This window comes from Brevundimonas vesicularis (genome assembly GCF_027886425.1).
GTDB classification, from domain to species: Bacteria; Pseudomonadota; Alphaproteobacteria; order Caulobacterales; family Caulobacteraceae; genus Brevundimonas; species Brevundimonas vesicularis_C.
Map to the genome: position 1 here is coordinate 2,560,261 of NZ_CP115671.1, position 114,041 is coordinate 2,674,301.

Annotated in this window: 102 protein-coding genes, 1 tRNA gene and 1 pseudogene (2 of these 104 only partly in view); 65 read left to right on the forward strand and 39 right to left on the reverse strand. The window is 65.7% G+C overall.

The annotated features are described in order from the left end of the window. Window positions 1-394, reverse strand: the 5' end (the start) of a protein-coding gene (locus PFY01_RS13075) for a hypothetical protein (protein WP_235559236.1). It extends 509 nt beyond the left edge of the window; 394 of the gene's 903 nt are visible here — the first part of the coding sequence; it begins with the start codon at window positions 392-394; its stop codon lies off the left edge, out of view. Between the two features lie 316 nt (window positions 395-710). Between PFY01_RS13075 and ileS the strand changes: the two genes are divergently transcribed. The 5 genes from ileS (at window position 711) to PFY01_RS13100 (ending at window position 7,378) form a co-directional block, all read left to right on the forward strand. Beyond that, window positions 711-3,701 carry an isoleucine--tRNA ligase gene (gene ileS / locus PFY01_RS13080; protein ID WP_271041608.1) on the forward strand — a complete coding sequence of 997 codons (2,991 nt, stop codon included), beginning with the start codon at window positions 711-713 and terminating at the stop codon, window positions 3,699-3,701. 755 nt (window positions 3,702-4,456) lie between these two features. Further along, the gene (locus PFY01_RS13085) at window positions 4,457-5,710 is read left to right on the forward strand and encodes a cation:proton antiporter (RefSeq protein WP_066550656.1); all 1,254 of its coding nucleotides are present in this window, start codon (window positions 4,457-4,459) and stop codon (window positions 5,708-5,710) included. 40 nt (window positions 5,711-5,750) lie between these two features. After that, the gene (locus PFY01_RS13090) at window positions 5,751-5,951 is read left to right on the forward strand and encodes a DUF2093 domain-containing protein (RefSeq protein ID WP_066624606.1); all 201 of its coding nucleotides are present in this window, start codon (window positions 5,751-5,753) and stop codon (window positions 5,949-5,951) included. Then, window positions 5,948-6,805 (forward strand): M23 family metallopeptidase, encoded by an 858-nt coding sequence (locus tag PFY01_RS13095; protein WP_271041609.1) that lies wholly within the window; start codon window positions 5,948-5,950, stop codon window positions 6,803-6,805. The genes PFY01_RS13090 and PFY01_RS13095 overlap by 4 nt, the downstream gene beginning before the upstream one ends. 66 nt (window positions 6,806-6,871) lie before the next feature. After that, entirely contained in the window at window positions 6,872-7,378 is a 507-nt protein-coding gene (locus PFY01_RS13100; protein ID WP_271041610.1) for a response regulator, read from the forward strand. On the opposite strand, the gene PFY01_RS13105 is transcribed toward PFY01_RS13100, so the two are convergent. Both PFY01_RS13105 and PFY01_RS13110 read right to left on the reverse strand, forming a co-directional pair. After that, complete coding sequence (locus PFY01_RS13105; protein WP_271041611.1) at window positions 7,336-8,271, reverse strand: lysophospholipid acyltransferase family protein; 936 nt, start codon at window positions 8,269-8,271, stop codon at window positions 7,336-7,338. The genes PFY01_RS13100 and PFY01_RS13105 overlap by 43 nt on opposite strands. Continuing rightward, window positions 8,261-9,031 carry an SDR family NAD(P)-dependent oxidoreductase gene (locus PFY01_RS13110; RefSeq protein WP_135193322.1) on the reverse strand — a complete coding sequence of 257 codons (771 nt, stop codon included), beginning with the start codon at window positions 9,029-9,031 and terminating at the stop codon, window positions 8,261-8,263. Before PFY01_RS13110 ends, PFY01_RS13105 begins: the two co-directional genes overlap by 11 nt. A 109-nt stretch (window positions 9,032-9,140) precedes the next feature. On the opposite strand from PFY01_RS13110, the gene PFY01_RS13115 reads away from it, so the two are divergent. The 4 genes from PFY01_RS13115 (at window position 9,141) to PFY01_RS13130 (ending at window position 12,906) form a co-directional block, all read left to right on the forward strand. Next, window positions 9,141-10,415, forward strand: a complete 1,275-nt coding sequence (locus PFY01_RS13115; protein ID WP_055754202.1) for an EAL domain-containing protein — start codon at window positions 9,141-9,143, stop codon at window positions 10,413-10,415. A gap of 188 nt (window positions 10,416-10,603) precedes the next feature. Then, window positions 10,604-11,473 carry a TIGR01459 family HAD-type hydrolase gene (locus PFY01_RS13120; protein WP_271041612.1) on the forward strand — a complete coding sequence of 290 codons (870 nt, stop codon included), beginning with the start codon at window positions 10,604-10,606 and terminating at the stop codon, window positions 11,471-11,473. A gap of 39 nt (window positions 11,474-11,512) precedes the next feature. Beyond that, window positions 11,513-11,974: a MaoC family dehydratase gene (locus tag PFY01_RS13125; RefSeq protein WP_271041613.1), complete on the forward strand. Its 462-nt coding sequence runs from the start codon at window positions 11,513-11,515 to the stop codon at window positions 11,972-11,974. Then, a complete protein-coding gene (locus PFY01_RS13130; RefSeq protein ID WP_271043063.1) occupies window positions 11,974-12,906 on the forward strand; it encodes a bifunctional riboflavin kinase/FAD synthetase in 933 nt (310 codons plus the stop codon). Before PFY01_RS13125 ends, PFY01_RS13130 begins: the two co-directional genes overlap by 1 nt. On the opposite strand, the gene PFY01_RS13135 is transcribed toward PFY01_RS13130, so the two are convergent. Then, window positions 12,901-13,428, reverse strand: a complete 528-nt coding sequence (locus tag PFY01_RS13135; protein ID WP_055754156.1) for a gamma carbonic anhydrase family protein — start codon at window positions 13,426-13,428, stop codon at window positions 12,901-12,903. The genes PFY01_RS13130 and PFY01_RS13135 overlap by 6 nt on opposite strands. 310 nt (window positions 13,429-13,738) lie before the next feature. Here PFY01_RS13135 and PFY01_RS13140 point away from each other — a divergent pair, with 310 nt between their 5' ends. The 5 genes from PFY01_RS13140 to PFY01_RS13160 all read left to right on the forward strand — a co-directional run bounded on the left by PFY01_RS13140 (window position 13,739) and on the right by PFY01_RS13160 (window position 20,532). Further along, on the forward strand, window positions 13,739-14,530 hold the full coding sequence (locus PFY01_RS13140) for a PhoH family protein (RefSeq protein WP_091752533.1): 792 nt from the start codon (window positions 13,739-13,741) through the stop codon (window positions 14,528-14,530). A 126-nt stretch (window positions 14,531-14,656) separates the two neighbouring features. Further along, on the forward strand, window positions 14,657-15,979 hold the full coding sequence (locus tag PFY01_RS13145) for a UDP-glucose dehydrogenase family protein (protein WP_055805536.1): 1,323 nt from the start codon (window positions 14,657-14,659) through the stop codon (window positions 15,977-15,979). Further along, window positions 15,976-16,953 (forward strand): SDR family NAD(P)-dependent oxidoreductase, encoded by a 978-nt coding sequence (locus tag PFY01_RS13150; RefSeq protein ID WP_271043064.1) that lies wholly within the window; start codon window positions 15,976-15,978, stop codon window positions 16,951-16,953. The genes PFY01_RS13145 and PFY01_RS13150 overlap by 4 nt, the downstream gene beginning before the upstream one ends. A 21-nt stretch (window positions 16,954-16,974) precedes the next feature. Then, window positions 16,975-18,258: an outer membrane beta-barrel protein gene (locus PFY01_RS13155; protein ID WP_271041614.1), complete on the forward strand. Its 1,284-nt coding sequence runs from the start codon at window positions 16,975-16,977 to the stop codon at window positions 18,256-18,258. Window positions 18,259-18,339: 81 nt separating this feature from the next. Continuing rightward, a complete protein-coding gene (locus tag PFY01_RS13160) occupies window positions 18,340-20,532 on the forward strand; it encodes a GumC family protein (protein ID WP_271041615.1) in 2,193 nt (730 codons plus the stop codon). Between the two features lie 31 nt (window positions 20,533-20,563). Here the strand turns inward: PFY01_RS13160 and PFY01_RS13165 are convergent, their stop codons facing one another. The 4 genes from PFY01_RS13165 to PFY01_RS13180 are packed head-to-tail and all read right to left on the reverse strand — an operon-like array spanning window position 20,564 to window position 24,780. After that, window positions 20,564-20,875, reverse strand: a complete 312-nt coding sequence (locus tag PFY01_RS13165) for a hypothetical protein (protein WP_271041616.1) — start codon at window positions 20,873-20,875, stop codon at window positions 20,564-20,566. Continuing rightward, a complete protein-coding gene (locus PFY01_RS13170; RefSeq protein WP_271041617.1) occupies window positions 20,872-23,418 on the reverse strand; it encodes a cbb3-type cytochrome c oxidase subunit I in 2,547 nt (848 codons plus the stop codon). The genes PFY01_RS13165 and PFY01_RS13170 overlap by 4 nt, the downstream gene beginning before the upstream one ends. Further along, window positions 23,415-24,392, reverse strand: coding sequence for a cytochrome c oxidase subunit II (gene coxB, locus PFY01_RS13175; protein WP_271041618.1), 978 nt, complete (start codon window positions 24,390-24,392; stop codon window positions 23,415-23,417). The genes PFY01_RS13170 and coxB overlap by 4 nt, the downstream gene beginning before the upstream one ends. Beyond that, entirely contained in the window at window positions 24,382-24,780 is a 399-nt protein-coding gene (locus tag PFY01_RS13180) for a c-type cytochrome (RefSeq protein WP_271041619.1), read from the reverse strand. The genes coxB and PFY01_RS13180 overlap by 11 nt, the downstream gene beginning before the upstream one ends. Before the next feature lie 226 nt (window positions 24,781-25,006). Between PFY01_RS13180 and PFY01_RS13185 the strand changes: the two are divergent. Beyond that, window positions 25,007-25,471, forward strand: a pseudogene (locus PFY01_RS13185) (c-type cytochrome); the annotation flags it as partial. 7 nt (window positions 25,472-25,478) lie between these two features. Here the strand turns inward: PFY01_RS13185 and PFY01_RS13190 are convergent. The 3 genes from PFY01_RS13190 to PFY01_RS13200 form a co-directional block, all read right to left on the reverse strand. Then, a complete protein-coding gene (locus PFY01_RS13190; protein WP_137722165.1) occupies window positions 25,479-26,198 on the reverse strand; it encodes a cytochrome b in 720 nt (239 codons plus the stop codon). Continuing rightward, window positions 26,195-26,836 (reverse strand): cytochrome c oxidase assembly protein, encoded by a 642-nt coding sequence (locus tag PFY01_RS13195; RefSeq protein WP_271041620.1) that lies wholly within the window; start codon window positions 26,834-26,836, stop codon window positions 26,195-26,197. The genes PFY01_RS13190 and PFY01_RS13195 overlap by 4 nt, the downstream gene beginning before the upstream one ends. A gap of 156 nt (window positions 26,837-26,992) precedes the next feature. Continuing rightward, window positions 26,993-27,973, reverse strand: coding sequence for a LysR substrate-binding domain-containing protein (locus PFY01_RS13200; protein ID WP_271041621.1), 981 nt, complete (start codon window positions 27,971-27,973; stop codon window positions 26,993-26,995). A gap of 92 nt (window positions 27,974-28,065) precedes the next feature. On the opposite strand from PFY01_RS13200, the gene PFY01_RS13205 reads away from it, so the two are divergent. Continuing rightward, window positions 28,066-29,229: an MFS transporter gene (locus tag PFY01_RS13205; RefSeq protein ID WP_271041622.1), complete on the forward strand. Its 1,164-nt coding sequence runs from the start codon at window positions 28,066-28,068 to the stop codon at window positions 29,227-29,229. A gap of 13 nt (window positions 29,230-29,242) precedes the next feature. Here PFY01_RS13205 and PFY01_RS13210 read toward each other — a convergent pair whose 3' ends face one another. The 3 genes from PFY01_RS13210 to PFY01_RS13220 form a co-directional block, all read right to left on the reverse strand. Next, window positions 29,243-29,503, reverse strand: a complete 261-nt coding sequence (locus tag PFY01_RS13210) for a hypothetical protein (RefSeq protein ID WP_137722168.1) — start codon at window positions 29,501-29,503, stop codon at window positions 29,243-29,245. A gap of 2 nt (window positions 29,504-29,505) precedes the next feature. Further along, window positions 29,506-31,116 (reverse strand): methyl-accepting chemotaxis protein, encoded by a 1,611-nt coding sequence (locus PFY01_RS13215; protein ID WP_271041623.1) that lies wholly within the window; start codon window positions 31,114-31,116, stop codon window positions 29,506-29,508. Between the two features lie 114 nt (window positions 31,117-31,230). Next, window positions 31,231-31,689 (reverse strand): MarR family winged helix-turn-helix transcriptional regulator, encoded by a 459-nt coding sequence (locus tag PFY01_RS13220; RefSeq protein ID WP_271041624.1) that lies wholly within the window; start codon window positions 31,687-31,689, stop codon window positions 31,231-31,233. A 192-nt stretch (window positions 31,690-31,881) separates the two neighbouring features. On the opposite strand from PFY01_RS13220, the gene PFY01_RS13225 reads away from it, so the two are divergent. Then, window positions 31,882-33,489 (forward strand): PAS domain-containing hybrid sensor histidine kinase/response regulator, encoded by a 1,608-nt coding sequence (locus PFY01_RS13225; RefSeq protein WP_271041625.1) that lies wholly within the window; start codon window positions 31,882-31,884, stop codon window positions 33,487-33,489. Between the two features lie 49 nt (window positions 33,490-33,538). On the opposite strand, the gene PFY01_RS13230 is transcribed toward PFY01_RS13225, so the two are convergent. Both PFY01_RS13230 and PFY01_RS13235 read right to left on the reverse strand, forming a co-directional pair. Beyond that, window positions 33,539-36,028 (reverse strand): TonB-dependent receptor domain-containing protein, encoded by a 2,490-nt coding sequence (locus PFY01_RS13230; protein WP_271041626.1) that lies wholly within the window; start codon window positions 36,026-36,028, stop codon window positions 33,539-33,541. 216 nt (window positions 36,029-36,244) lie between these two features. After that, window positions 36,245-38,125, reverse strand: coding sequence for a methyl-accepting chemotaxis protein (locus PFY01_RS13235; RefSeq protein ID WP_271041627.1), 1,881 nt, complete (start codon window positions 38,123-38,125; stop codon window positions 36,245-36,247). A 355-nt stretch (window positions 38,126-38,480) separates the two neighbouring features. On the opposite strand from PFY01_RS13235, the gene PFY01_RS13240 reads away from it, so the two are divergent. Continuing rightward, on the forward strand, window positions 38,481-39,572 hold the full coding sequence (locus PFY01_RS13240; RefSeq protein ID WP_271041628.1) for a DUF2332 domain-containing protein: 1,092 nt from the start codon (window positions 38,481-38,483) through the stop codon (window positions 39,570-39,572). Window positions 39,573-39,719: 147 nt separating this feature from the next. Here PFY01_RS13240 and PFY01_RS13245 read toward each other — a convergent pair whose 3' ends face one another. Continuing rightward, window positions 39,720-40,154, reverse strand: a complete 435-nt coding sequence (locus PFY01_RS13245; protein WP_271041629.1) for a hypothetical protein — start codon at window positions 40,152-40,154, stop codon at window positions 39,720-39,722. 437 nt (window positions 40,155-40,591) lie between these two features. Between PFY01_RS13245 and PFY01_RS13250 the strand changes: the two genes are divergently transcribed. Next, window positions 40,592-41,158, forward strand: a complete 567-nt coding sequence (locus PFY01_RS13250) for a hypothetical protein (RefSeq protein WP_271041630.1) — start codon at window positions 40,592-40,594, stop codon at window positions 41,156-41,158. 191 nt (window positions 41,159-41,349) lie between these two features. Here PFY01_RS13250 and PFY01_RS13255 read toward each other — a convergent pair whose 3' ends face one another. Both PFY01_RS13255 and PFY01_RS13260 read right to left on the reverse strand, forming a co-directional pair. Beyond that, entirely contained in the window at window positions 41,350-41,661 is a 312-nt protein-coding gene (locus PFY01_RS13255) for a hypothetical protein (protein WP_271041631.1), read from the reverse strand. A 571-nt stretch (window positions 41,662-42,232) separates the two neighbouring features. Further along, complete coding sequence (locus PFY01_RS13260) at window positions 42,233-42,463, reverse strand: helix-turn-helix transcriptional regulator (protein ID WP_333780218.1); 231 nt, start codon at window positions 42,461-42,463, stop codon at window positions 42,233-42,235. Between the two features lie 123 nt (window positions 42,464-42,586). Between PFY01_RS13260 and PFY01_RS13265 the strand changes: the two genes are divergently transcribed. The 11 genes from PFY01_RS13265 to PFY01_RS13315 all read left to right on the forward strand — a co-directional run bounded on the left by PFY01_RS13265 (window position 42,587) and on the right by PFY01_RS13315 (window position 55,272). Beyond that, window positions 42,587-42,973 carry a hypothetical protein gene (locus PFY01_RS13265; RefSeq protein ID WP_271041632.1) on the forward strand — a complete coding sequence of 129 codons (387 nt, stop codon included), beginning with the start codon at window positions 42,587-42,589 and terminating at the stop codon, window positions 42,971-42,973. Beyond that, a complete protein-coding gene (locus PFY01_RS13270) occupies window positions 42,970-43,209 on the forward strand; it encodes a sigma factor-like helix-turn-helix DNA-binding protein (protein ID WP_271041633.1) in 240 nt (79 codons plus the stop codon). The genes PFY01_RS13265 and PFY01_RS13270 overlap by 4 nt, the downstream gene beginning before the upstream one ends. A gap of 147 nt (window positions 43,210-43,356) precedes the next feature. After that, window positions 43,357-43,608 carry a hypothetical protein gene (locus PFY01_RS13275; RefSeq protein ID WP_271041634.1) on the forward strand — a complete coding sequence of 84 codons (252 nt, stop codon included), beginning with the start codon at window positions 43,357-43,359 and terminating at the stop codon, window positions 43,606-43,608. 54 nt (window positions 43,609-43,662) lie between these two features. After that, the gene (locus PFY01_RS13280) at window positions 43,663-44,865 is read left to right on the forward strand and encodes a recombinase family protein (RefSeq protein ID WP_271041635.1); all 1,203 of its coding nucleotides are present in this window, start codon (window positions 43,663-43,665) and stop codon (window positions 44,863-44,865) included. 632 nt (window positions 44,866-45,497) lie between these two features. After that, complete coding sequence (locus PFY01_RS13285) at window positions 45,498-46,238, forward strand: hypothetical protein (protein WP_271041636.1); 741 nt, start codon at window positions 45,498-45,500, stop codon at window positions 46,236-46,238. 107 nt (window positions 46,239-46,345) lie between these two features. After that, window positions 46,346-47,443 carry a Fic family protein gene (locus tag PFY01_RS13290; RefSeq protein ID WP_271041637.1) on the forward strand — a complete coding sequence of 366 codons (1,098 nt, stop codon included), beginning with the start codon at window positions 46,346-46,348 and terminating at the stop codon, window positions 47,441-47,443. A gap of 252 nt (window positions 47,444-47,695) precedes the next feature. Next, complete coding sequence (hsdR, locus tag PFY01_RS13295) at window positions 47,696-50,146, forward strand: EcoAI/FtnUII family type I restriction enzme subunit R (protein ID WP_271041638.1); 2,451 nt, start codon at window positions 47,696-47,698, stop codon at window positions 50,144-50,146. Window positions 50,147-50,149: 3 nt separating this feature from the next. Beyond that, a complete protein-coding gene (locus PFY01_RS13300) occupies window positions 50,150-50,995 on the forward strand; it encodes an FRG domain-containing protein (RefSeq protein WP_271041639.1) in 846 nt (281 codons plus the stop codon). A gap of 1 nt (window position 50,996) precedes the next feature. Then, window positions 50,997-52,454, forward strand: a complete 1,458-nt coding sequence (locus tag PFY01_RS13305) for a type I restriction-modification system subunit M (RefSeq protein WP_271041640.1) — start codon at window positions 50,997-50,999, stop codon at window positions 52,452-52,454. Window positions 52,455-52,468: 14 nt separating this feature from the next. Next, entirely contained in the window at window positions 52,469-54,175 is a 1,707-nt protein-coding gene (locus tag PFY01_RS13310; protein WP_271041641.1) for a restriction endonuclease subunit S, read from the forward strand. Continuing rightward, window positions 54,175-55,272, forward strand: coding sequence for an endonuclease NucS domain-containing protein (locus PFY01_RS13315; RefSeq protein ID WP_271041642.1), 1,098 nt, complete (start codon window positions 54,175-54,177; stop codon window positions 55,270-55,272). Before PFY01_RS13310 ends, PFY01_RS13315 begins: the two co-directional genes overlap by 1 nt. A gap of 552 nt (window positions 55,273-55,824) precedes the next feature. Here the strand turns inward: PFY01_RS13315 and PFY01_RS13320 are convergent. The 4 genes from PFY01_RS13320 to PFY01_RS13335 form a co-directional block, all read right to left on the reverse strand. After that, the gene (locus PFY01_RS13320) at window positions 55,825-59,805 is read right to left on the reverse strand and encodes an ATP-binding protein (protein ID WP_271041643.1); all 3,981 of its coding nucleotides are present in this window, start codon (window positions 59,803-59,805) and stop codon (window positions 55,825-55,827) included. Window positions 59,806-60,147: 342 nt separating this feature from the next. Then, a complete protein-coding gene (locus PFY01_RS13325) occupies window positions 60,148-60,924 on the reverse strand; it encodes a Shedu anti-phage system protein SduA domain-containing protein (protein WP_271041644.1) in 777 nt (258 codons plus the stop codon). A gap of 281 nt (window positions 60,925-61,205) precedes the next feature. Further along, window positions 61,206-61,988, reverse strand: coding sequence for a hypothetical protein (locus tag PFY01_RS13330; protein ID WP_271041645.1), 783 nt, complete (start codon window positions 61,986-61,988; stop codon window positions 61,206-61,208). Next, window positions 61,985-62,581 carry a hypothetical protein gene (locus PFY01_RS13335; RefSeq protein WP_271041646.1) on the reverse strand — a complete coding sequence of 199 codons (597 nt, stop codon included), beginning with the start codon at window positions 62,579-62,581 and terminating at the stop codon, window positions 61,985-61,987. The genes PFY01_RS13330 and PFY01_RS13335 overlap by 4 nt, the downstream gene beginning before the upstream one ends. 263 nt (window positions 62,582-62,844) lie before the next feature. On the opposite strand from PFY01_RS13335, the gene PFY01_RS13340 reads away from it, so the two are divergent. Beyond that, entirely contained in the window at window positions 62,845-63,918 is a 1,074-nt protein-coding gene (locus PFY01_RS13340; RefSeq protein ID WP_271041647.1) for a tyrosine-type recombinase/integrase, read from the forward strand. A 32-nt stretch (window positions 63,919-63,950) separates the two neighbouring features. On the opposite strand, the gene PFY01_RS13345 is transcribed toward PFY01_RS13340, so the two are convergent. Continuing rightward, window positions 63,951-64,040: transfer RNA gene (locus PFY01_RS13345), tRNA-Ser, on the reverse strand. Window positions 64,041-64,179: 139 nt separating this feature from the next. Between PFY01_RS13345 and msrA the strand changes: the two genes are divergently transcribed. The 6 genes from msrA to PFY01_RS13375 all read left to right on the forward strand — a co-directional run bounded on the left by msrA (window position 64,180) and on the right by PFY01_RS13375 (window position 71,770). Next, window positions 64,180-64,830: a peptide-methionine (S)-S-oxide reductase MsrA gene (msrA, locus tag PFY01_RS13350; RefSeq protein ID WP_039248158.1), complete on the forward strand. Its 651-nt coding sequence runs from the start codon at window positions 64,180-64,182 to the stop codon at window positions 64,828-64,830. Between the two features lie 71 nt (window positions 64,831-64,901). After that, window positions 64,902-66,224, forward strand: coding sequence for a VOC family protein (locus PFY01_RS13355; protein WP_271041648.1), 1,323 nt, complete (start codon window positions 64,902-64,904; stop codon window positions 66,222-66,224). A gap of 86 nt (window positions 66,225-66,310) precedes the next feature. Beyond that, window positions 66,311-68,158: an acyltransferase family protein gene (locus PFY01_RS13360; protein ID WP_271041649.1), complete on the forward strand. Its 1,848-nt coding sequence runs from the start codon at window positions 66,311-66,313 to the stop codon at window positions 68,156-68,158. Window positions 68,159-68,311: 153 nt separating this feature from the next. After that, a complete protein-coding gene (gene mdoH / locus PFY01_RS13365) occupies window positions 68,312-70,276 on the forward strand; it encodes a glucans biosynthesis glucosyltransferase MdoH (RefSeq protein WP_271041650.1) in 1,965 nt (654 codons plus the stop codon). Between the two features lie 111 nt (window positions 70,277-70,387). Then, window positions 70,388-70,705, forward strand: coding sequence for a hypothetical protein (locus PFY01_RS13370; RefSeq protein ID WP_039248149.1), 318 nt, complete (start codon window positions 70,388-70,390; stop codon window positions 70,703-70,705). A 78-nt stretch (window positions 70,706-70,783) separates the two neighbouring features. Continuing rightward, window positions 70,784-71,770, forward strand: coding sequence for an SDR family oxidoreductase (locus tag PFY01_RS13375; protein ID WP_271041651.1), 987 nt, complete (start codon window positions 70,784-70,786; stop codon window positions 71,768-71,770). Window positions 71,771-71,811: 41 nt separating this feature from the next. Here PFY01_RS13375 and PFY01_RS13380 read toward each other — a convergent pair whose 3' ends face one another. From PFY01_RS13380 to PFY01_RS13405, 6 genes are all read right to left on the reverse strand, one after another. Next, complete coding sequence (locus PFY01_RS13380; protein WP_271041652.1) at window positions 71,812-72,096, reverse strand: GNAT family N-acetyltransferase; 285 nt, start codon at window positions 72,094-72,096, stop codon at window positions 71,812-71,814. A gap of 54 nt (window positions 72,097-72,150) precedes the next feature. After that, window positions 72,151-72,534: a hypothetical protein gene (locus PFY01_RS13385; protein WP_271041653.1), complete on the reverse strand. Its 384-nt coding sequence runs from the start codon at window positions 72,532-72,534 to the stop codon at window positions 72,151-72,153. Window positions 72,535-72,544: 10 nt separating this feature from the next. Next, on the reverse strand, window positions 72,545-72,928 hold the full coding sequence (locus tag PFY01_RS13390; RefSeq protein ID WP_271041654.1) for a serine/threonine protein kinase: 384 nt from the start codon (window positions 72,926-72,928) through the stop codon (window positions 72,545-72,547). A gap of 362 nt (window positions 72,929-73,290) precedes the next feature. Next, the gene (gene folB, locus PFY01_RS13395; RefSeq protein WP_271041655.1) at window positions 73,291-73,689 is read right to left on the reverse strand and encodes a dihydroneopterin aldolase; all 399 of its coding nucleotides are present in this window, start codon (window positions 73,687-73,689) and stop codon (window positions 73,291-73,293) included. Between the two features lie 3 nt (window positions 73,690-73,692). Then, entirely contained in the window at window positions 73,693-74,454 is a 762-nt protein-coding gene (locus PFY01_RS13400) for an SDR family oxidoreductase (protein WP_271041656.1), read from the reverse strand. Window positions 74,455-74,720: 266 nt separating this feature from the next. Further along, window positions 74,721-77,750, reverse strand: coding sequence for a TonB-dependent receptor (locus PFY01_RS13405; protein WP_271041657.1), 3,030 nt, complete (start codon window positions 77,748-77,750; stop codon window positions 74,721-74,723). 292 nt (window positions 77,751-78,042) lie between these two features. Here PFY01_RS13405 and PFY01_RS13410 point away from each other — a divergent pair, with 292 nt between their 5' ends. The 6 genes from PFY01_RS13410 to pgsA are packed head-to-tail and all read left to right on the forward strand — an operon-like array spanning window position 78,043 to window position 82,830. After that, a complete protein-coding gene (locus PFY01_RS13410; RefSeq protein WP_333780219.1) occupies window positions 78,043-78,534 on the forward strand; it encodes an NUDIX domain-containing protein in 492 nt (163 codons plus the stop codon). A 25-nt stretch (window positions 78,535-78,559) separates the two neighbouring features. Beyond that, a complete protein-coding gene (locus PFY01_RS13415; RefSeq protein ID WP_271041658.1) occupies window positions 78,560-79,168 on the forward strand; it encodes a hypothetical protein in 609 nt (202 codons plus the stop codon). Continuing rightward, a complete protein-coding gene (locus PFY01_RS13420; RefSeq protein ID WP_271041659.1) occupies window positions 79,165-79,611 on the forward strand; it encodes a DMT family transporter in 447 nt (148 codons plus the stop codon). Before PFY01_RS13415 ends, PFY01_RS13420 begins: the two co-directional genes overlap by 4 nt. 16 nt (window positions 79,612-79,627) lie before the next feature. Continuing rightward, the gene (gene uvrC, locus PFY01_RS13425; protein WP_271041660.1) at window positions 79,628-81,496 is read left to right on the forward strand and encodes an excinuclease ABC subunit UvrC; all 1,869 of its coding nucleotides are present in this window, start codon (window positions 79,628-79,630) and stop codon (window positions 81,494-81,496) included. A gap of 21 nt (window positions 81,497-81,517) precedes the next feature. Next, on the forward strand, window positions 81,518-82,141 hold the full coding sequence (locus PFY01_RS13430) for a carbonic anhydrase (RefSeq protein WP_271041661.1): 624 nt from the start codon (window positions 81,518-81,520) through the stop codon (window positions 82,139-82,141). A 44-nt stretch (window positions 82,142-82,185) separates the two neighbouring features. Continuing rightward, window positions 82,186-82,830 carry a CDP-diacylglycerol--glycerol-3-phosphate 3-phosphatidyltransferase gene (gene pgsA / locus PFY01_RS13435; protein ID WP_026108402.1) on the forward strand — a complete coding sequence of 215 codons (645 nt, stop codon included), beginning with the start codon at window positions 82,186-82,188 and terminating at the stop codon, window positions 82,828-82,830. On the opposite strand, the gene PFY01_RS13440 is transcribed toward pgsA, so the two are convergent. Together PFY01_RS13440 and PFY01_RS13445 are read right to left on the reverse strand one after the other, a co-directional pair. Next, window positions 82,827-83,342 (reverse strand): retropepsin-like aspartic protease family protein, encoded by a 516-nt coding sequence (locus PFY01_RS13440; RefSeq protein ID WP_271041662.1) that lies wholly within the window; start codon window positions 83,340-83,342, stop codon window positions 82,827-82,829. The two genes, pgsA and PFY01_RS13440, sit on opposite strands and share 4 nt — an antisense overlap. A gap of 73 nt (window positions 83,343-83,415) precedes the next feature. Further along, the gene (locus PFY01_RS13445) at window positions 83,416-83,637 is read right to left on the reverse strand and encodes a DUF1289 domain-containing protein (RefSeq protein ID WP_271041663.1); all 222 of its coding nucleotides are present in this window, start codon (window positions 83,635-83,637) and stop codon (window positions 83,416-83,418) included. 156 nt (window positions 83,638-83,793) lie between these two features. Between PFY01_RS13445 and PFY01_RS13450 the strand changes: the two genes are divergently transcribed. Both PFY01_RS13450 and PFY01_RS13455 read left to right on the forward strand, forming a co-directional pair. Then, window positions 83,794-83,946 (forward strand): hypothetical protein, encoded by a 153-nt coding sequence (locus tag PFY01_RS13450; RefSeq protein WP_017505113.1) that lies wholly within the window; start codon window positions 83,794-83,796, stop codon window positions 83,944-83,946. A gap of 116 nt (window positions 83,947-84,062) precedes the next feature. Then, window positions 84,063-84,860 carry a crotonase/enoyl-CoA hydratase family protein gene (locus tag PFY01_RS13455; protein WP_271041664.1) on the forward strand — a complete coding sequence of 266 codons (798 nt, stop codon included), beginning with the start codon at window positions 84,063-84,065 and terminating at the stop codon, window positions 84,858-84,860. 9 nt (window positions 84,861-84,869) lie between these two features. On the opposite strand, the gene PFY01_RS13460 is transcribed toward PFY01_RS13455, so the two are convergent. From PFY01_RS13460 to PFY01_RS13470, 3 genes are read right to left on the reverse strand one after another with little or no spacing between them, the layout of a single operon-like run. Continuing rightward, window positions 84,870-85,874 (reverse strand): HlyD family secretion protein, encoded by a 1,005-nt coding sequence (locus PFY01_RS13460; protein WP_039248126.1) that lies wholly within the window; start codon window positions 85,872-85,874, stop codon window positions 84,870-84,872. A gap of 34 nt (window positions 85,875-85,908) precedes the next feature. Continuing rightward, window positions 85,909-86,664 (reverse strand): ABC transporter ATP-binding protein, encoded by a 756-nt coding sequence (locus PFY01_RS13465; RefSeq protein WP_039248125.1) that lies wholly within the window; start codon window positions 86,662-86,664, stop codon window positions 85,909-85,911. Beyond that, the gene (locus tag PFY01_RS13470) at window positions 86,661-87,833 is read right to left on the reverse strand and encodes an ABC transporter permease (RefSeq protein WP_055805778.1); all 1,173 of its coding nucleotides are present in this window, start codon (window positions 87,831-87,833) and stop codon (window positions 86,661-86,663) included. The genes PFY01_RS13465 and PFY01_RS13470 overlap by 4 nt, the downstream gene beginning before the upstream one ends. Before the next feature lie 214 nt (window positions 87,834-88,047). Here PFY01_RS13470 and PFY01_RS13475 point away from each other — a divergent pair, with 214 nt between their 5' ends. The 7 genes from PFY01_RS13475 (at window position 88,048) to PFY01_RS13505 (ending at window position 96,572) form a co-directional block, all read left to right on the forward strand. Beyond that, the gene (locus tag PFY01_RS13475) at window positions 88,048-90,141 is read left to right on the forward strand and encodes a S46 family peptidase (protein WP_271041665.1); all 2,094 of its coding nucleotides are present in this window, start codon (window positions 88,048-88,050) and stop codon (window positions 90,139-90,141) included. A gap of 176 nt (window positions 90,142-90,317) precedes the next feature. Further along, entirely contained in the window at window positions 90,318-92,393 is a 2,076-nt protein-coding gene (locus PFY01_RS13480) for a S46 family peptidase (protein WP_271041666.1), read from the forward strand. Continuing rightward, entirely contained in the window at window positions 92,390-92,899 is a 510-nt protein-coding gene (locus PFY01_RS13485; RefSeq protein ID WP_271041667.1) for a GNAT family N-acetyltransferase, read from the forward strand. The genes PFY01_RS13480 and PFY01_RS13485 overlap by 4 nt, the downstream gene beginning before the upstream one ends. Window positions 92,900-92,945: 46 nt before the next feature. Continuing rightward, window positions 92,946-93,521: a TetR/AcrR family transcriptional regulator gene (locus PFY01_RS13490; protein ID WP_271041668.1), complete on the forward strand. Its 576-nt coding sequence runs from the start codon at window positions 92,946-92,948 to the stop codon at window positions 93,519-93,521. Next, window positions 93,521-95,221, forward strand: a complete 1,701-nt coding sequence (locus PFY01_RS13495; protein WP_271041669.1) for an MFS transporter — start codon at window positions 93,521-93,523, stop codon at window positions 95,219-95,221. The genes PFY01_RS13490 and PFY01_RS13495 overlap by 1 nt, the downstream gene beginning before the upstream one ends. Window positions 95,222-95,234: 13 nt before the next feature. Continuing rightward, on the forward strand, window positions 95,235-96,344 hold the full coding sequence (locus PFY01_RS13500) for an HlyD family secretion protein (RefSeq protein ID WP_271041670.1): 1,110 nt from the start codon (window positions 95,235-95,237) through the stop codon (window positions 96,342-96,344). A 51-nt stretch (window positions 96,345-96,395) separates the two neighbouring features. Beyond that, entirely contained in the window at window positions 96,396-96,572 is a 177-nt protein-coding gene (locus PFY01_RS13505; protein ID WP_017505124.1) for a hypothetical protein, read from the forward strand. Window positions 96,573-96,579: 7 nt separating this feature from the next. Here the strand turns inward: PFY01_RS13505 and PFY01_RS13510 are convergent, their stop codons facing one another. Further along, a complete protein-coding gene (locus PFY01_RS13510; protein WP_228763748.1) occupies window positions 96,580-96,783 on the reverse strand; it encodes a hypothetical protein in 204 nt (67 codons plus the stop codon). A gap of 193 nt (window positions 96,784-96,976) precedes the next feature. On the opposite strand from PFY01_RS13510, the gene PFY01_RS13515 reads away from it, so the two are divergent. The 5 genes from PFY01_RS13515 (at window position 96,977) to PFY01_RS13535 (ending at window position 103,220) form a co-directional block, all read left to right on the forward strand. Continuing rightward, the gene (locus tag PFY01_RS13515) at window positions 96,977-98,068 is read left to right on the forward strand and encodes a site-specific DNA-methyltransferase (RefSeq protein ID WP_017504517.1); all 1,092 of its coding nucleotides are present in this window, start codon (window positions 96,977-96,979) and stop codon (window positions 98,066-98,068) included. A gap of 210 nt (window positions 98,069-98,278) precedes the next feature. Beyond that, window positions 98,279-99,391 (forward strand): glycosyltransferase family 4 protein, encoded by a 1,113-nt coding sequence (locus PFY01_RS13520; RefSeq protein ID WP_271043066.1) that lies wholly within the window; start codon window positions 98,279-98,281, stop codon window positions 99,389-99,391. A gap of 102 nt (window positions 99,392-99,493) precedes the next feature. Next, the gene (locus PFY01_RS13525) at window positions 99,494-100,531 is read left to right on the forward strand and encodes a TadE/TadG family type IV pilus assembly protein (RefSeq protein ID WP_271041671.1); all 1,038 of its coding nucleotides are present in this window, start codon (window positions 99,494-99,496) and stop codon (window positions 100,529-100,531) included. A gap of 90 nt (window positions 100,532-100,621) precedes the next feature. After that, window positions 100,622-100,924, forward strand: a complete 303-nt coding sequence (locus PFY01_RS13530; protein ID WP_333780220.1) for a hypothetical protein — start codon at window positions 100,622-100,624, stop codon at window positions 100,922-100,924. Window positions 100,925-101,072: 148 nt separating this feature from the next. Then, complete coding sequence (locus PFY01_RS13535) at window positions 101,073-103,220, forward strand: amylo-alpha-1,6-glucosidase (protein WP_271041672.1); 2,148 nt, start codon at window positions 101,073-101,075, stop codon at window positions 103,218-103,220. A gap of 3 nt (window positions 103,221-103,223) precedes the next feature. On the opposite strand, the gene mutY is transcribed toward PFY01_RS13535, so the two are convergent. Continuing rightward, window positions 103,224-104,273, reverse strand: coding sequence for an A/G-specific adenine glycosylase (gene mutY, locus PFY01_RS13540; RefSeq protein WP_271041673.1), 1,050 nt, complete (start codon window positions 104,271-104,273; stop codon window positions 103,224-103,226). Window positions 104,274-104,293: 20 nt separating this feature from the next. Here mutY and PFY01_RS13545 point away from each other — a divergent pair, with 20 nt between their 5' ends. The 8 genes from PFY01_RS13545 to PFY01_RS13580 all read left to right on the forward strand — a co-directional run bounded on the left by PFY01_RS13545 (window position 104,294) and on the right by PFY01_RS13580 (window position 112,204). Continuing rightward, complete coding sequence (locus PFY01_RS13545) at window positions 104,294-104,848, forward strand: DUF721 domain-containing protein (RefSeq protein ID WP_271041674.1); 555 nt, start codon at window positions 104,294-104,296, stop codon at window positions 104,846-104,848. A gap of 107 nt (window positions 104,849-104,955) precedes the next feature. Next, on the forward strand, window positions 104,956-106,050 hold the full coding sequence (locus PFY01_RS13550) for a histidine kinase dimerization/phosphoacceptor domain -containing protein (protein WP_271041675.1): 1,095 nt from the start codon (window positions 104,956-104,958) through the stop codon (window positions 106,048-106,050). Then, window positions 106,051-106,506, forward strand: coding sequence for a response regulator (locus PFY01_RS13555; protein ID WP_084375344.1), 456 nt, complete (start codon window positions 106,051-106,053; stop codon window positions 106,504-106,506). It abuts the gene before it with no gap. 107 nt (window positions 106,507-106,613) lie between these two features. Beyond that, complete coding sequence (locus tag PFY01_RS13560; protein WP_039246870.1) at window positions 106,614-107,258, forward strand: DsbA family protein; 645 nt, start codon at window positions 106,614-106,616, stop codon at window positions 107,256-107,258. A gap of 15 nt (window positions 107,259-107,273) precedes the next feature. Further along, entirely contained in the window at window positions 107,274-107,885 is a 612-nt protein-coding gene (locus tag PFY01_RS13565; protein WP_271041676.1) for a thioredoxin domain-containing protein, read from the forward strand. A 12-nt stretch (window positions 107,886-107,897) separates the two neighbouring features. Continuing rightward, the gene (gene smc / locus PFY01_RS13570; protein WP_271041677.1) at window positions 107,898-111,335 is read left to right on the forward strand and encodes a chromosome segregation protein SMC; all 3,438 of its coding nucleotides are present in this window, start codon (window positions 107,898-107,900) and stop codon (window positions 111,333-111,335) included. Further along, window positions 111,332-111,745 carry a surface-adhesin E family protein gene (locus PFY01_RS13575; RefSeq protein ID WP_271041678.1) on the forward strand — a complete coding sequence of 138 codons (414 nt, stop codon included), beginning with the start codon at window positions 111,332-111,334 and terminating at the stop codon, window positions 111,743-111,745. Before smc ends, PFY01_RS13575 begins: the two co-directional genes overlap by 4 nt. A gap of 111 nt (window positions 111,746-111,856) precedes the next feature. After that, window positions 111,857-112,204: an endonuclease domain-containing protein gene (locus PFY01_RS13580; RefSeq protein WP_271043068.1), complete on the forward strand. Its 348-nt coding sequence runs from the start codon at window positions 111,857-111,859 to the stop codon at window positions 112,202-112,204. On the opposite strand, the gene PFY01_RS13585 is transcribed toward PFY01_RS13580, so the two are convergent. Beyond that, window positions 112,125-113,300: a mechanosensitive ion channel family protein gene (locus tag PFY01_RS13585; protein ID WP_271041679.1), complete on the reverse strand. Its 1,176-nt coding sequence runs from the start codon at window positions 113,298-113,300 to the stop codon at window positions 112,125-112,127. The two genes, PFY01_RS13580 and PFY01_RS13585, sit on opposite strands and share 80 nt — an antisense overlap. Window positions 113,301-113,466: 166 nt before the next feature. Further along, window positions 113,467-114,041: the 3' portion of an undecaprenyldiphospho-muramoylpentapeptide beta-N-acetylglucosaminyltransferase gene (murG, locus tag PFY01_RS13590; RefSeq protein ID WP_271041680.1), read on the reverse strand. The gene runs 517 nt beyond the window's last position; the window shows 575 of its 1,092 coding nt (coding positions 518-1,092); its start codon lies off the right edge, out of view — the gene reads right to left on this strand; the stop codon is at window positions 113,467-113,469.

Sequence of the window (114,041 nt, forward strand, 5' to 3'; positions counted from 1 at the left end):
TGGTGGTCGGATAGGGCTGATCGACGCTGACATAGGCCGCGCCGCCGCCTCCGCCGAAGCTGCCCGAGAACCCGCCGGCCCGCGCATTGACATAGGAGCGCGCGCCCGCGTTGGCGTTGGCCCCAGCGCCCGCGTTCGCATTGGCGCTCGCGCCAAGGTTCACGTTCACATTGACGTTGGTGTTGATGTTGCCGTTCCAGTTTCCACCGCCGCCGGGACCGCAGTTTCCACCGCCGTTGCAGGGCGGCGGCTCAGGCGGAGGCGGAGGCTCGCACGAGGTGCAGGGCGGCGGCTGACAGCCGGACGTGCATTGCGCCAGCGCGGCTCCGGCGCCCGCCGAGACGGCGAGACCGGCCGCCAGGCCCAGCATCCATTTCGTGATCCGCAGCCGCATCGGCGGGAACTCCCAAGCGAATATCGTGTCGGGCGAACAAGATTTCGGCCGATCCTCCCGTCACAAAACCGCAAAAGCCTTTCGTTTCCGTTGATGAGGCCTGCGCTTCGGGATGGCGCAATGCCGCATCCGTCTGCTAGACCGCCCGCACAATGACCGTCCGCGTCTCCATTCGCCTGATTTCGATTAGCCGCCCGGCGTAGCGCTCCTGGGCCTGATGGCCCCGTGCACGCCGGGATCGAAAGCCCTCAAGCAGCGCGAAGCGCGATAGGGCGAAGAGAACAGCGACCTAATTTTCAAGACGCCGAGACGACCCATGGCTGACGCCCCCGAAAACACCTCTGAATCCACCGCCCGCGACTATCGCGACACCGTCTTCCTGCCCGAGACCCCCTTCCCCATGCGCGGCGGCCTGCCCCAGAAGGAGCCGGTCATCCTGGAACAGTGGGGCGACCTCTACGGGACCCTGCGCGCCGAGCGTCAGAAGCAGAACGCCCCGCTCTACGTCCTCCACGACGGCCCGCCCTACGCCAACGGCGACATCCACATCGGCCACGCCCTGAACAAGACGCTGAAGGACTTCGTGGTCCGCAGCCGCTTCCTTCTGGGCTACGATGTCGATTACGTCCCCGGCTGGGACTGCCACGGCCTGCCGATCGAGTGGAAGATCGAGGAGCAGTTCCGCGCCAAGGGCCGCCGCAAGGACGAGGTGTCCAAGGACGAGTTCCGCCGCGCCTGCCGCGAATACGCCGGCAAATACATCGACCTGCAAAAGGATCAGTTCCACCGGCTGGGCATCGTCGGCGACTTCGCCAACCGCTACGCCACCATGGACTTCACCTCCGAAGCGGCCATCGTCGCCGAGTTCCACAAGTTCAAGAACTCGGGCCAGCTCTATCGCGGATCCAAGCCCGTCATGTGGTCGCCGGTCGAGCGCACAGCCTTGGCCGACGCCGAGATCGAGTACCACGACCATGTCAGCCCGACGATCTGGGTCAAGTTCCCTGTCACGGCCATGTCCGACGACCATCCCGACGACCTGCTGGCCTTCCGCTCCAGCACCCCGTCCATCGTCATCTGGACCACCACGCCCTGGACCATCCCGGCCAACCGCGCCATCAGCTATGGCCCCGAGATCGCCTATGGCCTGTATGAGGTCACGGCCATGGAGGAAGGCCTGGAGTTCGCGCCCTGGGCCAAGCCCGGCGACCGCCTGATCCTGGCCGACAAGCTGGCCGAGGACGTGTTCAAGGCCGCCAAGATCGCCGCCTGGACCCGCGTCTACGACATCAATCCGTCGGGCCTGGAGACCGCCCACCCGCTGGCCGCGCTCGACAGCGGCTACGGCTTCTCCGTGCCCCTGCTGGCCGGCGATCACGTCACCGACGACGCCGGCACCGGCTTCGTCCACACCGCGCCCGGCCACGGCGCCGACGACTTCGAGGTTTGGAAGGCCCACGGTCATCACGAAGTGCCCGACACCGTCGATCCAGACGGCGCCTACTACCCCGGCGTCCCCCTGTTCGCGGGCCTGAAGGTGCTGGAGACCGAGGGCAAGAAGACCGGCAAGTTCGGCCCCGCCAACGGCGCCGTGATGGAGAAGCTGATCGAGGCCGGCAACCTGTTGGCGCGCGGACGACTGGAGCATTCCTATCCGCACAGCTGGCGCTCCAAGGCGCCGATCATTTTCCGCAACACCCCCCAGTGGTTCATCCGCATGGATCAGCCCCTGAAGAGCGGCGACACCCTGCGCGAGACGGCGCTGAACGCCATCGACGCCACCGCCTTCCATCCCGTCGCCGGCAAGAACCGCATCCGCTCGATGGTCGAAGGCCGTCCCGACTGGCTGGTCAGCCGCCAGCGCGCCTGGGGCACGCCTCTGGCCATGTTCATCGACAAACAGACGGGCCAGCCCTTGCATGACCCCGAGGTCGATGCCCGCATCGTCGCGGCCGTCGCCGAACACGGCGCCGACATCTGGTTCACCGCGCCCTACAGCGATTTCCTGGGCGCCCACGACCCGGCCCGCTACGAAAAGGTCGAGGACATCCTGGACGTCTGGTTCGATTCCGGCTCGACCCATGCCTTCACGCTCGACCCGCGCCTGCCGGAAAACGGCTATACCGGCGACCGTCCCGCCCACTGGCCCGCCGATCTCTACCTGGAAGGCTCCGACCAGCACCGCGGCTGGTTCCAGTCGTCCCTGCTGGAAGGTTGCGGCACCCGTGGCCGCGCCCCGTTCAAGGCGGTCCTGACCCACGGCTTCACCCTCGACGAGAAGGGGGAGAAGATGTCCAAGTCCAAGGGCAATACGACCGACCCCCTGACCATCATCAAGGAGTCGGGCGCCGACATCCTGCGTCTGTGGGTGGCCCTGGTCGATTATTCGGACGACCAGCGGATCGGCAAACAGATCCTGCAGACCACGGTCGACGCCTATCGCAAGCTCAGGAACACCGTTCGCTATCTGCTCGGCGCCCTGGCCGATTTCGATGAGGCAGAACGCCTGCCGCTGGACCAGATGCCGCCGCTGGAGCGGTTCATCCTGCACCGCCTGCACGAACTCGACGCTCAGGTCCGTGCGGCTTACGCCGAATACCGCTTCCAGGACGTCGTCCGTCCGGTGCTGGAGTTCTGCGCCGGCGACCTGTCGGCCCTGTATTTCGACATCCGCAAGGACGCCCTCTACTGCGACCGCCCCGACGCCTTGCGCCGTCGCGCCGCCCGCACTGTGATGGACGAGGTCTTCATGCGCCTGACCGCCTGGCTGGCTCCGTTGACGCCCTTCACCATGGAAGAGGCCTGGACCACGCGCTTCCCGGATGCGGGTTCTAACTGCGCCCGAGTGATCCCCGACACTCCGGCGGAATGGGAGAACGAAACGGCCTACACCAAACTCAAGAACCTGCTTCCCATCCGCGAAGTAGTGCTAGGTAGTTTGGAACTGGCACGACGTGACAAGATGATAGGATCCAGCCTCGATGCTGATGTTCTCATCGTCTTGGATGACCCGGCTTTGATCCAACTGGTTCAAGACGTTGCAGGGTCTGAGAATCCTGACCAGTTCATGGCAGACTTCTGCATCGCCAGTGTCGCAAGGCTGACTCGCGATGACCCTCAAGGTCCCGAAGTGCCATTCAGACTGCCTGAACATGCAGGCATAGGTGCCCTAGTGCGACGCTCCGACAACCCGAAATGCGCCCGCTCCTGGCGCCGGGTCCCCGACGTCGGCTCCGACCCCGCCTATCCCGACCTCTCGGCCCGCGACGCCGATGCGGTTCGGTATTGGGAACAGACGCACGCCTGACCACAACACCGTCTCCTCCCCGCCTGGCGGGGAGGGGGACCGCGAAGCGGTGGAAGGGTTCTAGACGCCGCTTAAGCGCCTGGATGCGCGAAGAGCCCCTCCGTCTCTCCGCTGCGCTCCAAGCCACCTCCCCATGAATGGGGAGGAGACGATGCTCAGCCATCGCAATGCCGCTGGTTCATCCGCAGCGATTCCAATCGCGTGCCGATTTATGTCGCCCGTCTCCCATCCACGGGGTCAAACGCCCCCATAATGGCCCTGTCTCGTCGCATGGAGGGCTCGCCTGGCCTGCGACCTTGCGGCGGCGAGAGCGGAGAGAACGGGGGCGATGGTGATATCCCATCGCGGCGCCGGGGCTGATCGGCCGGGGAATCGCCCGGCGTCCGCAGTCGCGTCGCAGGGTCGAGGGGGATACTCGGCCGCACCGGGGATCGGGGATCGGGGATCGCTGCTCCGACCCGCCCGTCGCAGGCTTATGGGGTTAGGCGATAAGACCGCCACCGCTCGGCGCCCCGAGCTTGCAGGCCAACCCCCCGCGCGGAGCGTCACACCCTTCGTCGAAACGGTAATCTCTAATCACACTCCGGGCGAAGGCCCGACGCTCCGCCCAGCCCTCCAGACTTCGCAGGCCGAACGCCGCGAAGACAAAGCCGTTTTCCGTCCCGCGCGACACCGCGTCATCTTGTCAAACCGCCCCTCGCGCCCCAACTGCAAAGCCTACCCAAATCACACCTTCGCTCGCGACAGGAGCCCTGATGCCGCATGCCGACAGCCTGATCCTCACCCTGGTCGGGGGCTTCGTCCTCGCCTTCGTGTTCGGCATGCTGGCGCATCGGCTGAAACTGTCGCCCCTGGTGGGCTATCTGGTCGCGGGCGTGATCGTCGGCCCCTATACGGGCGGCTTCGTCGCCGACACCGAACTGGCCCCGCAGCTGGCCGAGATCGGCGTCATCCTGCTGATGTTCGGCGTTGGCCTGCACTTCTCCCCCAAGGATCTGATGCAGGTCCGCAAGGTCGCCATTCCCGGCGCCTTGGTTCAGATCGGCGTCGCCACCGTGCTGGGCTGGGGGCTCGGCCGGTTCGTGCTGGGCCTGGGCGATGTCGAGGCCTTGCTGATGGGCTTTGCATTGTCCGTCGCCTCGACCGTCGTCCTGCTGCGCGCTCTGGAGGAGCGCAAACAGGTCAAGGGCGAGATCGGCCGCATCGCCGTCGGCTGGCTGATCGTCGAGGATCTGGTCATCGTCATCGCCCTGGTCATGCTGCCCATGGTGCTGGTTCCGGCCGGAACACAGACGGACCTCGCCGCCTTGGGAACCGACGTCGGCCTGACCCTGCTCAAGGTCGTGCTGTTCGTCGTCGGCATGCTGGTCGTCGGCGGCAAGGTCATTCCCTGGCTGCTGATCCGCATCGCCCACACCAAGTCGCGCGAGCTCTTCACCCTGGGCGTCCTCGCCATCGCCCTGGGCATCGCCTGGCTGGCCTATTTCCTGTTCCATTCCTTCGCGCTGGGCGCCTTCCTGGCCGGTCTGGTGATGAACGCCTCGCCCCTGGGTCACAATGCGGCCGAGCGGTCCCTGCCGCTGCGCGACGCCTTCGCGGTGCTGTTCTTCGTTTCGGTCGGCATGCTGTTCGACCCGATGATTGTGGTGCGCCAGCCGTGGGCAGTCCTGGGCGTGCTGGGCATCGTCATCGTCGGCAAGTCGGTGGCGGCCCTGGTCATCACCCAGACCTTCAAACTGGATCGGCCGACCGGCTTCACCGTCGCGGCGTCCCTGGCCCAGATCGGCGAGTTCTCCTTCATCCTGGCCGCGCTCGGCGTGTCCCTGGGCGCCATGAGCCGCGAGACCCACGATCTGATCCTGGCCGCCGCCCTGCTGTCGATCTCGCTGAACCCCTTCGTCTTCCTGTTCACCGATCGGATGGGCGGCAAGCCGAAGCCGCCCGCGGCCGGCGCGATCCGCCCCGCAGCGGCGGACGGCCCGATCACGGATGCGGTCGCGGCGCCCTGAGCCTCTTTTCGCGCCGCCCGCCGCCCGCTATCGTTCGCTCATGGACAAAATCGCAGCAGATCAGGCCGTTCTTCACTATGGCGACGGCGAGTTCGCCGTCTTGAAGCCCGGCCGCTTCGTGCGCTGCGCCGTCACGGACAGGCCGATCCCGCTGGAAGTCCTCCGCTACTGGAGCCCCAGCCGTCAGCAGCCCTATTTCGGCCCGGCCGAATTCATCGCGGCCCAGCAGGGCGAAAAATGATCCCGTCGCGCCGCGCCCTGCTGACCGGCGCGGGCGCCAGCCTGATCGCCGCGCCATTGATGGCTGAAGACCGGAACACCCTGCCGCTGGCCTTGAACGGCGCCTGGCGTCAGGGCGGCTACGCCTTCGGTCGCACCGCGCCGCGCGCCCTGATCTTCATCGACGGCGAGGCCCTGACCACAGCCTCGGCCGCCGGCCTCTTCGTGATCGGCTTCGACCGCGACGCCGGTTCAACCACCCAGGTCGAGGCCCGGTCCGGCGACCGGTCCGCCCGACGCACGCTCGCCATCGCCCCCTACGCCTTCCCCTCGACCAGCGTGAACGGCCTGCCGCCCTCGACCGTCGAGCCGAGCGACCCCGCCCTCCTGGCCCGAATCCAGCAGGAGATCGCGCTGAAAACCGAGGGCTTCGCCAGCCGCATCGACACCGACGACTTCAAGGATGGCTTCATCTGGCCGCTGGAGAGCTACCGGGTCTCCAGCGCCTGGGGCGCCCAGCGCGTCCTGAACGGAACGCCCGCCCGGCCCCACTACGGCATCGACCTGGCCGCTCCCCAAGGCAGCGTCATCCGCGCCCCCGCCGACGGCCGCATCGCCTTCGTCCGCCCCGACATGCATTTCGAGGGCGGCCTGACCCTGATCGACCACGGTCAGGGCCTGATCAGCTGCTATCTGCATCAGTCGCTGCTGGACGTGATGCTGGGTCAGCGCATCCGGCGCGGCGATGCGCTGGGCCACGTCGGCATGACCGGCCGCGCCACCGGCCCCCACCTGTGCTGGCGCATGAAATGGCGCGATCGCAACCTGGATCCGTCACTCATGATCGGGGCGCGTGTTCCAGAAAGTCTAGCCTGATCAAAGGCTCCTCTTGCGAGACTACGCATATCCACTTAGCCTCGATCGAAGATCTGGCGGGGCCCGATGTATTCTCTGAAATCGCTGAACGCCCTGCTTGTGGACGACAATCAGAATATGCGCGCCATCGCGTCGGCCGTGCTGCATTCGGCCGACATCCGCAACGTCTATGAGGCGTCCGAAGGCGCCACGGCTTTCGATCTGCTGCGTCGCCACGCGATCGATCTGGCCATCGTCGATTTCAACATGTTCCCGCTGGACGGGGTCGAGTTCACACGCCTGGTCCGCACCAGCCCCGACAGCCCCAATCCGTTTCTGCCGATCATCATGATGACCGGCCATTCCGAACGCAGCCGTGTCTACGAGGCCCGCGACGCCGGGGTGACCGAGTTCATCGTCAAGCCGATCACCGCCAAGGCCGTACTGGATCGGCTGAACGCCGTCATCATGAAGCCCCGCCCCTTCATCAAGGCCGATGGCTATATCGGCCCCTGCCGTCGGCGCCGCGAGACGCCCGACTATGCCGGGCCCTACCGTCGAGGATCGGACGCCTCGCGGTCCAACGCCGCATAGACCTTGTCCGGCCAGCGCTTGTGGACCCAGAACCAGTCCACCGGATGCTCTTTCACACGGTCCTCGACGAAGCGATTGGCGGCCTGGATGCCGGCCAGCGTATCGGCCGCCTTGTCCTCGCTCTGGCTGACCACGATCGGCTCGTGCGCCGTCACCCGGAACCGCACGCCCGGCAGGCGCATCACCGACAGCGGCAGCATGACCGTGTCGAACTTCAACGCCAGCCTGGCCGCTCCAGGCGAGGCATTCACCGGCTGACCGAAGAACTCCACCTCTGGCCCCTGATTGTATTTCTGATCGACCAACAGGGCGATGGAATCGCCGCGCTTCATCCCCGCCATCAGTTCGCGCGTCCCGTCGCCCTTGGGCGCAAACAGGCGGATGCCGTAACGCTCCCGGCTCTGGCGGATCAAGGCGTCTACATACGGATTATTGGCGGCGCGATAGGTCACCTGACACGGCACGCCCGACGCCATGATCACCGCCGCCATCACCTCGAAGTTGGCCAGATGGCCCGAGATCAAAACGGCCGGCTTGCCGCTGTCGCGCAAGGCGTGCAGCCGCTCCATCCCGACCACCTCGACCCGCCCGCCTTCGGGCGTCAGATGATCCATGACCGCCAGTTCGGCGAAGGTCCGGCCCGTCTGATCCCACTGCGCCAAGGCCAGCGCCTCGCGCTCGTCTGCCCGCATGTCGGGAAAGGCGATCCGCAGATTGCGCATCACCGTCTTCTGCGTGCCGGTCAGCGGCCCCAGGGTGCGCAGCAGCCAGCCGCCCAACCCCGACGCCCGCTCGACGCCCAGCAGACGCAAAAAGCCGAACAGCGCCTGAAAGCCGAAGGCCTCCAGGCGCCATGCGAAATCCTGTCGCCAATCGCTACTCTTACCAGGCAATCGTCAATCCACCGTCCACCACGAGGGTCTGGCCGGTCACATAGGCCGACGCAGGGCTGCACAGATAGACCGCCGTGCCCGCGATTTCATCCGGCTGGCCGATCCTTTTCAGTGGCGCGGGCTCGGTGACCGTCTTCAGCAGCTCCGGGTTCTCCCACAGATATTTGGCGAAATCGGTCTGAACCAGCCCAGGCGCGATGCAGTTGACCCGCACGTTCGACGGCCCCCACTCCACCGCCAGATTGCGCACCAGCTGCATGTCCGCCGCCTTGGAGATATTGTAGGCGCCGATCAGCGCGTTGCCGCGAAGCCCGCCGATGGACGAGATCACCAGGATCGCCCCGTCTTTCCGCTCCACCATCTGCGGCGCGACCATCTGGATCAGCCAGTGGTTCGAGATGACGTTATTCTGCAGGATCTTCTCGAACTGGTCGTCGGCGATGCCCGCCATCGGCCCGGCGTAGGGATTGGTCGCGGCGTTGCAGACCAGGATGTCGATCTGGCCAAAGGCGGCGTTTGTCTCGTCGACCAGCCGCTGAAGGTCTTCCTTGGAAGCGATGTTGGCGGGAACCGCGATGGCCCGACCCTCGCCGTACTTGCCGTTGATCTCGGCGGCGACTTCGTCGCACGGCCCGGCCTTGCGCGACGAGATGACGACCTTGGCGCCGTGTTCGGCCAGCCGTTCGGCGATGGCCTTGCCGATTCCCCGCGACGAGCCGGTGATGATTGCGACCTTGCCGGTCAGATCGAACAGTTCCATTGCGTTTCCCGTAGGTTTGGCGGGGATATTTGCAGCCCCGCTCTAGCCGAATGACATTGATAGCCTGATACTCAGGCGATTCCATCCGGGAGTGGCCGACCGCCAGCCGATGCGCAACGTTACAACGGGCTTTCTCTACTTCGCCTATCTGTTCCTCGGCATGACCGTGGGCGCCTTCCTGTGGCGCGCGGGCTTAGGGATCGGCGCAGGCGTGGCCGGAACCCTCGGCGCACTCGGCCTGTTGGGCGCCTTCCACGGCATCGTCACAGGCATCGCAGAGCGCCGCGTCCTGAAGAAGGAAATCGGCCAGGTCCGCGAGGCCCACCGCCTGCTCGCCGATGCGATGGAATCGACCCAGGGCGCCCTGACCGAACTGGCGCACGCCATCGAGACCGGCGTCCTGTCCGACACCGACGCCCTGACCGGCGAGGTCCGGATGCTGGAATCGCTAGTCCAGCAGATGAGCGAAAGCATCGACGAACGTCTGGCCGCCGCGCCTCATATCGGCGTCGAGACTTTCGAGGGCCGTCGCATGGCCCAGTCCAACGTTCTGCTGCGCACCATTCACGAGGCGCTCAGCGAAGGGCGCGTCGATCTGTATCTGCAGCCGGTCGTCTCCCTGCCCCAACGCCGGACCATCTTCTACGAGAGCTTCACCCGGCTGCGCGACGCCACCGACCGCGTCATGATGCCGGCGGAATACCTATCCCTGGCCGAGGGCGAGGGCCTGGTGCCGGCCATCGACAATTTGTTGCTGTTCCGCTGCGCCCAGATCGTGCGGCGGCTGGCGCGTCAGGACCGCAAGGTCGGCGTCTTCTGCAACGTGGCCCTGACCTCGCTGGGCGACGAGACCTTCTTCCCGCAGTTCCTCGACTTCCTCAGCGAGAACCGCGACCTGAACCAGGCGCTGATCTTCGAACTGGGCCAGGCGACGTTCGACGCGCGCGGCGCCATCGAGGCGCGCAACATGGCCAAGCTGGCCGACCTGGGCTTCCGCTTCTCGCTGGACAAGGTGCAGACGCTGGACCTCGACTTCGCCGATCTGCAACGCTCGGACGTCAAGTTCATCAAGGTCGCGGCAGACCTGATGATCGAACAACTGCTGGACCTAGACGGCGGCGCCCCCTTGCGGTCCATGCCCGACATCCAGGCCGCCGACTTCGCCGCCCTGACCCGCCGCTACGGCGTCGAGGTCATCGCCGAAAAGGTCGAAAACGAACGCCAGGTCGTCGACATCCTCGAACTGGACGTCGGCATGGGCCAGGGCCACCTGTTCGGCGAACCCCGCGCCATCAAGGAACAGGTTTTGGCCGAAACCGACCCCCCGGCCGAGTTCCTGCGCTCCACCCTACGCAGCGCCGAGCAGCGTCGTCGGTTCAGCTAAAACGGTCTGTCTCCTCCCCACTCCGTGGGGAGGTGGCACGGCGCGCCTTTGCGCCGTGACGGAGGGGCTTCTTCCCATCACAGGCGCCGAGCCCGCTTCAAAAACCCCTCCACCGCTTCGCGGTCCCCCTCCCCATTTCATGGGGAGGAGACTTTCGCCTCTGCGCCCAAGCCGCTAATCACGGCGCCATGACCCTCCCCCACGCCCTGCCCCACCTCGGCGCCGTCGCCGGCGATTATGACATCCTGCTCTGCGACGTCTGGGGCGTGATCCATAATGGCCGCGAAAGCTGGCCTGGCCCGTGTGAGGCGCTGACGCGGTTCAACCGCGAGGGCGGCCATGTCGTGCTGATCTCGAACTCACCCCGGCCGGCGTCGGACGTGATCGCTCAGCTGGACGGGCTGGGCGTGCCGCGCGAGGCGTGGAAGGCCTTCGTCACCTCAGGCGACGCGACCCGCGCCGAACTGGCCAAGCGCGCGCCCGGCCCGGCCTGGATCGTCGGCCCCGAACGGGACGCGCCGCTGTACGCCGGCCTTGGCCTCGAGCGCGCCGCGTCGCCTGAGGACGCCGCCTTCATCTCCGTCACCGGCCCGGTCGACGACACAGTCGAAACGCCCGAAGATTATCGTGAGCGGTTCGCCGTCGGCGCCGCACGCGATATCGAACTGATCTGCGCCAATCCCGACCGCGTCGTGCAGCGCGGCGACCAGCTGATCTATTGCGGCGGGTCGCTGGCCGACCTGTATGAATCGCAGGGCGGCCGGGTCGTGATGGCGGGCAAGCCCTTCGCCCCGATCTACGACCTGGCGATCAAGGAGGCGCAAGGCCTGTTGGGCCCGCCCGTCGATCGCGCGCGCGTCCTGTGCATCGGCGACGGCGTCGTCACCGACGTGATGGGCGCAAACGCGCAAGGGCTGGACTGCCTGTTCATCGCCCAGGGCATCCACGGCGACCAGGCCAAGGGCGAAGACGGCGCGCTCGATCCCGCCCGCGCCGCCGCTCTGCTGAAGGCGGAAACGACCTATGCGCGATACGCCGCGCTCGAACTGAACTGGTAAGGCTCGCCATTTTGTCGCACCGCCGCTAAAGCCTCATCCATGGTCGAATTGGTTCAGCAGCATCCGTCCGGTGGTTACATCCTGGACGAACTTCACGTCGGCATGGCGGCCGAGAAAATCGTCGTCGCGACGGAGGACCGCATTCGGCTGTTCGCCGAAGCGTCCGACGACTTCAACCCGGTGCATCTGAACGAGGCCTTCGCCTCCAAGACCGCCTATCGCGGCCGGATCGCTCACGGCCTGCTCAGCGCCTCGTTCGGCTCTGCCGTGGTCGGCACCATCCTGCCGGGCGCTGGCTCGATCTACATCTCCCAGACCTTGGCCTTCCATCAGCCAGTGCGGATCGACGACGTGGTGCGCATCCTGATCACCGTGATCGAGGTCGAGCCCGAGAGCGCGCGGGTCAAGCTCAGCTGCGAAGGCTTCGTCGGCGAGACCATGATCATGGACGGCGTCGCCGTCGTCCGCGTCCCCCGCCGGCGCAAACCCTCCCAGCGTTGATGCAGATTGTCCGCGACTGGCGCGACCTGCCGGACGCGCTGAAAGGCGCTGCGGTCGCCGTCGGCGCCTTCGACGGCGTGCATCGCGGGCATCAGGCCGTCATCGCCGGCGCCCGTAACGCGGCGGAACGGCTGGGCGCGCCGCTGGGCGTCGTCAGCTTCGATCCTCATCCCCGCCGCTGGTTCCAGAAGGACGCCGCGCCCTTCCGACTGATGACGGCCGAGCAGATGGCCGAGGCTTTGGCGCCGCTGGGTGTGGACATCCTTTATCTGCTGCCCTTTGACGCCGAGATGGCCGGCATGACCGACGCCGCCTTCGCCGAGCGGGTGCTAGCCGAGGGTCTGGGCATCCGCCACGCCGCCGTCGGGTTCGACTTCACCTTCGGCAAGGGCCGATCCGGCTCGCCCGAGGCCTTGCGCGCCTATGGCGAGCGGCTGGGTTTCACCGTGTCGGTCGCCGAACGGCTGGATGACGCGGACGGGCTGAAACTGTCGTCCAGCGCCGTGCGCGAGGCCCTGAAGGCCGGCGACATGGCCCGCGTCGCCGCCATCCTGGGCCGCCCCTTCGCTATTCGCGGCGAGGTGATCCACGGCGACAAGCGCGGCCGCACCATCGGCGTGCCGACGGCCAATATCGCGCTCGGCGACTACATGCGCCCCGCCTACGGCGTCTATGCGACCCGCAGCCGATTGCCGGACGGGCGGGTGATCGACGGCGTCGCCAGTCTGGGCGTGCGTCCGATGTATGCGCTGGAAACCCCGCTGATGGAGGTCTGGCTGTTCGACTTCGACGGCGACCTCTACGGCCAGACGCTGGACACGGAACTGGTCGCCTGGCTGCGCGGCGAGGAGACCTTCGACGGTCTCGCCGCCCTGAAGACCCAGATAGACGCCGATGCGGCGGCGGCGCGAACCATCCTCAGCCGATCATAGAGGCCGCAGCTCCGCCGCAAACCGCTTCCAATTCTGCACATAGTGTTCGGCTGACATTTGCAGCACGGCGATTTGCGCCGGGTCACGCTCCCTCACCACCTTGCCGGGCTGACCCACCACCAGACTGTTGTCCGGGATGATCTTGCCCTCTGTGATCAGCGCGTTGGCCCCGATGATGCAGTTCCGGCCGATCTTGACCCCATTCAGCACCACCGCCCCGATGCCGATCAGGCTGTAGTCCCCAACCTCGCAGCCATGCAGCATCGCCTTGTGCCCCACCGTCACGCCGCGCCCCAGCGTCAGCGGCGACCCCATGTCGGTGTGCAGCACGCTGCCGTCCTGAATGTTGCTGTCAGGCCCCACGGTGATCGGATCGTTGTCCCCCCGCAGCACGGCGCCGAACCAGACACTGGCGTTGGAATGGAGAATCACGTTCCCTATTACCGATGCGCTCGGCGCCACCCAGTATTCGCCCTGCGGCGGAAGCTGCGGTTTGCTGTCGCCCAAGGCGTAAATGGTCATCTGTACACCGCCTAATCTTTGAAAAACGGGGGCTTTAACGGATCGCTAACCACGATAGCATCATCCTGTTGATGCGATTCGTGGGTCGCCATTTCGGCCCCGGATCCGAAACCGGATCAAGCCCGATCCGGTCATCAAGTCGGGGCTTTCGCGTGGCGCGTTGGGATCCTGGTTCGGTTGTTCGGCGGCGGGCGCACCCCGTTGCAGACGGCCCTGCTGTCGATCCGGGCCGACGCTCTGCAGGCCGCGACCTCTTCCTCCCCAAGACCATCCAAGGCGGCGCCCGTTCGGGTCCGCCTTTTTTCATGCCCTGGAGGCGTCCATGACCAAGCGTGCTGCAACCAAGCGTCAAACGCGTGAACACGGAATCCTGGATTCGCGTGATTTCATGGAGGAGTCGAAAGTTCGTCGGCTTCACGCCCCGCATAACGAGCGATCAGGGTGGTCGCCCTACCCTTCGAACGACGACCGCGACCAAGGCTATCTGAAGACGTTGAAGCCCAAATCCGAGGGCCAGGGCGAGTTGATGGAAGCCATTGACCACCACAACCTGGTCATGGCGCTGGGTCCCGCAGGCACCGGCAAGACCTACCTCGCCGTCGCCAAGGCGGTCGAGGCGCTGGAGGCGGGCAAGGTCGGCCGCATCGTCCTGAGCCGTCCTGCTGTCGAGGCCGGCGAATCCATCGGCTTCCTGCCCGGCGACATGGAAGACAAGCTGGCTCCCTATCTGCGCCCGCTCTACGACGCCCTGTCCGATCGTCTGTCGATGAAGCGGGTCAAGGCGCTGATGGCCGAAGGTCTGATCGAGATCGCCCCGGTCGGCTATATGCGCGGCCGCACGCTGAACAACGCCTTCATCGTCGTGGACGAGGCGCAGAACTGCACCTACGTCCAGCTCAAGATGCTGCTGACCCGCCTGGGCTGGCATTCGACCATGGTGGTGACCGGCGATCCGCAGCAGTCGGACCTGCTGCCCGGCATCTCGGGCCTGTCGGACATCTCGGCTCGACTGGAGGCCGTGCCCGACATCGCCGTGGTGCGTCTGGCCGAGCGCGACATCGTCCGTCACCCGCTGGTCGCCTCGATGATCGGCGTCCTGTAAAGCCCGATCCTGCAGCCGGCGCTGGACGGCGTCGGCTGCAGGCGCGTTGCACCGCGAAACCAAAAGCCATTGTCCCCGGGCGCACCGCACCGCTAAAGGTCGGCTCGCGGCTGATGAGGGATTTCGATGCGCGTAGCGATGATTGGGACGGGCTATGTGGGCCTGGTGTCCGGCGCCTGTTTCGCCGACTTCGGCCATGTCGTCACCTGCATCGACAAGGACCCGTCCAAGATCGAACGGCTGGAGCGGGGCGAAATCCCGATCTACGAGCCGGGGCTGGATGATCTGGTCGCCGCCAATGTGCGCGAAGGCCGACTGTTCTTCACCCTGGACGGCGCCGAGGCCATTCGCCGGGCGGACGCCGTCTTCATCGCCGTGGGCACGCCGACGCGTCGCGGCGACGGCCATGCCGACCTGTCCTACGTCCACGCTGCCGCCGAGGAGATCGCCGGCCTGATCGAAGGCTTCACGGTCGTCGTCACCAAATCGACCGTCCCGGTCGGCACGGGCGACGAGGTCGAGGCGATTATCCGCAAGACCAATCCGAAGGCCGACTTCGCCGTCGTCTCCAACCCCGAATTCCTGCGTGAAGGCGCCGCGATCGGCGACTTCAAACGTCCCGACCGCGTCGTCATCGGCATCGACGACATGACCGGCGACGCCGGCGGCCGCGCGCAGAAGGTCATGAGCGAACTTTATCGTCCGCTGAACCTGAATGAGAGCCCGCTGCTGTTCGTGGGCCGTCGCACGTCCGAGCTGATCAAATACGCCGCCAACGCCTTCCTGGCGATGAAGATCACCTTCATCAACGAGATGGCCGACCTGTGCGAAGCCGTCGGCGCCGACGTCCAGCAGGTCGCGCGCGGCATCGGCCTGGACAAGCGTATCGGCTCGAAGTTCCTGCACGCCGGCCCCGGCTATGGCGGCTCGTGCTTCCCCAAGGACACTATCGCCCTGGTCCGCACCGCCCAGCAGTATGGCGCGCCGACAAAGCTGATTGAGGCGACGGTCGAGGTCAACGACGCCCGCAAGAAGGCCATGGCCGACCGCGTCGCCGCGACCCTGGGCACAAGCGTCCAGGGCAAGACGGTCGCCCTTCTGGGTCTGACGTTTAAGCCGAACACCGACGACATGCGTGACGCCCCATCACTGGACATCGCGCCTGCCCTGATCGCCGCAGGCGCGACCGTCCAAGCCTTCGATCCCGAAGGCATGCATGAGGCCGCTAAGCTTTTGCCGGACATCCAGATGAAGGACAGCGCCTATGACGCCGTCGTCGGCGCTGACGCTGTGGTCCTCGTCACCGAATGGGACCAGTTCCGCGCCCTGGATTTGGACCGCATCAAGCTGCTGATGAAACAGCCGGTCCTGGTCGATCTGCGCAACATCTATCGACCCGAGGACATGAAGCATCGCGGCTTCCGCTACATGGGCATCGGGCGCGGCTGATGGGCGCGCCGATCCTCGTCACGGGTGCGGCCGGCTTCATCGGCATGCACGTCGCCGAGCGGCTGCTGGACCGAGGCGAGCAGGTGATCGGCGTCGATGTCTTCAACGACTATTACGATCCGCGCCTGAAGGCCGCCCGCGCCGCCCGGCTCGAAGGGCGAGACGGCTTCAAGATGGTCCGCGCCGACATCGCCGACCACGAGCAGATGCGTGCTCTGGTCGCGGATGCCGGGGTCAAGCGGATCGTCCACCTCGCGGCCCAGGCCGGGGTCCGCTACTCGCTCGAGAACCCTTTCGCCTATGAACGGTCCAACCTGGCCGGCCATCTGTCGGTGCTGGAGGCCGCGCGGCACAATGACGTGACCCACCTGGTCTATGCCTCGTCCAGTTCCGTTTATGGCGACCGGCCGCTGGAAGGTTCGGGTTTTCGCGAAGACGATCCGACCGTCCACCCGGTGTCGCTCTACGCCGCGACCAAACGCTCGTGCGAACTGATGAGCCAGAGCTACGCCAAGCTCTACGGCTTTCCGCAGTCGGGCCTGCGGTTCTTCACCGTCTATGGCCCTTGGGGCCGGCCCGACATGGCCTATTTCAGCTTCACCCAGAAAATCGTGCGCGGCGACCCGATCGAGGTCTATGGCGAAGGGAAGATGGCGCGCGACTTCACCTATATCGACGACATCGTCGATGGCGTGGTCGCCGTTCTGGACCGTCCCCCCGCGCGGGGCGTGCATGAGATCTACAATATCGGCGACAGCCAGCCCGTCGGCCTGATGGAGATGATCTCCACGCTGGAAACCGCGCTGGGCGTCAGCGCGAACAAGATCATGCGGCCGATGCAGCCCGGCGACGTCACCGCCACCTATGCCGACATTTCAAAGTTGAACGCCCTGTGCGGCTATCAACCCAAGGTCCCGTTGAAGATCGGACTGGAAAAGTTCGTCGCCTGGTGGCGTCAATACGAGAACGGTTGACGCAAGAAGGCTGGGGGGCCGATGCGACGCGAAATCCTGCCGGCGGGCGTCGCCCTGATGCTGTTCGGCGCAACCGACGCCTCGGCTCAGGCTTTGCGCTCGGCTCAGGACGCGCAAATCGACCTCTTCGTTCGCAACCGCGCGGTCGCCGTGCGTGACCGGCCGCAACCCTCCTATGACCCGCTCGGCATCCGGGCCGGCGGCTTCACGACCTTTCCTCGGCTTCAGTCGGGCGTCGTCCAAAACGACAACGTCTTTGCAGCCGAAGACGACCGTCAGCCTGCAACGACCTTGCGCCTGACGCCTGAGGTCCTTGTCCGATCCAACTGGTCGCGCCACGCGCTTGAAACCCGCGCCCGCGCCGAAATCGACCGGAATCTCGATTTCGACAGCGAGAACACGACCGACTGGAGCCTGGGCGGCGCCGGCCGTCTCGACATCGTTCGAGGCGCCGACATCACCTTGGCCGCCGACTACGCCCACGATCACGAGGCCCGCACCGCCGCGGGGGCCGGCCCCGTTGCTCGCCGCCCGATCGCCTTCGATCTGGCCTCCGCCTCGCTGGCGGCGACGCGCACGCGGGGTCCATTGCGCCTCCGGGCCGACGCCGCCGTTCTTCGCTATGACTACCGCGATGGACTGAGCGCTGCCGGCGCCGTAATCGAACAGGACGACCGGGATCGCACCGTCGTCCGCCTGACCGGCCGCGCCGACTACGCCCTCTCTCCCGCGACGGCCCTGTTCGTCCAAATCGCCCGTGATGACCGCGACTATCGCATCGTGTCAGGGTCGCCGGAACGATCCTCTTCCGGCCACGAAGCCCTCGCTGGCGTGGACTTCGAGCTGGGCGCGCTGATCCGGGGCGAGGTCGCCGCCGGATACATCCGCCAGGATTTCCAAAACGCAGCCTATGGCGATCTCGACGGCTTCGGCGGTCGTGCGCGCCTGTCGTGGTTTCCGACGCAGTTGACGACCCTGACCGCCGCCGCCGGGCGCAGCGTCGAGGACACCGGCGTGATCGGCTCGGCCGGCGCCCTGCGCACCGACGTGTCGATCAGCGCAGACCACGAACTGCTGCGCAATCTGATCCTGACGGCGGAAACGGCGTGGAGCGAAGACGATTATAACGGCCTCGACCGCTCCGACACCCGCTTTACCGCTGGTTTTAGCGCCGTCTATCGCCTCAACCGTCGCTATGGCCTGACCGCCGGTCTGACCTATCTCGACCAATCCTCGTCCGGCGCGGTTGCAGGACCGAGCTATCACTCGACGCGCCTGTCCGTCGCGGTCGTCTCGCAGTTCTGAACACACGGCCAAAGCGCGAAGATTGACAACCTGAAGGCGTCATCGCAGGACTGGACGGGACGATCACCGTTCGATGGCGCGATGACCCACCACGACACCGCGATCGGCGGTCCCGGCCAGCCGGCGGACGACGCCATCGACCTCCACGCCCTGATCGCCGCCTTCCGGCGTCGTCTCGGCCTGTTTATCGCTGTCGCAGCAGCCGTCTGCCTGATCGTGCTGGCGCTGATGCTGGGCCAGCCTCCCGTGTATACTGCGACCGCCAGCCTCCAGATCAATACGCGCAAGGAACAGGTCGTTGCGGGCCAGGCCGTGCTGTCGGCGCTCGACGCCGAGGCGGCCATCGTCGACACCGAGGTCGAAGTTCTGAAGTCACCCCAGCTTGCCGCCCAAGTCGTGCAGACGTTGGATCTAATTCGCGATCCCGAGTTCAACGCTCGCCTGCGATCCTCGCCCCTTACCCGGCGCCTGCCGCGCGCCACGCCTCCGGCTACCGACCCTCAGATCGAGCGGCAACAGGTGATCGACGCCGTCCGGCGACGCCTGACCGTGCGCCGCGTCGGCCTGACCTATTCGATGGCGGTCAGCGTCACCTCCGAAAGTCCGATCAAGGCGGCCCGCATCGCCAACGCCTTCGCCGACGCCTATCTCCAGTCTCAACTCACCGCCAAATTCGACGCTAACGCCCAGGCCAACACCTTCCTGGGCGCCCGGCTGGCAGATCTGCGCCGCCAGGTCGAGGCCGCCGACGCGGCCGTCTCAGCCTACCGGATAGAAAACGGCCTGCTCAGCGCCCAGGGCGCCACCCTGACGGAGCAGGAGATCTCGGCCTACAACCAGCAACTCGCCTTGGCCCGCGCACAGCAGGCCGAGCAGGACGCCCGCCTGCGCACCGCCCGCGCCCAGATGGCGGCCGGCTCCAACGGCGACGATGTAGGCGAGGCCCTCTCCTCTCCCGTCGTCCAGAACCTGCGCGCCCAGCGCGCCGCGATCAGTACGCGCGTCGCGGACCTTTCTGTCCGCTACGGCCCTTTGCACCCCGACATGATCCGCGCCCGTCAGGAGCTGTCCGACATCGACGCTCAGATCCAGGCCGAGATCCGCCGTGTCGTCTCCAATCTCGACGCCCAAGCCCAGGTTGCCCGCCAACGCGCCGCCTCGGTCCAGTCCAGCCTGGACGCCGCGCGCGGCGCGCTGGCCGACAACAATGCCGCCTCGGTGCGCCTGCGCGAACTGGAAGGCGAGGCCGAAGCCGCCCGCGCCATCTACCGCGCCTTCTTGGATCGTTATCGCGAGACCAGCGCCCAGACCGGCGTCGAACAGGCGGACGCCCGCATCGTCTCGCGCGCCACGCCTCCGACCGCGCAAAGCGCGCCGAACCTGATGATCAGCCTCGCGCTGGGCCTAATGCTCGGCGCGGCGGCGGGAACCGGCGCCGTCATCATCGCCAACGCCACGCAGACAGGTCTCAGCGGCCCCGATGACATCGAGCGCAGGCTGAGCGTCGCCGCCGTCGGCGCCGTTCCGCTGGCCTCCTCCGTGGCGACGGCTGAGGATCAGACGCTGCATCCGATCGACCTCGTCGTCCAACGCCCGCTGTCGGTCTTCGCCGAGGCCTTCCGGGCGCTACGCACCTCGATCACCCCCATCGTCAGCGTCGTGGGCGAACCGTCCGCGCGCATAGTCGCCGTCACGTCCGCCCTGCCTGGCGAAGGCAAGACCACTACAGCCGTCTGTCTGGCCCGCGTCGCTGCGCGCTCCGGCGGACGCGTTCTACTGGTCGACGGCGACCCGCGTCGGCGCGGCGTGACGCGAATGCTGGGCCTGAACCCCGACCACGGCCTAGCCGAGGTCCTGCATGGCGCAGCGGCCTGGCGAAACGTCTTGGTGCTGGACCCGGCCTCCGGCGCACAACTTCTGCCCCTGTCGGGATCAGGCCTGTCGGCCGACGACCTGTTCGGCGCCCCGCCGATGAACGCCCTGCTCGACGAACTGCGTCAGGCCTTCGACCTGATCGTCATCGACACCGCACCTGTCCTGGTCCTCGCCGACGCCCGCATCCTGGCGGCCAAGGCCGACACCGTCATCCTGCTCGCCCGCTGGCGAAAAACCCCCGCGCGGGCCGTCGCCGCTGCGATCCGCATCCTCAGCCAATCCGGTGTTCGCCTTTCCGGCGTCACCCTGAGCCAGGTCGATGTCCGGGCGGAGGCCGGCCTAGGTTATGGCCAAGCCGACTACGACTACCGGGCCTACAGAAGATACTATGCGGCCTGATTGTCGGTAGAGATCGGGCCGCACAATCAGCTCATATTCTGCCATCGACGATAAGCACCAGAGTTTGAAACACGACGCCGATTGCACCAAGCAAGCTCCCGGCTATCGCGAGGAGCAAGCCGAAGGATCGTGTCGCTTCCGGCTTTGCACGCAGGGCAATCAGGCATTTCCAACATAGGGCGCCAATGCTTGCCAGGCAGAGGACGCTGAAAGTCAGCCCGAAAGCGTTCCAGGCGCCGGCATCCCCACGCGCCACGTCGGCGGCGCTGGACAGCAGATACAGGCCCAGGAAATGGACGGCCCAGATCAGGAAGCCGCCCAGCACCAACAGCCAGAACCTCATGCGCCGACGCCCGGGAACAGGCGGATCAGAAGGGTCGTCGCCGCGCCTTGAACCGCCGTGAAGGCCACGAACAGGGCGACCACTTCGAATGTCGCCGGGTAACGCGGTGAAACCAGGCCGCAAAGCCAGCGCAGCAGGACGAACGGCCCCATCAACAACGAGATGCCGACGAATGTCCCTTGCCAGGCCAACAGCGCATAGACGGTCGCGCCCTGGCTGGAGGCGTTGGGGCGAAGGCCCGAGCTCCACCAGGCCGAGGCCTCGGCCGCAAAGGCGCCGCCCGCCGCCACGGTGGCGACCAGCATCAGAATGGCGGCGATGCCGGCGCTGCGCGGCCGGTCCAGCTTCAGCGCGCCTTGCGAGGCCCAGGCGCCGAGTCCGGCGGCCGCCAGCAGACCCAGGGCAAATGGCAGCGAGCCGATCTCGGGCGGCGCCTGCCACAGGTCCGGCCGCCGGCTCCACAGGAAGACGTAGGAGAAGCAGGCCATGATCGCGACCATGCCCGACACGATCAGGGTGATGACCATCGCCCACCAGCCATGACTGCTGGGGCCGGACACATAGGTCGGCAGTCGAACGCCGCCGCCGACATCCACCGTCGCTGGACCGCTTGGGCGATCCAGTCCCCAGCACCATTTGAGGATGCAGTAGACGGCCAGGACGCCGCTGACCAAGGAAGCGACATAGGCCTGGATCGTCAGGATCAAAAAGAAGCCGGCGGTGAAGATCGCGCCCCAGACATACCAGCTGGACGGCCGGGGCATCCGCTGGAGATATTGGGGCTCGGCGTTGATCGGACTGGTGATCATGGTCTCGCGCTCGCCACGCGGCGCGCCGGGCAGGAAATAACGGCCGGCCTCGACGTCGCGCGCCAGGTTCGGCTGGTCCCATACCGGATACAGACTCTTGATCACCGGGACGGACCGCAGCGAGTATCGACCGGCGGGCAGCCACTCCAGCCCCGGCCCGCCAAAGACATTGCCGGCGTCCTTCTCTCCGAAGGGCCGGAAGTTGCGGATCATGTCGATCATCCACAACACTACCGCCAGGCCGAACATGAAGGAGCCGACGGTCGAGATCATATTGGGCAGGTCCCAGCCCCGATCCGGCAGATAGGTATAGACCCGGCGCGGCATGCCCATCAGCCCGGTCAGGTGCATGGGCATGAAGGTGACGTTGTGACCGACGAACATCAGCCAGAAGATCCACTTGCCCCACCGTTCGCTGAGCGGCCGGCTGCTGGACATCGGCGTCCAGTAGTAGATGGCGGCGAATAACGGGAAGACCATCCCGCCGATCAGGACGTAATGCAGGTGGGCGACGATGAAATAGCTGTCGTGGGCCTGCCAGTCGAACGGCACCATGGCGACCATCACCCCGGTCAGCCCGCCCATGACGAAGATCACCAGCCCCCCGACCGCAAACAGGCCGGGCGTGTTGAACCGCATCTTGCCCGCCGCCAGGGTGGCGATCCAGGCGAAGACCTGCACCCCCGCCGGCACGCTGACAGCCATGGAGGCGGCGCTGAAATAGTTGATCGAGATCTGCGGCATGCCCGTGGTGAACATGTGGTGCGCCCAGACGCCGAAGCTGATGAAGCCGGTCGCCAGCATGGCCAGAACTACCAGCCGATAGCCGACCAGCTTGGTCTGGGCGACGGCCGGGATCAGGGTCGACATCGCCCCCGCCGCCGGCAGGAAGATGATGTAGACCTCGGGGTGGCCGAAGAACCAGAACAGATGCTGCCACAGCATGGGGTCGCCGCCCTTGGCCGCATCGAAGAAGGGCCAGCCCAGCGCGCGTTCCAGCTCCAGCAGCAGGGTCGACAGAATGATCGACGGGAAGGCGATGATGATCATGCAAGCGAAGATCAGCATGGCCCAGGCGAAGATCGGCAGCTTGTCCAGCGTCATGCCCGGCGCGCGCGTCTTCAGCACCCCGACGATGATCTCGATGGCGCCGGCGATGGCCGAAATCTCAATGAAGCCGATGCCCAAGAGCCAGAAGTCGGCGTTGATGCCCGGCGAGTAAGTCGTCGACGTCAGCGGCGGATACATGAACCAGCCGCCATTCGGCGCCAGGCCGAAGAACAGCGAGGCGAAGAAGCACAGCCCCCCGACCAGATAGGCCCAGAAGGCGTAGGCGCTCAGCCTCGGGAACGGCAGATCGCGCGCCCCCAGCATCTGCGGCAGCAACAGCACGCCCAGCGCCTCGACCGCGGGCACCGCGAACAGGAACATCATCACCGTGCCGTGCATGGTGAAGATCTGGTTGTAGGTTTCCTGCGCCAGGAAGCCGGTCATCGGCAGGGCCAGTTGGGTCCGCATCAACAGCGCCAGCACGCCTGCCAGCATAAAGAACAGCATGGCCGCGCCGACGTAATAGACGCCGATGTAGTTGTTGTTGATCGCCGTGATCCACTCCCACGGCCGCCGCGGGCCGCACCAGACCTCGTCGAGCTGCTCCAGCTCGCCCTCGGGCCGGGCTTCGGTGGTGGGGAAGCGTTTGTAGAGTTCGGGATCGAACCCGGTTTCCGAACTCATTTCAGGCTTTCCAGATAGGCGGCGACGGCGCGCACGTCCTGGCCCGACAGGACGGCATAGGACGGCATCCGGTTGCCGGGCTTCAGGCTCTGGCTGTCCGAAATCCAGCCGGCCATCGTCCCCTGATTGTTCGGGAGGATGCCGGCGCCCAGTGTCTGGCGCGAGCCGACGTGGGTCAGGTCCGGTCCCGCCAGACCGTTCGCCTCGGTCCCGCGAATGGTGTGACAGGCGGCGCAGCCCGAGGCGGCGAAGACGTTGCGCCCCTGGTCGATCAAGGCAAGCGGCCCCTGAGCCGAGGGCACGACGGCCGCCGGCCGCGACTGACGCGCCAACCATGCGACATAGTCGTCCGGCGCATGGGCCACGACCACCAGCCCCATCAGGGCGTGAGGACCGCCGCAGTATTCGGCGCATTGGCCGCCGTAGGTCCCAGGCGCATCGGCTTGCAGGCGCATGAAGTTGCGGCGGCCGGGGATCATGTCGGTCTTTCCGCCCAGGCGCGGCACCCAGAAGCTGTGGATCACGTCCGCGCTTTCCAGCTCGAACACGACAGGCTGGCCGGCCGGGATGTGGACCTCGTTGGCGTCCTGGACGATTTCTCGCCCCTGACCGTCAAGATAGGCGACGCGCCACCACCACATTTCGCCGGTGACGCGCACCCGCATTTCGCCGGGCTTGGGCGCATCGGCCACCCGCGCCGTGGTGGTCAGCCCATAGACCAGCAGCCCTGTTAGAACGACCACCGGGAAGACCAGTCCCGCAATCCAGATCAGGCGTTCGCCGCCGACCCGCCGCTTCCATTTGCGCGGCCCGAACAGGGCGATGCCGAGCGCCACGGCCACCACAACCATGACCACCGCCGCCATGATGAACAGCACCCAGGCGACGGTCTGGATCGGTCCGGCGAAGGGTCCGGCCGGATCCAGCACGGGTGGCGGCCAGCCGGCGATTCCGGGAGGGGCGTCAGTCTTCATCGAGCGTGTACAGATAGGCCGCGACGTCGCGGGCTTGGTCTTGCGTCAGGGGCATGGGCGGCATGGCGGTTCCGGGGTCCATCGACGGCGCGTCGATCAGCCAGCGGATCAGGACATCGGGCTGGTTCGGCAAGCGTCCGGCGATCAGGGGGCGCGCGCCGAACCCCGCTAGGTTCGAGCCGGACCGGCCCTCGGGCCAGGCGACGCCGGGTATCCGGTGACAGGCGGCGCAACCGACTTCCTTGATCACCGCCAGTCCGGCGGCCGCATCGGCCTGAACCACCGGCCGGGGCAGGTCGGACTTGTCCACGCAGGCGCACAGGGCGAGCGCCAGCGCGCAGGCCGCCGCCCGTCGTCCCATCACCTCGCCCGTCGTCCGAAAACCCATCCGCCCCCCAAAGCTTCGCCAGACCAATCCCCTTGTCGGACGGAGGTTCCCGACTGCGACATGGAGCCTCGGCTCACCGCCACAAGGAACCTTCGCCATAAGCAGGTGTTGCACCGCCGTGCGCGCCTCCCTTTCCGTTTTTGTGCTGCTGACCGGCCTGGCCGCCTGCGACTCCACGCCGGGCCAGACGGATCGCACCTTCACGGCAAATGGTCAGGTCATCGCCATGAGCGGCGGCGCCGGCGGGGCGGCCAACGCCTGCTTTACCTGTCACGGCTTGGACGGCGGCGGGGACGGGGTCGCCGCCCCGCGGCTTGCGGGCTTGGACGCCGGCTATCTGCAAAAGCAGTTGGAAGATTATGCATCGGGCCTGCGTCCCGACGACGCCATGACCCGCATCGCCAAGGCCTTGGACCAACAGGGGCGACGCGAGGTCGCCGCCTACTACGCCGCCCTGCCCGCGCCGCCGACGCAAACGCCCGTGTCGATGGCGCCCGCGCCCGCCCTCTATCTGAACGGCGACCGCTCGCGCGGCATCGTCGCCTGCGCCTCATGTCACGGCGACCGGGGTCAAGGCTCGGGCCAGGGCGGCAACCCGCAGATCGCCGGTCAGCCCGCCGCCTACACGCTGGAACAGATCGACCGCTGGAAAGCGGGCAAACGCCGCAACGACCCGCGCGGCGTCATGGCCGCCGCCGTCAAATCGCTTTCGGACCCAGAAGCCCGCGCCATAGCGTCCTGGCTGTCGACGCAACCCGCTTCTCCAGCGCGCGCCAGCGCCGCTGCCACCGGGTCCGCTTCGGTCGAAGCTGCGGCACGACCGGCAGCATCGCGTGAAACACGTCGTCCCTATCGATCAGATGGTGCTTGAGCGCGGCGCCGGCGTGGATCGGGATCATCAGCAGCAGGGTGACGACCAGTCCCCAGTGCATCCATTCCGCCGCCGCCTCGATAGCCCATAGCTGTGTGTTGGACAGATCCTGCAGCGGCAGCAGCGGCCATTTGATGAAGCCCAACGTCTCCAGCTGACGTGTCCGATCCGTCGCCGAAATCATGGCCCAGCCTGACAGCGGCAGGCCGAACAGGCAGATGTAGAAGACATAGTGGGTCACATGAGCGGCCATGCTTTCCCAACCCGGCTTGTCCGCATCATTGATCAGGTCGGGCGCCAACAGTCGCCACGACAGCCGGCCGATCACCAGGATCAGCATCAGCACGCCGATCGCGAAATGCAGGTCGTAGGCAGCCATCATGGCGCCGCCCACCGGCTGGCGTCCCATCCACCAGCCCCAACCGAGCTGGAAGATCACCAGCCCCGCCATCACCCAGTGAAAGCCGATGCCGACGGGCGAGTAGCGACCCTCGTCATGGTGACCCGCCGCCCATTCCAGCAGCTGCCTGAACAGTCTTTCGATCATGCCGGATGCGCCTCGGCGTCGGGGCCGATCATCCGCCCCAGCCGCCACAGGGCGGCGAACAGATACAGCGCCGCCGCCGGCGCCCACATGATCAGCCCGGCCGCCTGCTGATCCTCCAGCGGCGTCAGGCCCCAGGCCAGGGTCGAATAGGCATGGGGCGCATAGACCGCCTGCCCCGCAAAGGTCAGCACCGCCCCAAGCAGCCCCATCGCCAGCATGGCCGCCAACAGGGCGATGACCGCCGCTGGCGCAGACGCCGACCGCGCCGCGCACCAGAACCAGACGGCGCTCGCCAGCAAACTGATCTGCATCACCCAATAGACCGCATCGTTCGACAGGGCGGCGCCATAGGCGTCAGGCGCGTGCCAGGCCCAGAACACCACCGCCTGCACCGCCGCCGCCAGAATCAGCGACCCATATCGTCTCATGGGCAGGGCCGCCGCCAGCAAGGGCGCGGCGAGGCCGACCAACAGCACATGATGAACCGTCCGCGCCGAAAACAGCGCCGAACTGAGGGCGCACAATGGAGAAACAAATCCAACGGCCAATACCGCGACGGCCGCCAGACCATAGCCGCGCCGCCGCCCTTCCAACCGCCAAAGGACCACGCCCGCAGCTGCAACGAGGACGGCCAGCAAGATCGGATCAAGGTTCCAGCGCCACTCGCCGAAAGCCGGCGGGGGTCCGCAATACGGCATCCAACTCAAACCTGCACCCTCGCCCCTTGCCGGATCGCCTGATCCCCGTGAAAGGGAAAAGCCAAGCCAGCTGTGACGGTTCCGCAGGGTTCATTTCTACGACGAATTGCCGCGATCACCCCGTTCCAGCACTAGGGCGACTTCGGCCGTGTCTGTTGCAACCGACCGTGGCCGCAACTGATCGACCAAGAAGTCGACGAATACCCGGATGCGAGCGGGCACGCTCGCGCCGCCGACAAAGACGGCATGGATGGGCTCACGATCACCAGGATTGAAATCCTCGAGCAGCGGCACGAGCTCACCCTTCGCGATCGCGGCGGCGACGCTGAAGTTGCCCACACGCGTTACGCCGACGCCGGCCAGCGCAAGCTGCGTCAGGCTCTCGCCATTGTTTGCTTCCACGGGGCCGCGAACCGTGAGCGCATAGTCACGACCGTCCCGTCGGAAAGGCCACACGGGCTCCAACCTTCGGAAGTTGAAGTTCAGACAGTCATGTTGGTGCAGGTCCTCCGGCACGCGCGGCACGCCGCGACGCGCGAGATAGGCCGGCGACGCCACGATCGTTCGCCCCGTCTCACCCAGCCGTCGCGCCGTCAGCGGACTGTCCAGCAACGGCCCAAAACGAATGGCGACATCGGCCTGTCCAGCCGCGACATCCACGACATTATCCGTCAGATTGATGTCGACGAGGATTTGAGGGTAGCGCGCCACGAACGCGCCGATCAGCGGCACGACCACCTGCCGACCGTGCGCCAGGGATGCGCTAACCCTTAGGCGTCCCTGCGGCGCGCCCTGGTCCGAGATGGACTGCTCGGCCTCGTCCAGATCGGCGACAATTCTCCGTGCGGCGCTGAGATAGGCCTGGCCCTCGACCGTCAACGTCAAGGCGCGGGTTGTCCTCAGGACGAGCCTTACGCCCAGTCGCGCTTCGATCCGATCGATAGTTCGGCTCACGGCCGATGGCGTCAGCCCGAGAACCCGACCGGCCGCTGAAAAGCTGCCGGCCGCAGCCACGGCCGCGAACACCTCCATGTCGCGGGCGCGATCTGCGCCCGCTGACGGCGCCTTTGCGTGCATTTCAAAAATCCTTCGCTTTCGGAAGGCCTAACCGCTGCGCACGACCGCGTCCATCTGTGCGCAAGTCTTATTGGTCTGCGGATTTCCATCCTATGAAACTCAACCCTCCCCTGCTGGCGCTCGCCGCCGGCGCGTTCGGTATCGGCGTGACCGAATTCGCTCCTATGGGGCTGTTGCCCGTCATCGCAACCGATCTAGGCGTCTCTATTCCATCGGCTGGTCTGCTGATCAGCGCCTATGCTCTGGGCGTCGTCCTGGGCGCACCCTTGATGACCCTGGCTACGGGCCGCGTTCCGCGCCGCACCCTGCTTATCGGTCTCGCCGGCATCTTCACGATTGGCAATGCGCTGTCTGCGCTGGCTGACAACTACGCCCTGCTGATGATCGCGCGGATCATCACGTCGCTGAACCATGGGGCCTTCTTTGGCGTCGGCGCCATTGTGGCCGCCGGGCTGGTGCCGCCGGACCGCAAGGCCGGGGCGGTGGCTGCCATGTTCATGGGCTTGACCATCGCCAATGTCGTGGGCGTTCCTCTGGCCACCTGGGCGGGGGAAACCTTAGGATGGCGGGCCAGCTTCTGGGGCATTGCGATGATCGGCGTCATGGTGATGGCGGCTCTCGCCCTGACCCTGCCGAAAGCCGCCGCACCTGCCGCCGGCGACATGTTGGCTGAACTGCGCGTGCTTGGCCGCAGACGCGTCCTGTCGGCCTTGGCCCTGACGGTTATCGGCTCCAGCGCCATGTTCACCGTCTTCACTTACATCACGCCGATCCTGCGCGAACAGACCGGCGCATCGCTGGGTTTCATCACCGCGATGCTCGTCCTCTATGGGCTTGGCCTGACCGTCGGCAACTGGATCGGCGGCAAGTTTGCTGACCATTCTGTCGATCGCACGCTGATCGTCACCCTCGCCGGCCTGTCGCTCGTCCTGCTGACCTTCGCCGTGGCCATGCCTTTGGCCAACGTAAGCGCCGTTATCATCTTCCTGTGGGGCATCGCCAGCTTCGCGCTCGTGCCGCCGCTTCAGGTTCGCGTGATGGATGCAGCGCGTGAGGCCCCGAACCTGGCTTCGGCCGTCAACATCGGCGCTTTTAATCTCGGCAACGCCATCGGGGCCGCTCTGGGCGGCGCCGTCATCGCCGGCGGCCTCGGCTATCCAGCCGTTGCTATGGCCGGCGCCGGCGCGTCCGCCCTTGGTCTGCTGATGATCGTGCTGATGTCACGCCGACCAGCCGTCGTGGTCGCAGCCGAATAGGGAGCTCCGTCAGTCAGCCGTTGTCGTTGCCGGCGCTTTGGCAGCGGTGTTCGAGCGATAGTCGGCGGACGTCGGCGGCGTTCTGAAAGACGGCGCGGCTGATGAAGGCGCCCATGTCGCGCCAGGCGTTGGATATGGTCTGGAAGGTCTGTTCGTCGGTCTGGCTGGCGGCCAGGGCTTCGTTCCAGCGCGACGTCAGCGCGTTGATCTCGTCGAGCATCAAAAGCCGCCCGCAGGCGAGGGTCATCCGGTAGCTTGCGCTTCCTTGGCTCATTGTCAGAACTCCTCCCAGCCGGCCGTGTCCGCCTCCTCCACGACGGCCAGCGCGGCCGAGCCGGAGGATCGCAGGGCGGCCGGACGCGTGGGGCGGGTCGCGTTTGGCTTGCGTGGCGCTGGCGCGGCGAGGGCTCGGCTGCTCAGCGCGGTTTCGCGCGTCAGGCTGAAGCGCTGGACCAGATCCGACAGCTGACGGCTTTCAGAGGTCAGGCTATGGCTGGCCGCCGTCGACTGTTCGACCATGGCGGCGTTCTGCTGGGTCACCTGGTCCATCTGGTTGACGGCGGTGTTGACCTCTTCCAGCGCCGTCGACTGCTCGCGCGTCGAGGCCGTAATCTCGTTCATGAGCTCGTCGATTTCGGCGACGCGCTTGACGATGGACGATAGGGCCTCGCCCGTTTCTGCGACCAAGGTGACGCCGGACTTCACCTGGACGGACGAGGTGGTGATCAACGACTTGATCTCCTTGGCCGCCTCGGCGGACCGCTGCGCCAGGGCCCGAACCTCGGAGGCCACCACGGCGAACCCTCGCCCCGCGTCGCCCGCGCGCGCGGCCTCGACGCCCGCGTTCAGGGCCAGAAGGTTCGTCTGAAAGGCGATTTCGTCGATGACGCCGATGATCTGGTTGATCTGCGACGACGACTGTTCGATCGCGGTCATGGCTTCGACGGCGCGGCTGACCACCTCGCGCGACTGCTCGGCGGATTGACGCGAGGTTTCCACGACCGCGGCGGCGCGACTGGCGCCTTCGGCCGCCCGCTTCACCGTGGCGGTGATCTCGTCCAGCGCGGCCGCCGTTTCCTCCAGCGTGGCCGCCTGATGCTCGGTGCGCCGCGACAGGTCGTCGGCGGCTTCGCTGATTTCGGCGGCGCCCAGCTGCATGGCGCCCGTATTGCCGGCGATCTCGGCCATGGCGTCGTCAAGGCGCTGCATGGCGGTGTTGAAGTCGGTCTTCAGGCGCGCGTAGCCGCCGGTGAAGTCGGACGCGATGCGGGTTCGCAGATCGCCCTGCGCCAGGGCCGCCAGAGCCGCCGCCGTATCCTCCACCACCCGCGTCTGTTCGGCCTCGGCCTCTGCGCGCTTCTGGTCCGCCTCCAGGCGCTTGGTCTCGGAGGCTTCCAGATATAGCGAAATGACGAAATCCATGTCGAGCATCGCGGCCTTCACCACACTGGCCAGCGTCGCCGCCAAGGCCTTGCCGTCATCGCGCTTCGAAAACAGCGACCGCGTCTTAGCGTGGGATGTGACGATCGCCTCGATCAACCCTTCCAGGACCAGGGCGTAGCCGCCGATATACCAGCGCGGCTCCAGGCCGATGCGGGCGTGGGTCTGGCCGATGCGGCGCACGCCCTCGACATAGGCCGGATCAAAGGCGCCCGAGGCGATCAGGCCCCAGTGTCGCGCCTGGGCGTCCTTGGCCCCCGCGATCTGGCTTTCCGCGCCGAAGAAGCGGGCCACGTCAGGCGTCGCGCGAACCTGGGCGTAAAAAGCTTCAAGACTGGGCTGAAGCGCCGCCTCGATGACGGGTCTGGCGTCGGCGAGCCGAGACCTTGCGGCCTTGTCCATCTTCAAGAAGCGAAGTCTTTGATCCAGATTCATTGCGTCCGACATGACGGCCCCCTTGCATGGCGGTCAGTTGGACGACGTTCAATCTAAAAGCCGGTTGAAGTCCCTTCAGCCTGCAGACTGTTTCACAGCGGAAGCATTGTTTGCGCCGGTCTGACGTCAGGTCGCGGCGTGACCGATGTCCTTCGCCATGGCCTGCAGCAGCGGGATCAGCTGGGCGGCGGTCTTCAAACCCTCGCTGTTCAAAAGGCCGGCCAGACGACCGTATTGCGACCGCCGATCGTCCAGAACGGCGCGGCCTGCCTCGGTGATTTCCAGCATGGTGACCCGCCGGTCGTTTGGATGGGGCGAACGCTTGACCAGGTTAGCGCGAACCAAATGATCAACCAGCCGCGATAGCGAGGCCGGCGGCGCCTGAAGCGTCGATCCCAGAGCGCATTGTTTGACCCCGCGACGGCCCTCGCCGGCGATCAGGCTCAAGGCGCGGACGGCGGCATTGCTCTGACCGTCGGCGCGCAGGACGCGATCAAGCTGGCGATCAAGCTCAAGCAAGGCGGTGTCGAGCGCATAGAGCGCCATCGCGGGATCATCGAACTCCCGCACGGTGAACTCGTCCATCGTCCCCCGAACACCCATAGGTCCGGTGTGACAGGATTGGCCGCAACCTGCAAGATAGACGAAGGTCAACCCTTAGGGCTATCGAACTCTTAACAGTGCATCCTGAAGGAAACGATTTCATATCAGCGCAATCCTAGATTGCCGAGCAAGCCTTTGGAAACAAAGTGGCGAGGCAACAACCGGAAAGAGCCGATGGCGTCGGTCAGAATACATCCCGCCTACCCTGTCACGGCGACCCGATCGCTGGGGATAAGCACGGGAGGCGCGCTCGATGCTGAACTTCGAAGAGCGCTCGAAGTCGCCGCCATCCTGGTGACGACCGATCGACATGGGGTCATCACCGACTGCAATGATAAGTTCGTCGCAGTCAGCGGTTACAGCCGAGAGGAGTTGATCGGCTCGACCCACCGGATCGTGAACTCCGGCCTTCATTCCAAGGCCTTCTTCCAGGATCTGTATCGCGCGATCCGCAGCGGCAAGGTGTGGACCGGCACGTTGCGGAACCGTCGCAAGGACGGCAGCCTCTATTGGGTCGATACGACCATCGTGCCGGCGCTCAGCGGTCCCGAGGGTCCGGCGTCCTACACGGCCATCCGTTTCGAGGTGACCGAACATGTGCTGGCTCTGGAGGCCCTTTCGGAAGCGCGGCTCGTCGCCGAACGCGCCGCCGCGCTGCGCGACACCTTCCTCGCGACGATGAGTCATGAGGTTCGCACGCCGTTGAACGGCGTCCTGGGCCTGGCGCAGTCCCTGTCAGGCGCCGACCTGCCCGACGATGCGCGCCAGAAGGTCGATCTGATTATCAAGTCCGGCGAGACGCTGAGGCGCATTCTGGACGATGTGCTGGACCTGTCCAAAATCCAGGCCGGCGAGATGAACCTGGTCAACGAACCCTTTGCGCCGTCCGACACCATTTCCGGCGCGGTCGATCTGATGCGGCCGCTGGCCAGCGAACAGGGACTTGAGCTGATCTCCCGGTTCGACGGCCTTCCGCCCCATCTCATGGGCGACGGGGCCCGCCTGCGTCAGGTCGTGCTGAACCTGGTCTCCAATGCCATCAAATTCACTGCAGTCGGCCAGGTGCTGGTCGATGCGCGCTACTCTAAGCCGTCCCGGCGTCTTCGCATCCGCGTCGCCGATACCGGCATGGGCTTTGATCGATCGACGGCGAAACTGTTGTTCTCGCCGTTCAGCCAGGCCGACGATTCCATCTCGCGGCGGTTCGGCGGCACGGGCCTTGGCCTCTCCATCAGTCGTCGTCTGGCGGAGCTGATGAGCGGCCGCCTCAGGGTGCGTTCAAAGCCCGGTCGGGGAACGCTCTTCGTTCTCGACTTGCCGATGGATCCCAGCGGCGAGATCACCCGCGAAAGCGAGAGCCATGTGGAGGCGCTGGATCGACTCTATGGCGCGCGGATTCTCTTGGCGGAGGACAATCTCGTCAACCAGCAGGTCGTCCAGGCGCTCCTCAGCGGCTTCGGCTGTCAGATCGATGTCGCCGAAAACGGCCAGGAAGCCGTCGATCTGTGGTCAGCGCACGCCTACGACCTGATCATGATGGACATGCAGATGCCGGTCATGGACGGCGTCGAGGCCATCCGCAGCATCCGCAGAGGCGAACAACAGCGCGAGGTCAACAGGCTCCCGATCGCCATGCTGACCGCCAACGCCTCGTCCAACCATCGCGATCTGGCCTCACGCGCCGGCGCCGACGTCGTCATCCCCAAGCCCCTGTCCGCCGATCACCTGATCTTCGAATCCGCCCGCCTCCTCAACAACGCCGCCCGCTGTCATTGGATATAGCCCCTGACAGAACAGGCTTCCGGGCTCGCGTCCGGAAGCCTGCTTTGCGTCAGAAGTAGAAGCGCACGGCTGCGGTGATGGTGCGGCCAGGCAGGGCTTGGGCCAACACAACGCCGCTGGCGGGCAGCGTGTCGGCCGACACTTCCGTCAGCGCGGTTTCGTCGAACAGGTTGTTGGCGGTCACCGACAGCACGACGCGGTCGATGGGGCGCACCTGGACGAAGGCGTTGACCGTGGCGTAGCCCGGCATCTTCAGTTGGTTGACGTCCTGCGTATAGCTCTCGGTCGTGCCGACGACGCTGGCGCCCACCGTGAACAGGTCCGTCTCGTACTGCGGCATGACCTGGAAGATCAGGTCGGCCTGACGGCGCGGCGAGTTGCCGACCAGGGCCGCGTCCTCGGCCTTGGTGATCTCGGCGCTGGTGACGGTGGCGCTGCCGGTCAGGCTGAACGGACCGTGACGCACGCCGGCCTCGAACTCGGCGCCCTTGGCCTCGTAGCTGCGCTGGACCAGCACCAGACGGGTGACGCCGCCGGCATCCGCGCGGATCTGCTGGTTGGTCTCGCTGACCTCGGCCCAGAAGCCCGTGACGTTGGCGAACAGGCCGTTGGCGCGATACTTCATGCCGATTTCGGCCTGGTTCACCGGATCATAGGCCGCGTCGGCCTGCAGCAGGTCGCCGTCGACATTGCTGATGGCCGGCGAACGCAGGATCTTGTCCGCTGCGGCACGCGCGCCCTCGCTGTAACGGGCGAAGGTCGAGAAGCTGTCCGAGACGCGGTAGTTGGCGCTGAGCGAATACGACACATAGTCGTAGTCGTAGTCGACCGGGGTGGCGCTGGCCGCCGGCGCAAAGGCGAAGGTGCGCTCGGCTTCAGAGATGACGCCGTCGTTGTCCACGTCGATGGTGCGAACGTCGGTCAGGCCGTTGGCGACCGTGCGGCCGCTGACGTCGCCGCTGTCGAAGCGGATCGATCCGCCCAGCGCCAGCTTGCCTAGCCGGTAGTTCAGCGAGGCGTAGGGCGCCAGCACCTTGTAGGTCACATCGGTGCGCGAGTTGGACCCGGCGCCCGAGGGTCCGAAGAAGTTGACGACGCCGTCCTGCGTGCGGGGCGTGCCGTTCGTATTGAAGATATCGACCAGGGCCGAGTTTCCGCCGCCCACGACATCCTGAAGGAACGGGATGTACTGGCGATCGAACTTCAGATCCTGCTGGGCCGAATAGACGCCAACGGTGGTCGTCAGGTCGCCGCCACCGATCTTCCAGACGCGGTTGGCGCGCAGATCGTTGGTGAAGTTATCCAGGCTGTCGATGTCGGTGTGGACCAGGGTCGAATAGGCCAGTAGGCCGTTGCCGTTCAGGGTCGTCGGGCTGGTGATCGCCTGACCGGCGCGCGGACCTGTGGCGTAGGCCAGGGTTCCGGGACGACGGCCGAACGCCAGCGACGCCTGGGCCGCCGGCACCACGGCCAGCGGGTAGTTGAACGACTGATCGCCCGATTGCTGCGCGTAGCGCATGTGCTCGGAAATCGTCCAGCCGTGCAGGTTGAAGCGGGTCTGGAAGCCCATCGCGCGCACCTGAACCTGATTGCCGTCCTGCAGATTGACGCGCTTCAGGTTGTTGTCGCCGTCCAGCAACGGGAAGACGGTGGTGTTGCGCGACGTCAGGGTGTCGCGCGTCATCGAGAAGTTCGGAACGTCGCTGTAGTTGGGATCGTCGTTCGTGCCGGACACCAGCAGAGGCGTCGGCCCATAGGCGATGACGGTGTCATCCAGGATCTTGCCGTACAGACGTACGAAGCCGCCGTCGAAGGTCTTGGTGATGTTGGCCTTGATCTGGCCGCCCTTGTTGCCCGTGAAGCCGGAGTCGCGCGGGCCTTCACCTTCGCGATAGAAGCCGCCGACGTGGAAGCGCACGGTGTCGCTCAGGTGACCGCCATAGCTGAAGTCGCCGCGATAGGTGTCGTAATCCAGGCCCGAAGACACCTGGACCGAGCCGCCTTCGACCTCACCCGTCTGCGAGATCAGGTTGATCACGCCGCCCGGCGCGTTCGATGCGAAGGTCGAGGACGACCCGCCGCGGATGGACTCGATCTGGCCGACGTTGAAGTCGTAACGCATGAAGTAGTCCGGCACCAACGCCAGGATGTCGCCGAACTCCAGAACAGGCAGACCATCTTCCTGGAACTGCAGATACTTCGCGCCGGTGCTGACCATCGGCAGGCCGCGGATCGTATAGTTGCCGTTGGTCTCGCCCGTGCTGGCCTCGGCGCGAATGCCGGGGATGGTGCGAAACAGGTCGTTGATAGAATAGGCGCCGATCTTGGCGATCTCGACATCGTTGATCGAGCTGGTGGAGGTCGCGCTGTCCAGCCTGTCGCGCGCCTTGGCCACGCCCGTCACGATCACGTCGTCTTTGGCCCGCGTCCGGCTGGCCTCCCAGGCCGTCTGGCGCTGCGGCGCAGGTTGCATCTGCGCATGAGCAGGCATGGCGAGGATAAGCGGCGCAAACGCGGCCGTGAGGTACAGGGATTTCAAGGAAGCCTCCAAGGCGTTGTCCGGCAGTACAGAGACTGGACAACTGATTTTCGTTCGGAAATTCTTCCATGCAGTTTCTTGCATGGCTGTTATCAATAAAACACGGATGTGTTTGATGATTTATAATGCCAGACTACGGATTAATACTGACATAACGGCGCTTACGAAGTTCGGATTGTTGCGCCGGTTTCTACAACACTCAACTGGATCGATATCTTAGAACTCGTTCCAGTCGTCATCGGCTGCTTCGCTAGACAGGGCGAGCGCACCTACCGTGCGGATGACTTTGGGCGCCGACCGGGGAGCGGACGCGGTGTCCCGGCGAGGCGCCGGTGCGGCCGAGGTCGTCGTATTCAGGCGGAACCTGGACACCAGGGTCGCCAGCTCATCGGCTTCGGTCGCCAGGATGCGCGCAGCCGCCGTCGCCTCTTCCGCCATGGCGGCGTTCTGCTGGGTCATGCGGTCCATGCTGCCGACGGCGCTGTTGACCTGCTTCAGGTTCTCGGACTGGACCTGCGCCCCGTGCGCGATGTCCACGATCAGGGTGTTGGCGTCGCCGATCTTGGACACGACCCGCGCCAGCATCTCGCTCGTTTCGCCAACGCGATCGACGCCCAGTCGAACCTCGTCCGACGACTTGCTGATCAGTTGCTTGATGTCTTTGGCGGCATCGACGGTGCGCTTGGCCAGTTCGCGCACCTCGCCGGCGACAACGGCGAAACCGCGTCCGGCATCGCCCGCTCTCGCGGCCTCGACGCCGGCATTCAAGGCCAGAAGATTGGTCTGCAAGGCGATGGCGTCGATCATGTTGATGATCTCGCCGATCTCCTGAGATCCGGCCTTGATGGCGTCCATGGCGACGATCGCTTCTTCAACGATCACGCGACCGTCCGCGGCGTCGCCATTGGCCAGGGTGATGGCGTTGCGGGCGTTGGCCGCGCTGCGCGCCGTGTCGCCGACCATGTCGGTGACGTGGTTGGTGGCGGTGGTGGTTTGCTGCAGGCTGGACGCCTGCTGTTCGGTTCGCAACGACAGGGTTTCGGACGCCGAGCAGATCTGCGTGGCGCCCAGGCGAACGCTTTGGGCCGAACCGGCGACGCTGGCCATGCTTTCTTCCAGGCCCTGCACCGCCACGTTGAAGGCCGTGCGCAGGCGCTCGTACTGCGGGGCGAACGGCGTGCGAATGGTGTGGGTCAAATCACCGGCGGCCAAGGCCTCCAGAGCTGTGTCGAGCTCCTCGACGACGTGACGTTGCGCGGCGTCGGCGACGATCTTCTCGCGCTCGGCCGCGTCCTTGGCCAGATCGGCGGCCGCCTTGGCCCGTTCCGCCTCGGCCTTGGCCAGAGCCGTGTCGCGGAACACCAGGACCGCGCGCGCCATGTCGCCCAGTTCGTCGGCATGGCTGGCGTCCACGACGATTTCGTTGTCGCCCTTTGCCAGTTGGCCCATGGCCTCGGTCAGGACCGTGATCGGGCGCGCGATCATGCGGCTGAGCATGGCCGACAGCACCATGGCGATCGTGATCAGGGCGATGCCGCCGACGATCAGGGCGATGATCGCGGTGACGATCGCAGCCTGCTGGCGTTCCAGATTTTTCTCGGTCACGGCGGCTTCGGCCTCACGCAGGTCGCGCAGGGGCAGAACAGCCGCGCTGACCAGCACCTTCTTGCCGGCGTCGCGCACCTCTTGCTGCGCCTGCTCGCGCTTTCCGGCGCGAACCTCGGCGATCATGCGATCGCCCCAGTCGGCTCTCCAGGCCAGGGTGGCGAGGCGCGATTTTTCGAGCAGCGCCTGTTTTTCGGCGTCGCCCAACTGACCCTTCAGCTCGACGACGACCTTGTCGAACTCGTCGCGCCCTTCGTAGTAGGATTTCAGATAGGTCTCGTCGCCGGTGACCAGAAAGCCTCGAAACTGGCTATTCTGGCGCAGGATCGCGGTTTCCAGCGACATGGCCTGCGCCTCGACCGTGCGGCTGAGATTGTTGCTCTCGATGGACGAGCGGATCATCATGATCGTGGCGAAAAAGACCGCCATCATGATCGCCGCCGAGACGCAGATCAGGATGAAGGAAAGCCGCAGCTTTCTCGGAATTCGCATCTTCGACATCATGAGCTCGTCCCCGTTACGCACTTATACTTACCTAGGGGCAACCGATTACTCAGCTGACGCCACTGCGCACAGCCCGGTCTCGGTTCGAGCTACGCAAAACACCCTGTTTTTCAGGTGACTATCCACCCCTATGACGGAACGACTAAAAAGATAGTTAAGCTGCCGACGCCCGGGCGCTCACATTGACCGGACTTGAATTTCGCGAGATTCATGCGCTGTTAAGCGAGGTGATCATAGGTAAGTCACCCTTCCCGTCCGCGCTTCAAGCAACGCCGGGTCGCAACCCCCGGATGAATACTTCTTCAGGCCGGGGACACACAAGTAACAGTTCGTTTTATTCGGAATGCGCGACGATGCGATTGGTGACTGGATGATCTGCCCCGTCGCCGACCGTTTCACCCAGGAACTCGCGGCCCAGGCCGACCGCTGCCGCGCAATGGGGTCGCCCTTCGTCGCCCGCGTTCTCGAAGCCGCAAGCCGGCAACTTTCGCACGCACCGCTCACCGCCGCACGGCTGTATGACTGGCCGGGAGATCAGGCTGCGGCTGCCCTGGCCCTGCGCTTGAATGGCGCCCTGCACGCCCTGGCGCGCGCGGGCCGGTCCTACGCCCTGACTAGCCTCTATCGTCGCGAACACACCGACTTCGACGCGGCCGTGGCTGACGCCCTGGCCCGGAACGATCGATACATCGCCGACTGGATCCTGCATCCGCCGCAAACGAACGAGGTGGCGCGCGCCGCCGCGCTGATGAGCGCGCTGATGGCCGCCCCTCTGGATCGCGCCATGCCCTTCGAGTTGCTCGAGCTCGGGTCCAGTTGCGGCCTGAACCTGAATCTGGATCGCTACGCCTATGCTCTGGGGTCGGCGTCAGCCGGCGATCCCTTCTCGGACGTGCAGATCGAACCCCTGTGGCAGGGCGCGTCGCCGAAGGCCGGCCCGGTTTCTATCGCGGCGGCGCGCGGGGTCGATCTGCACCCGCTGAACGCCGCAGACCCGGCGCATCGCGAACGACTGCTGGCCTTCGCCTGGGCCGACCAGCCGGCGCGCACCCAACGCCTCGAGAACGCCCTGCGCATCGCCGCCGATCATCCCCCGCGTATCGATCAAGGCGACGCCGTGCCCTGGCTGGCCGACCGGCTTGCCGAGCCGCAGCCGGCCGGGCGCTGCCGCGTCGTCATGCACACCATGGTTCTGCAATATCTCAGCGACGACGACCGGCGTCAGATCACAGCGCTGCTATCAACCGCCGGCCGCCGCGCCGACGCCGACCACCCGCTGCTCTGGATCAGCTTCGAATGGACCCGCGACCGCAGCCACGTCGAGCTGCGCCTGACGGCCTGGCCCACCGGCGAAACCCGCGTCCTGGCCCACTGCCATCCCTACGGTGACGCAGTGGAGTGGTTACCACTTTTGGTGACGGCTTTGGCGGCGTAGCCTTCGGACGTCACCCCCATTCCCTGGAATGCGGCTGAAGCGCAAAGCACCATACCTTCTAGCGTCGGCAACGCGCCAGAAACAGCCACTGCCGGCGCCAGCAGACTGAACATTCCAGGCTGACACCTTTGAATAGTCGCGTGTCGATTAAGAGCCAAAAGCAGTTGCATCGATCAATTTGGCCAGCTGAGCCGCTAGCACTTTCAGGGCAAGGCCCTTCTGGTTCGGCAGGAGAACAACAAAGCCTTCCTCGAACTGCCGTTTCATTCTCGCGTCGTCGCCTCGCTGGAGACTGTGCCGAGCGGGCAGATGCTGTTTCTTGTCGCCCGAGGCGGGACGGGCTTCACGGCCGGCAGCTTCGGCTACTGGTTCCGCGACGCTGCCGCGAAGCCGGGATCTCGGATCGCTCCGCCCACGGCTTGAGAATCTGCCGCGACGCGCTTGGCCGATGCTGGATACATCGAGGCGCAGATCAAGGCCGTAATCGGTCACTAAACCTCGAAGGAGGTCGAATGCCACACTAAGGCGCGGGATCAGAAGCAGCTCGCGAAAGACGCCTTTGCCCTGATTGGCGGCACGCAAAGCGAACAGATTTTGGCTAACCCCACCCCAAAGTTTGCCGAACAGGTCAACATCTAGTTGTAATCAAATGAAATCGTCATGCGGGTGGCGGGCCACCGACGATGGAAATGAGCACTATACCTACGCTATAGCCCTACGTTCAGAATGACCAAGCGAGCTAACGCCTACCTTGTTAGGAACTCCGTCTTCACCAAAGAGGCGGCGACGCCAAGGCCCGCCAGCCGCCAACCCTATGCCACTTCCGCGTCGGAGCTGAAGCGACGTGGGCGGCAGCTACCGCATAAGATTTCATCGGGCGGGCAAGTCATGCAGTTAGACGGTTAACTTCCCTTGTGCAGCTTCCTGTTCTGCGTCCGCGAATGCAGGTACTGGCTTGTTACCGGCGGCCTGCTCACTAGTGTCAGTGTGTGACAACGACTCGCGCCAAGCTAGAATCGATGACCGACGCCGGAGAGTTCGAAGGCCTGGCGACGGCTGTACTTCGACGCGCCAATCCTGACTACGCGAGCCTCGTCCATTCCGGGGTGAACGCTGAGGGTCGCCCCATTGCAGCGGCAGTCGACGGCTACAGTCTCGGCGGTCAGACCAAGCCCTCGGTATTCACCGCTCATACCACCATGAAGCTTTCGAAGCTTCGCAGCAAATGGCTAGATCCCGTCGAAGGCGATATCGATAAGGCGAAACGCCAGGCGCATGCGGTCGGCGCTAGCGGAGGCATCCTAGTCCTGCCCTTGAACCGTGAACCGCCGATTGAGTTTGTCGCGGACGCCGAAGCGGCCTGCCAGGTCGCAGGTTTCGAACTCGACCTCTGGACGCAGTCCCGGATCGCCGACTTCCTCGACGACGACGCTGAAGGGCAATGGATCCGCCGTCGCTTTTTCGGTGAACCCGAAGTTCGTCTGTCAGGCTCAACTCTGCGCTCCATCGCCGAGACCGGGCCCGTCGATGTCTCCCTCTTCGACAAGGCGCTGCGCTCACGCCGCGACAAGCCGCCCTCAATCTAACATCGCGGCTGCAGGGCGGCCAACGTCTGGTGGCGTGCGATTCACCGTGAAGCCATAAGATGTGCCTCCGCGCCACAAGGCGCAGCCCGCCGAAGTGGCTGTCGCAAAGCGGTTTTCCGCACCTTTTCGATAGAGTGTCTTTCGACTGAGCCGCAGCCTTGCAGACAGCGAAAACAGTCAATCTGTAGCTTCTACTCGAGTGTGGGAAGAACTCGTTTGCTTTCGCCTTCCTTTGCTCGCCGTCCCCTCATGCCGAACCACTGCACACCGAACCAAATCGCGAAACTGATCGAGTAGATTGGTAGGCTGCCCCAAGGGTTGAAGCCGTCTCCGTCTGCGTAGCCAAATCCCGACAGTACGAACATGACGACAAAGGCGGCCACAAAAGCGAAAATCAGGCGCTTTGGGTTGTCGCCAATGCTTCGGAACAACCACAAAAACAGCGACGATAATAGAAATGTGGCGATGAGCGCGCCGAGAAATATTCCAAGTAGATAGGACATATATATTCTCCTCCCGGTAGTGCTATCGTGGACCGTACATTCGGAGGGCGCAATGATTTCCCTATTCATAGCCGCGGCCCTGCTGTCATTCCCCCAGGAATTAACACGGGCGGAGGTGGCGGCCGGTCTTCGCCAAGGTGCGGCGGCACAGGAAGTCCCGCGCAGAACTGATCCCTCGACTGTTCTGACTAACGTTAGCGTTAGTGGAACGACGATGACTTATGTCTACGAGGTCAGTGAGCGGGCCGATGAAGCAGCAGTGTACAGGTTCTTCGCGCGCGACAATCTTGTGCAACTCTGTAGGGATGCGGACATGGTCTACGCACTCCAGCAATGAGCTGTGTTCCGTTACAACTTTCGATTGCCGAACCTCGAAAAACCGGTGGTAATCGATGTCAAAGACGGAGAGTGCCCTACGTAAATTTCGCCGTCACCGATCCGAGTGGGCCGGACTGCTCTCGGTCGGTCAAGGGCGGCTGCGCCGTCGCGCAACGATGAGCGCGTGCCGCGCTCACCCCTGACAGTCCGTTCGCTGCCCGGCAGTTGGCTGCCGTGGTCGTGCTGGTACCGGTCAGGCCTTCAGGCGAACGCCGGGTCCGCTGGTGGGGTCAGCGGGGAGGAAAGTGGCCCCGGCGGCCTCGAGTGCGGACTGAAGTCGCTCGAGTGTGTTCGCTTGCATTCCGCCTCGACTGGCCTCGAACCGGTGGATGGTGGATTCGGCGACGTTGGAGCGCTCAGCTAGCACTCGGACGCTTATTCCGAGGCCCGCGCGCGCCATCCGGATTTGAGCAGGGCTGACCATTGTTAGCGAAAAACTCCGACTAGTTGCAGAATTCTGTCGGCGAATTCCTCTGAACTCTAACCGAAGTACTCCGAAATTCCATCGCTCAGCACCGACTGGGCGCGAACTCGGCTACGCGGGAGGTTGTTCATGCCTGCCTATGAGAGGATGTCGTGGCGCCGGGACTGGCTGGCGCTGGATGACGAGCGCAAGCGGACTATGGACGCCTGGGGCGTTATCTTCGCGCGTCTCGAGCGACAGCCCGGCTGGTTCGACCTGTCGGAGGCCGACAAGAACGAGGCAGAGCGCGCCAGCGGCCTTGCCGACCTCGACCTGCGCCTCAAGGTGATCGATCGGCGTCTCCGTCGATGGCTGCGACGGATGCCGACCGACTTGAACCGAGATCTCGGGGCAGTGGTCGAGAACCTCAGGATCGCAGAGCGTCTTCTGCCTTCCGAGGAGAACACCATCGTCCATGGGCTGATCGCTCGCGCCGCCCGCGACCTCGTTCAGATCGGCCATGCGCAATGAGCCCAATCAGGCAAACCCAGACGCGTTCGGCGAGGGCGGCCGAGAAGGCGGCCCTCAAGCGGACGATCCTCGACCTTCCACCCGAGACGCGGAGTTGCTTCCTGCGGCACCTCATGGCGGGCCTGACCTGCGGGGAGATCGCCGCGCAGCTCGGCATGGAGCCGGGCGAGGTCGAGGCTCACCGGGTCGAAGCCTTGCTTCAGACCCTGTCGCCAACCCCTCCCGCGCAGACCTGAGATGGCCATCGCGCCGGGAGTGCGATCCGCTGGCCGTCTGTTGATCGCAGTTGGCAACAGCCAGTCTTTGCGCGCCACTGCAAGGGGCGTCCGTTATCGCAGGATTGGGCTGTTTGGGTGGGAGCGGGTTGCCCCGAATCTGTCGGCATGCCCCACACCCTTCATGACCGCTCGCCCACGCCCTCTGAACAGCTTGCCGCGCTGTTGGGCGAGCCTTGGCCCTTCAAGGGCCGCCCGCCCAGACATGACCTGTCCACCTGGACCGTCACCGACGACTGGCCGGACCCCGTGCCGGTGACCGAGGCGGAGATTGCGGTGTTTGAGACCTGGTTCGGCGACCTGTTCGATGACCTGCTCACCGCAGCCTCAAGCGCCGACGCGCGGGAATACCCGGAGTGACAGCGAGCGCGCGGGCTGATTCCCTGACGTCCTGATCCAACGAGGAGACCCGCCATGACCCGAGCCGCTCTCTATTTTCGCGTCTCAACGGTGAGGCAGGCGGACCATGCGGTGTCGATCCCGGATCAGCAGAAGCAGGGCGCGACGTGGTGTGAGGCGCGCGGCTATGATCTGGTCGAAACCTTCGTGGAGCCTGGCAGTACGGCCACCAACGACCGGCGCCCGGAGTTCCAGCGGATGATCGAGGCCGGGACGGCCAAGCCGCCCGCCTTCGACATCGTCCTGGTGCACAGCTTCTCTCGCTTCTTCCGCGACGCCTTCGAGATGGAGTTCTACGTCAGAAAGCTGGCCCGTAACGGGGTCAAGCTGATCTCCATCACGCAGGAACTGGGTGATGATCCGATCCACGACATGATTTGGCGGATCATGGCCCTGTTCGACGAGTATCAGTCCAAGGAGAACGGCAAACACGTCTCCCGCGCGTTGAAGGAAAACGCGCGGCAGGGGTTCTGGAACGGCGCCCGCCCGCCGTTCGGCTATCGCATTGTCGCGGCCGAGACGCGCGGGACCAAGGTCAAGAAGGTGCTGGAGATCGATACGCTCTACGCCGACACAGTGCGATTGATGTTCCGGCTGGCGCTCCAGGGCGACGGCACCTCTGGCCAGCTGGGAATCAAGGCTATCGTCTCCAACCTGAACGGGCGCCACATCTTCACGCGCGACGGCGGGCGCTGGGGCATCGGTCAGGTGCACCGCATCCTGACCCGGCGCAGCTACATCGGCGAGCACGAGTTCAATCGAAAGGACAAGGACGGCAAGAAGAAGCCGGTCAGCGAAGTGGTCGTGGTCTCGGTGCCCTCGCTGATCGACCGACAAACCTTCGACGCCGTTCAGGCGCTTCTCAAGGCCCGGAACCCCAAGGTCATGCCTGCGCGGGTGGTGTCGGGTCCGACGCTGCTGACGGGCCTGATCCATTGCGGCAAGTGCGGCGGCGCCATGACCATCCGCACCGGCAAGGGCGGGCGCTATCGCTATTACGCGTGCTCGATCAAGGCTCGCCAAGGCCCGACCGCCTGCGAGGGCATGGCGGTCCCGATCGAGAAGCTGGATGATCTGGTCGCCCAGCATCTGGAGACGCGGCTGCTCCAGCCCAGCGGCTGGAGGAGGTGCTGGAGGCTCTGCTCGACCGGCGCCACGAGCAGGCAGAGCGTCGGGGGGGGGGGGGCACATCGCCGAACTGAACAAGCGCGCCACTGAGGCCGATCAGAGGCTCAGGCGGCTCTATGAAGCCATAGAGGCCGGCGTGGCTGATCTGGAAGACCCGGCGCTGAAGGATCGCCTCGACGGCCTTAAGGCGGTCCGGGACCAGGCGAGGGCCGACGCCGACCGCGCCCAGGCTCTGCTGAACGGCTCAGGGCGTCAGGCCATCACGCCGGAGATGTTGAAGCGCTTCGCTCGCACGGCCCGCCAGCGCATGCGCCTGGATGGCGGCGGCTATCGCCGCGACCACCTGCGCTCTGGCCCAGAGGGTCGAGGTCCATACAGGCGAGGTTCGTATTATGGGATCGAAGGACCGGCTGCTTCAGACGCTCGCCGCGAACGGCAATGCAGCAGCAGTGCCCACTCAGGGACTGCGGTGTGGCGGACAGAGAGGAAGTCGTTTCCTTTCGTGAATTCAACGCCTTGCCCCGTCTAACCGGGCATAGGGCGCATATTGAAATCCCTAGGGATTTTTCGCGTTTGGCTAACCCCTCGGGACGCCTCTCGGACACGAAAAACCCCGCCAGCGTTGCAGCGCTCGGCGGGGTTCGAATGGGCTTGGCACAACACTCAAGGCCGCAGGAAACCTACTCCCTGCCCTGCCCTACCGCAACGTCGGAGGCACACAAATGAGCCGCCGCCTCGATCCCAAGAACTTCGTCGCCGAAAAACTGGCCTGGCATCAGCGGATCGCCAACGATCCCAAGATCAGCCTCCAGGCCAAGGCTGTCGCCGGCTTCATCCTCCACGACCTGAACCCCTGCGAAGGCGGTGCCTGGCGCGGCCAGGAGAGCATGGCCACCAGCCTGGGCGTCAGCCCTCGCCAACTGCGACGCCTGCTCGAAGAACTTCAGACGGCCGACTATCTGGAGGTCGAGGTCCGCCGGGGACGCGGCCGCACCAACATCTGCCGCGCGACCCTGCCCAACGAAGCGGCCGAGACGCCGCAAAACCGGTCATCTGCGACCGATCAAACCCGCGAAAAGCGGCCACAGGCGACCGCTCAAGCGCCGAAAAACCGGACATCAGCGACACGAAAACCGGTCACCGGTGACCGACAATACCTTTATGAACCCATTAAAAGATTTCGCGCCGCCGAAAGCCTACGATCGGATAGCGGTGTCGGGACGCTGGCGCGGCTCGTCCCGTTCGCCCAGACCGACATCCGCCAGGCGGTCGTCCAGATCGCGGGGGAAGGCGCCGCGGTAAGCTACCTAGATCGCGCCAGATGGGAGCCCGACGAACGGCGCATCCTCTGCACTAGCCCCATTGCCTTCACGCGACTGACGGATCTCGTTGGCGAGCCGCTGGCGGCGAGAGGCGTATCCATCGCGCTGCAGCCCTGTGGTGCCCGGCAACTCGCGGCCTGATGGATAGGCATGCGGCGAACACACCCGACATTCACCGCATGACTTGCGATTACACATTGCCCTTGCGGCGAATAGCCTACACATTCACCGCAGAAAGCGCGGTAAATATGACCTACATTCACGAACTGGCCGTTTGGCCCAACCTGACCTGGGACGACAGCGCCCTCGCCCAACCGCTCGCCGCTGTCCGCCATCGCCAAGGCCGGCTGATCGGACGGATGGAAGCCTTGGGCTTTCCACTGCGCGAAGAGGCCGTCCTACGCACCCTGACCGAGGACGTACTGAAGTCCAGCGAGATCGAGGGCGAAGTCTTGGACCGAGACCAGGTCCGCTCCTCCATCGCCCGCCGCCTGGGCATGGATGTCGTCGGCCTAGTCCCAGCGGATCGCAACGTCGAGGGCGTCGTCGAAATGATGCTCGACGCCACCCAGAACTACGCTCAGCCGCTTACCGCCGACCGCCTGTTCGGCTGGCACGCCTCTCTTTTCCCGACGGGCCGCAGCGGCATGACCAAGATCACCGTCGGAGCCTGGCGCACCCCGGATGGCGACCCGATGCAGGTCGTCTCAGGCCCGGTCAGCCGCGAACGCGTCCACTACGAAGCCCCCGCTGCCGACCGTCTCGACGCCGAAATGGGCGCCCTCCTGCATTGGTTCGAAACCGCCTCGCCTGATCCGGTGTTGAAGGCCGGCGTCGCCCACCTGTGGTTCGTCACCAACCACCCCTTCGACGACGGCAACGGCCGCATCGCCCGCGCCATCGCCGACCTCGCCCTGGCCCGCGCCGAGGGCACGCCCCAGCGCTTCTACAGCATGTCCGCCCAAATCCGCGCCGAACGGAAGGCCTATTACGAAACGCTGGAGGCAACCCAGAAAGGTGACATCGACATCACCGCCTGGCTGCTGTGGTTCATTACCTGCCTCGACCGCGCTTTCGACGGCGCCGAGACCATCCTAGCCAGCGTTATGCGCAAGGCGCACTTCTGGGAGGCCCTGGCCAATCTGCCGCTGAATGAACGCCAAAGGAAGGTGCTGAACCGACTGCTAGACGGCTTCGAAGGCAAGCTCACCAACGCGAAATGGGCGGCGCTGGCGAAGACATCGCCAGACACGGCGCTGCGAGACATAAGCGATTTGGTGCAGCGTGGGGTGCTGAAGAGAGACGCGGGCGGTGGGCGGAGCACGAGCTATTCGCTCGCACTCTGACCTCTTAGACGCGCGTCCGGATGCCGGGCGCACCAGGCGCTGGTCCGGTGGAGAGACGCCCCTTGGAAGGCCGCATAGGGAGGCGACGCGTTTATACGCTTCGCTTAGATTCCTTCTCGATGTGAAGGCTGAGTCTACCGGCTTGCTCCAGATCGGCATTCTTGCTCAGGTAGCACCGATGAGGGGGCGACAATCGATGAGTGGGATGAGCAGACCCGTTCGCTGTCGTTGGGGCGGCATCAAGGAAGTCCTGTGAGCCGCTCATCTCTGAGTGAACGGGACATCTGCACCAAGCGCATCACTCCGGCAGTGACCAGCGCCGGCTGGGATCTTCAGACTCAAATCCGCGAGGAAGTCGGGTTCACCAAGGGCCGCATCATCGTGCGAGGCAAGCTGGTCACCCGGGGCAAGTCCAAGCGCGCGGACTACGTTCTCTACTACAAGCCGAACCTGCCGATTGCCTTGATCGAGGCGAAGGACAACAGGCACAGCGTCGGGGACGGCATCCAGCAGGCGTTGGCCTATGCCGAGACCCTGGACATCCCCTACGTCTTCTCGTCGAACGGCGACGGCTTCGTGTTCCATGACCGGACGGGCGTCAGTGCCGAACGGGAAACGACCCTTGCGCTCGCCGACTTCCCCTCGCCGGCGGACCTTTGGTCACGCTACACTACCTGGAAGAACCTGACGCCCGAAGCCGAGCAGATGGTGCTTCAGGACTATTTCGACGACGGAAGCGGCAAGGCCCCCCGCTACTACCAGGTCAACGCTGTGAATGCAGCGATCGAGGCCATCGCCAAGGGCAAGGACCGGGTTCTGCTCGTCATGGCGACGGGCACGGGCAAGACCTACACGGCCTTCCAGATCATCTGGCGGCTATGGAAGGCGAAGCGGAAGAAGCGCATCCTGTTTCTCGCCGACCGCAACATCCTCGTCGACCAGACGATGGTCAACGACTTCAGGCCGTTCGGTCCGGCGATGGCGAAGCTGTCGACCAAGTCGAAGACGATCGAGCGCGCCGACGGGACCGAGGTCGATCTCACGCTGGCGTTGGACCGCAAGCGGCGCATCGACACCGCCTACGAAATCTACCTGGGTCTTTATCAGGCTATCACTGGGCCAGAAGACGCGAAGAAGCTCTACCGCGAGTTCTCGCCCGACTTCTTAGACCTGATCGTGGTGGACGAGTGCCATCGTGGAAGCGCCGCCGCAGACTCAGCGTGGCGGGAGATCCTCGATTATTTCTCCTCGGCAACCCAGGTCGGACTGACGGCGACGCCGAAGGAGACCGAATACGCCTCGAACACCGCATATTTCGGCGAGCCGGTCTACACCTACTCCCTGAAGCAGGGGATCCGCGACGGCTTCCTCGCCCCCTACAAGGTCATCAAGGTCCACATCGACCGGGACGTAGAAGGCTATCGACCCGAACAGGGCGCGACCGACCGCGACGGCGAAGAAATCGACGACCGAATCTACAACACCAAGGACTTCGACCGCACCTTGGTGCTGGACGAACGGACCCGGCTGGTCGCCCGCAGGGTCACCGAGTTCCTCAAGGAGAGCGGTGACCGCTTCCAGAAGACGATGGTCTTCTGTGTGGACGAGGAGCACGCCGCGCGGATGCGTCAGGCCCTGATCAACGAGAACCGGGATCTGGTCGACCAGAACGCCAGATACGTGATGCGCATCACTGGCAGCGACACCGAGGGTCAGGCCCAGCTGGGTAACTTCATCGATCCAGAGTCACGCTACCCCGTCATCGTCACGACCTCTCGCCTGCTGTCGACGGGGGTGGATGCCCAGACCTGCAGACTGATCGTGCTGGACCGTTCGGTCGGGTCGATGACCGAGTTCAAACAGATCGTCGGGCGGGGCACTCGCGTGCACGAAGACACCCGGAAATACTATTTCACCGTCATGGACTTCCGGGGTGCGACAAACCACTTCGCCGACCCTGATTTCGACGGCGAGCCGGTTCAGATCTACCAGCCGGGCGAGTTCGACCCGATAACGCCGCCCGAGGATGTGGTCGTCAGCGACGACGCTGATGATGCCGTTCCTCCAGTTCCGGGACCGGACGAGACCATTGTCGATACGCCAGACATCACCATCAGTGACGGTGTCGGCGAAAGGCAGCGGAAGGTCTACGTCGACGGAGTGGCCGCATCGGTCATCTCAGAGCGGATCGAATATCTGGACGCCAACGGGAAACTGGTGACCGAGAGCCTGCGCGACTTCACCCGCAACACGCTCCGCAAACACTATGCGTCTCTCGACGTCTTCCTGCGCCGCTGGAGCGAGGTTGATCGCAAGCAGCTGATCATCGACGAGCTGGCCGAAGAGGGGCTCCCAATAGAGGCGCTGGGAGACCTTACGGGCAAGGACCTCGACCCTTTTGACCTCATCTGCCACGTCGCCTTCGACCAGCCGCCCCTGACCCGTCAGGAGCGAGCCGACAATGTCCGCAAACGTGATGTGTTCACTCGATACGGATCCCAGGCCCGAACGGTGCTTGAGGCGCTGCTGGCGAAATACGAGGACGAGGGACTGCTGAACCTCGACGACGTTCAGGTGCTGAAGATTGCCCCCTTCGACCGCATGGGAACGGCCCTGCAGTTGGTGAAGGCGTTCGGCGGGCGACCCGGCTTTGTCAAAGCCGCTCACGACCTACAGACTGCAATATATGAACAGGCGTCATAAACGATGGAAACCATCGGCAGCCAAAAAATCTGGTCATTCATCGGCGGCGAACCGGAGGCGACCAGCAACACGGCGGTGCGCAAGAGCCAAGGCTTTCACGTGTCGAACTACCTCGACCTGGCGCAGCGGGTTTCGACCCTACAGTATCTCAATCGCGACTTCGTTCTCATGTTTCGAGGTCAGGGTCAGGACTTCATCAATCAGCAAAGCAACACAACGCTCAAAGCTACCATCTACCGTGGATCCCGGGTGTCAGGTGACCAGTATCCGGACCGTTTCAATCTTCTGAAACGTGCAGAGGACTTACTCGAGTCCCAATATGAACAGGCTGGATTCCAGGGGCTCACACGTTTGCGTCGGCAACGGATCCTGCGCTGGTCGATCCTTCAGCACTATGAGGTCTGCCCGACGCCGCTGCTCGACGTCACCCATTCGCTTCGAATAGCTGCATCGTTTGCTTCGTCGTCCAACAGCCGCAGAGCCTTCCTTTACGTCCTTGGACTTCCGAACTTGAGCGGTGCCATTACAGCGAGCGCCGAGGCAGGCTTGCAGATCGTTCGGTTGTCGAGCGTGTGTCCTCCCCAGGCCGTGAGGCCCCACATCCAAGAAGGCTACCTGCTCGGCGAATACCCTGACATGGATCGCCCCGAGCAGAAGAACCTGTATCGGAGCTACGAGATCGATTTTGGGCTCCGGCTGATCGCAAAGTTTAGCTTTGAGCCAGATGCCTTCTGGAAAAATAGCCGCGCGTTCCCTCCGATTTCTGCCGACGCGCTCTATCCAAACGCGCCGAACGATCCGATGAACCAGATCGCCCACGATATAAAAGCCGCGCTCTCGAGGTCCTAGTTTGTCCGTCCGCACCCTCGTTAAATCCATTCAAGACATCATGCGCAAAGACGTCGGCGTCGACGGTGACGCGCAGCGTGTCGGCCAGCTCTGCTGGATGTTCTTCCTGAAGATCATTGACGACCAGGATCAGGAGCTGGAGCTGCTCCGGGACGACTACAGCTCGCCCATTCCCGATCACCTGCGCTGGTCCGCCTGGGCCGCCAACCCGGAAGGACTGACCGGCGAAGCACTGATCGACTTCGTCAACGACACCTTGTTCCCGAAACTGAAGGCATTGCCGCTCAGCGGACTGCCGGGGGATCGCGCCCGCGTTGTCCGTGGCGTGTTCGAGGACGCCTACAACTATATGAAATCGGGTCAGTTGCTGCGGCAGGTGGTCAACAAGATCAACGAGGTCGACTTCAACGACCTGGCGGAGCGCCAGCATTTCGGCGACGTCTACGAACAGCTGCTGAACGACCTCCAGAACGCCGGCAACTCCGGGGAGTATTATACCCCCCGCGCCGTGACGGCCTTCATGGTCGACCGCATCGACCCGAAGCCCGGCGAGATTCTGTTCGACCCGGCATGTGGCACAGGCGGTTTCCTGACCTGTTCGATACGGCACATGCGAGATCGCTATGTGAAGCGGCCCGAGGACGAGCAGAAGATGCAGGGAGGACTGCGGGCGGTCGAGAAGAAGCCACTGCCGCACATGCTGGCGACCACCAACATGTTGTTGCACGGGGTGGAGGACCCCAGCTTCGTGCGCCACGACAATACCCTGGCACGACCCTACATCAGCTACGGGCAGTCCGACCGCGTCGACATCGTCCTGACCAACCCGCCGTTTGGGGGGAAGGAAGAAGACGGGATCGAGAGCAACTTCCCGAGGCATTTCCAGACCCGCGAAACCGCCGACCTGTTCCTGGCCCTCATCATCCGTCTGCTGAAACCGGGGGGTCGCGCCGCCGTGGTTCTGCCCGACGGCTCCCTGTTCGGTGAGGGCGTCAAGACCCGGCTGAAAGAGGCGCTGATGGAGGAGTGCAATCTGCACACCATCGTTCGCCTGCCCAATAGCGTATTCCGCCCCTACGCCTCGATTGGCACCAACCTGCTGTTCTTCGAGAAGGGCGAACCAACGCGGGACATCTGGTTCTACGAGCATCCAGTGCCGGCCGGCCAGAAAGCCTATTCTATGACCAGGCCGATCCGGCTGGAGCATCTTCAGGACTGCATCGACTGGTGGGGCGGGGCTGAAAGGCAAGGACGTGAGGAGACGCCGCAGGCGTGGAAGGTGAGCGCCGAAGACATCAAGGCGCGCGGCTACAATCTCGACATCAAGAACCCGCACGCGGTGGCCGACGATCACGGCGACCCGGAAACACTGCTGGCGGACCTCGCCAGAGCCGAGGCTGAGACAGCCGAGTTGCGTGATGAGTTGAAGACGATCCTCGCTGAGGCGCTTGCCCGATGAATGCGGATCGCTTGATGGCTCAATACGAGCGAATCGCCGATGCGCCCGAAGCGATTGCCCGCCTGCGTCGCCTCATTCTCGATCTTGCGGTGCGCGGCAAACTGGTGCCGCAAGACGCGACCGACGAACCGGTGCGGGAACTATTAACGCGGATCGCGAAGGAGAAGTCGCGGCTGGCGAAGGCGAGGGAGATCAGGAAGCCGAAAGCGATCCCGGCGCTGCCTGAAACGCCATTCCCGATCCCCTCGAACTGGTGTTGGTCGCAGCTTGCCGAAATCGGAGTCTTGAGCCCGCGCAACGAAGCACCCGACACGTTGGAAGCCTCTTTCGTGCCGATGCCGTTGATCGCTGCCGAGTATGGGGTCGCGAACCAGCACGAAGTCCGCCCGTGGGGCGAGATCAAGAAGGGCTACACGCATTTCGCCGAGGGTGACGTTGGCCTCGCGAAGATCACGCCCTGCTTCGAGAACGGCAAATCAGCCGTGTTTCGAAATCTGACAGGCGGCATCGGCAGCGGCACGACCGAACTGCACATCGTGCGCCCACTGTTCGTCGATCAGGATTTCATTCTGATTTTTCTCAAGAGCCCGCACTTCGTCCAAACCGGCATCCCGAAGATGACGGGCACCGCAGGGCAGAAGCGCGTGCCAACCGAGTATTTCGCGCACTCGCCCTTCCCTCTCCCACCGCTCGCCGAGCAGCAACGCATCGTCGCCAAGGTGAATGAGTTGATGTGCCTTTGCGACCGGCTGGAGGCCGCACAGGAAGGCCGCGAAATCGTGCGCGACCGGCTGACGGCGGCGAGCCTTGAATGCCTCAGCGCGCCCGATGCGGACTCTTTTCAGGCTAACGCGCGGTTTGCCCTCGACGCGCTGCCCTCCCTCGCCAAACGCCCCGACCAAATCAAGGCGTGGCGACAGGCCATTTTGAACCTCGCCGTGCGCGGCAGGCTCGTGCCGCAAGATGTGAACGACGAACCAGCGTCGGCACTGCTTGAACGTCTGCATGGGGAAAGGACGCACAAACGGAAGTTTGCCCAAATAGTCGAGGACGATCTCGAAGAACCGCTGCCGGAGTTGCCCTCAGGATGGCTCTGGACAACTCCGGATCAGATTTCTGCGGACGATGAAAGCGCGATCACGGATGGACCGTTCGGATCTCAGTTGAAAACTGACCACTACATTCAGGCCTCGGGCTTTCGAGTTATTCGCCTACAGAATGTCGGAGCCGGGTCCTTCCGCGAGGAGCATCACTCTTTCATCGAGAAGTCTCGCTACGAGCGGCTTTCAAAGCACCACATCCACGCGGGGGACCTGGTGGTGGCAGGCCTCGTCGATCCAAGTGTGCGCTGTTGTGAGGTTCCGGCCAACATCGGCCCTGCCCTTGTCAAAGCCGATTGTTACCGTTTCGCCGTCCATCCAAAGTTGTCGTCGCGGTATGCGCTGCACTGCTTGAACTCACAGCTCACACAAAGATTTGCCGCCGCCCACCACCACGGCATGACACTGACACGGATTGGTCTAGGAAACTTTCGTCGAATCCCCGTGCCTCTTCCACCGCTGGCAGAGCAGCACCGTATAGTCGCGAGGGTCGATGAGCTGATGGTTTTGTGCGACCGGCTGGAGGCGAGCCTAGCCACCAGCACTACCACCCGCCGCCGTCTGCTCGACGCCCTCCTCGCCGAAGCCGTTGACCCATCGCCGCTCGCCGAGGCTGCCTGATGCCCATCCGCAATGCCATCTGGACAGTCGGTGGCACCCCACGGCAACTAACCGAGGGGCGTCTGCCCAGCGAACGCGCGCTGGAGGACATGATCGTCGCCTCACCCCGGGTGCTGTCCGACGAATGGATGTTGATCGGTCGACAGGAGCGCACTGCTTCCGGTGGTTTCATCGACCTTCTGGCGGTCGCACCCGACGGGGCGCTTGTCCTGATCGAGCTGAAGCGAGACCGCACACCGCGCGAGGTCGTCGCCCAGGCCATCGACTATGCCGTCTGGGTCGAGGAACTAGAAGCGCAGGACATCGACGCCATCTACCGCCGCTTCTCCTCTGGGCGGGATCTCGCGATGGATTTTAAGACCCGGTTCGGCCAGCCCCTCGACGAGGAGACGCTGAACGACAGCCATCAGATCGTCATCGTCGCGGCGTCGCTGGACGACAGCAGCGAGCGGATCGTCGCCTATTTGAACAAGCGCGACATCGCCATCAATGTCCTGTGCTTTCAGGTCTTCGACCACGGCGACCAGCAGCTTCTCAGTCGCGCGTGGCTGCTGGATCCCGTCCATACACAGGTCAGTGCTGTTGCGGCCCCCAAAGCGCGCGGTGTGCGTGAAAGTGAACCCTGGAACGGCGAGTTCTATGCGTCCTTCGGTATGGGCGACGATCGGCGCTCATGGGACGAGGCCCGACGCTACGGCTTTATCAGTGCCGGCGGCGGCTCCTGGTATAGCAACACCCTGAACCTGCTGAACGTCGGCGACCGGATCTGGGTCAAGACACCGCGTCACGGCTTCGTCGGCATGGGGGAGGTGACGGGCCGTCCGCAGCCGGCGTCCGAGTTCCGGATCAATACCCCCGAGGGCGAGCAGCCCGCGCTGGAGGTTCTGACCGAGGGCGATTACCACCGCGCGGTTGCCGATGATCCTGAGCGCAGCGAGTTCTTCGTTCCGGTGCGCTGGATCCACACTGTCCCGCTGGATCAAGCCGTTAACGAAATCGGACTGTTCGGCAACCAGAACACCGTCTGCAAGCCAACCACCCCGAAGTGGCGCACCACCGTCGAACGGCTGAAGGAGCGGTGGCCGGAGACCGCCTAGGAATTCGGTCAGACTGACGAGACCTCCCATCGCCCGTTTCTTCTGTCTCAATCCTGTAGCCTTAGATGAGCCCCGCAGGAGAGCCAGGCCTGTCAATAGAAGGCGTCTGGGTGGACGGATCGACTTTCTGGGAGATCCGTAGATTGATGAGGATGACACGCGGGCAGGTGGCAAAAGCTGACGGTATGACCCGCTATCGAGTTGCGAAGATCGAACACGCCGAGGACATGGCCGTGTCCGCGCTTGATGCCTACGCCAAAGCGCTTGGGGGGGGAGACTGGACATCGAGGTGAAGTTTCCCGATAGGCCGACGGTTATTCAACATCAGAAGACCGCCGCGAGCGGCATTGCCATTCTTCGTTCGCGGATAAATGCTGCGAACAGACATTCTGGATGCCTCAAGCCGAAAGACTTCAGAAGGCGGGAAGCGAGAAGACCTGCGCCATCAACCGCCGCGAGCCTCCAAGGGGATGACGGAGCTCAAACCTCGTAGCCGTTTGTGTAGTGGTCGACGACAGCACCGACCACGATTACTTCGAGCCGAACTCGGGTTCACTCCTGAAACAGGCTGGACAGATAGGGCCGCACCGCCATCCGGACTTCGACGTTGCCCAGGGTATCTAGAACCGCGGCTGGCGTTCCATTGGCCCCTTGCGTTAGGAGGTTTCGTGCCGGGTGTGCAGAGCCAAGTAGGCTCATGAGCCGCTCTGCCGCCGCCGGGTCCCGGGCCGCGAGCACCGAGGCGCCCAGAACCATCAGCGAGCGACGATCCAGCGAAGGGTAGACGTCCTCAAACAGCGCGATCGCCGCCGGTACAGGGGCGTGCCGCCCGATGAGGTCAGTGAGAGCTGCTACCACTCGGGGATGCCCAGTCAGAATTACGGAAGCCGTCACCTGGTTCGTTATTGTCTCCTCAACATTGGTGGCCGACGCCATAGCCAGGATCGCAGCAAGGCGTGGGCGTCGGCCGCTGCCGCGAACGACCTCATTCCACAGGCGGGCGCGGATCTGCGACGAACCCCGGTCTGCTGCACCGGCGAACGCTAGCTTACGCAATTCCGGGTCCCGCGTCGCGAGGCCAAGGTCGATCAGCCTGTTGGCGACGACGTCGTTCAGCTCGTCGTATGAGCTGAGTGTGCTGACCGCGCGCTGCGCAATCGGATAGCCGGGATCGGCGTCGTAGTAAGGCTCGGCATTCGACCAGGTGTCCTCCGATAGGATGAGCAAGGCCTCCAAGTGCTCCGGGACCCGCCGGGTTTCCAGAACCTTGACGAGGGCCATCCTGACGCCGCTGCCGGGGTCACGGGCGAGCGCTAGAAGCGCCGGAGGCAATGCCCCCGGCGCGGCTTGTCCGAGTGCGGTCAGGGCGACCCGGCGGGCGCTCGCCCTTGGATGAGCCAGCGCGTACGCCAGCAGGCCTGGATCGTTGAGTTCGGCCGCGGCCTCGGCCGCCGCCTCGGCGTCCCGAGCGTCTGTAGCCGCAACGAGCCACCGTTCCACCGCATCGACCGGCCCGGCTCCACTCGCGATCAGCAAACGGACGAGGGCCGCGAGCGCGGTATGGGTCGCGGTCTCCACCGCTGTTCCGGCGAGGGTCAGTGCGGGCCCGTCTGCCGGCCGCAAGCGCTTGCGCGTCGGCAGGGCACGGAGGAGTTGACGCCCGCCCGGTGGGCCTGCAGCGAGAGCTTCGGAAATCACCGGATAGTTTCGTCGGGCTTCACTGCCATCAATGGTTTTCCCAAGATCGATTGCGAGCTGAACGCGTTGACCCTCGTCTCGGGTCTGGGCGATGATATCGCGCAACAGCGGCGATCCCGCCGCCAGCGCACAGGCAACGAGGGCCTGACGCAGATCTTCCTGGTCATGGCGAAGCACCAGGGCGGCGCGCAGCCGGGCATCAAACGCCGGGTCCCAGTGCCTTGCGACCGCGCGCCATGCGGCGGCCGTGTCGTGGTCAGTTCGGACACACCGGAACACGGCCTCAAGCTCGCCGGGCGACGGCGCCTGCGGCGAGCTTGCGATGGCGTCGGCCCAGTCATCGGCGAACTCAGTGGATCGTGCGTGGTGTTCCAAATCCCGCCATCGACTGGCCTGTCGCATTGCGTCGATCCACGCGGTCACGAAGCGAGCGGCTACGTAACCGTCGTCTTCGTGCATCGACTGGAAATGCTCTGCAAACCCTTCGTCACGCTCGCCATCCTCGATGGCCTGCCAGGTGAGACGTTCGGTTTTTTCGTACTCGGCGCGGTTCTGCGCCTGCACGTCGAGCGCCATGCCAAGGATAGGAAGAAAGCCCTGTAGGTCCCGGACGGCGCCGGCGGCAATGGCCCCGGCGCTGAGTTCGTGGCCGCCGCCGACGACGGAGCGGGCTGCAATGAGATAATCGGGCTCCATACCTCTGGCGAGCCGATCGACATCAGCCGGCATGCTGTCGGTGTACACGTGCGACTCGCGTGGCAGGATCTCGCGGATGTAACGCCCGGCGATGGTCGCGGTCCGGGGATCCGCGGCGACCTGCTGATACCAGGCGTCGTCATAGGTCGGCGCGGTCCACGTCTCGAGGAACCAGTCGGCACCGCGGCGCACGCCGCGCATGAACCAGCGGGCGACCTCGCTGGGCAGCGATGTCGGGCTGCCGATGTCGGCCGCCAGAGCGATCAGGGCTGCGAAGTCAGCTGCCGGGTCCAGCAGGGCCTCATCCAGCCATGCGTCGATGAGCGCCTGGACCCGCGGCACCGGCGCGTAGGCGGGACCTGCCGCCTCATTGCCGGGCCAGCCCTGCAGGAGGACGAGCAGGCGCGCCGCGGTCTCCAGCGCCCAGTCCCGATCCTTGCCCTCCATAGCGACTAGGGCGTCAAGCAGAGCATCGAGAGCACTCATCGCATGAAACCAGTCCACGTGTACCAGCGCCTCGAACCCGGCGCGCACGCTCGGGTGGGCGAAAGAAAGGCTCTGGCCCGGCATCTTGAGGTGACGAGTGGCGACTAGGCGGTTGACGACCGGAATCAGGCCGCGCGTCATCGCAAGCCCGCCGCGACGCGCACTACGGTCAATCAGGGCCAGGCGGCCGCGGTCGCCCTGCCCTCTGGCCGCAAGCACCGCCCAGATGATAATGGCTTCGGTGTTGTAGCCGTTCGCCGTCAGGAAGGTCTGGACAGAACCCTCGACAGCGTCGCGGTGCGCTGACGCCAGTAGCCGGTGCAGGAACTCGCCGTCATTCTCGGAACCGGCGCGACCGTCCGCCAGCTGGGTGAAAAACAGATCCAGTTCGAGCGGCGTCTCGAGAACGCCCAAGACATGATCCCGGAACGCCAGAGCCGGGGTCTGCAGTTCGCCGGGCAGCTGGTCCATCCGCCGGTTGTAGATCTCGGCCAGCTGGCCGTCGGCGTAGTTCTCGGATTCCAGCGCGACGGTCCAGCGCCGCAGCTCCACCTCAGCATTGGCTTGCTGCAGCATGTCCAAACGTGAGGTGATGACGAACTTGCGACGATCGCTGGCGGTGCGCAGGATGCCGGGAAGCTGCGCAGTCCACGCTTCGGATCCACCCCGCAGGCTGTTCTGCCCCCAAGGGTCCTCCATGTAATAGACCCGGGGTCCGGTGTCCGAGACGCTGCGGACGAGCGATGGATCGCCGGTGGTGTCGACGATGATGATTTCAACGTCGCCGTCCTGGCGACGGGCCCGATCGCAGAGTGCGAGCGCCGTCTGGGTTTTGCCCGTGCCCGACGGTCCGGACAGGATGACGGAATGGTTCTTGTCCAGACCCTTAGTGATCGCGTCATAGTTGGCGGGCTCTACGAAAGCATCCCTATCCGCCCCGCTGGCAAGATAACCCCCATGTGCGCGGATAACCGCCTGCAGGTCGTCGCGGACCCAGACGCCTGGAGTCGCATTTCCCATCCGTGTGCGGGCATCGGTGCGCAACTGCGCAAGGCAGTCCGCGCGACGTGGGCGTGGGACGTGCAACAGCTGGCCGAGGACAGCGTCGATTTCCAGTTCCAACGACCGCTCGCCCAACCCTCCCAGAATTCCAATGCGCCCCTCAGGCTGGACGGTCAGCGTTGATTTCAGGCTGGCCGGGAAGTCAGCGGCCGGGGGCCAGTCCTCGAAGCCTGTCATCAGAAGATCGCGTGCGACACCTGTCGCGTCTGCGGAGGTGATGAGCAGGTACCGGACGTTAAGGTCGTCCAGATGGGCCTTCGCCGGCGTCCGGTTCGTCCCTTTCTTCAGAAGCCTGTCAAAGGCCTCCACCGACCACGGGTTGCCGTTTTCGAGCTTGACTTGAATGACCAGGCGATAGCCCTGCGCCGTGGTAGCGATCGGCACAACCCTGCCCGGTTCGTCCGGCGCGATGTCGACTTCGAGATCTTCCTCATTGGCCGGCTCCAGTGTGAGCCGGGTGGCGCTGTTGTCGATAAGCAGCAGGCGCAAGGCGGCGAACACCGACACATCGATCTGATAGCTGAAGCCTTTCAGGGCGGCCTCAGCCCCGCTGGACATGCCGCGACCGGGCGTTTTCGGAGATTTAACCATAGTCGGGCTCGCGGCCGGGCGCCTGTTGCGCTCGGGTGCAGGCCTACGCGACCTCCCCGAACCCGGCAACGACCCCCGGTGTGTAATCCTGCGGCATACAGGGGCGGCCGAACATGGGGACAGGGCCTGATCACCGCGTCAAACATCGGCCCATAAACGGACATTCTCGGCGTCCGCATTGAGTCAGGCGCGGTGGTTGGTGATGTCGGCGATGCGCCAGGAGCTGACATTGGCGCGCTGCCGGCAGCCTGACTTTCAGACCGCGCTCCGCTGAAGCCGTCGTGGACATTCCACGACGGAAGCCGAGCGGTCTCGGTTTAGATTAGCCGAATGATCTCTCGCCTATTCTCGATGCCCCAAGTTCCGGATGCCCTTCGAGCTCGTCCGAACCCAGTTGTCCCAATAGGCGAGGCGCTCGACTATGAAGGTCTGGCACTCGTCGGTGAAATAGGGACTTGCCAACACGGCGTCTTGCTTGCCGACAATGCGCGCCAAGCCTTCGGCAATGTTGGGGCCGAGCTCCAAGGTCGGGGGTGCGAAGATCGCATGATAGCCATCCGCCTTCAGCTTCACCGTCATCACGTCGCCGGCGTTCCTATCCGGCGTCAAGCGGTCGTAAGTCATTAAGACGATGTCGGGCGTTTCCATTGCTGCGCGCTTGGCCACGAGCGCCTTGTTGGCGTCGAACTCGCTGCGACGACCGTGAACGAGAATATAGCGGGGCAGAAGTGGACGTCCGTGTGTCTCAACACGATAGTATTTTAGGAATGACGCTACGTTGTGGTGGTCAGCAAACCACGCCTTCCACTCGTGAATCTGGCCCAGCGCTTGAGTAAGCTGTGCACTCGCTGTTCCACGCGCCGTGAACCACGCCTTACCGGGGGCCTCGATCTCGATAAGGATTGGATACACCGCGGCGCTATTGCGGCCGATCCAGAGAAAATCAGGGATTCGGCTTGTGAACGCCGGCAGTGCCGGCTGCGTAATAAGCGCTGGCGGATCACCCCCGTGGCCCGCATAGCCAATAGCTGCGGTGGGCCCCGGAACCATGCAGGGGTGTACCTCCAAAAACTGCTGAACCGCTTTTTCAGCTGGCGACGAGGCAAGCAGTCCTTCCACTTGGCAAGAACGAGCTCTTCATACTCGCGCCAAGCCATCGCTGGAGGCGCTTGGCTGGCCATCGTGTAACTCTGAGCAAGCGACACGCGCCCTCCGCAATTGATGGCCGATCTACGGGGCCAAGGACCAGTCAAACATAAAGTCTGTCTGGCGGCTAATCGGGACCTGCGAAGTGCGCTGCGCCCCGCCAGAATTGGACGTTGGTCTCCGCGCGCAAAGCGAGTGAATCGGAACGAAAGACACGGCGTCATCGCCTCCGGCGTACTCGCAGGCGCATCGCCTCACGTCATGACGTGGCTGCCCTCGCGAAGAGCGAGACCCGGTTCGGCGGTGACGTCCCATATCGCCGAGGTCCGCCGACGGCGACCGAAAGTGTCCCTGTAGGCGACCACCGCTTCGAACCAGACGACCGTGTCGTCGCCAGCGATGCGCTCTTTATCTTGCAGGGCGATGTAGGTCGCTACGCGATAGGTGAAATCGTCGCCTCGGGTGATGCCGCCGATGGGTTGGGGGGTCTTCCTGTCGTCAATGACGACGACATCCGGCCGCCAGGGACGGTGTGATCTCACGTCGATGGTGACACCGAACGCCGGCGTCTCTCCAAAATTCTTGACGCGGAAACGCGCCTCCCACCAGTCGCTCGCATCACCCGACGCCTCGACCGCCTCAAGCACCGTGTCGTCGAAATCCAGATACGCTCTCAGTTGCCGACGGCTCGTCCTTCGTGTGTCCCAAAGCGTCGCGGCCAGCAGCATCGTGCCTATGCCGGACAGGATCGCGGCCACCCAAGCGGCGGTGATCTGGCGTTCGGCCGCATCGGCCGCTCTGACTTGGGCTGCGAGATCCCGTTCAGTTAAAGATCGATTCGCGCGATCGACTTCGCTCTGCGTCCTGATCTCATCGGGCGATCGAAGGATCGCTACGGAGACGGGACCGGTCGCCGATGGCTCCTTCACAGGCGTCGGCACCTCAGGCTTCACGCTCTCTTGGGCGATGGCAACGCAGGGCACCGCGACTGAACCGCAGAACGCCACCCATAACGCGACACCCAGAGCGTGCTTCATTGAGCGTGGCTGATGAAGGTGATGCCACTGACGCCTTGGTCAAAGGTCTCGATCACCTCGATCTTTCCCGCTTCCAACAATGTGCGCCACAGCGCCTCGACGTCGTCATAGGCAACGGCGAAGAACTCTGGAGTGGTCAGGGCGTCGAATTCGGTCTGGTAATCGCGAAGAAGCTTCTGCAACTCGCCGTCCGTCCCTTGGGCTTCCCACGCCTTCTTGGTCTTCACCGGCTTGCCGTGAGCCATCATGTCCCGGGCCTTCATCAGCTGCAGTACCGTCGAGGCCGGTCGTTGGGCCGAGTGCCACTCGAGCCCCAGAGCTTTCCAGACGGCCTGGCGCTTTTCCTTGCCGCTGGCGCGTTCGTCCCAATTGTCGACCCTTAGGTCGCCGACAAAGTTGATGTAGGCTTCTAGCGTGTAGGCAAGCATCGTGATCCCGGCCATGATGTCGAGCCCCACCCCATCCCGCTCGCCACCCGGAGCTAGCGCCTTGTCAATCCGGGCTTTGAGATGGAAGGCCGCAGAGGACAGATCGTTGTGGATCAGATCGATCCGCTCGACCTCGAGCCTCGCGTTAATGCGCTCACCGATCATGCCCCCGCTCTTCGAGCGGTCGCCCGCCCACATCGATCTTAAACGATGCGATCCGCTTCTCACAGGCTTGGATCACCGCACCGCGACTGGGCTTTCCTGGGTAGCGACGAGTGAGCAGTTAGCGCCTCGCGACCGACAACATAGTTCCCAACTTCGCCCGCGGCTGTGAGCCGGACGCGATTCGAACGAGCTCGCACATCCTGAAAGCCGCCCTTCCGAACTTCCTAAATGAGTCACAATGCGACGTTCTAAGACGCCGCTGCATGACCAAGCGCCCCCGCAACGTCAGCTACTACTACGATCGCCACGGCAATATGCGGTGGCGGTTTCGTAAGAAGGGTCTGCCTGAATGTCAGACGCGCGAGACGTTCGATTCCGTTGCGTGGTGGAGTTGGTACGCCGCGGCCTCCTCGGCCGCGCCATCAATTGTAGGGGCAGATCGGACCAAGCCTGGATCAGTCCATGCCCTCGCCGTCGCGTACTATGCCTCCGCTGACTTCCAACGCTTGAGCCAAGCGACACAGCGAACCTACAGGGGAATTCTCGACCGCTATCGAGACAAGTACGGCGACAACCCCATCGCCCTGCTTGAGGCGCGGCACATCCGGGGGCAGATGGACAAGCAGGCAGCAGCACCGACAGCGGCCAACAACATGCTCAAGGTACTTAGGGCGGTTATGCGGTTCGCGATGGCGCGAAGTCTGCTGAGGAGCGACCCAACCGTAGGCGTGAAAATGCTCCGCTACCGCAGTCAGGGCTTTCATACGTGGACCGAAGCTGAAGTCGCTGCTTTTGAACGGCGGTGGCCCGTTGGGACGAAGGAAAGGCTGGCTTTCGACCTTCTACTCTACACCGCGCAAAGATCGGGCGATGTGCGGCAAATGACCAAGCAGCAGGTTCAAGGCGGGCGGGTCACGGTCCGGCAGGAGAAGACCGGCCAGCTCGTCGACATAAGCCAACACCCGCAGCTCAAGGCCTCCCTTGCCGCACGTCCGTCAGAACACTTGGTTCTACTGACGACCGAACAGGGCAAACCATTCACCGCAAAAGGCTTCGGCAACTGGATTAGCAAGGCGGCAGAGCGGGCAGAGTTACCCCACTGTTCGGCGCACGGTCTGCGTAAAGCTGCAGCACGGCGACTCGCAGAGGCCGGCTGCTCGGCACACGAGATTATGGCCATCACCGGCCACCAAACTCTCAAAGAAGTCGAACGGTACACGCGAGAGGCGGGGCGCCGCGACTTGGCGGACAGCGCCATGAAGCGCATCGGGCAAAGTACGCAAGCAGAACAAAATCTGTCTAACCCGGCACCTGCGGTTAGACAGTCCGGAGAATAAGATTATGAAAATATACGATAAAATTTGCGGGGTGGCGGACAGAGAGGGATTCGAACCCTCGGTAGGCTTTCACCTACACACGCTTTCCAAGCGTGCGCGATCGACCACTCCGCCACCTGTCCGTTTCACGCTGCGTCTTGCGCGCCGCCGGAGGTCGATCCGGCGGGAGGCGGGCCTGATAGAACACACTCGCCCCCTCGGCAAGCGCCTCTCGCATCCCCATATGGACTTCAACGCCATTTTCCGATGAGAGAGCCGCAAATGCTGTTCAAGAAGACCGCCGAAATGCCCACGCCCGAGACCGCCCTGCCCGGACGCGCCGAGCCGCTGGACACCGATGTGAACCACTATGTCAGCGGCCATCCGCTGAAGGGGCCCTATCCCGACGGGTTCCAGACCGCCATCTTCGGCATGGGCTGTTTCTGGGGCGTGGAGCGCATCTTCTGGCAGTTGCCTGGGGTGTGGGTGACCTCGGCCGGCTATTCCGGCGGGATTACGCCGAACCCGACCTATGAGGAAACCTGCACCGGCCGGACGGGTCATACCGAGGTGGTCAAGGTCGTCTTCGACCCGAGCGTCATCACCTACGCCGAACTGCTGAAGACCTTCTGGGAGAACCACGACCCGACCCAGGGCATGCGCCAGGGCAACGACATCGGCACCACCTATCGCTCGGCCATCTACACGCTGAACGCCGAGCAGCAGGCGGAGGCCGAGGCGTCGCGCGACGCCTATCAGGCCGCCCTGACCCAGGCCGGGCGCGGGACGATCACCACCGAGATCGAGCCGGCGGGCGACTATTTCTACGCCGAGGGCTATCACCAGGGCTATCTGGCCAAGAACCCGGCCGGATACTGCGGCATCGGCGGGACCGGCGTGGTCTGCCCGATCGGCGTCGGCGTCGACGCCTGACTCTTGCGACGGCCGCCGGGTTTCAACCGGCGGTCAGTCGGCCTATGGATCGGCGAAAAATGGGAGCGCTCATGTCCGCCTTCGTCCATCCTGACGAGATCCGCAGCCGATTTTCGGCAGCCCTGTCCGCCATGTATCGGGCCGAAGTGCCGCAATACGGCGATCTGCTGACGCTGGTGGCGGACATCAATGCGCAGACATTGAAAGCCGACGCCGGCGGCGCGGACCGATTGGCGGCGTCCGGCGAACTGGCGCGTCTGTCGGAGGAGCGCCACGGCGCCATCCGCGTCGGGACGGCCGATGAACTGGCCACGATCGCGCGCGCCTTTGCGGTCATGGGGATGGAGCCGGTCAGCTATTACAATCTGGCGCCCGCCGGGGTGCCGGTCCATTCGACCGCCTTCCGCCCCGTCGATCCGGCGGCGCTCTCGCGCAATCCGTTCCGGGTCTTCACCTCACTGCTGCGGCTGGAACTGATCGAGGACGAAGCCTTGCGCGCAGAGGCGGCCGAGACCCTGGCCCGCCGCGACATCTTCACCCCCGGCGCGCGTGAGTTGATCGAGACGGCGCAGGCCGCCGGCGGTCTGGACGAGGCTCAGGCCGATCGGTTCGTGTTCGAACTGCTGGAGACCTTCCGCTGGCACGCCCAGGCGACAGTCAGCGCCGAGACCTACGAACGCCTGGTCGCCGCCCACCGACTGATCGCTGATGTGGTCAGCTTCAAGGGGCCGCACATCAACCATCTGACGCCGCGCACGCTGGATATCGATGCGGCCCAGGCCGCCATGCCCGCACGCGGCATCAGCCCGAAGGAAACCATCGAGGGTCCGCCCGCCCGCGCCTGTCCGATCCTGCTTCGCCAGACCAGCTTCAAGGCGTTGCAGGAGGCGATCACCTTCCCCGGCGCCGACGGCCCCACGGCGGGCGCCCACACCGCCCGCTTCGGCGAGATCGAACAGCGCGGCTGCGCCCTGACCCCCGCCGGTCGCGCCCTGTATGACGAGGCGCTGGCGAAGACGGACTTCTCCGCCCTGCCCGACGACTGGGACGCCCTGCGCCGCGCAGAGCTGGCCTGGTTCCGCTATCGCGCGACGCCGGAGGGCCTGGCCGGCCGCGCCGAGACCGCCGACCTGGAAGCCCTGATCTCCTCGGGCCACGTCGTCGCCGAACCCATCACCTATGAAGACTTCCTGCCTGTCAGCGCCGCCGGCATCTTCCAGTCCAACCTGGGCTCGGAGGCCCGCGAAACCGCCTATGCCGTCGATCCCGCCAAGGCCGATTTCGAACAGGCGCTGGGCCGCCCGGTCCAGGACGAGATGGCCCTGTACCGCGCCGAACAGGGCGCCTCGGTCGCAGCGACGCTGAAGGCCTTGGGCCTTACGGAGACGGTCTAGTCCGTTCAACCGGATGCGGGGTTGGCGGCGCCCCGCGTCCATCCGGCGTCTTGCCTGATGCGCAGACGCGGATCATAGACGCGGCCGTGAACCCGTCCGCTTCCCCGACCCAGCGCCGTTACGATCTCGACTGGATCCGGGTCGGCGCCTTCGGCCTGCTGATCCTGTATCATGTGGGCCTGGTTTACGGGGTCTATGACTGGCACATCCACAGCGCCCACACCTTCGAGTGGATGCGCGAGGCGATCCTGGTCACCAACCCCTGGCGGCTGACCCTGCTGTTTCTGGTGTCGGGCGCCGCCCTGCGGTTCATGACCTTCCGGCGCACCCCGCGCGAGGTCGCTCGCGCCCGGTTCGAGCGGCTTGTCCCGCCCCTGATCTTCGGCGCCCTGGTTCTGGTGCCGATCCAGTCGTGGATCGAGTCGATGGACAAGGGCGGCTGGCCCGGCGGCGTCGCCGGCTTCGTCGCCTGGCTGGGTCATGAGTTCAGCTGGAGCGGCCTCGCCGACGGCGTGCCGGTCAACCATCTGTGGTTCATCGTCTATATCGCCGTCTACAGCCTGGTCGCCGTGGTCCTGTGGCGCCAGCCCGGCCTGATCGACCGACTGGGGGACGGGCTGGAAAAGGCGCTGACAGGCCCGCGCCTGCTGATCCTGCCGATCCTCTATCTGTTCGCCATCCGCTGGCTGCTCTTTCCCTGGTTCGGCCTGACCAACACCCTGCACAACGACTGGTACAACCACGCCCTGTCGCTGGTCGCCTTCCTGTTCGGCTTCAGCATCGTGGGGCGTGAGAGCCTGTGGCGCACGATGGAGCGCTATCGCTGGATCGCCCTGGCCCTGGCGGCCGTCGCCCTGCCGATCCTGATGGTCCAGGTCTGGCATCCCGGCGCGCGGGCCTTCTGGGGCGTGCCCAAGGCCGCCGTGTACGGCATCGACCAATGGGCGGTGATCGTCGCCATCCTGGGCTTCGGCTATCGCCATCTGCGCGACCGGGGCGGCCCTGCGCTCAACTATCTGACCCAGGCCACCTTCCCCCTCTATCTGGCGCACCAGACGGTGCTGGTCGCGGCCGTCTGGATCATCCGCCCGGCCAACCTGCCGGCGCCGGTCGAACTGCTGTCGCTGATCGCCGTGACCTTCGTCGGCAGTCTGGCGATCTATGAGGTCGTGCGTCGCGTCCCGGCCATTCGCCCGCTGTGGGGGCTGAAGCCGCTGGACGGCCGGCCCTGGCCGCTGGACCTTCAGGCTCTGCTGAAGCCGCAGCTTCGCTATCACCGCCGTCGTCGCCTGCTGGGCGTGGGTGTCGCAGCCCCGCTTCTGGCTCTGACAGTGGTCGCCGTGGCCATCCTGGCCTACCCCGGCTTCAACAATGCCACCCAGTATCTGAGCGAACTGGGCGGAGCGACGGCCAAGGCGCCGATCATCTTCAACGGCGGGGTCTTCGTCGCCGGCGTCATGGCCGGGCTGGCGGGGATCGGCTTCGGCCTGGCCATCTACGCCCTGACCGGCGCGCGGGTCGCGGCCTGGGTCATCGCCATCGTCTTCATCCTGGCCGGCGGCGGCATGTCGGCCTCGACCCTGTGGCCCTGGCCCGATCCGCGCCACATGATCATCAATCTGGCCCTGGGCATCCAGCTGGCGCCGATGCTGCTGCTGTGGGGGCTGGCCAAACGCCGGGACGTGCCGCGCCTGAAGCTCTTCCTCGTCGTCACCTTCGTCGTCATGGCGATCCTGACGGTCCTGACCAAGCACCTCGTCTTCCCCGGCACGGTCAATGACGCCAACGTCGGCTGGTGGGAGCGGCTCTACGCCATCGTACTGGTCTGCTGGGTGGGGGTTGCAGCCTGGGTCCTGGACCGTAAACTGCTTTCGGTCGCCACGGAGTCGCCGCACGGCCGCCCGGCTCCCGCCTCGTTCGACGTTCCGGCCTGACTTCACCCCCATATTTTTTGGTTTCATCAACATTGCGTGATTGAAAATCGCGCGAATGTGATCGATTATGCAGGTCGTGTTGCAGTGCAGCACTCCGCGTCGTCCCCAGCCCTCGGGACGACATCCGGTTCACTCGGGGGCGTCCAGAGCGGCATGAACAAGCTGGCGATCCGGCCTGTCGAACAGGCTGAAATCGAGACGACGATCCACGGCGCGCAAACGCCTAGCTGGTCGTGGCTGCCCGACGAGGCGCCGCTGGCCATGCCGGTTCAGTCCCTGTCCGCGCCCGACGCCGTCGCCGACCTGACGCCCGCGACCTCGCCGCGCACGGTCGCGACGCGCCGCCTGGCCCTGCTGGCCGGCACCATCGTCCTGACCGGCCTGTCGGCCATCACGCCCTTCTACCTGTATGCCCGCAAGGGTTGGGACGGCACCGAGATCCTGGCCTTCAGCCTGTTCATGGTCCTGATCACCGCCATCTCCTGCTGGTTCGTCAGCGGCCTGATGGGCCTGTTCGTCATGCTGCGCGGCAAGGATCAGGCGGACCTCGCCTTCTCGCCGCATCCGCCGATGCCGCGCACCCGCACGGCCCTGCTGATGCCGCTGTACAACGAGGACGCCCGTTCGTCCTTCGCGCGCCTGTCCCAGATCGATTCCTGCCTGGCGCGTCTGGGCGCCTCGTCGGCCTTCGACATCTTCGTGCTCAGCGATTCGACCAAGGAAGACGCCGCCGCCGCCGAGCGTTCGGTGTTCCAGGCGTTCCGCATGGCCGCTAACTCCAAGGCCTTCTACCGTCGCCGCACCGACAACGCCGAACGCAAGGCCGGCAACCTGGCCGAATGGGTCCGTCGTTTCGGCGGCGCCTATGAGAACATGATCGTCCTGGACGCCGACAGCACCATGGCTGGCGAAACCCTGCTGCGCATGGTCGACGCCATGGAACGCAATCCCGGCGTCGGCCTAATACAGACCGCCCCGGTCATCATTAAGGCCCGCACCATCTTCGCGCGCGTGTCGCAGTATTCGGTGCGTCTGTACGGCCGCGTCGCCGCTGCCGGTCTGGCCTACTGGACCGGTTCGGAATCCAGCTACTGGGGCCACAACGCCATCATCCGCACGCGCGCCTTCGCCGCCTGCTGCGGCCTTCCGCACCTGAAGGGCAGAAAGCCCTTCGGCGGTCACATCATGAGCCATGACGTCGTCGAGGCCGCCCTGATGCGCCGCGCCGGCTGGGCCGTCCACGTCACCGCCTCGCTGGACGGATCGTGGGAAGAGACCCCGCCGTCGATCACCGACTTCATCCGGCGCGACCACCGCTGGTTCCAGGGCAACCTCCAGCACCTGGGCCTGATCACGGCCAAGGGCCTGTCGCCGATGAGCCGCCTGCAGCTGCTGATGGGCTGCATGGCCTATCTGTCGTCGCCCCTGTGGCTGGCGTCGCTGATGGTCGGCCTGTTCATCCAGATGTTCTATCCGGTCGACTGGACCAGCTTCTTCTACATCCTGAACCCCCAGTTCACGCCCTTCATGCTGGCCTCATTCCTGTCCGGCGTGCTGCTGATCGGGCCCAAGTTCATGGGCGCCGCCCTGGTCCTCAGCCGTCCGGCCGAGCTGCGCGCCTTCGGCGGCCGTCGCGCCATCGCCAAGGGTATGGCGGCCGAGATCGCCCTGTCGGCCATCCTGGCCCCGATCCTGATGGTCGCCAACACCAAGGCCTTCATCCAGATCGTCTCGGGCCACGACACCGGCTGGTCGACCCAGCAGCGTGAGGCCGACGGCCTGGCCTGGTCCGACGCTTTCCGCGCCATGCGCTGGCAGATGATCGCCGGCGTCGGCTTCTTGATCCCGCTCGCCGTCCGGCCCGACCTGGCCACCTGGTTCGCCCCGATCGTCCTGCCACTGCTGCTGGCCGCCCCGATCACGGTCTGGACCTCGCGCGTCCGCTCGGGCGACAAGCTGGCCGCCAAGGGCTATCTGGTCACCCCGGTCCAGGACGGCGTCAGCGTCTCACCGGCCGTCCTGCACACGCCGCGCTCGCCGCTGCGTGCGGTCGCCGGCGGCGTCCTGGCTCCCGTCGCTGCGCCGGCGATGGTCCCGGCCCGCGCGCCAGAGCGGTAAACGACCGATGCGTGGGGGCCACAGTGTCGCCACAACCGTTACAGCAACGCTCGACGTCAATCTCGATCGGCCTCACCCTAGGCTCCTGTCGTTTGCGGGAGACGTGATTCCATGGCCAAATCCACCGGTTCCGACGCCAAGCCTGACCTGCGGCTCGTCGCGGCCGAGGCCGAGATCTACGACCTGATGAAAGCGCCCGAAACCACCGCCGACCGCGTCAAACGCCTTCAGCTCGAAGCCCACGCACTGGCGCTGGAAGAGATCGAAGGTCTGGAAAAGCTGTTGCTGGAAGCTGCTGCCAAGGCCAAGGCCATTGCGGACGGCGGCGACGCCTATCCGGTCGGCGCCCGCGAGATCGCCTCGCGCCTCGCCGCCGATCTGCCGACCAAGGCCGAGACCATCAAGACCATCGTCCACCGCGTCGGCTGACAACCGAAGCTGGGCCGTCGGAACGACCCGCCCGCCCGTCCGCTTTCCTGAAGACCCCATCTTCAGGAGACGACATCCATGGACGACCGCACCCACACGCGCGCCGAAGACATTGCCGATCAGGAACGCGCCATCCAGCGCGACATCGACGCCAAGGACAAGGCGTCCGGCGATGACAAACCCTCCGGCGCGATGCAGGCCGGCGCCCGCCCCTACCCCGAACCGCCCTTCCCCAAACAGCATCAGACCAAGCCGGGCGACGAGGCGGCGCTGGATCCCGCGCCCCTCTATGATGCGCCCTTCTGGAAGGGGTCGGGCAAGCTAGACGGGTTCGCCGCCCTGATCACCGGCGCGGATTCCGGCATCGGCCGTTCGGTCGCCGTCCTGTTTGCGCGCGAAGGCTGCGATGTCGTCATCTGCCATCTGGACGAGGACGCCGACGCCGAAACCACCAAGGCCGCCGTCGAGGCCGAGGGTCGCCGCGCCGTGGTGCTGAAGGGCGACGTGTCCGACCCCGCCTTCGCCGAGATGGCGGTCAAGGCGACGCTGGACGCCTTCGGCCGCCTGGACGTCCTGGTCCCCAACGCCGCCTTCCAGGAACACGTCCCCGCCTTCGAGGACCTGACCTATGAACATTTCGACCGCACGTTGAAGACCAACCTCTACGGCTATTTCAACATGACCAAGGCGGCGGTCCCGCACATGAAGGCCGGCGGCGCCATCGTCATGACCGGCTCGGTCACCGGCCTGATGGGCAACAAGGATCTGCTCGACTATTCCCTGACCAAGGGCGGCATCCACGCCTACGCCCGTTCGCTGGGCACGCATCTGGCGCCGCGCGGCATCCGCGTGAACGTCGTCGCACCCGGCCCGGTCTGGACCCCGCTGAACCCCGCCGACAAGGACGCCGAGGCGACCTCGAAGTTCGGCGCCGACACGGTGATGAAACGCCCGGCCCAGCCCGAAGAGATCGCGCCCGCCTACGTCTTCTTGGCCTCGCCCCAGATGTCCAGCTTCATCACTGGCGAGATCCTGCCGATCATCGGCGGCTACGCCGGCGGCTAAACCGAAACCGCCGCCCTCCGATCGCGGGGCGGCGGCATCGCCTAGGCTAAGACGTCGTCGTAATCCGGATGCCGCTTGTGCCAGGCGACGGCGTAGCTGCACCGGGGAAACAGCTTCAGCCCTGTCAGGCGCGCATGATCGGCCAGGGACTGCATGAACCGCCCGGCAGCGCCTGATCCGCGCAGCGACGGCTCGGCCTCGACATGCAGGATGATCCGCGCATCGCCCTTGACGGCATAGTCGGCCCAGACCAGGCCCGCGCCCTTGTCGTCGTCGAACGCCTGTTCGAACCGGTTGTCGCCTTCGACGTCCTTGAACTGTCCCATCGGGTTCTCCTTTGGCGGATCAACCGCCAAGGCCGCCGGGACGTTCCGTCAGCGTCAGATCGGCTTGTCGTTCAGCAGGTTCAGCAGGCCGATCACGCTCTTGATCGTGAACCAGACGCTGAGCAGGAACCAGATCAGCAGGAATAGCAGCAGGAACGGAATGCCGATCAGCACCACCGACGCCAGGGCGCTGACGAAGATCCCGACCCAGGCCGCGATGGTCCACCAGAAGACCGACCAGAACAGCCAGATCTGCGCCTCGATATGCTGGCGCGCCACGCCCGTCGCCGTCCCGCGCGTGACATAAGACACCACCAGCCCGATCAGAACCAGCACATTGGCGCTGGGGATCGACAGGATGAACAGGGCCCAGGCAATCAGCGCCCCGACCTTGCCCTCGGATGGCTGCCCGGCGATGAAATTGGGTTCGTTCGTCATCGTCGGCCCTTCAGAACAACAGGCTGCGGGGGTGAGGAACGGCCTGTCCGCTCTTCAGTTTCAGCACCCCGAACGCGCCGCGCGCCAGGACCCAGATCGCCAGGGCGAACAGCACCAGCACGCCGATGTTGACCACGATCAGAAGGGCTCCGACGACCGCCGCCCCGACCGCACCGACGATGGTGCGCTGCTGATAGACGGCATGGCTGTGCTCCAGCGGATCCGTCGACCCATCGCGCCGCATCACCGCAAGCAGGGCCACCAGGCACGACACGCCCAGCGTCGGCACCGCCAATAGGATCAGCACATAGATCGCATACAGCCGCATCGGCACGACCGGTCCTTCGCGGCGCGGCGCGGCCTCGGCCGTTAGACGCTGGCGCACCGCGCGCACGGCCGGCGCCGGTTCGGCCTCGACGAGCGTCGGCTCGGACCGGGGCGGAAACGGCGCCGTCGGCCGGGTCGTCGGGCCAGACCGGTCGAAAGGCCCTGGCCCCGGCGTCGGGCGGGTCGAACAGGTCTGGTTCGCGCTCCTCGGCGGTAAACGGCTCCGGCTGGCGCTCGCGCGCACGGCCCGCCAGCGACGCAGGCGAGACGAAGCCGACCTCGGCGTCATGATCGTGGTCGTGATCGCGGGGCGCCGCTGGGTCTTTCGGATCGCCGGGTTCGGCCATGAACAACGCTTCTGTCACGCCGGACGCCCGGCTAGAATCTGCCGACGACAATGGCGGTCGGCGCGGCGCGAAGCAACCGCCCTTACCGCCCCAGCACGATCTCGCAGCCCGGCGCCGCCATCGCCGCCAGGGCGCCCGGCTTTTCGATACGCACCGTGGCCCGCTGCACCCGGCCGTCCTCCAGGCACGCCCGCGCCAGCCGTTCGGCGAAGGTCTCGACCAGCCCCACATGCCCGTCGGCGGCGATGGCGCGCGCGGCGTCGGCCACGGTCTCATAGTTGATGGTGTCGCCCAGACGCTCGATGGGGCGTGGCGCCAGCTCCAGCGTCACATCGATCACCAGCCGCTGCAGCCGCCCCTGCTCGTGGTCATAGACCCCGATCCCGGCCTCGACCTCCAGCCCGCGCACGAACACGCTCAGCCGCTCGAAACGCAACGGATCGTCCGCCGGAGCCGGCGTCGCCAGAGGAGAGGAAACCACGCGCTACTCCTGGATGTCGGGGGTGCGCCAGGCCAGATGCTGGCCCCCGTCGACGGCGATCATCTGGCCCGTGACCATCCGGGCGTCAATCAGCCACAGCACCGCCTCGGCCACCGCTTCGGGGCTGCCGGGCGTTTCCAGCAGGGTGGCGCGCGCCTCGGCGGCGAACTCTTCGGGCGTCTGGTGGATGGACGGCAGGGTCGGCCCCGGCCCCACCCCATTGACCCGGATGCCGGGCGCCAACGCCTGGGCCAGGGTCTGCGTCGCCCACCACAGGCCGTTGCGCGACAAGCTGTAGGAGAAGAAGCGCGGATCCGGCTTCAGCACCTTCTGGTCCAGCAGATTGACGATGGCGCCCTCGACCGCCTGGGCGGCGAACGCCTCGGCCAGAACGATCGGCGCCCTCAGATTGGTGTCGAGATGCAGGTCCCAGCTGTCGCGCGTCAGCGCGCCGATCCGGTCGTCCTCGAACACCGAGGCGTTGTTGACCAGCACGCTGACCGGCCCCAGCGCCTCGACCGCCGCGGGGATCAGCGCCCGCACCTTGGCCTCGTCCGTCAGGTCCGACTGCAACAGGCATGCGCGCCGCCCCAGGCCCGCGATCTCATCGGCCAGGGTCCGGGCGTCGTCGCCCGACGCATGATGATGGATCGCCACGTCGAACCCGGCCTGGGCCAGCTTCAGACAGATGGCCCGCCCGATCCGCCGCGCCCCGCCCGTGACCAGGGCGACGCCCCGCTCGGAGCGAGCAGCCGCCTCAGTCAACCCGACCGAACTCGAACACGTTGAACGCCGCCAGAACGGCGATGAAGCCGAAGATGATGCCGAGAGCCAGCATGGAATGCTCCTGTTGTCCGTCCCCGATTAGAGCGGGATGCGGCGGGGTTCAAGCCGAACGACGGGCGGACCCGGTCTTCGTCGCCTTGTCCGCGCAAAAGAAACGGCGGCCGGAACGCTTCCGGCCGCCGCAGATGAGCTTTGAAGTCAGGTCGGGCGTCGACAGCAAGGCGCGACGCCCGGTCCGACATTCATCAGAAGGTGTAGCGAACACCCAGATAGGCACGACGCGGTTGAACCCACGCGTTGGCTTCACCGAAGGCGTACTGGCCGCTGCCCGCGACCAGCTTCTGCTCTGCGGTGGCGGCCTGGTTGTCCAGGATATTGAAGATGTCCAGGAACAGTTCGGCGTTTCCGATCGGCAGCGGCCGCTGATAGCGGAAGCGCATGTCGAAGGTGTAATACGACGGACCCGTCGCCGAGCCGACGTTGTTCGGCAGAACGAAGGTGTCCTGCACACCGCCCGACGTCGAACCGTTGTCCATCAGCGGCAGATATCGACCGCTGATCAACTGCGCCGGCGTGTAGAGCGCGCCGCTGTTCCAGTTGAAGACGCCCGACACCTGCAGACCGAAGTTGAAGTCGTACGAGGCATACGCCTTGAACTGGTGCTCGATGTTGCCGGGTTGCGGTCCGTACATGTTCGGCGCGCGGGGATCGAGCGCGATCCAGTCGCCCTGGAAGTCGGCGTTGGAGTCGGAGTTCGAGTTCCCTTCGGCCTTGTTGTACGTATAGGACGCCTGCCCTTGCCAGTTGTCGGTCTTGAACTTGGTGACCGTGACTTCGAAGCCGGTGTAGTTGCGCTCTCCGCCGGGCAGCGTGCCGATGACGTAGTTCGAGTTCGGCTTCGACGCGTAGCCGAAGTACGAATACGGCAGATAGTAGAACGAGCCCGGATAGGCGTAACCGAAGGGCGCCGTGGCGGCCGTCAGCGTCGGGTCGGAATACAGCGTCAGATCGAAGTCTTCCAGGATGTCGCGCGTCTCACGACGCGTCACCGTCGCGGTCAGACCGACGCTGGAGCCCAAGGTGGTCGATGCGCCCAGCATGAACTCATCGGTGTAAGGCGTCTTGGTCGCTGGCGAGAACAGGGCGTCCGGCGTGGTCGCGCCGCCACGGGTGCGGAAGGTGACCCAGGTGCCGTTGATGTTGATCTGCTCTTCATCGACAGGTCCCGTCAGGGCGCCTGCGAAGTCCGACATGTTGTTGCGGATGGGGTCGTAATAGCGGCCCGCGAAACCGAACACCTTCGAACGACCGTCTCCGAGCACGTCATAGACGACACTCAGACGCGGCGCATATTCCCAGTCGAAGGTCGCCGTCTTGGAGCCGTCCGAGGCGAAATGCTCCCACTTCTCGGCCCGCACGCCCGCATTGATGGTCAATTGATTAAGGGTCCAGGTGTCCTGCAGATACAGGCTCTGGCCTTCGCTCTTGACCTCGTAAGGCGCGCTGATGGTGCGCAGAGCCCGATAGACGTTGACGTTGCCGTAGGGCGCGCCGGCCGTATTCGTGAAGCGATAGGCGTTCAACTCAGCCTGGGAGACGGTGCCGTCCAGGTTGGTGTCGACCGCCGCACGCGCCGTGGCGTTGCCCTGAATCGCGGCCAGAACCCGCGCATTGTCGGCCTGTACGATCGCACGACCAGTCCATGCGTTCGCGCCGCTGGCTGTCGTGTAATCGAGGTAGGTGGTGCCCGAATAGATCGGGGCCAGCGACTGATAGGTCACGCCGCCCGGAACAGTTCCGTTTTCCTCATACACGTTCTCGGTGTTGATGTAGCCGCCTTTGAAGGTGTGGCTGCCGAACGCGGTGTCGAGATAATATTCGAAGTTCAGGCCGAACTCGTCGCGATTGCGATACGTTTCCAGATTCGAACCTGCGCCACCCAAGCTACGCTGGGCGAGGGTCGATCCCGCCGAGTTTCGATAAGTGACGGTGTCACGCACCGACTGATCTGCGGAGCTTGTCGTGACCTCGCCTTCGTGACGGAACCAGTAGGCGCCCAGTTGCAGTTCGCCCCAGGTACGGCCGTACTCGACCTTGTAGTTCTTGCCTCCCTGCTCCTGCGCTACACTGCGATTATTGAGGGTCGCAGACGAGCTTGAACCGCTGATGCTGGTCGGATCATCGAAGTAGCTGGCGGTCAAACGGTCATCGTCGGTGATCTGCCAGGTCAGCTTGCCGAATGTATATTCGGCGTCATTGGTGACGGTGCGCAGCACATCGCCGCTATTGATGTCCAGAACCTCGTCTTCACGGTGCGATTTTTTGTACGAGCCATAAAACCACAGACGGTCGCGGATGATGGGTCCGCCCAGGGTCGCGGCGGTGTCATAGGTAGAGAAACCGCCCGAAGTGGTGTGCTCGTCTTTGGCCACCAGTCCATCATTCTGGAAGTAATAGTTCAGCGAGCCGTGGAACTCGTTGCCGCCCGATTTGGTGACGACACGCGAGATCAGACCGGAACCGCCGGCGTACTCGGCGGGCACGCCGCTGACGATGACTTGTTGTTCCTGAATGATTTCGGAGTTGAAGTTGGACCCGAACGTCCCGGTCGACGGGTCAGTCACGTCCACCCCGTCCAGATAGTAGACGTTGTCGGTCGACGAACCGGTCGCACCGCCGATGTCCGAATAGTTGATCCCGGAACGCGAGGAGGGGTTCCCGCTGCTTGACGGCTTAACGCCGGGAACCAACTGCAGATAGCTTTGATAGCTACGTCCCGTCGGCAGCGAATCCACCACGCCCAAGGTCAGCGTCGTTCCAACCGTCGCAGAAGTGACGTCCACCGAGGCGAGGGACGTACCGGTCACGACGATATCGCCCAGTGTCGAGACGTCGCTCCCCGTCAGTGAATAGCCGATTGACCGTTCCTGGCCGCTCACCACGGCCACATTACTCGCAGTGAAGGAATCATATCCCGAGGCCACCACAGCGACGGAGTAGTTTAGCGCGGGGTCCAGGCCGGACAGTCGCACAAAACCGCTGGCATCCGTCACACCAGTCTTGGTGACTAGGCTGCTTGGCGAGCTGACCGTGACCGTTGCTCCGGGAACCGGCTGACCGCCCGTCTGCACGGAAATGCGAAGCGCGCCCGTCTGAGACTGCGCGTGCGCCACGCTCGGCAGGGCGACCAGCGACATGACGGGAATCGCGGCCAGCAAGGCGCCGCCTACGACGGTGCTGGCCAAAAGGCGTTGACGGATACTGCGACTGTTCAAAACGAACCCCTCCTTGAAAAGAGCCCCACGACCGATCGACATCCCCATGCCGATGGCCCCCGGCGCACACCCAGGGCGGGTGTGGTGAAGGGGAGCCTAAGCAGACGCGCCGCATTCGCCACGATTATTACACGACCGTCATAAAACAGCGTCACGCCGTGCCAATATTGCCACGTATAAGCCACACTTCATATTGCAATGTTATAACGGTTTTATTTCAGGGACAGTTTGAGACCCCAAATAGATACGCTAGTGGTTAAACACGCCAGTTTTTCATAGAGTTGGCTCATCCATGACCTGGCGCACCCACGTCGAACCCTTCACTCGCCCGCTCTTCTTCGCCTGGTCGCGGCTGACGCGGGGTAAGACGCTGGGCGTGCGGGGGGTGGCGGTGGATGCGCAGGGGCGGGTGCGGCACACCTATCTGAAGGGCTGGCGGTTGCCGGGCGGCGGGGTGAACCCCGGCGAGACGACGCACGCCGCCGTGGTGCGCGAACTGCGTGAAGAGGCCGGTCTGGTCGCGCGCGGGGCGCCGCGCCTGATCTCGATCCATTCCAACGAGCGCTTCTTTCCCGGCGATCATATCGCCGTCTTCCGCATCGACGCCTTCGATGTGGGCGAGCGCACCAGCCACGGCGAGATCGCCGAGGTCGGCTGGTTCTTTCCCTCCGCCCTGCCCGACGACGTGAACCGGGCTGTCGCGCGCGCCTGGCCGAAATCTTCGACGGCGCCCCGGTCGATCCGGATTGGTGAGACCCCAAGGCTGAGCAACGTCCGCATCTGACGCAGGCGCGTGGCAGCGTCCGCCCATGACCCAAGCCGCCCCCGTCTATCGCGTCCGCTCGCAGGAGATTTGGGACCTGGCCCGCGACGACTATCTGGCGGGCGAGCCGGCGCGGATCGTCTGCCGCCGTTACGACCTGGGCCTGTCGGCCTTCCGCATTCGCGCGCGCAAGGGCAAGTGGCGGCGCGGGGACCAGGACGATCCCGACCTGTACGATCCCGCGCTCGAGCTGGAGGCGGTCGAGGACCTCGCCTTCTCCGACATGGCCGACACGGCGCGCCGTCGCCTGCAACTGGCCCTGATGGACGGCGAGGCGACCGAGGCCCAGCGCTGGCTCAGGATCTTCGAAACCCTGTCTTCGATGGCGTCCCAGACCGGCGATGTGCACACATTGCACCCTGATTTTCCGCCCCGACCGTCTGATGGGACCGCCCCGCCCGTCCCTCGCCCCTCGACGGACGACGCCGGGTCCGGACCGGGCGAAGCGCACCGATTGCACTCTGATTTCCCTTCGGACGACCCAAGCCGGTCCGGCGCGCCCCTCAATCGGGCCGAGCGCCGCCGCCTGCGCCGCGCCCAGCGCCGCACGCCGCCCTCTGCAAGTCCTGAAAGCCATGCTAGCCAAGGGCCATGAACCCGTCCCTGCTCGCCATCCTCGTCGTCATCCTGGCCGGCGGCGCCACCGCGCTTCAGGCCCCGACCAACGCCAAGCTGGCGACCGCCGTGGCCTCGCCGGTCAACGCCGCCTTCATCTCCTTTGCGGTCGGGACCACGGTGTTGGGGATCTTGGCGGCGATCCTGCACATCCGGCCGGACATGGCCGCGACGCGGACGCTGCCTTGGTATGCCTGGCTGGGCGGGGCCTACGGCGCCTGTTTCGTGGTCGCCGCCGCCTGGGGCGTGCCTCGCCTGGGCGTGGCGATGACCATCACCCTGATGGTCGGGGGCCAGCTGTTGCTCAGCCTGGCGCTGGATCATTTCGGGGCGCTGGGCGTGCCGCGCCAGCCGCTGAACATCGGCCGCATCGCCGGGGTGGGGCTTGTTCTGGCCGGCGTCCTTCTGGTCCGGCGCTCTTGACCCTATATCGGGCGCGATGACCGAGGAGACGCCTGATTCCCGACTGAAAGCCGCCGCCCTGATCGCCGACGAGGCGCGCCGGGCGCCGGACAAGCCGGGCGTCTATCGCATGTATGGCGAGGATGGGTCGTGCCTGTATGTCGGCAAGGCCAAGTCGCTGAAGAAGCGCATCATCCAGTATGCGCAGGGGCGTTTTCACACCCAGCGGATCGGCCTGATGGTGTCGCAGACCCGGTCGATGGAGCTGGTGGTCACCGCCACCGAGACCGAAGCCCTGCTTCTGGAATCCAACTTCATCAAGAAGCTGAAGCCCCGCTTCAACGTGGTGCTGCGCGACGACAAGTCCTTCGCCGAACTGATGATCCGCCGCGACCACCGCGCGCCCCAGGTCAGGAAGCATCGCGGCGCCCACACGACGCCCGGCGACTACTTCGGCCCCTTCGCCTCGACCTGGGCGGTCAACCGCACGCTGAACACCCTGCAGAAGGCCTTCCTGCTGCGCTCCTGTTCCGACAGCGTCTATGAGACCCGCACCCGTCCCTGCATGCTGCACCAGATCAAGCGCTGCTCGGCGCCCTGCACCGGCCTGATCAGCCTTGAGGACTACGGCGAACTGGTCACCGAGGCCGAACAGTTCCTGCGCGGCAAGTCCCGCGCCGTCATCGGCCGCCTGTCCAAGGAGATGCAGGCGGCGTCGGACGAGATGGATTTCGAACAGGCCGCCCGCGTGCGCGACCGCATCCGCGCCCTGTCGGCCATCGCGATGGAGAATTCGGTCAGCGCCGACAGCGTGGCCGAAGGCGACGTCTTCGCCCTGCATTCCGACGGGGGCCAGGCCTGCGTCCAGGTCTTCTTCTATCGCGCCGGCCAGAACTGGGGCGGCCGCGCCTATTTCCCGCGCGTGGACAAGACCGACACCGATCCCGAGATCCTGGCCGCCTTCCTGGGCCAGTTCTACGAGGACAAGCCGATCCCGCGCCTGATCCTGTCCAACGTGCGCCCGCACGAGCTGGAACTGCTGGAAGAGGCCTTCTCGATGAAGGCGGATCGCAAGGTCGAGATCGTCCGCCCGATGCGCGGCGAGAAGCTGGCCTTGGTCGACCACGCCCTGACCAATGCGCGCGAGGCCCTGGGCCGTCGCCTTGCCGAAAGCTCGGCGCAGGGCAAGATCCTGGACGAGGTGTGCGAGGCCTTCGGCCTGGAGAGCCGGCCCGAGCGGATCGAGATCTACGACAACGCCCACATTCAGGGGACCAATGCGGTGGGCGGCATGGTCGTGGCCGGCCCCGAAGGCTTCCAGAAGTCGCAGTATCGCAAGTTCAACATCCGGGGCGAGGATCTGACGCCCGGCGACGACTACGGCATGATGCGCGAGGTGATGCGTCGTCGCTTCTCACGCCTGGTCAAGGACGAGGAAGAGGGCGAAGACGTCGTCCGCCCCGACCTGCTGCTGATCGACGGCGGTGCGGGACAGTTGGCCGAGGTGCTGGCGGTCATGGCTGACCTGGGCGGGCTGGACGACATCACCGTCGTCGGCGTGGCCAAGGGGCCCGATCGCGACGCCGGCCTGGAGAAGTTCTTCATGCCCGGCAAGGCACCCTTCATGCTGCCGCTGAAGTCGCCGGCCCTCTATTACCTGCAGCGGCTGCGCGACGAGGCCCACCGCTTCGCCAACGGCGCCCACGCCAAGCGTCGCTCGATGGACATCAAGAAGAACCCGCTGGACGAGATCGAAGGCGTCGGCCCCGGCCGCAAGAAGGCCCTGCTGCACGCCTTCGGCTCGGCCAAGGGCGTCAGCCGCGCCTCATTGGCCGATTTGGTCAAGGTTGACGGCATCAACCAGCCCCTCGCCGAACGCATCCACGCCTTCTTCCGTAAAAGCTGAGCCGGAGCTAAGACACCGACCATGAGCGACATCGAAGACGAACTGACCGCCGGCTATCGCCGCTTCCGCGCCGAGCACTGGCCGACGGCCCGCGCCGAGTACGAAACCCTGGCGACAAAGGGCCAGAAACCGCACACCCTGATCGTGGCCTGTTCCGACAGCCGCGCCGATCCGGCCCTGATCTTCGACGCCAAGCCGGGCGAGCTGTTCGTCGTGCGCAACGTCGCCAATCTGGTCCCGCCCTATGAGCCGGACGGCAAGCTGCACGGCGTGTCGGCGGCGCTGGAGTTCGGGGTCAAGGTGCTGGGCGTCAAGCGGATCGTGGTCATGGGCCACGCCCACTGCGGCGGGGTCAACGCCATGATCAACGGCGCCCCTGAAATCGTCGCCGACTTCGTCGCCCCCTGGATCGCGCAAGGGACGCCCGTCGTCCAGCACGTCGCCGAGACCGTCGCCCCCGACCAACTGGAGCGCACGGCCGAAGAAGCCATCGTGCGGCTGTCGATCCGGAACTTGCGCACCTTCCCCTGGATCGCCGAGCGCGAAGCCAAGGGCGAACTTCAGCTCAGCGGCCTGCATTTCGGCATCGCCGAGGGCGCGCTTACGGCCCTGACCGACAAGCCCCGGTTCGAACCGTTGGATTGAGCGGCGAACCGTGTCACACCCGGCGCGTTGCAACGGACATGACGATGACCTCCGCCCACCGCGCCAACCCCATTCCCAACATCCTGACCGGGCTGCGTCTGGCGGCCGGGGTGGTGATGTTCGCCATGATGGCCGGGGCCGCGCCGGGCGCGCTTGAGGCTTGGCTGTCGCCGGAAACCCAGGGGCGGTTCAGCGTCTGGGCCTTCTGGATCTTCGTGATCGCCGCCTCGACCGACTGGGTCGACGGCTACCTCGCCCGGCGCTGGAACGCGACCACCCGCTGGGGCGCCATTCTCGATCCCATCGCCGATAAGGTGCTGGTGACCGGCGCCATCCTGGGCGTCCTGGCCTCGGGATCCCTGCCCGGCATCGCCCTGCCCTGCGGCCTGATCCTGTTCCGCGAATTCGCCGTCTCCGCCCTGCGCGAGACGATGGCCGGCCGCATCGAACTGCCGGTCACCCTGGCTGCCAAGTGGAAGACCACGGTGCAGATGGTGGCGCTCGCCGCGCTTCAGCTGACCCTGCTGTGGGGCGCCTTGGGCCTGCAGAACGACGACGGATCGCCGCTGGCCTGGCAGCCGGCGTTCGAATCCTTCGCCATCTTCCTGATCTGGTTCGCCGCCATCATCACCCTGTGGACCGGCTGGCAGTATTTCAGCGAAGCCCGTCGCCAGATGCGCGACCTTTAAGGGCGCAGCGTCAGCCCGGCCGGCGTGGCGGAAAAGGCGGAGAGCCGGCCCAGATAGCTCATGCCCAGCAGGGAGTATTCCAGCCCCTGCTCCACCACCAGGGCCTCGACCCGGTCCACCCGCGCGCCTGCGACCGAGATCGTCTTCAGCTGAACCGGCGCGGCGCGCACGACCCCCGATGCGGTCTGGACCGTGCCGGTGAAGGCTTCGGGTTCGGGATCGACGCCCAGCCTCAGGGCGTCGGCGCGCGTCAGGGCGACCACGCTGGCGCCCGTATCCACCAGCACCCGCACCGCCTTGCCGTCGATATTGGCCTCGGCCCAATAGTGGCCGTCCGCGCCCTTGACTACCTGGGCGTCGGTGCCGGAGGCGCCGACCGCCGCCTCGACCACGGGCGTCGCCGCTTGGGCCATGCCGTCGCCTTCCAGATGGCGGATCGTCAGAGCCGTGCCGAACGACGCCATGAGAGCGAAACCGAGGATGACGACAGACTGGGTATCGATGCGAACCATGCCTCTGTCTTAGAGGCGCGGCGTTTGGATGGGGTGAAACGACGTGGCTGACGAAAGCTTAAGCCGCGAACCGCTAGCCCAGCTTGGCCGGATCCACCTGTCTACGGCGCGACGGCAGGTCGGCCATGACCGTCGCGCGCTCGGCGTCGCTCAGCGCCCGCCAGCCGGCGATCTCCTTCAGCGTGCGAAAACAGCCCAGGCACAGGCCGCTCTCGCCATCGACTGCGCACACCATGACGCAGGGCGTGGCGATGGCCTTTGGCGGTCCGGGCCGGTTCGGGGTCGTCGCGCTCATTGTGACACAGTGGCGAAAATCACTCCGACTCCTGACGAATAAAGTTGCAAATTCACGAAACTGTCTTATATCGGCTGATGACGCGAAACGACTGACGGTGGAATCCCATTGGTACGACGCGTCTCTTTTCATCGTTCTGCGAAAGGAGACGCCAAGATGAACGATAAGGAGCGTAACCTCCAACACGCCATGATGTCCTTCGCCCTTTGGGGCGGGATGCTGGTCAACAGTCGGCACATGCCGTCGAACTCGGGCCGGGTGGTCAGCCATCCGTCCAACTTCGTACCCTATACGATCAAGAAACGCTGACGACCCGCTCGGTTCACAGCCTGAAGAAGCCCCGGTCTCGCCGGGGCTTTTGCAATTCCGGGCTTGCCTGACGCGGCGTTCGCGGTCGATGACGGGCGCGAAGACGGAGACGATGCATGGGCCTGATCACCGAAGAGAAGCGGGGCGCGATCCTGATCTGGACGCTGAATCGCGAGGCGCGGCTGAACGCCCTGCCCGATCTGCGCGACGGCGACGAGGTCGCGGCGGCGTGCGAGCGGGTCAACGCCGATCCGTCGATCCGCTGCGTGGTCCTGACCGGCGCCGGGCGGGCGTTCTCGGCCGGCGGCGATCTGACGGCGATGCGGGACAGGCGCGACCTGTTCGAGGGTTCAGGCGCCGCCATCCGCGAACGCTATCGCCGGGTCGTCCACCGGATCGTGCGGTCGCTGTATGGGCTTGAGGTTCCGCTGATCGCCGCCGTCAACGGGCCGGCGATGGGGCTGGGCTGCGATATCGCCGGCCTGGGCGATATCCGTATTGCCTCGGACCGCGCCAGCTTCGGCGTGCCCTTCCTGAAGCTGGGCATCATTCCCGGCGACGGCGGGTCTTGGCTGCTGCCACGCAACATCGGCTATGCCCGCGCCGCCGAACTGCTGTTCACCGCCCGCTCCATCGATGCCGCGACGGCCGCCGAATGGGGGCTGGTCAATCGCATGGTCGCGCACGACGACCTGATGACCGAGGCCCTGGCTGTCGCCGTCCAGGTCGCGGCCCAGCCGCCGCAGGCCCTGCGTATGGCCAAGACCCTGCTGCGTCAGGGCCGAGACACGACCTTCGACCAGATGCTGGAGATGTCGGCGGCCATGCAGGCGCTCGCCCATCTGACCGAGGACCATCAGGAAGGCGTCGCCGCCGTGCTGGAAAAGCGGCCGGGCAATTTCACCGGCCGCTGATCCGACGTTCTATTTCGTCTTCATGGCCTCGCTGGGCCCGACGCCGGCGGCGACCGCGCGTTTGGCCCCGGCGGTCTCGCCCGGCTTCATGAACTTGACCAGCACCCGCTGTCCGATCAGCAGGGGCGCATCGCCGGCCGAGGCGACCACTTCCACCACCCGCTCGTCGCTGCGCTGCGAGGGGTCGTCAGAGGCCAGTTTGCGCGCGCCGAACACGGCGGCCCGACGCATGACGGCGCCGATATAGACCTTGCTGGCGTCGCCCTCGGGGCTGATCTCGACGGCCTGGCCGTCGGTCAGGTTCGGCAGGTCGCTCTCGACCACCTCGGCGCGGACGATGCGCGGCGCGTCGGGTTCCAGGTCGAACATGTTGGAGACGTTCAGGGTCGAGGCGCCGGCGCCGGGGTTGGCGTAGCGGCGCACGATCCGGCCGTTGGTCGGGGCGCGGATGACCGTCAGTTCCTGATTGTAGCGGGCCTGATCCAGCTGGGCGCGCGCGGTCTGGACGGCGGCGACCTGCGACCCCAGGCGGGCCTGGGCGGTGGCGATGGCGTCCTGGGCCTGGTCCATGCGCTGGGCGGCGACGAAGTTGGTGGCGACCAGGCGTTGCAGGCGCTCCTGCTCGCGCTGGGCGGTGCGGATGTCCACGCGGATCTGGGCCAGTTGGCTTTCGGCCTGGCTGACGGCGGCGGCCGCAGCCTGCACCGCCAGACGCGCCTCGTCGTCTTCCTGACGGGCCAGGATCTGACCGGCGACGACGCGATCGCCTTCCTGAACCAGGACGTCACGGACGATGCCGCCGCGACGGGCCGCGATCTGGATGATGCCGCCCTCGACGTCGACCTTGCCATTGGCGATGGCCGCATAGGGGCTGTCGACCTTGGTCGCCGCCGCCTTCTCCTGCTCGGCCTTCTTGGTCTTGGCGGCGGACTGGAACAGCATGAAGCCGACCGCCAGCACGATCACCAGCAGCAGGCCGATCCAGGTGCGTTTTTTCTTCAGAAAGCCGGGCATTGGCGTGTCGTCCTAAGGGAAATCTTCGTGTCGGTTAGTGGGACGCCAGGATGGCGTTCGGATCAGGGATGCGGCGCTGGTCGTCCAGGATCTTGCCGTCCTCGATGTGGATGACCCGGTCGGCCCAGGCCTCCAGGCGCGGATCGTGGGTCACGCAGATGACGGCTGCGCCGTGTTCGGTGGCGGCGCGGCGAAGCAGCTTGATGACCACTTGTCCGTTTTCGCCGTCCAGGGCGGAGGTCGGTTCGTCGGCGAACAGGATCTTCGGGTCCTTGGCCAGGGCGCGGGCGATGGCGACGCGCTGCTTTTCACCGCCCGACAAAGCCGCCGGCCGCTGGTGCAGACGGTGGCCCAGACCCACCTCTTCAAGGGCGATGGTGGCGCGCTTCTTGGCCTGGCCCGCGGTCAGCCCCTGGAACTTCAACACCGTCTCGACCTGCTGAAGCGCCGTCAGCGCGGGAAACAGGTTGAAGCCCTGGAAGATGAAGCCGCAATTATCCAGGCGGAATTTGTCGATCCGGCCCGAGGACAGCTTCCACAGATCGTCGACGTCCAGCACGTCCACCCGGCCCTCTTCGGGCTTCAGCAGGCCCGACAGGGCTGCGATCAGGGTGGACTTGCCCGAGCCGGAGGGCCCCATGACCATGGTCAGGTCGCCATGCCGCGCATCGAAATCGACGCCCTTCAGCACATCCACCCAGGCCTTGCCGGACTTGAACCGCTTGACCAGGCTTTTGGCCTCGATAGCGAAATCGCCGTGCTTGCCGTGAACCTTTGTATGAACGTTCATCGCAGCAGGTCCGCCGGTTGGCTGTTCTTGAGGATGCCCAGCGACAGCAGGCCGGACACCATGGCGATGGCGATCAGGCCGATGCCGACGATGATCAGCAGCGACAGCGGCAGGGCGATGATCACCGCCCCCATCATCGCCAGCAGCGACACCAGCCAGGTCAGGACGATGGCCGCGATGACGCCGACGACGCCGACCCAGAAGCTGAGCTCGACCACGATCCGACGCAAGGACCCCATGCTGACGCCCAGGGCCCGCAGAGAGGCGAACTCCTTGATGTTGGCCATGATGGCGCCGCGCAGGGTCTGCCATGTGATGGCCACGCCGATGATGATCCCCAAGACGACGCAGCCGCCGATGATGATGACCAGGATGCCTTCCTCGAACATGGCGCCGGCGTTGGCGTCGGCGAGTTGCTGCTTGGTCCACGCCTTCCACTGACCGGCGCCCATGGCGTTCAGCTGGGCCACCACGATGGGCGCGCGGGCCGGATCTCGCAGCTTGACCATCAAAGGACCGACGCGCGGACCCGTGTCGGCCTGGCCCAGCATCCGCAGGGTGTCGCGCGACATGACCACGCCCGGCTGCATCATATTGGGATAGCCGCGCGTCACGCCGACGACGGTGACGGTCTGGCCGTTGTACAGGGCCTTGTCGCCCAGCTTCACGCCCAGGGTCGTCAGGGCCGTCTCATCGACCGCCACGGTGTAGGGTTGGCGCAGCGCATCGACCAGTTCCTGCGAATAGTCGGTCGGGATGGTCACCGAGCCAGGACGAGTGTCGATGATGCTGGCCTGAACGAACTTCTGCCGCGGCGCGCCCTGCGACGCATTGTCCGCCTGGCTCTTGGTCGGATCGACGTTCTTGATGTTCTGGAAGGTGCCGCCGGCGCCGTCCAGCGGCATGACCTCGACCACCTCGGGGTGATTGTAGGCCAAGGGGATGAACCGGCGGGGCACGCCCGACGGCCCGCCGATCAGGCTCTTGGCGCCGGGCTGCATGATGAAGATGTCGGCGTTCGACCGTTCGATGGTCGCGGTGAATCCCTTGCCGATGCCGATGAAGACGCCGGTCATCGCCAGGACCAGAAGCCCCGACAGGGCCAGGGCCATGACTGCCGCCATATAGCGACGCCACTCGAACAGCAGTGTTGATAGCGCAAGCGACATTGTCGTCGATAAACCCCCGGTACTTGCGCCTATCTGACCGTGCGCCCCCTCACCGCCAAGTTAAATCGGGGTAAGGCTTGTGAACCCTTGTCATTGCGGGTTCGAAATCAGGGGATTAAGGGCCTTACAGCCTCTTGGCGCCCACCCTTCGTCGGCGCTAGTTACAACATAACAGATGGGACAGGCCGTCCCACGCTCTGGGAAACACGCCTTCATGTCCTTGCCCTCGCTTCGTCTCACCGCCTCGCTGGCCGCGCTCGGCGCCGCCACCGCCGTCCTGTCCGCGCCTGCGACCTCCGCGCGCGCCGACGAGGGCATGTGGACCTTCGACAACTTCCCCATCGCCACGGTGAACGAGAAGTACGGCACCAACATCGACCAGGCCTGGCTGGACCGCGTGCGCAACGCCGCCGTCCGCCTGCAGGGCTGCTCGGCCTCGCTGGTGTCGAACGAAGGCCTGGTGCTGACCAACCACCACTGCGTGGTGTCGTGCGTTCAAGACCTGTCCACGGCCCAGAACGACTACGTCAAGAACGGCTGGATGCCCGCCACCCGCGAGGAAGAGAAGAAGTGCCCCGGCCAGACGGCCGAGATTCTGACCGACATCGTCGACGTCACCGACCGCGTGACCAGCGCTGGCGCCGGTCTTGAGGGCGCCGCCTTCGTCCAGGCCCGCGCCGCCGAGATCGACAAGATCCAGAAGGAGACCTGCGGCGACGATCAGAAGCTGACCTGCCAGGTCATCAGCTTCTATCGCGGCGGACAGTACAAGCTCTACAAGTTCCGCAAGTATGACGACGTGCGCCTGGTCTTCGCGCCCGAGTTCCAGGCGGCCTTCTTCGGCGGCGACCCGGACAACTTCAACTTCCCGCGCTACGCCCTGGATGCCGGTTTCCTGCGCATATACGAGGACGGCAAGCCGGTCGCCACGCCGAACCACCTGACCTGGAACGCCAATGCGCCCAAGGAAGGCGACGTCACCTTCGTCGCCGGCAACCCCGGCTCGACCCAGCGCCTGCTGACCGTGGCCCAGCTGGAAACCCTGCGTGACCAGCAACTGCCGATCAGCCTGATCCAGACCTCCGAACTGCGTGGTCGCCTGCTGGAATATTCGACCACCGGCGAAGAGGCCAAGCGTGTTTCGGTCGATCCGATCTTCGGGCTGGAGAACGGCTTCAAGGTCAACTACGGCCAGCAGGGCGCCCTGACCGACCCGGCCTTCATGGCCACCAAGCGCCGCGAAGAGCAGGAGCTGCGCCAGCGCGTCGCCGCCGACCCGGCCCTGGCCCAACGCATCGGCGATCCGTGGGCCGATCTGGAACGCGCCTCGAGCGCCCAGCGCGACCTTTATCTGCCCTATCGCCAGTTGGAATCGGCGGCGGGCCAACGCTCGTCGCTGTACAGCTACGCCAAGGCCATCGTCCGCGCCTCCAAGGAACGCGCCAAGCCCGTCGCTGAACGCCGCGCCGGCTATTCTGACGCCGACATCGCCTCGCTGGGCCGTCGCCTGGCGACCGAGACGCCGATCTCGACCGATCTGGAGAAGATCTATCTCGACTTCTGGCTGTCCAAGACCCGTGAGTATCTGACGGTCGACAATGCGAACGTGAAGGCGCTGCTGGGCAAGGAAAGCCCTGAGCAGATCGCGGAGCGTCTGGTCGACGGCACGCGCCTGGCCGATCCCGCCTTCCGCGCCCAGGCCCTGGCCATGACGCCGGAGCAACTGGCCGCCTCAGGCGATCCGCTGATCCAGTTCGTCCTGGCCAATGACGATGCGGCTCAAGCCGTGCGCACCCAGTGGGAATCGGCCGTGTCCGGCCCGACCAGCCGCGCGGGCGAAAAGATCGCCCAGGCCCGGTTCGCGGTTTACGGCACCAACCTGTACCCCGACGCGACCTTCTCCTTGCGCCTGTCCTACGGCCAGGTGAAGGGCTGGACCTATCGCGGCGTGACCGTCGAACCCTTCACCCAGATCGGCGGCCTTTATGAGCGCAACACCGGCGCTGAGCCCTTCAACGCGGCCGAGGACTGGCTGGCGGCAGAGGGCAAGGTCAACAAGTCGACCGTCTATGACTTCGTCTCGACCAACGACATCATCGGCGGCAACTCGGGCTCGCCCGTGATCAACGCCAAGGGCGAAGTCATCGGCGCCGCCTTCGACGGCAACATCCACTCGCTGGGCGGCAGCTTCGGTTACGATCCCGAGCTGAACCGCACGGTGACGGTCTCGACCGCCGCCATCACTGAGGCCCTGCGCAACGTCTACAACCAGCCGCGCCTGCTGCGCGAACTGGGCGTGCGGCGCTAAGACGAGAACGAAGAAGTCTCCTCCCCGCGGCGCGGGGAGGGGGACCGCGAAGCGGTGGAGGGGCTCTTCCACCACACAATCGCCTGTAAAGTGCCCAAGAGCCCCTCGTCACGACGCTGAAGAAGCGCCGCGCCACCTCCCCGCAAGGCGGGGAGGAGACCTAAAGGACACCGCCCATGCGCCCTCTCCTCCTCGCCTCCGCCGCCGTTTTCGCCTTCGCCGCCACCTCGGCCAGCGCCGAGGAAGGCATGTGGACCTACGACAACTTCCCCATCGCCCGCGCCAACCAGACGCTGGGGACCAATATCGATCAGGCCTTCCTGGATCGGGTGCGGCTGTCGTCGGTGAAGTTCGGCGGCTGTTCGGCGGGCGTGGTGTCGGGCCAGGGCCTGGTGATGACCAACAACCACTGTGTCGCCACCTGCGTGGCCAACCTGTCCACGCCGCAGCAGCAATATGGCGAGACCGGCTTTACGCCCAAGACGCGCGAGGAGGAGCGCAAATGCCCCGGCGCCACGGCCGAGATCCTGACCGACATCTCCGACGTCACCGAGCGGATGCACAAGGCCGGCGAAGGGCTTGAGGGCCAGGCCTTCACCCAGGCGCGCGAGGCCGAGGCCGGCCGGATCGAGACCGAAGCCTGCGGAAACGATCCCAAAATCCGCTGCCAGGTCGTCAGCCTGTACCGGGGCGGCCAGTTCAAACTCTACAAATACCGCAAATACAGCGATGTGCGCCTGGCCTGGGCGCCGGAAGACCGCGCCGCGACCTTCGGCGGCGATCTGGACAACTTCTCCTTCCCGCGCTTCGCCATCGATGCCGCCTTCATCCGCCTGTATGAAGACGGCAAGCCGGTCGAGACGCCGATCCACTTCGCCTGGAACGCCGACAAGCCGACCGAGGGCGAGGCCGTCTTCATCACCGGCAATCCCGGCGCCACCCAGCGCCTGCTGACGATGGATCAACTGGCGACGATCCGCGACGTGGTCCTGCCGCTGGATCAGTTGGTCGCCTCGGAGCTGCGCGGTCGTCTGATCCGCTATTCCGAAGAGGGCGAGGACCAAGCCTTCATCGCCATGGACCCGATCGTGGGCGTGGAGAACACCTACAAGCGCGGCCTGGGCCGGATGCGCGCCCTGACCGACGCCCAGTTCATCCAGGCCAAGGCCGCGGCCGAGGTCGACTTCATGCAGCGCTACGCCGCCGCCAACGGCAATGGCCCCGATCCCTGGGGTGCGCTGGAAGCGGTCCAGCCCATCGCGCGCGAACTCTATGCCCCGACCGCCCTGCTGGAAGGCGGCACGGGCCTGGGCACCACCTCGGTCGCCGGTGGATCGCAGCTGTTCCAGTGGACCAAGGCCATCGTGCGCGGCGCGCAGGAGCGGGCCAAGCCGTCGGACCAGCGTCTGGCCGAGTTCGCCGACAGCCGCCTGCCGGGCGTCGAATCCGGTCTGTTCGCCGAGCGGCCGACCTATCCCGAGCTTGAGCAAATCCGGCTGGAATGGTGGCTATCCAAGACGCGCGAATGGCTGACGGTGGACAGCCCCTATGTTCGCACCCTGCTCGGCAAGGAAAGCCCCGAAGAGCTGTCGGCCCGCGTCGTCTCGGGCACCAAACTGGCCGATCCAGCCGTGCGTCGCGCCCTGTGGACCGGCGGCCTGGCGGCGGTTCAGGCGTCGGACGATCCGATGATCCAGTATGTACTGTCGATCGACGCCGACGCCCGCGCCGTCCGCACCGAATGGGAGAATAGGGTCAAGGCCCCGACCGACCGCGCGTCGGAACAGCTGGCGGCCGCCCGCTTCGCCGCCTACGGCGACGCCGTCTATCCCGACGCCACCGGCACCCTGCGCCTGACCTACGGCAAGGTCGAAGGCTCCGACGTGCCGGGCCAGCGCTTCGGCGCCTTCACCACCTTCGCCGGCCTGTGGGACCGCGCCACCGGCGCCGAACCCTTCAAGGTCGCGCCCAAGCTGATGGCCGCCAAGGACCGGATCGATCCGAACGCGGTGATGGACATGGCCGTCTCGACCGACACGATCGGCGGTTCGTCCGGCTCGCCTGCGGTCAACGCCCGGGGCGAGATCATCGGGGCCAACTTCGACTCCACCGTCCTGACCCAGCGCAACGCCTATGGCTACGACCGCAACACCAACCGCAGCGTGATCGTCACCACCCAGGCCGTCACCGTGGCCCTGCGCGACGTCTATGGGATGGATCATCTGCTGACGGAGCTGGGCGTCAGCCGGTGACGCAGATCGCCGTCAGCGTGGCGACGCCCGACGACGTCGCCGCGCTGCATCCTCTGATCGAGCGCGCCTATCGCGGCGACACCGCCAAGGCCGGCTGGACGCACGAGGCGGACCTGCTGTTCGATGATCGCACCAGCGCGACGGAGCTGTCGGCTCTGATCGCCGATCCCGACCGGGTCATCCTGCTGGCCCATCGCGACGGCGCGCTGATTGGCTGCGTCCAGGTCGCCCGCGCCGGCGACGACCTGGCCTATCTCGGCATGCTGACGGTCGAGCCGACCTTGCAGGCGACCGGCCTCGGCCGTCGTCTGCTCGCGGCCGCCGAAAGCGAAGCGGTCGCGCGTTTAGGCGCGCGTCGCATGGAGATGACCGTCATCCACCGCCGGACCGAACTGATCGCCTGGTACGAACGACGCGGTTATGCCCCCACCGGCGAGACCCGCCCCTTCCCCGTCGAACCGCCCCGACCCGAGCTGGAATTCGCGGTGCTGGAAAAAGCGCTTTAGCCGCCCCTTGCAAAACGGACAGTCGTGTCCATTTACGCGCCTCATCATGACGCGCCCTGCCGAAAAACCTGTCCGCAAGGACGCCGCTCTGAACCGGGCGGCGGTGCTGGAGGCCGCGCGCACGGTCTTCGCCAGCCGAGGGTTGGATGCGCCCCTGGATCTGATCGCCGAACGGGCCGGTGTGGGGCGCGGGACTCTGTATCGGCATTTCTCCGACCGCACGGAATTGGCCCTGGCGGTGCTGGAGGCCGACGTCGCGGACCTGGGTCGGCGAACCGCCGATCAGGGCGATGATCCGCAGGCCTTCTTCTGGTTTCTGGACCGGCTGGCCGAGGACATGGTGCGCAATGCGGGACTGGCCGGCGTCGTGCGGAACGTGCGGTCGCCAGATGCGCTTACACCGTTGCGGCAGAGCTTGATGGAGGCGGGCGCCGCACCGCTGAAGCGGGCCCAGGCCGCCGGCCTGGTGAGGGAGGATCTGCGGCCGATGGACATCCGTCTGATCGCCACCCTGCTGGGCGCCGGTTTCCAAGGCGCGGACGAAGCCGAGCGCGAGGCGGTGTCGCTGCGCACCCGCGCGCTTGTTCTGGACGGGCTGAAGCCCCGCGGGGAGCCGCGCTGATGGCCCGCAACAACTGGCACCTGCCCTGGGAACAGTATGTCGAGACGCTGAAGCCGCACGAGCGGCCGATGATGCCCGGCTCGCCCGCTACGCCCGATCACGCCTGGCCGATGCGGATTCAGTACGCCCTGACCGGCCTGCTGGTCGCCATGGTCGGATCGCTGGGCAACGCCGCCGTCACCGCCAACATCCAGAACCTGCAGGGCTCGCTGGGAATCACGATCACCGAGGCCGCCTGGCTGCCGGTCGTCTTCGTCATGACCAACGCCTGCATGAACCTGATCCTGGTCAAGTTCCGGATGCAGTACGGCCTGCGCCTGTTCACCCAGATCTTCCTGGGCGCCTTCGTGCTGGTCTGCGCCGCCCACCTGTTCGTCGACAACTATCAATCGACCCTGCTGGTGCGGGCCATCGCCGGCATGGCGGGCGCAGGCCTTTCCAGCCTGGGCTTCCTCTACATCATCCAGGCCTTTCCGGCGGCGCATAGGCTCAAAGGGCTGATCATCGGCATCGGCCTGGCCAGTTTCGCCGTGCCGATTTCGCGCCTCGTCATGCCCGGCCTGCTCCAGCTGGGCGACTGGCGCGCCTTCTACATGTTCGAGCTGGGCCTGTGCCTGGTCGCCTGGGGCGCGGTGCAGGTGGTCAAGCTGCCGCCGTCCGAGCGGCTACGCGTATTCGACCGGCTGGACTTCCTGACCTTCGCCCTGTTTGCGCCAGGCGTGGCCCTGCTGTGCGCGGCCCTGGGTCTGGGGCGCATTGTCTGGTGGACGCAAGCCGCCTGGATCGGCTGGGCCCTGATCGGGTCCGTCATCCTGCTGACCGCCGCCTTCCTGGTCGAGCACAATCGCAAGAACCCACTGATCAACACCCGCTGGCTGACCGGGCCGGACCTGCTGCGCCTGTTCGGGGCGATCCTGCTGATCCGCATCGTGCTGTCGGAACAGACATCCGGCGCGGTGGGCTTTCTGACCGTCGTCGGCTTGGGACCGGATCAGCTTCACGGCCTCTTCGTCGTCATCCTGCTGTCGATGATCGCCGGCACCCTGGTCAGCGCCTTCACCCTAAACATGGAGAAGCTGAACAAGCCGATCGCCATCGCCCTGGCGCTGATCGCGGTCGGCGCCTGGATCGACAGCCATTCAACAGTCCTGACGCGCCCGGCGCAGCTGTATTTCAGCCAGGCCCTGATCGCCTTCGCCTCGGCCATGTTCATTGGTCCGGCGCTGATGATCGGCATCGTCAAGGTGCTGACCCAGGGCAAGCAGAACCTGATCAGCTTTATCGTCATGTTCAGCGTGCTTCAGAACGTCGGCGGTCTGGCGGGTTCGGCCTTGACCGGGACGCTGCAGATCATTCGCGAGAAATACCATTCCAACCAGCTGGCGGCCGGGATTTCGGCGCTGGACCCGCAGGTGGCCTTGCGGCTGCGCCAGCTGTCGGGCGCCTATGCCTCGACAATAACGGACCCCGCGCTGACGAACGCCGAAGGCGCCGTCCTGCTAGGCCGACAGGTGACGCAGCAGGCCAATGTGCTGGCCTACAACGACGTCTTTCTGGTCATCGCCGTGATCGCGGCCCTGGGCTCCGCCTGGGTGACCGTCACCCACCTGCGGCCGCGCTGGAAGGCGCGCCGCGACGCCAAGAACAACAACAATGCAGACGCTGCGGTCCAGAGCGCCGCCGTCGCCGCCGCCGACTGAACCGAGACCCACAATGACCGACGCCGCACCGCCCGCCCCCGCCTCTTCCGCCCCCGCCGCCCCGCAAGCGCCAGCCGCTGCTCCGCCCGCGCCGAAGAAGAACGTCATGTGGACCGTCATCGCCGCCGGCGTCGCCCTGCTGGGCGTGCTGATGGTGCTGTATGCGTGGCAGTTGCCGCCCTTCCGGGGCGCGATCCAGCGCACGGACAACGCCTATGTGCGCGGCCAGGTAACGATCATCAGCCCGCAGGTGAACGGCTATGTCACGGCCGTGCCGGTCCAGGACTTCCAGACCGTCCAACAGGGGCAGCTGCTGGCCCAGGTGGACGACCGCATCTATCGCCAGCGGCTGGAGCAGGCCGAGGCCAGCCTGCACTCGGCCCAGGCGGCCCTGTCCAACTCGACCCAGACCCAGGCGTCGGCGCGCGGATCGGTGGCCCAGCAGCGCGCCTCCATCGCCGCCGCCGAAGCCACGCTGACGCGGGCCCAGGCTGACGCCAACCGCGCCCGCACCTTGAAGGCCGGCGGCTGGGTCGCCCAGGCCAATGTGGACGTCGCCGAAGCCGCCCTGCGCAGCGCCCAGGCCCAGGTCGCCCAGGCCCGCGCCGCCGAGGGCATCGCCCAGACCGGCGTCACTTCCGCCGTCGTCGGCCGCGACAGCCTGGCCGCCGCCGTCGAGAACGCCCAGGCCGCCGTGCGCCTGGCCCAGATCGACCTGGCCAACACCCGCATCGTCGCCCCCCGCGCCGGTCGTCTGGGCGAGATCGGCGTACGCCAGGGCCAGTATGTGACCGCGGGAACCCAGCTGATGGGCCTGGTGCCGGACGTGGTCTGGGTCACGGCCAATATGAAGGAGACGCAGATGAAGAACATCCGCGTCGGCCAGCCGGTCGAGATCACCGTCGACGCCCTGGGCGGCCAGACCCTGAGCGGCCGTGTCGAACGGATCGCCCCCGCCGCCGGATCGGAGTTCAGCGTCATCCGTCCCGACAACGCCACCGGCAACTTCACCAAGGTGGCCCAGCGCATCCCGGTCCGTATCCGCATCGATCCGAACCAGCCCGCCGCCCAGCGTCTGGCGCCGGGCATGTCGGTGGTGGCGAAGGTGAATACGGCCGGCTGACGGAACGCGCCGCTCTGCATCGCGCTACCTCTTTCAGCAACGGAGAGCATCATGGACCGCGAACAAACCAAGGGTCGTGAAGAGAACGGCGCCGATCCGGCCGGCAAACCCGACGCCCTGACCTCCGACAAGGCGACGAAGGCGGTCGGTCAGGCCGAGCGCCAAAGCGCGGGACCGGACGGTCCGGACGCCGCCGAGATCGGCGACACCTTCAAGCGCAAACCCTGACGCCGGATCAGGCCGATCGCGGCGACAGGCTGGCGGCGAGCAGATGCACGTCGTGCGCCCGCATCCGCTCGAAGTTCCCTAGCCCCAGGGCCAGGGCGCGCATGATCTCGGTCTGGCGCGTATGTTCGGGATGGGCGGGCAAGGACGGCTCCGCCCGCGCCAGTTCCGCATCCAGTTCGGCCATCATATGGGCCAGGATTCCGTCGTTCATCTGATCCTCCATCACGCCGCCGACCGCCGCAAACGGTTAGAGCATGAATAGAACAGATCAGGAACACGCTGCCCCGAGAAGGCTGTGGATGGTGCGGTCGGACTGCAATATGCGTCCGGCTGACCCTGCCGTTTAATCCACCTTAACCACAAGGATTCACCATAGCGGTCTCATTGTTGCGGGGCCGCGTTCCATGTCCGATCTGAAGACCCCTGTCCTCGCCAAGGACGTCATTCATCGTGGCGACTGCATCGAGGTGCTGAAGAGCCTTCCCGACGCCTCGGTGGACATGGTCTTCGCCGATCCGCCCTATAATCTGCAACTGGGCGGCGACCTGCTGCGGCCCGACAACTCCAAGGTCGATGCAGTCGATGACGACTGGGACAAGTTCGCCAGCTTCGCCGAGTACGACGCCTTCACCCGTGCCTGGCTGGCGGAATGCCGCCGCGTCCTGAAGCCTGAGGGCTCGATCTGGGTGATCGGCAGCTACCACAACGTCTTCCGCCTGGGATCGGCGATCCAGGATCTGGGCTTCTGGGTGCTGAACGACATCATCTGGCGCAAGTCAAACCCGATGCCGAACTTCAAGGGCACCCGGTTCACCAACGCCCACGAAACCCTGATCTGGGCCGCCAAGTCGCGGGATCAGAAGCGCTACACCTTCAACTATGATGCGCTGAAGGCCTTCAACGAAGACACCCAGATGCGCTCCGACTGGACCTTCGCCCTGTGCACAGGCGAGGAGCGGATCAAGGACGCCGACGGCAAGAAGGCCCATCCGACTCAGAAGCCCGAAGCCCTGTTGCACCGTGTCCTGCTGTCGGCGACGCGCCCCGGCGACGTGATCCTGGATCCCTTCTTCGGCACCGGCACCACCGGCGCCGCCGCCAAGCGCCTCGGCCGCCATTACATCGGCATCGAGCGTGACGAGACCTATGCCGAGGTCGCCGAAACCCGCATCGCCTCGGTCATCCCTGCCCGCCCCGAAGACCTGATGGTCACCGGCTCCAAGCGCGCCGAGCCCAAGGTGCCGTTCGGCGCCCTGGTCGAAGCCGGCCTGCTGCAACCCGGCGACCGTCTGTATTGCCCAAAGGGTGAGCGCGAGGCGCGTGTTCGTGCGGACGGTTCGCTGGTTCACGGTTCGCTCAGCGGCTCGATCCACAAGCTGGGCGCGCTGCTGGAAAACGCACCGGCCTGCAACGGCTGGACCTACTGGCGCTTCAAAACCGACCAGGGGCTGAAATCCATCGACGCCCTCCGCTCCGAAGTTCGCGCCGCGATGTAAGCCGCTGCGACCGCGCGTCGCGTAAGCCACATCAATCACTTAGCCGGCAATCCGTCGCCAATACGTACGATTTCGCACACTCAGTATGGGTTAGCGTCGCTGTAACCCCGCGAAACCTATGTGAAAATTCATCAGCTGCGACGGAACTTCGCAGTTGCGAGAACATTGATGTCAACGGCCCGCCAGGATGCGGTGTCGGAGCACATCACCATGAAAATCGCGCAGATCACCCCGTTGTACGAGGCTGTGCCTCCCAAGCTGTACGGCGGTACGGAACGTGTGGTCGCGCATCTGACCGACGCCCTGGTCGAGCTGGGCCACGACGTGACGCTGTTCGCCAGCGCCGACGCCCAGACCAAGGCGCGGCTAGTGCCCGTGCGCGATCAGGCGATCCGTCTGGATCCGGCGCCGTTGAAATCCGATCTCGCCGCCCACCTGTCGATGCTGGGCGAAGTTCTGGACCGCGCCGACGAGTTCGACGTCATCCACTTCCATACCGACATGGTCCACTTCCCGCTGTTCCAGAAATATGCGGACAAGACCCTGACGACCCTGCACGGCCGTCTGGATATGAAGGACCTGCCCGGCGTCTATGCGCGTTGGAGCGAGTTCGGGCTGGTCTCCATCTCCGACGATCAGCGCAAGCCGCTGCATTTCGCCAACTGGAAGGCCACCGTCCATCACGGCATGCCCGGCGAGCAGTATATCTTCTCGCCGAAATCCGAGGGCTATCTGGCCTTCCTGGGCCGCATCTCGCCCGAGAAGCGCCCCGACCGCGCCATCGAGATCGCCACCAAACTGGGCAAGCGCCTAAAGATGGCCGCCAAGGTGGACGCCGCCGACAAACGCTATTGGGAAGAGACGATCCGCCCGTTGGTCGAAGGCAATCCGCTGATCGAGTTCGTCGGCGAGATCGGCGACCATCAGAAGTCTGCCTTCCTCGGCGGCGCCGAGGCCCTGCTCTTCCCTATCGACTGGCCGGAGCCGTTCGGTTTGGTGATGATCGAGGCCATGGCCTGCGGCACGCCGGTGATCGCCTTCCGCTGCGGCTCGACGCCTGAGGTCATCGAAGACGGCGCCACCGGCTTCCTGGTCGATACGATGGAACAGGCCATCGCCGCGGCCGGACGCGCGCATCTGCTGGACCGCGAGGCGATCCGCGCGCGGTTTGATCTGCGGTTCTCGGCCACCGCCATGGCGCGCCGGTATCTGGACGTCTACGGCGATCTGCTGGCGCGCCGCCCGTTCGCGGAAACCGCGCTGGATGACGTGGTCACGCCGTTGCGTCCGCGTGAAGAACGCAGCTTCGCCGCAACCGCCTGAAACCAACTCCGTCGGGACGCCGCCGCAATCGTGAGTTTGTAACGGCGTTCATCCAAAAGTTAAGCTTATCCATTACCGTCGTTCCAAATCGGGGCGACCACTATGCAATGGACAGCGATGAGGCGGCGGCTGGCGCATCTGCGCCGGAATACCGCGGGCAACATTGCGACCTTCTTCGCCCTGTCCGCCATGGGACTGACACTGATGGTCGGCCTGGCCATCGACATCAATCGCTATGTCTCGGTCAGGAACCAGGTGCAGGAAGCGCTCGATGCAGCAGCGTTGGGGGCTGCGGCCTCCCGAGCCCAGACCGTCAAGGAACTGGAAGCGGTCAGCGGTCCCTACCTGGAGGCCAATCTGAAGACCGGCCAACTGATCGACGGCTGGAAGACCGGCACTCAATACGTCGATGGAAAAATCGTCAGGGTGACGTTCAAGGGCGGGGTCAAACCCATCTTCGCGGGTCTGGCCGGCGTCAAACAGTTCGACATCAACGCCCTGTCCGAGGCGACGCGCGGCGTGGCGCAAAAGATCGAGACCGTTCTGGTGCTCGATAACACCTGGTCGATGAGCGAAAAGGACAGCCGCTCGATCAAGCGGATCGATGCGCTGAAGAGCTCGGCCAGTCTGCTGGTCAACGAGTTGATGGCGACCGAGAGCGACGAGGTCTCAATCGGCGTCGTGCCCTATGCGGACTACGTCAACGTCGGGATTGCCAATCGCAAGGCCCCGTGGATTTCCGTGCCCGACGACTATGTTCAGGAGCGCACCTGCACGACCAAGACGACCTACAGCGGCGGCACCCCCTACCCGTGCACCACCGTGCGCGACGGCGTCAGCGAGACCGGCACCTGCTACAAGGATCAGGTGGTCAAGACGGTCACCGTCCCGCCCTATGCTTGCAACGTCAGCTACAAGTGGTTCGGCTGCGTCTATTCGCGCAACGTCGGCACGACGCGGCTGAACGACCAGTCGCCGGCGACGCCCTACAAGGGTTTCTTGACGACGGGCCAGAGCTGCCTGAATGCGGTCAGCCCCTTGTCCAAGAGCAAGTCCAGCGTGCTGAACGCAATCAAGAACCTCGTCATCAATGTCGGCGGCTACAAACCCGAAACCCACATTCCATCCGGCCTGATCTGAGGCATCAATCTGCTGTCGCCTACCGCGCCGTTCCAGGAAGGCGGCGCCTACGATCCGGCGAACCGCACGCCGCGCAAGATTCTGGTGCTGATGACCGACGGCGTGAACACCCTGCGCTACCGCTCTTCGGACGGCGCGCACGTCGCCACGGCCAAAGCCAATGAGCTGGCGGCGACGGATGCCGATTTCGGTTCGATCTGCACCTACGCCAAGTCGAACAAGATCGAGGTCTTCACCGTCGGCCTGAACGTGCCCACGCAGAACGGACGCAATCTGCTGAGGACCTGCGCGACAGATTCCGACCATGCCTTCCTGGCCGAAGACAGCGCCGCCTTGGAAGCCGCCTTCCGTGAGATCGCGCGGTCCATCGGCGTTGTACGGTTGATCAAATGAAGGTCGCCCGGTCTCTGTCGATGAAAAAGCACAGGTTCGCCTGAACCCGTCGGCGACTTGCCCATTAAAGTCTGCAAGCGGCCCCTGAGCGCCGCATTCGGGTGCGACACGTTCGGCCGAGGCCTCACAACGACGGGGAAGAGACCGCATGGACGACGCCTATTCCACTCAACTGACCGCCGGTGAATCGGTCGAGGCCACAGGTCTCGAACAACTGATGGCGCTGAAGGAAGGCGATACCTTCCTGGTCGCCGACGGATGGGGCGACATGAAGGGCGGCGCCGACGGCCTGTTTGCGGGCGACACCCGCGTCCTGTCGCGCTGGGCCATGACCGTCGGCCTGCTGAAGCCATCGCGCCTGTCGTCCGGCGTCAGCCAGGACAACGTCTTCTTTTCCTGCCACACCACCAACCGTCCCCTGCCCCCGATGGGGGGCCGGTCGGCGCCGGCCGGCGTCCTGCATATTGAGCGCCGGCGGTTCCTGTGGAACCGGCGGATGTTCGAGCGCATCCGCATGGTCAACCACGGGGTGGAGGACATCCTGCTTCCGCTGGCTTTCGACTTCGGCGCGGACTTCTTCGATATCTTCCAGGTGCGCGGCACGCCTCGAGCCAAGCGCGGGACGATCCACACGCCGACCACCGACGGTCGCCGCGTCACCTTCCGCTACACCGGGCTGGACGACGTGGATCGATCCAGCTGTATCGCCTTCTCCGAACCGCCCGCGCGCCTGACGCATCAGCGCGCCGAGTTCATGTTCAGCCTGCCCAAGGGCCGCTCCCTGGACCTGTTCATCGAGTGCGGCGTGGACGCCTGCGAGACGCCGGACGCCGATCGCTGGCGCCAGAACGCCATCCAGGCCCGCCTGGCCATGCGCGCCAAACGCCGGCGCGGCGCCTCGGTGCGCGGCCCGCGCAGCCCGCGCTTCAACGACTGGCTGGACCAGTCGCGCGCCGACATGGCGCTGTTGACCACAGACCTGCCGACCGGCCCCTATCCCTATGCTGGCACGCCATGGTTCTCGACGCCGTTCGGCCGCGACGGCATCATTTCGGCTTGGCAAATGCTTTGGCTGGATCCGTCGCTGGCCAAGGGCGTGCTGACCTATCTGGCCTCACGCCAGGCGACCGAGACGTCGCTCTATCGAGACAGCCAGCCCGGCAAGATCATGCACGAAACCCGCGGCGGCGAGATGAGCGCCCTGCACGAGGTGCCGTTCGGTCTCTACTACGGCGGGGTCGACACCACCTGTCTGTTCGTGGCCCTGGCCGGAGCCTACGCCAACCGCACCGGCGATCTGGATCTGATCCGCAAGCTCTGGCCCAATCTGATCGCGGCCGCCGACTGGATGCGCGACTATGGCGACAGCAACAACGACGGCCTGATCGACTACCAGCGCGGGGCCGACACCGGCCTCTCCAACCAGGGCTGGAAGGACTCAGAGGATTCCATCTTCCACGCCGACGGTCGCTTCCCCAAAGGTCCGATCGCGCTTCTGGAGGTTCAGGGCTACGCCTTCGCCGCCTGGAAAGCGCTGGGTGATCTGGGCGAGCGCCTGCACGACGATCGCACGACCGAATGGCGGATGCGCGCCGAACAGGTCCGCTCGCTGGTCGAGGAAAAGTTCTGGATGGAAGATGAGGGCTTCTATGCCGTGGCCCTCGACGGCGCCGGCCAGCAATGTCGCGCCATCGCCTCCAACGCTGGACACCTGCTGTTCACCGGCCTGCCGTCGCTGGAACGCGCGCGGCGCGTCACCAAACGCCTGCTGACCGCCGAGTTCCGCACCGGCTGGGGCATCCGCACCCTGGAGGTCGGACAGGCCCGCTTCAATCCGATGAGCTATCACAACGGCTCGGTCTGGCCGCACGACACCGCCATGGCCGCCGCCGGCATGGCGGCTTACGGCGAGCGCGATGCGGTCGCGCAAATCCTGGCCGAGATCTACGCTGCGGCCGCCCACTTCCACCTGCGGCTGCCCGAACTTTTCTGCGGCTTCCCGCGTGAGCCGGGCGAGCCGCCCATCGCCTATCCGGTCGCCTGCCTGCCCCAGGCCTGGGCGGCGGGATCGGTCTTCCTGATGCTTCAGGCGACCCTGGGCCTGTCGATCGACGCCTGGACCGAGACGGTCGATCTCTCTGACCCCGTCCTGCCCGCCGGTCTGGACCGTCTCAAGATCACAGGTCTGGAAGTCGGCGGCGCCGTTGTCGATCTGAATATCCAGCACGCCGACGGTCGCGCCGTGGTCATCCCGCATCACAAGCAGGGCAAGGTTTCGATCCGCACGTTGCGTTAGGCTTCAGCCGAACAGATCAGGCACGCTCGCCCGGTCCAGCGCCTTGGCGAAGACCGTCGGCAGGGCGGCCCGCGCCGCCTCGATCGGCATCCAGCGATAGTCACCGTCCGCATCGACGCGCGCGGTCATCACCGCCAGCGTCAGGCTGAAGTGGGTGAAGACGTGCTCCACCGCCCCCGCCTCGCGCCAGTCGGCCTCGACCGGCGCTGCGGCAATCGGCTCGCCTATCGCCCAGTCGCTGGTCGGCAGGCCCAGCATTCCGCCCAGCAGCCCTTTCTCGAGTCGCGTCTCGACCGCGACACGTCCCTGGTCGTCAACCAGCACATAGGCGATGCCCCGTCGGTGCGGCCGCTCCGCCTTCTTCGTCTTTATCGGGAACCGGGCCGGGTCGCCCGTGGCCAGACCCAGGCATTCGCTGGCTACCGGACAGGTCCCGCACGATGGCGACTTGGGCCGGCAAACCGTCGCGCCCAGATCCATCAGCGCCTGCGCCCAATCCCCTGGCCGCTCGTCGGTGACGAACAGGCCGGCCAGCCGCTTCAGCTCGGGCCGGGCGGCGGGGACCGGCGTCTCGACCGCGAACAGCCGCGCCATCACCCGCTCGACATTGCCGTCCACAACATTGGCCGCCCGGTCGAAGGCGATGGAGGCGACGGCTGCGGCCGTATAGGCGCCGACGCCCGGCAGGGCGAGCAGCGCCGCCTCGGTGTCCGGAAACACACCGCCATGCTCGCCCGCCACCGCCCGCGCACAGGCCAGCAGATTGCGGGCACGCGCATAGTAGCCCAACCCGGCCCAGGCCCCCATCACCTCCGCATCCTCGGCCGCCGCCAAGTCCGAGACCGTCGGCCAGCGCGTCGTGAAGGCGTGGAAATACGGCGTCGCATGCGGCACGGTCGTCTGCTGCAGCATGACCTCTGACAGCCAGACGCGGTACGGCTCGGTCCGCGGCGCGCCGACGGCGGCTCGCCATGGCAGGCTGCGCGCATGGGCGTCGTACCAGGCCAGCAGCCGGGAGCGGATCAGGTCTATGTCGGGAGAGACGTCAGGCATCGGTCGGGCTATATAGACCCATGCGCCGCACGCTGCCCACAGACGCTGAGGTCCGCGAGATCCTGTCTCGCCGCCGCACCCGTCCGGTCCCCCGACCGGCGCCGCGCGCAGGCAAGGCGCTGACGCCCCTGATCAAGAAGCTGGACGAGCAGTTCGGACGCGGGGCCGGCGCGTTGGAACCCCGCTGGCGCGAGATCGTCGGCGATCGCCTGGCGCGCGTGACCCGTCCTCAGAAACTGACCAAGGGCAAGGGCGGTCAGCCCGGCGTGTTGGAGTTGCGCGTCGTCGGCGCCGCCGCCCTGCTGATCCAGCACCAGTCCGAGGACATCCTGGCCCGCGTCAACCTGTTCCTGGGCGCCGGGACTGTGGATCGACTGCGCATCGCCCAAGGTCCGGTCGCCCCTTTGAAGGAGGCCGCCGCCCGTCCCAAACGCAGCGCCAAGCCGCCGCCCCTGCCCGCCCAGGCCGAGGCCGATCTGGCCGCATCGATCGCTTCAGCCCCCGACGATCTGCGCGCCGCCCTGGCCCGGCTGGGCCGCGTCGCCCTGTCGCGCTCAGACATCAAGTCCGACTGAGCGCCGCGCCTTGGTTGGCAGTCGCCCCCCGGTGCTGTAGGAAGAGGTTGTAAAGCGACAAATATCCGCACGGCGCTTCCGGTCGCGCGCCTGTATTCCGAGTCCCGATGAAGCAGCAAGACGACTGGCGACTTACCGATGTCGTCGAACACGAAATCGGGCGTGGAGATCCGTTCGCCGCCGCCATACGCGGCACGCGCATGCCGATGGTCATCACCGACCCGCGTCGCGACGACAATCCGATCGTCTTCGCCAACAAGGCCTTCCAGGATCTGACCGGCTATGAGCGCGACGAGATCATCGGCCAGAACTGTCGGTTCCTTCAGGGGCCGAAGTCCGACAAGGCCGCCGTCGCCAAGATCCGCAAAGCTCTTGAGGCCGGCGCCGACATTCACATCGATCTGCTGAACTATCGCAAGGACGGCAGCACCTTCTGGAACGCCCTGTTCATCAGCCCGGTGCGCAACGCCCAGGGGGAGATCGAGTATTTCTTCGCCTCGCAGCTGAATGTGACCGAGCGGATTGAGGCTCAGGTCTACGTCGAAAAGCAAAAGGCCCTGGTCGAACGCGAAGTCGCCGCCCGCACCGCCGATCTGCAAGAGGCGCTCGCCGCCAAGACCCTGCTGCTTCACGAGGTCGATCACAGGGTCAAGAACAACCTGACCATGATCGGCTCGCTGCTGCGGCTGCAATCGCGCTCGCTGTCCGATCCGGCCCTGACCGCCACCCTGGACTCCATGCTGGAGCGGGTGGACGCCTTGGCGACCGTTCACCGCAAACTCTATCAGTCCGAAGACGTCACCCAGTTCGACGTCGGCGCCTTCACCAACACCCTGGTCGCCGATGTGATCGGCTCGACGGGACGCACCGATATCGAGGTGTCCGTCGATGTGGAGCCCATGTTCATTCCCTCGACCCATGCCTCGTCGATCGGGCTGATCATCAACGAACTGCTGACCAATGCGATCAAGCACGGCTTCCCCGAGGATCGCGGCGGCCGATTGCAGGTCTCGGCCAAAAGAACGGAACAAGGCGGCCAGGTCGTTGTTCAGGACGACGGCCCCGGCATTCCCGGCGCTGCGCATCAGGGATTGGGCAAGACTTTGATCGGTCGTCTTTCAAAGCAGATCGGCGGCAAGACGCTGTGGCTGCCAGCCGACCCCGGAACGCGCGCGGTCGTCGACTTCCCCGTGAGCGGCTAGGTGCGCGGCGCCGGGCCTCACTTCGACATCCTGGTCGTCGAGGACGAGGCCCTGCTTGTGATGGACCTCGAGGCGATGCTTGAGGACGAAGGCCACCGGCTGGTCGGAGAAGCCATGTCCCTGAGTGAGGTCGAGTCGCTGTCGCTCGACGCGCCGCCCGACATCGCCTTTGTCGACATCCAGCTGGCGGACAACTCCAGCGGTCTGGACGTGTGTCGCCTGATCAAGGATCGCTGGCCGTCCACAGCCGTCGTCTTTCTGACGGCAAACCCCAAGATGATCCCCGAGGACTTTCTGGGCGCGCACGGCGTGATCCCAAAGCCCTTCTCACGGTCCGGCCTGCTGTCGGCGATGCGCTTCATTCAGCAGGGCATAAGCGATCCGCCGCCCCGCCAGGACAGGCCGCAAAGTTTCATCCCCGCACCGGCGATCGATCGGGCGTGGGCACGCGGATAAGGCGCTGTTGACAAAACTTCGCCGCACCTGTTCCAGACTAGTTCAGGGTTGCGCCATTCCCGGGGAATCGCGCGATCATCGCCAACGATCCGATCCGAGGAACCTTCATGGCCGACACTGAATCCCGCTTCGCCCGCATGAGCCGTCGTGCGGCCATCACCGGCGCCGCACTGGCGACCATGGCTTTGGCGGCCTGCGGCGGCGGCGCCAAGGGTGCGGCCGAGGGCGACATGGGTCTGGGCGCGCCCGAAGGCGCCAAGGTCACCGTGGTCGAATACGCCTCGGTCACCTGCCCTCACTGCGCCCTGTGGCAGAAGAACACCTGGCCGGCGTTCAAGGCCAAATACGTCGACACCAACAAGGTCCGCTATGTCTTCCGCGAACTGCCGACCCCGCCGGTCGACGCCGCCACTGCCGGCTTCCTGGTGGCGCGCTGCGCCGGTCCGGACAAGTATTTCGACGTGGTTCACCAGCTGATGGCGACGCAGCAGGAGATGCTGACGTCCTCGCCGCGCGACTGGCTGCTGCGCACCGCCCAGGCCGCTGGCCTGTCCGAGCAGCAGTTCAACGACTGCGTCACCGACAAGGACGCCGTCGCCGCCATGGAGAAGCGCGTGCAGGCCGCGCGCGCCCAGGGCGTGACCGGCACCCCGGCCTTCTACGTCAACGAAACCCAGGTCATCTCGCCCGGCGGCGAAGGCGCCAGCCTGGCCGACCTGTCCACCGCCATCGACGCGGCCCTGGCCAAGTAACCGAGGCCAAATCAGATGATGCGACGCGCCTTCATCGCCGCCGGTTTCGCCTTCGCCGCCCTGACCGGCGGTTTGGCGACGCCGGCGCTCGCCGCCGATGCGCCCCCGCCCGTCACGGCCCAGGATCATATCCTGGGTCGGGCGAATGCGCCGGTCACGGTGATTGAATACGCGTCCTTCACCTGCTCGCACTGTGCGGACTTCCACAACACCGTGCTGCCGGCCTTCAAGGCCAAATACATCGACACCGGCAAGGTCCGGCTGGTTCACCGCAACCTGCCGACCGCGCCCGCCAATGTCGCCGCCGCCGCGGCTGCGGTCGCCCTGTGCGCCGCGCCCGAACGCTATTTCGACGTGGCGGCCGTCTTCATGCGCGATCAAGCCAGCCTGCAGACCACCGGCGCCCAACCCTGGTTCGCGGCCGGTATCGCCGCCAGCGGCAAGACCCGCGAGCAGATCGAGGCGTGCCTGAACGGCCCGACCATCCGTACGGCCCTCGACGCCCAAATCGAGGGTGCGCGCGCCGCAGGCGTCGCCGGCACGCCCACCTTCTTCGTCAACGGGACGATGGTGATGGAGCATTCGCTGGAGGCCCTGTCGGCCGCCATCGATCCGCTGCTTCGGTAGTCCGCCAGGACGATGCAGTTCCAGCGCCTCCGGCTCGTCGGCTTCAAGTCGTTCGTCGATCCGGCGGAGGTGCACATCGAATCCGGCCTGACCGGCGTCGTCGGCCCGAACGGCTGCGGCAAGTCCAACGTCCTTGAAAGCCTGCGCTGGGTCATGGGCGCCAACTCAGCCAAGGCCATGCGCGGCCAGGGCATGGACGACGTCATCTTTGCCGGCGCCGCTGGCCGTCCTCCGCGCAGCCACGCCGAAGTCAGCCTGACCATCGACAATGCGCAGCGCCGTGCGCCCCAGCCCTTTACCGACAGCCCCGTGCTGGAGGTGTCGCGCCGGATCGACCGGGGCCAGGGTTCGACCTACCGCATCAACGGCAAGGAGGTGCGCGCCCGCGACGTCCAGCTGCTGTTCGCCGACGCCTCGACCGGCGCCAACTCGCCCGCTCTGGTGCGTCAGGGCCAGATTTCGGAACTGATCGCCGCCAAGCCGCAGAACCGCCGGCGCATTCTAGAAGAGGCGGGCGGCGTCGCCGGTCTGCACACCCGTCGGCACGAGGCCGAGCTGCGCCTCAAAGCCGCCGAGACCAACCTGGACCGGCTGGACGACATCGGCCGCGAGCTGGAGACGGCGCTGAACCGGCTGAAGCGCGAAGCCCGCCAAGCCGAGAAATACAAGAAGATCTCGGCCGAGATTCGCGCCCTTCAGGCCGCCCTGCGCTATGTGCGCTGGAACGACGCGCGCCTGGCCGCAGAGGCCGCCGCCGCCGAACTGCGCGAGGCCGACCGGGCGGTGGCCGACACCACGACCGCCGCCGCCGCCGCCCAGACGGCCGCCCTGTCCGCTCAGGACGCTCTGAAGCCCGCGCGAGAGGAGGACGCCGTCGCCTCCGCCCTGCTGCACCGCGCCAGCCTGGAGCGCGATCGGCTGGACATGGCTGAACAGGCGGCCCGCGCGGAAGTGGATCGCCTCAAGGCCGAGGCCGTCCGCATCGCCGCCGACGCTGCTCGCGAAGACGGCATGGCCGCCGACGCCCAGCGCGAACTGGATCGGCTCGATAACGAACTGGCCCGGCTGAAGGCCGAGATCGCCGGCGCCCCCGAACGCGGTCCCGAACTGGACAAGGCTCTGACCGCCGCTGAGGACGCCCGCAAGGCCGCCGACGGCGAGGTCGAACGGCTGGCGGGTATGCTGGCCGCCGTCGAGGCCCGCGCCAATGCCGAGACAGCCCGCAAGCGCGACGCCGAGGGCCGGCTGGCCCGCATCACCGCCCAGCACAATCAGGCCCGACGCGAACGCGAGGCTCTGGGGCCGCTGGAAACGCCCGAGTTGGAAACCGCCCGCCAGGCGCTGGAAACGGCGCAGGCCGACCTTGCCGCGGCGCGCGACGCCGTCGAGGCCGCTGAGGCCACACGCGGCGACCTGGCCCGCGCCGAACAAGAGGCCCGCACCGCCGCCCGCGCCGCAGAGGACCGGTTGGGCCGGCTTCAGACCGAGGCGCGCGGCCTGGCCCAACTGCTGGTCACCGGCAAGCGCGACCATCCCCCCGCCTTGGACAAGGTCCGCGCCGACAAGGGCTACGAGGCCGCCCTCGCCGCCGCCCTAGGCGACGATCTGGACGCGGCGCTGGACGCCCGCGCCGCCGCCTATTGGGCTGGGGCAAACGCGCCCTCCCCGTCCTGGCCCGCCGGGATCGCGCCCCTTTCCGACCATGTCCGGGCCCCGGAACAGCTGACCGCTCGCCTCGCCCTGTGCGGCGTCGCGCCTAAGGCCGAGGCGGCCCGGCTGGCTCAGACCCTGCCGCCCGGTGCGCGCCTGGTGACGGTCGAGGGCGATCTCTATCGCTGGGACGGGTTCGTCAGCCGCGCCGAGGCGCCGCGGCCGGCCGCCGTGCGCCTGGCCCAGCGCACGCGCCTGGCCGAGCTTGAAGCCGAGATCGACAAGGGCAGACCGGCGCTGGATCAGGCGCAGGCGGCCCAGAAGGCGGCGACGGAAGCCTTCCGCGCCGCCGAAGAGACGGTCAAGGCCGCGCGCCTGAAGCCCTTCGCCGCCGACAAGGCCGTGACCGCCGCTCGTGACCGCGTCGAGACCCTGGCCCGCGAACAGGCCCGCCGCGAGGCCCGCGCCCAGGCCCTGGACGACACCGTGAGCCGGCTGGCGGCCGACGCAGCCGAGGCGCAAGCCGCCCTGGACGCCGCCCAGACCCCCGACGCCCCCTCCGAGACGATCGCCGGCCTGCGCGACGAACTGACGGCCGCCCGCGCCACGGCCGACGCCGCCCGCGCCGCCGCCCAGACCGCCCGCTCGGACCGCGACGCCGAGGCCCGCGATCGTCAGGGCCGCGAGCAGCGGCTGGGCAGCCTGACCCGCGCTCGCGAAGGCTGGGTCACGCGGTCCAGGGACAGCGCCGGCCGCGTCGCCGCCCTGGCCAAGGACGCCGACCGGACGGCCGCCCTGCTGAAGCAGGCCGAGGTCGCGCCCCAGGGCTTCGCCGAACAGCGCGGCAAGCTGCTGGACACGCTGGTCGCCGCCGAACAGCGGAAACAGGCGGCGTCGGACGCCATGGCCGTCGCGGAGACCCAGGCGACCGAGGCCGACCGCGCATCGCGCGCCGCCGAGACCGCCGCGTCACAGGCCCGCGAGGCGCGCGCCGGCCTGGCCGCCCGCGCCGAGACCGCCGCCGAGAAGCTGGCCGAGGCCGAAACCACCCTGCGCGAGACGGCGCAGATGTCGCCGCAGGAGCTGGGTCAAAAGCTGACCGACGACGCCATCGCCCGCCCGCCCGACGCCGCCGGCGCCGAGAGCCTGCTCTACGGGCTGGAGCGCGAACGCGAGGCTCTGGGGGCCGTCAACCTGCGCGCCGAGGACGAGGCGGTCGAATACGGCGAGCGGCTGAACAGCATGAAGTCGGAGCGCATCGACCTGACCCAGGCGATCGCCAAGCTGCGCGACGGCATCGACGAGCTGAACGCCGAGGGCCGTGAGCGGCTGGTGGCGGCGTTCGACGTGATCAACGCCAACTTCAAGACGCTGTTCGAGGCCCTGTTCGGCGGGGGCCAAGCCGAGCTGAAGCTGGTCGAGAGCGACGACCCTCTGGAGGCGGGGCTGGAGATCTACGCCTGCCCGCCCGGCAAGCGGTTGTCGGTCATGAGCCTGATGAGCGGCGGCGAGCAGGCGCTGACGGCGGCGGCCCTGATCTTCGGCGTCTTCCTCGCTAACCCCGCGCCGGTCTGTGTGCTGGACGAGGTGGACGCGCCGCTGGACGACGCCAACGTGGACCGCTTCTGCCGGATGCTGCACGAGATGCGCAGCCGCACCGACACCCGCTTCATCGTCATCACCCACAACCCCGTGACCATGAGCCGGATGGACCGGCTGTACGGCGTGACCATGCCCGAACGCGGCATGAGCCAGCTGGTCAGCGTGGACCTGAAACAGGCGGAGACCCTGATCGCATGATCGCCCTGCTGCTCGCGCTCGCCGATCCTCAGCTGGTCCCGACCGGCGTGGGGCGGTTCGCCATCTATGCCGACGCCGCCTCGATCGAACGCGAGGGCGACGTGGCGCGGATGCGGGAGCTGCAGGTGACCGAGGCGGGATTCAAGGTCGGAGACGTGACCTATGTCGGAGGCTGGTCGCGGTGGGCGTTCGACTGCCGCGCGAGGACGGCGGATCGGCGGGACTTCTCCTCTTTGAAGGCGGACGGGACAGAAGGGCCGGCGACGCCCGACGCCGCCCCCGCCTATGACGCCGCGCCGGGCGGGGATGCAGCCGAGCTGCTGGCCATCGCCTGCGGAGCCGAACGGCCGGCCCAGGCGCTGACGCTTGAGCAGGCCATCAGCCAGGGACAAAGGGCGCTGGCGGACTAAGCCTCTTGCCATCTCCCTCCCCTTCAGGGGAGGGTGGTTGAGCGCAGCGAGACCGGGTGGGCGCGGCCCAGAATGGCGAAGATCGCAAAAGCCCGAGCGATGCGAAAAGCCATGAGCCCGCCGGAGGCGAGGCTTTGGTTGGCTCTGCGCGACCTTCGAAAACAAGGTTTTCATTTCCGACGCCAGCATCCTCTCCTCGGCTATTATGTCGACTTCATTTGTCTCCGACGCGGTTTGGCGGTGGAGGTCGATGGCGGTTCGCACGAGGGGCGTGGCGACTGGGACGCCCGCCGTGACGCCGCATTGGCTCATCACGGCGTAAAGACACTGCGCATAGCGGCCTCCGATGTTCGGGATCGACTCCCGGATGTCATGGATTTCATTCTTCGCGAACTGATGGCGGCCGCCCCCACCCGACCGCTTCGCGGCCACCCTCCCCGAGGCGGGGAGGGAGACTAGAGGGTTCGCCTTGCGGCCATTCGATACGGTCGCGCGGCAGGGCCTCGCGGCATTCGTCGCGCATGAAGGCCATCAGCTTCTCGCGGATCTCGCAGCGCAGGTCGAAGGCGACCGGGGCCGAGCGGGCGCTGGCCAGGCAGCGCACCTGAAGCACGCGTTCGGTGATGTCGGTGACCTGCATCACCTGCACGTCGCCGTCCCAGTGTTTGGACGCCTTGACGATGCCCTCGAAGGCGGTGCGCAGCCGGTCGATGGGCGCTTCGTAATCGACGTAGAAGAAGGCCACGCCGATCAGGCGGGCGTTCTCGCGCGTCCAGTTCTGGAAGGGCTTGGTGATGAAGTAGGACAGGGGCAGCACCATCCGGCGCCAGTCCCAGAGCTTGACCACCACATAGGTCGAGGTAATTTCCTCGACATTGCCCCACTCGTTCTCGACGATGACGGCGTCGTCCAGGCGGATGGGCTGGGTCAGGGCGATCTGGATGCCGGCGACCATGTTCGTCAGGATCGGCTGAAGCGCCAGACCGGCGATGATGCCGACGACGCCAGCCGAGGCCAGCAGGCTGACGCCCCACTGACGGAAACCGGCGATAGTCATCAGGGCCAGGCCCACGGTGACGATGAACAGCACGACCTTGGCCACCCGCTGCAGGATGCGGGTCTGGGTCAGGTGCTTACGGGCCAGCAGATTGTCCTCGACGGCGATATTGTACCGCTTGAGGTGCATGACCGACCACATGTCGAGCACGCCCGACGCCATCCAGCCGAGGGTCAGGATGAACAGGAACAGCAGAGCGCTGCGGATATCCTCGGACGGGCCGGGATCCATCGGCGAGACGGTCACGCCGATGCCGATGCCGATGATGATGATCAGAACGCGCAGCTTGACCCGGGCGCGTTCGACCACGCCGCGCCAGAAGAGATCCTTGTTCCGAACGACGCGACGCAGGATGGCGAAGACGATCTTGTGCGTCAGCCAGCCGCCGCCGACGAAGACCAGCAGGACCAGGCCGATGACCGCCCATTCGGGCAGCCAGTCGAACCGGTGCCACAGGGCGCGAATCTGGCGGGTGACGGCGATGATTTCGGGAGGCATGAGCTTCCTAACGCGTCAGGGCCGAGAGGGTTGATGTCTCCTCCCTTTCGCGGAGCGATGGGGAGGTGGCGCGGCGCGCCCTTCGCGCCGTGACGGAGGGGTTCCTTCGGCGCGAAAACCCCTCCACCGCTACGCGGTCCCCCTCCCCACACGTGGGGAGGAGACATTATGCACGGCCTGCCGTTGCCTCGACGAGGTCGGCGAGGCGTTGGGCGGCGTCGGGGATGGCGACGCTGCGGGCGGCGGCGGACATGGCCGACAGGCGCGCCGGATCGGACAGGACGCCGGTCAGGGTCGAGGCCAAGCGATCGACGGTCAGGTCGTCTTCCAGGATGACCTCGGCCGCGCCCGCATCGGTCAGGGCCTTGGCGTTCAGGCGCTGGTGGTCGTCGGTGGCGATCTTCAGCGGGATCAGGACGGACGGCAGGGCTGCGACCGCCAGTTCGGCGCAGGTCGAGGCGCCGGAGCGGCCGACGACCAGATGGGCCCTGGACAGCCGTTCAGCCATGTCGCGGAAGAAGGGGGCGACCTCGGCCTCAATCCCGGCCTCCAGATAGATCTGGCGCGCGGCCTCCAGCGTCTCGGGGCGTGACTGCTGCTGCACCTTCAGGCGGCGACGCAAGGCTTCCGGCAGGGCGGCCAGCGCGCGGGGCGTGGTCTCGGACAGGATGCGGGCGCCCTGGCTGCCGCCGGTGACCAGCACATGGATCGGGCCGTCGGCGGCGGGCGCGACATAGGGGC

What these genes read in the sequence shown, in the direction of transcription:
- PFY01_RS13335 (WP_271041646.1), bottom strand. Translation starts at nt 62,581, where the DNA reads ATGATCGGTGAGCGCATTAACGCGAGGCTCGAGGTCGAGCGGATCGAT.
- PFY01_RS13145 (WP_055805536.1), top strand. Translation starts at nt 14,657, where the DNA reads ATGCGCGTAGCGATGATTGGGACGGGCTATGTGGGCCTGGTGTCCGGC.
- PFY01_RS13310 (WP_271041641.1), top strand. Translation starts at nt 52,469, where the DNA reads ATGGCTCAATACGAGCGAATCGCCGATGCGCCCGAAGCGATTGCCCGC.
- coxB (WP_271041618.1), bottom strand. Translation starts at nt 24,392, where the DNA reads ATGAAGACTGACGCCCCTCCCGGAATCGCCGGCTGGCCGCCACCCGTG.
- PFY01_RS13250 (WP_271041630.1), top strand. Translation starts at nt 40,592, where the DNA reads ATGACCGACGCCGGAGAGTTCGAAGGCCTGGCGACGGCTGTACTTCGA.
- PFY01_RS13480 (WP_271041666.1), top strand. Translation starts at nt 90,318, where the DNA reads ATGCGCCCTCTCCTCCTCGCCTCCGCCGCCGTTTTCGCCTTCGCCGCC.
- PFY01_RS13505 (WP_017505124.1), top strand. Translation starts at nt 96,396, where the DNA reads ATGGACCGCGAACAAACCAAGGGTCGTGAAGAGAACGGCGCCGATCCG.
- PFY01_RS13085 (WP_066550656.1), top strand. Translation starts at nt 4,457, where the DNA reads ATGCCGCATGCCGACAGCCTGATCCTCACCCTGGTCGGGGGCTTCGTC.
- PFY01_RS13550 (WP_271041675.1), top strand. Translation starts at nt 104,956, where the DNA reads ATGAAGCAGCAAGACGACTGGCGACTTACCGATGTCGTCGAACACGAA.
- PFY01_RS13090 (WP_066624606.1), top strand. Translation starts at nt 5,751, where the DNA reads ATGGACAAAATCGCAGCAGATCAGGCCGTTCTTCACTATGGCGACGGC.
- PFY01_RS13510 (WP_228763748.1), bottom strand. Translation starts at nt 96,783, where the DNA reads ATGAACGACGGAATCCTGGCCCATATGATGGCCGAACTGGATGCGGAA.
- PFY01_RS13190 (WP_137722165.1), bottom strand. Translation starts at nt 26,198, where the DNA reads ATGATCGAAAGACTGTTCAGGCAGCTGCTGGAATGGGCGGCGGGTCAC.
- PFY01_RS13100 (WP_271041610.1), top strand. Translation starts at nt 6,872, where the DNA reads ATGTATTCTCTGAAATCGCTGAACGCCCTGCTTGTGGACGACAATCAG.
- PFY01_RS13530 (WP_333780220.1), top strand. Translation starts at nt 100,622, where the DNA reads ATGACCGACGGCGTGAACACCCTGCGCTACCGCTCTTCGGACGGCGCG.
- mdoH (WP_271041650.1), top strand. Translation starts at nt 68,312, where the DNA reads ATGAACAAGCTGGCGATCCGGCCTGTCGAACAGGCTGAAATCGAGACG.
- PFY01_RS13450 (WP_017505113.1), top strand. Translation starts at nt 83,794, where the DNA reads ATGAACGATAAGGAGCGTAACCTCCAACACGCCATGATGTCCTTCGCC.
- PFY01_RS13355 (WP_271041648.1), top strand. Translation starts at nt 64,902, where the DNA reads ATGTCCGCCTTCGTCCATCCTGACGAGATCCGCAGCCGATTTTCGGCA.
- PFY01_RS13280 (WP_271041635.1), top strand. Translation starts at nt 43,663, where the DNA reads ATGACCCGAGCCGCTCTCTATTTTCGCGTCTCAACGGTGAGGCAGGCG.
- PFY01_RS13385 (WP_271041653.1), bottom strand. Translation starts at nt 72,534, where the DNA reads ATGACGAACGAACCCAATTTCATCGCCGGGCAGCCATCCGAGGGCAAG.
- uvrC (WP_271041660.1), top strand. Translation starts at nt 79,628, where the DNA reads ATGACCGAGGAGACGCCTGATTCCCGACTGAAAGCCGCCGCCCTGATC.
- PFY01_RS13500 (WP_271041670.1), top strand. Translation starts at nt 95,235, where the DNA reads ATGACCGACGCCGCACCGCCCGCCCCCGCCTCTTCCGCCCCCGCCGCC.
- PFY01_RS13255 (WP_271041631.1), bottom strand. Translation starts at nt 41,661, where the DNA reads ATGTCCTATCTACTTGGAATATTTCTCGGCGCGCTCATCGCCACATTT.
- PFY01_RS13330 (WP_271041645.1), bottom strand. Translation starts at nt 61,988, where the DNA reads ATGAAGCACGCTCTGGGTGTCGCGTTATGGGTGGCGTTCTGCGGTTCA.
- PFY01_RS13225 (WP_271041625.1), top strand. Translation starts at nt 31,882, where the DNA reads ATGGCGTCGGTCAGAATACATCCCGCCTACCCTGTCACGGCGACCCGA.
- PFY01_RS13315 (WP_271041642.1), top strand. Translation starts at nt 54,175, where the DNA reads ATGCCCATCCGCAATGCCATCTGGACAGTCGGTGGCACCCCACGGCAA.
- PFY01_RS13525 (WP_271041671.1), top strand. Translation starts at nt 99,494, where the DNA reads ATGCAATGGACAGCGATGAGGCGGCGGCTGGCGCATCTGCGCCGGAAT.
- PFY01_RS13535 (WP_271041672.1), top strand. Translation starts at nt 101,073, where the DNA reads ATGGACGACGCCTATTCCACTCAACTGACCGCCGGTGAATCGGTCGAG.
- PFY01_RS13455 (WP_271041664.1), top strand. Translation starts at nt 84,063, where the DNA reads ATGGGCCTGATCACCGAAGAGAAGCGGGGCGCGATCCTGATCTGGACG.
- PFY01_RS13170 (WP_271041617.1), bottom strand. Translation starts at nt 23,418, where the DNA reads ATGAGTTCGGAAACCGGGTTCGATCCCGAACTCTACAAACGCTTCCCC.
- PFY01_RS13320 (WP_271041643.1), bottom strand. Translation starts at nt 59,805, where the DNA reads ATGGTTAAATCTCCGAAAACGCCCGGTCGCGGCATGTCCAGCGGGGCT.
- PFY01_RS13210 (WP_137722168.1), bottom strand. Translation starts at nt 29,503, where the DNA reads ATGAGCCAAGGAAGCGCAAGCTACCGGATGACCCTCGCCTGCGGGCGG.
- PFY01_RS13200 (WP_271041621.1), bottom strand. Translation starts at nt 27,973, where the DNA reads ATGCACGCAAAGGCGCCGTCAGCGGGCGCAGATCGCGCCCGCGACATG.
- PFY01_RS13585 (WP_271041679.1), bottom strand. Translation starts at nt 113,300, where the DNA reads ATGCCTCCCGAAATCATCGCCGTCACCCGCCAGATTCGCGCCCTGTGG.
- PFY01_RS13475 (WP_271041665.1), top strand. Translation starts at nt 88,048, where the DNA reads ATGTCCTTGCCCTCGCTTCGTCTCACCGCCTCGCTGGCCGCGCTCGGC.
- PFY01_RS13410 (WP_333780219.1), top strand. Translation starts at nt 78,043, where the DNA reads ATGACCTGGCGCACCCACGTCGAACCCTTCACTCGCCCGCTCTTCTTC.
- PFY01_RS13270 (WP_271041633.1), top strand. Translation starts at nt 42,970, where the DNA reads ATGAGCCCAATCAGGCAAACCCAGACGCGTTCGGCGAGGGCGGCCGAG.
- PFY01_RS13160 (WP_271041615.1), top strand. Translation starts at nt 18,340, where the DNA reads ATGACCCACCACGACACCGCGATCGGCGGTCCCGGCCAGCCGGCGGAC.
- PFY01_RS13205 (WP_271041622.1), top strand. Translation starts at nt 28,066, where the DNA reads ATGAAACTCAACCCTCCCCTGCTGGCGCTCGCCGCCGGCGCGTTCGGT.
- PFY01_RS13440 (WP_271041662.1), bottom strand. Translation starts at nt 83,342, where the DNA reads ATGGTTCGCATCGATACCCAGTCTGTCGTCATCCTCGGTTTCGCTCTC.
- PFY01_RS13275 (WP_271041634.1), top strand. Translation starts at nt 43,357, where the DNA reads ATGCCCCACACCCTTCATGACCGCTCGCCCACGCCCTCTGAACAGCTT.
- PFY01_RS13130 (WP_271043063.1), top strand. Translation starts at nt 11,974, where the DNA reads ATGCAGATTGTCCGCGACTGGCGCGACCTGCCGGACGCGCTGAAAGGC.
- PFY01_RS13515 (WP_017504517.1), top strand. Translation starts at nt 96,977, where the DNA reads ATGTCCGATCTGAAGACCCCTGTCCTCGCCAAGGACGTCATTCATCGT.
- PFY01_RS13135 (WP_055754156.1), bottom strand. Translation starts at nt 13,428, where the DNA reads ATGACCATTTACGCCTTGGGCGACAGCAAACCGCAGCTTCCGCCGCAG.
- PFY01_RS13445 (WP_271041663.1), bottom strand. Translation starts at nt 83,637, where the DNA reads ATGAGCGCGACGACCCCGAACCGGCCCGGACCGCCAAAGGCCATCGCC.
- ileS (WP_271041608.1), top strand. Translation starts at nt 711, where the DNA reads ATGGCTGACGCCCCCGAAAACACCTCTGAATCCACCGCCCGCGACTAT.
- PFY01_RS13155 (WP_271041614.1), top strand. Translation starts at nt 16,975, where the DNA reads ATGCGACGCGAAATCCTGCCGGCGGGCGTCGCCCTGATGCTGTTCGGC.
- PFY01_RS13465 (WP_039248125.1), bottom strand. Translation starts at nt 86,664, where the DNA reads ATGAACGTTCATACAAAGGTTCACGGCAAGCACGGCGATTTCGCTATC.
- PFY01_RS13495 (WP_271041669.1), top strand. Translation starts at nt 93,521, where the DNA reads ATGGCCCGCAACAACTGGCACCTGCCCTGGGAACAGTATGTCGAGACG.
- PFY01_RS13575 (WP_271041678.1), top strand. Translation starts at nt 111,332, where the DNA reads ATGATCGCCCTGCTGCTCGCGCTCGCCGATCCTCAGCTGGTCCCGACC.
- pgsA (WP_026108402.1), top strand. Translation starts at nt 82,186, where the DNA reads ATGACCTCCGCCCACCGCGCCAACCCCATTCCCAACATCCTGACCGGG.
- PFY01_RS13580 (WP_271043068.1), top strand. Translation starts at nt 111,857, where the DNA reads ATGAGCCCGCCGGAGGCGAGGCTTTGGTTGGCTCTGCGCGACCTTCGA.
- PFY01_RS13235 (WP_271041627.1), bottom strand. Translation starts at nt 38,125, where the DNA reads ATGCGAATTCCGAGAAAGCTGCGGCTTTCCTTCATCCTGATCTGCGTC.
- PFY01_RS13415 (WP_271041658.1), top strand. Translation starts at nt 78,560, where the DNA reads ATGACCCAAGCCGCCCCCGTCTATCGCGTCCGCTCGCAGGAGATTTGG.
- PFY01_RS13470 (WP_055805778.1), bottom strand. Translation starts at nt 87,833, where the DNA reads ATGTCGCTTGCGCTATCAACACTGCTGTTCGAGTGGCGTCGCTATATG.
- mutY (WP_271041673.1), bottom strand. Translation starts at nt 104,273, where the DNA reads ATGCCTGACGTCTCTCCCGACATAGACCTGATCCGCTCCCGGCTGCTG.
- PFY01_RS13545 (WP_271041674.1), top strand. Translation starts at nt 104,294, where the DNA reads ATGCGCCGCACGCTGCCCACAGACGCTGAGGTCCGCGAGATCCTGTCT.
- PFY01_RS13290 (WP_271041637.1), top strand. Translation starts at nt 46,346, where the DNA reads ATGACCTACATTCACGAACTGGCCGTTTGGCCCAACCTGACCTGGGAC.
- PFY01_RS13240 (WP_271041628.1), top strand. Translation starts at nt 38,481, where the DNA reads ATGCGCGACGATGCGATTGGTGACTGGATGATCTGCCCCGTCGCCGAC.
- PFY01_RS13490 (WP_271041668.1), top strand. Translation starts at nt 92,946, where the DNA reads ATGACGCGCCCTGCCGAAAAACCTGTCCGCAAGGACGCCGCTCTGAAC.
- PFY01_RS13370 (WP_039248149.1), top strand. Translation starts at nt 70,388, where the DNA reads ATGGCCAAATCCACCGGTTCCGACGCCAAGCCTGACCTGCGGCTCGTC.
- PFY01_RS13285 (WP_271041636.1), top strand. Translation starts at nt 45,498, where the DNA reads ATGAGCCGCCGCCTCGATCCCAAGAACTTCGTCGCCGAAAAACTGGCC.
- PFY01_RS13095 (WP_271041609.1), top strand. Translation starts at nt 5,948, where the DNA reads ATGATCCCGTCGCGCCGCGCCCTGCTGACCGGCGCGGGCGCCAGCCTG.
- PFY01_RS13380 (WP_271041652.1), bottom strand. Translation starts at nt 72,096, where the DNA reads ATGGGACAGTTCAAGGACGTCGAAGGCGACAACCGGTTCGAACAGGCG.
- PFY01_RS13115 (WP_055754202.1), top strand. Translation starts at nt 9,141, where the DNA reads ATGCGCAACGTTACAACGGGCTTTCTCTACTTCGCCTATCTGTTCCTC.
- PFY01_RS13300 (WP_271041639.1), top strand. Translation starts at nt 50,150, where the DNA reads ATGGAAACCATCGGCAGCCAAAAAATCTGGTCATTCATCGGCGGCGAA.
- PFY01_RS13375 (WP_271041651.1), top strand. Translation starts at nt 70,784, where the DNA reads ATGGACGACCGCACCCACACGCGCGCCGAAGACATTGCCGATCAGGAA.
- PFY01_RS13420 (WP_271041659.1), top strand. Translation starts at nt 79,165, where the DNA reads ATGAACCCGTCCCTGCTCGCCATCCTCGTCGTCATCCTGGCCGGCGGC.
- PFY01_RS13180 (WP_271041619.1), bottom strand. Translation starts at nt 24,780, where the DNA reads ATGGGTTTTCGGACGACGGGCGAGGTGATGGGACGACGGGCGGCGGCC.
- PFY01_RS13560 (WP_039246870.1), top strand. Translation starts at nt 106,614, where the DNA reads ATGGCCGACACTGAATCCCGCTTCGCCCGCATGAGCCGTCGTGCGGCC.
- PFY01_RS13460 (WP_039248126.1), bottom strand. Translation starts at nt 85,874, where the DNA reads ATGCCCGGCTTTCTGAAGAAAAAACGCACCTGGATCGGCCTGCTGCTG.
- PFY01_RS13125 (WP_271041613.1), top strand. Translation starts at nt 11,513, where the DNA reads ATGGTCGAATTGGTTCAGCAGCATCCGTCCGGTGGTTACATCCTGGAC.
- PFY01_RS13340 (WP_271041647.1), top strand. Translation starts at nt 62,845, where the DNA reads ATGACCAAGCGCCCCCGCAACGTCAGCTACTACTACGATCGCCACGGC.
- PFY01_RS13165 (WP_271041616.1), bottom strand. Translation starts at nt 20,875, where the DNA reads ATGAGGTTCTGGCTGTTGGTGCTGGGCGGCTTCCTGATCTGGGCCGTC.
- PFY01_RS13120 (WP_271041612.1), top strand. Translation starts at nt 10,604, where the DNA reads ATGACCCTCCCCCACGCCCTGCCCCACCTCGGCGCCGTCGCCGGCGAT.
- PFY01_RS13565 (WP_271041676.1), top strand. Translation starts at nt 107,274, where the DNA reads ATGATGCGACGCGCCTTCATCGCCGCCGGTTTCGCCTTCGCCGCCCTG.
- msrA (WP_039248158.1), top strand. Translation starts at nt 64,180, where the DNA reads ATGCTGTTCAAGAAGACCGCCGAAATGCCCACGCCCGAGACCGCCCTG.
- PFY01_RS13430 (WP_271041661.1), top strand. Translation starts at nt 81,518, where the DNA reads ATGAGCGACATCGAAGACGAACTGACCGCCGGCTATCGCCGCTTCCGC.
- PFY01_RS13260 (WP_333780218.1), bottom strand. Translation starts at nt 42,463, where the DNA reads ATGGTCAGCCCTGCTCAAATCCGGATGGCGCGCGCGGGCCTCGGAATA.
- PFY01_RS13215 (WP_271041623.1), bottom strand. Translation starts at nt 31,116, where the DNA reads ATGTCGGACGCAATGAATCTGGATCAAAGACTTCGCTTCTTGAAGATG.
- PFY01_RS13520 (WP_271043066.1), top strand. Translation starts at nt 98,279, where the DNA reads ATGAAAATCGCGCAGATCACCCCGTTGTACGAGGCTGTGCCTCCCAAG.
- PFY01_RS13110 (WP_135193322.1), bottom strand. Translation starts at nt 9,031, where the DNA reads ATGGAACTGTTCGATCTGACCGGCAAGGTCGCAATCATCACCGGCTCG.
- PFY01_RS13220 (WP_271041624.1), bottom strand. Translation starts at nt 31,689, where the DNA reads ATGGACGAGTTCACCGTGCGGGAGTTCGATGATCCCGCGATGGCGCTC.
- smc (WP_271041677.1), top strand. Translation starts at nt 107,898, where the DNA reads ATGCAGTTCCAGCGCCTCCGGCTCGTCGGCTTCAAGTCGTTCGTCGAT.